We start from the raw sequence: 115,343 nt of genomic DNA, 5'->3' as shown, positions 1-115,343 counted from the left end.
TAATCATAAGCGGGGCGTGCGAATATACATAGGTGGGACTAAGGCGCAATCGGAAAGGAGCTTTTTTATGGCATTTCAGGCGATTTCTCCCAAGGAGATCGGGGAGAACCTCATCCATCTGCTGGACGACCGTTGGGCGCTGCTCACCGCAGGGGACCGGCAGGAGTATAACACCATGACGGTCAGCTGGGGCGGCGTGGGCGAGCTGTGGAACCGCGAGGTCTGCTTCGTCTTTGTGCGCCCGCAGCGGTACACCTATCAGTTCATTGAGAAATACGACGGCTTTTCACTCGCTTTCTTTCCCGAGAGTGAGCACAGCCACCTGGCGCTGTGCGGCTCCAAGTCGGGGCGGGAGATCGACAAGGCCGCGCAGTGCGGCTTCACGCTCGCCCACGAGGGCGATGTGCCCTATTTCGAGCAGGCCGAGCTGGTAATCGTCTGCAAAAAGATCTACAAGCAGGACATCGACCCCAAGTGCTTCCTCGATCCCACCATCGAGAAGAACTATAACGGCGACTACCACCGGATGTACGTCGGACAGATCGAGAAGGTCTTAAAGAAGTAAAAAATCGCAAAGCGTAAGCGAAGCAATAAAAAGTTTGCGGGCAGCAGATGGAATCTGCTGTCCGCAAGCTGTCTTGATCCGTATGCCTTTTATTTGGCGATCAGGCCGGCCAGCGCCTTGGCCGCGAAGCCGAGGTGCCGGGGCGCGGCCTCGGTGAAGAGTCTGAGCGCCTCGGCATAGGAAAGCTCGCCGGGCTGGGCGGTATACGCGCCGCGCGCGACCTCGCCGACGGCGACGGGGGCGCTGGCATAGCCGCCGACCGCAAGGTGGGAGGCGACGGCCCGCCCGCCGACCGCCACCTGCCCCACCGCCAGGCCGCCCATGGCAAGAAGCCCGACGGCGCAGCCCCCAAGGGCGACCGCCCCAACGGCGAGCCCACCCAGTGCCAAGCCCCCGAGCGCGAGGCCGCCGAAGGCAAGCAACCCCAGCGCGCAGCCGCCAATGCTGATTATTCCGATACCGAGCCCCCCGAGGGCAATCCCCCCGCAGGCGACGTTGCCGATCGCCACGATCCCCTTGGCGACATGCAGCCCGCGCCCGAGGTTGATGTGCACCAGCGGCAACCCGAAAAGGCGGCGCCGGCTCTTATATTCGTACCGGCCACATCCATATCCCAAGCAGGCGGACGGCGGGCTCTGCGCCGCACTCCCCTGCTCCATGCCGGATGATGGTTCCCGCCCGGCCAGCTCGTCGAGGGTGACGCCGTAGAGGGAAGCCAGCGCGGCGAGCTTGTCGAGCTCGGGGCGCGAGCGGTCCGCCTCCCACTTCGATACCGCCTGCCGGGAGACCCCGATCCGGTCCGCCACCTGCTCTTGCGAGAGGCCCTGCGCCCGGCGCAGCCGGGATAGCGTATTCCCAAGTTCCATGTTGATGACCATTCCTTTCCCGGGGCCTGTCCCCTTTGTTTCAGAGAGTCCTGCTGTGTCCTTTTAAAGATACTAAATTTTTCTCCCGAACACCACCAACCGCCGCAAACAATTTGTCAACCGCCGGTTGCATATCCCCTATAAATACTTTTGGCAGCAGCCTATGGACGGTTTTTCGCCGGCGGTGTAAAATGGTGTGGGGGTGGTCGCGTGTATCTTGACAACCAAATTGGGACGTATGTGTTTCTCGCCCTCTGCGCGCTGAGCGCAATCGGGATTTGCGTGGCGGTCTACCGGTACTTCTGGGGAAAGACCGTCTCCTGCCGCGCCACCTTGCTCGACAAATACGAAACCCACTATCAATCGGTGGGCCGCACGGGAGGACATATGAGCGCACAGTATGTGCTCGTCTTCGATCTCGAGGGTAAAATCAAAAAATTTACGGTCAGCGTCTGGCTCTACGATTCGGTACAGAAGGGGGAGACCTGCCGGATCACCTGCCGGAACGGACGGCTGATCAGCATAGACTGAGCGGGGCGGCGTTTACCGAATAAACGAAAAGCGTTAAAAGAATTTTCACCACTGGCTGACAATTTAAGGTATAATATCATTATACCATGCCTGTAAACGGCCTAATGGGCCATTCACGCAGGCGGCCATTCAGATTTGTGCAACGACAACGACCGAGCGGCATCCCCTCCCGCGAAACGGCAGGCGGGAACGGGGTTTCATGTAAAAAGTAAAGGAGTGTAGAGGAATATGTCAATGGGTAAGATTCTGGTCGCGGACGACGACAGCAACATCGCGGAGCTGCTTCGCCTCTATCTGGAAAAGGAAGGGTACACCGTGGCCATCGCCAGCGACGGCGAGCGGGCGCTGGAAAAGTTTTCGGAGGAGAACCCGGACATCGTCCTGCTGGACATCATGATGCCCAAGCTCGACGGCTGGCAGGTCTGCCGGGAAATCCGCAAAAAGAGCAACTGCCCGATCATCATGATCACCGCCAAGGGCGAGACCTTCGATAAGGTGCTCGGCCTCGAGCTCGGGGCGGACGACTACGTGGTCAAGCCCTTTGACGCCAAGGAGATCGTGGCGCGGATCAAGGCGGTCATGCGCCGCACCGGAAAGAGCACCGACGCGCCGGACGTCAAGGAGGTCTCCTATGACAAGCTGGTGGTCAACATGACCAAATACGAGCTCAAGGTGGACGGCAAGGTGGTCGATACCCCGCCCAAGGAGCTCGAGCTGCTCTACCACCTGGCGAGCAACCCCAACCGGGTCTACACCCGCGACCAGCTGCTCGACGAGGTGTGGGGGTTTGAATACTACGGCGATTCCCGCACGGTGGACGTGCACGTCAAGCGCCTGCGCGAAAAGCTCGAGGGGGTCTCGGACCAGTGGGCGCTCAAGACGGTGTGGGGCGTCGGCTACAAGTTTGAAGTAAAGGAATAACCATGCAAAAAAGCCTGTTCACAAAATATTTCGCGGTCTGCGCCACCATCATCCTGTTGGTGTCGGCCGCCTTCGGGCTGGTGCTGATGGTGCTGACGGCGCAGTACTTTAAGCAGGATAAAATGGACCTGCTGGAGAACAACGCCCGGCACGCCGCGGCCCTGGCTTTGGTGGACTACCAGTCGCACAACTTCGAGGGGATCGACAAATCGACGGTGACCGACTACTTCTCCCTGCTTTCCAAGTCGATCAATTCGGAAATCTTCCTCGTCGACATGAGCGGCAAGACCCTGCTTTGCACCCACCGTTCGCCCTGCAACCACACGGCCTATCTGGTGCCGGAAAGCATCGTCGACACGGCGGCGGGCGGCACCTATGAGGAGCTGGGAAAGCTCGGCGGGATCTATACCGAAAACTATTATACCGTCGGCGTGCCGATGACCTCGGGCGACAAGGTGTATGGGATCGTCTTTGCCTCCACCCCGGCGACCGCCTTCAGCGCGCTGCTGGCCCAGACCTTCCGCATGTTCATCCTCAGCGCCGTCGTCGTCATGCTGATCACCTCGGTCATCATCTACTTTGTCACCAAGCGCCTGGTGCGTCCGCTGCGCGAGATGCTCGACGCCACCCAGAGCTTTGCCAAGGGCGACTTCTCGGTGCGCGTGCCGGTCGAGCGGTACGACGAGATCGGCAAGCTGGCGATGGCCTTCAACAACATGGCCACCAACCTCGCCTCCCAGGAGACCATGCGCCGTTCCTTCGTGGCCAACGTCTCGCATGAGCTCAAAACACCGATGACCACCATTGCCGGCTTCATCGACGGCATACTCGACGGGACCATCCCGCCCGAGAAGCGGGACAAATACCTCGGGATCGTCTCGCAGGAGGTCAAGCGCCTCTCGCGGCTGGTGCGCTCGATGCTGGGCATCGCGCGGATCGAGGCGGGCGAGATGAAGCTGGTGCGCACCGACTTTGACATCAATGACATCGTCTGCCAGACGGTTTTCACCTTTGAGCAGCAGATCGAGCAAAAGCGCCTCGAGGTGCGCGGGCTGGACGCGGGCAAGTTCATGGTCAACGCCGACGTGGACCTGGTCCACCAGGTGGTCTATAACCTGGTGGAGAACGCGGTCAAGTTCGCCGACGAGGGCGGCTACATCGAGGCCAACTACACGCAGGAGGACGGCCGGGTCTTCGTCGGGATCCGCAATTCGGGCGAAGGACTCTCCAAGGAGGAGATGCCCAAGGTGTTCGACCGCTTCTACAAGACCGACCGCTCCCGCAGCCTGGATAAAAACGGCGTCGGGCTGGGGCTGCACATCGTGCGCTCCATCATAAATCTGCACGGCGGAGAGATAATAGTAAAAAGCGTGCAGGGCGAATTCTGCGAATTCCGCTTCTCCTTGCCCGCGGCGCAGAAAAGCACGCAGAGCCTGTTCCGCAAGATCGAGAAGAACAAGCCGCCTCTCAAGGATTGATACCGGAAATCCTATCACTTGGCAATACCACAATCTAAGCGGTAAGCTGGAGGGAAAGACATGAACGACTATAACAACCAAAACACAGGCAACGGGGAGGGGAACAATCCCTACCGCCCCAACTGGCAGACGCCCAACTCTCCCCCGAACAACGACTACAAGGCCGGTTACTACCCGTCGCAGGGGCCCGGCTCCTATCAGGGGGGCGGCAACCACTACGGAAATGACTACCAGAGCAGTCCCCCCAAGGAGCCGCAGGAGCCCTATAAATACGACTTCAGCGACTACGACAGCCAGGATAAGAACCCGGACAAGAAACCCAAGCGCCCGGGCAAGCGCGGGCTGGCGGTCTTCTTCTCGATCGTCGGGGTGGTGGTCGCCGTTTCGCTGGTGGTCTTCGCCGGATACGGCGTCTATGCCATGATGGGCGGCGAGGTCGGGATCATCGGCGGGGAGGACGTCAGCTCCTCCTCGGCGGCCGAGCCCAAGAATCCAAACGCGCCCCAGCTGAGCATCGCCTCCTCGCCGGAGCTGGGCGGCGAGAGCGCCCTGGACGGGGGGCTCACCAACGAGGCGATCGCCGCGTCGGTCTCCCCCTCGGTGGTGCGTATCACCAACTGGCAGAGCCAGCTCGGCGTGGTTGGCGAAGGGTCGGGGATCATCATGGATAAGGACGGCTACATCGTGACCAACGCCCACGTGGTCGAGGACTACACCGGGCTGCAGGTCACCCTGCCCAACGACGAATCCTATAACGCCGTGGCCATCGGCACCGACACCGCGACCGACCTCGCGGTGATCAAGATCGAGGCCGATCCCATGCCCGAGCTGACCGTGGCCGAGTTCGGCGACAGCGACAAGCTGGCGGTGGGCGAGCGGGTGATCGCCATCGGCAACGCGGGCGGCTCCGAGTTTTCCGGCTCGGTCACCAGCGGGATCGTCTCGGCGCTCAACCGCCAGATCGACACCAGCACCACCCGCCTGCGGGTCATCCAGACCGACGCGGCCATCAACCCCGGCAACTCGGGCGGGGCGCTGGTCAACAAGTATGGCCAGGTGGTCGGGATCAACTCCGCCAAGTTCATCAAGGAGGGGTATGAGGGCCTGGGCTTCGCCATCCCGATCAATTCGGCCAAGCCGATCGTGGACGATCTGCTCAAGAACGGCCGGGTCACCGGCCGGCCCCGCCTGGGGATCAAGGGCGGGGACATCACCAGCGTGATCGCCCAGTTCATGGGGCTGCCGGGGAACATCACCGGCGTGCAGGTGGTCTCGGTCGACACGGCCTGCGACATCGCCAAGCAGGGCGTGGTGCCCGGCGATGTGCTGATCAGCATGGCCGGCGAGCCGATCGAGTCGATGAACGACCTGAAGAACCGGCTGTTTGAATACAAGCCCGGCGACAAGGTGGAGTTCGAGGTCTACCGCCCGGCCACCTCCCGCGGAGGCAAGGGCAAGACCTTCACCATCACCGTGACCCTCGACGAGGACACCGGGGAGGAAAGCTTCGGCGAGGAGAGCTCCTCCAGCCAGAGCGACCCGCAGTACGGCTACGGCGACTACGGCGACTACGGCGGGTACGGCGGCTATGGCGACGATTATCCCTACCCCTTCCCGTTTTATTGATGATTCTTTGGAAGGCCGGTGGCCTCCCTGAAAAGGGCCCGCCCCGCGCAAGCTGTCGGCATTGCGCGGGGCGGGCCCTTTTAAAAAGAGAGGAATCTTTTAAAGTTTAAGTGTTGGCAGATGCTTCATTATCCGATGAGCCGCGGCTTGGAGGCCAGCTTGGGGACGCCCACCCGGAAGGTGTCGCCCTCCTCGTCGGTCTCGTTTTCGTCCAGGACGGCCTGGTTGGCCTCCAGCCTGGCCTGGGCGGAGAGGTACATGGTGGTGTCGGTGGCGTCCCAGCCATAGGCGTTCATCACCAGCCGCTGCAACTCCTCATAGCCGCGCTGGATGGCCACGTCGCAGGTCCGGCCGTTGGTGTTCACGAACCAGAAATCCTTTGTCTCGGTGACGGGCCAGTTGAGCGTGAAGCCCTTGATGAGACGCACCCTAACGATAATCTTGGCAGGAATTTCGATTCCGGTCTCGCAGACCTCGCCGTCCCCCATGGTGGCGTGGACGTCGCCCATGGCCAGCAGGGCGCCGGGCACCTGCACGGGGAAGTAGACCGTCGCCCCGGCGCGGATGAGGCGGCTGTCCATATTGCCGCCGCCGGGGAAGGAGTAACCGGAGGGGACCGGCTCGCCGGCCGGCGCGGTGCCAATGACGCCGATCATGGGATCGACGGGCCACTTCACATCGTTGAAATGGGCGTAGCCGTCCTTGATGTCGATCATCTTGGTGCGCAGCTCGCAGGTGGACCAGAGGGCGCCGAAGCCCTCGATGGTCAGGATCACGCCCTGGTCGGCGATGTCGACGTCCAGCACGTCGACCGCCAGCACGTCGCCCGGCTCGGCCCCTTCGATAAACAGGGGCCCGGTTGCGGGGTTGGTGTGGGTGAAGTCGATGTTCTCCTCATGGTCCGCCTCACTTTTGATCTGCCCCTCGAAGCAGTCGTGGGAGATGAACTGGACCACGTCCCCGCTGCAGGCATGGGCCTCGGGGGGATTGTCCTTGGAAAAGCTGTAAACGAACTTTTTGAGTGTCAGCATGGTATTGCCTCCGTTAAAAGTTATTTAGAAAATGAATCCGCAGACCAGGTACAACACCGCCGAGATGCCCGCGAAGATCAGGGAATAGGGCAGGCAGTTTTTCGCGTGATAGGCGGATGGGAGCCCTGTGGAGCTGGCGGTCAGGGAGGTGAAGTCGCACACGTAGCAGAAGTTGTTGCCGAAGGCGCCGGCAGAGATCATCGCCGCCGCGCACATATAGGGGTTGGCCCCGATCTGAACGGCCAGGGGCAGGATGACCGGGAAGGCGATGAGCAGCAGGTTCCAGTTGAGGCTCATGGCCGCCTCGCTGCAGCAGAAGATGACAAACAGCAGGAACGGCAGCAGATGGGGATTCGCGAACTGGCCGGCGATGCTCACCAGGTATTCCGTATAACCGATCTCCTCCAGCACGCCGCCCAGGATGTAGCTGAAAAGGATCAGGATGTCCAGATAGACGAACTCCTGCGTCCCTTCCACGATGCAGTTCTCAATATCCTGGGTGCGGATGATCCCCCGCAGCATATAGTACGCACAGAGGACCGGGAGGATGATCAGCATGGCGGGGACCAGGTCCCAGTCATAGAGGTAGGAGATGATGATCAGCGCCACGATGGGGGCGAAGAAGTCGAACAGGTTGCCCTTGCGCTTCTTCGGAGAGGTCTCCTCCTCTTCCTCGTCCTCGATGGCGTCGACCTCGCTATAGACGCTGGGGTCCGGATGCTTCATCCCGCCGATGCGCGGCAGGATCCCCAAAGCAAACAGCAGCGAGCCGATGATGGCGACCCAGCAGTAAAAGCTGAAGGGCACCGTCTTGATGAAGGACATCAGCCCCTCGCCGTAGGAGCTCGCAAATCCGTCCACCACGAAGATTCCCGCCATGAAGGCCGTCCAGCCCGTGAAGGGGAACAGGGCGCGGATGGGCTCGCCCGTGGTCTGGATGATGAAAGCGCCCTCCTCGCGGGGCACCTTCTCCCGGTCGTAGATGGGGGTCATGACGCCGCCCAGCACCGTGATGTGCATGTAATCGTCGAAGAACATCGGGAACTGCATGAGCCAGGTCCAGAGGTTCAGGTGCTTGGCACCCTTGGCCTTCCTGCGGATGATGTCGCCGAAGGCCCGGGTGGCGCCGGTCGCGCTCAGGAGCTTTACCATGATGTTGAGCAGCGCACAGTTTAAAATGAGCCAGACGAAGTCGTCGTTCTCCATAAAGGCATAGATCATTTCCTGGGTGCCGTCCACGAGGTTCTCGTTGGCGTAGAGCAGCACAATTCCCATGAGGGCGCCGAAGATCAGCGTCTCCAGGATGCGCCTGGATAAGAATGCATAATAGAGTAAAAACAAAAGCAGCACTGTACCCATGGCAGCGCTGATTTCCTGCGAGGTCCTGGCAATGACGAAGCATACGATCAGCATGACGACCGCCACGCCATAGGTCATGACCTTGTGCAGCAGCGAGTTCTGATCGTTTAAAACCGACAAGAACCCTTCCTTCCCTTTTTCACCGCTCATAAAAAACGACCTTTCTTTTCCTCTCTTTTTGTCGCTTATCCCGCCTCGCGCAGAGCGAGACAAACACACCGATACAACTATATTCCTTTTGTCATAACAAGTCAAGTTTTGGAAGCGCGGGTCTCATGATAAGACATTTTGCGCCGCCCCTCCCCTGTAGCCTTTTCCCAGCTTTCCCTTGCAGGAAACGGGCGGATGTATTATGATAGAACTATCCTCTTTGGAAAGGATGCATTTTCGTGAAGAGAGTATTTTCCTTGTTGCTGACGGCGGCATTGATCGGATCGCTCGCCTTCGCGGCGGGCTGCGCGGCCAGGATCGAACCGGTCTCCAGCCGCACGGTTGAGGACGACCTCGCCGGCGAGCCCGGCGATTCCGGCAACGAGCGGCCCGCAGGGCCCGAGGCGCCGCAGGAGGCGGGCGAGACCTTCGGCGCGCCGCCGAGCAAGACCCACGACGGGGAGGGGGACGCCTCCGACCCAAATGCGCCCTCTGTTGACGAGGCCCCTTCCGAGCCGGAGCAACCGTCCGGACCGTCACAGGCGGACGGAGAGGCTTCCCAGCCGCAGGACGGGGTGACGGCCGAAATGTACACCGAACAGGGACAGTACCCGCTCGGCACCGAGTCGGTTCGGGTCTTCATCCTCAACAAGGGCAGCGCCGAGCTTGGCTACGACGCTTACTACTCGCTCGAGCAGCAGCAGGGCGAAAGCTGGCAGGAGGTCCCGGCCGAGCTGTCCTTCGAGGATTGGGCGGGGATTCTGCCGGCGGGCAAGGAGACCAGCCTAGTGACCGACCTGGCCCCCTTTGCCGGGCAGCTGCAGGCCGGGCGCTACCGGATTGTCAAAAAGCTCGACGAGCAGGTGTTCTACGCCCCCTTCGAGCTGGTATAGTACGATCATATGAATGGAGGTTTTACAATATGGATCAGGAACTGATGGAACGGATCGACACATTTTTGGAGGCCAACCGCGGCGCGCTGGTGGAGGACCTCTTCGCGCTGGCGCGCATCCCGAGCGTGCGCGCCGGGGCGCTGGACGGCAAGCCCTTCGGCGAGGAGTGCGCGAGGGTGCTCGACTGCGCCATCGCCATGTGCGAGCGGGAGGGGCTCAAGACCAAGAACGACCAGTACTACTGCGGCAGCGCCAAGTACGGCGAGAGCGAGCATGAGATCGGCTTCGTGGCCCATCTGGACATCGTGCCCGCCGGGGACCGCGACGGCTGGGACACCGAGCCGTTCGAGCCGGTGCTCAAAAACGGCACCGCCTACGGCCGGGGCGTGCGGGACAACAAGAGCGGCATGGTGAGCGGCCTGTACGCCATCAAATGCATCAAAGACCTGGGGATTCCCTTAAAGCATTCCCTGCGCCTGATCATGGGCTGCGCCGAGGAGACCAGCATGGAGGACATCCCCTACTTCCTCGCCCACAACAAGGCGCCCGACTTCTGCCTGGTCCCGGACACCCTCTTCCCGGTCTGCCACGGGGAGAAGGGCATCTACGGCGGCGACTTTTTGATGGACGCCGGGGAGGATTTCATCGAATTCAAAGGCGGATTTGCCACCAACGTGGTGCCGGACAAGGCGCACGCCATCGTCAAGGGGTCCTTCGACCTCGCCGCCCTGCAGGCGAAGGCGCCGAAAAACATCCAACTCAGCGCGCACCAGGACGGGCTGCTGGTGAAAGCCTCGGGCACCACCGCGCACGCGGCTCTGCCCGAGCAGTCGGTCAACGCCATCCGGGTGCTGGCGGACTATATCGCCACAAACGGGCTTGTCTCGGGCAAGAGCCTCGAAGCCGTGCGCTTTATCAGCGAGATGCTCTCGGACAACTACGGCGAGCACTTCGGGGTCGCTTTTGAGGATGAACCCTCGGGCAAGCTGACCTGTATCGGCGGCATGGTGGATCTCGAAGGCGGGAAGATCAAGCTCAACATCAACATCCGCTACAGCGTCACCCACCGCGGCGAGCTGATCACCGAAGGGCTGCAGCGCTGTGCGAAGGAGCATGGGGTGGAGTACGTTTTCGACTCCGACTCCAAGCCCAACTACATCCCCAAGGATCATCCGGCGGTGGTGCAGCTGACCAAGGTCTACGCCGAGGTCACCGGCACCGAGCTGCCCCCCTATGTGATGGGCGGCGGAACCTATGCCCGCCACCTGCCCAACGCGGTCGCCTTCGGGCCGGACGATCCCGAGGAGAAGCTGCCGCTCGGGCAGGGCAACTGCCACGAGCCCAACGAGTGCCAGTCGATCGACGGGCTCTTAAAGGCGGTAAAAATCTACATCTGCGCGCTGCTCGAGCTGGATAAGACCCTCTGAGCATATCGGCCGAAAGGACCGGGGAAGCCCCCGGTCCTTTTTTGATCCCGGCTCCGCCGCGTTTTTCCATTGAATTCAGCCGGGGCAGACGGTATAATGAAGGTATTCGTATGTAGTGCTACCGCCGCGGAGGGACCCATGAAGATCAAGCGCCTGATTCTGCTCCTGCTGCTCCTGTTTATCATCCTGCCCGCCGTATTGATCTGCGCCGTGGGTACGGTACGCTTTTGCCGCACCGCCGACGCCCTCACCGGGAACAATGTGCGCGCCGTAACCTCCCTTCAGGCCCAGAGCCTAGAGGACTTTTTCGCACAGCGCGCGGCGGACCTGCGGATCTTCTCCAAATTGCCGGACACCCTCGACCTGCTCGGGCAGCATGCAAAGGGGGAGCGCCGGGAGAATTACCCGGACCTGCTGCGGGAGAGCAATATCATCCTCACCACCCGGGTAAGGGACCAGAGCTTCGCGCTGCGCATGTCCCTGCTCGACAGCGAGGGAGTCGCCCTCGCCTCGAGCGACGAGGGCTTCATCGGCGAGCGCACCCTCCTGTCCCAGGAGGACTGGGTGCGCCTGAGCCAGGACCAGGTGGTGATTTCCGATCTGCGCACCACCCCGCGCTTTCAGGACGGCCTGCCCCACTTTTTCATCGCCTATCCCATCCTGGTCGACGGCTCGTTTGAGGGGGCGGCCATCACGGTGATGGACTGCAGCTATTTCAGCCGGATGATCGGGCAGGATTTCTCCTTTGAGACCGGCACGCTGACGGTGCTGGATCCCTCGGGGCAGGTGGCCGCCAGCGGCAACAGCCAGCTCAAGGGCTCGGTCTTCGAGCTCGGGGTGGAAAATGACCTCGGAATCCAGTGGCAGGCGATCGACCCCGCCGCTGCGCCGTCGGGGAGCCTTCGCTTTTCCATCGGCGGGGTAAAGAAGCTGGGGTATTACTCGACCGTCGCCGCCCCGGGGTGGACGGTGCTCGGCGCGGTGGACCTGTGGGAGCTTGAGGCGCCCGTCCGCCAGGCCCTGATCTCCACCGGCTGGGCGGTGGGCGCGCTGGCGCTCGCCTTCCTGGTGATGTACCTGGTGCTCAGCCGGCAGTTTTCCTATCCGCTTGTCCGGCTCAGTGAGTCGATCCGCCGCATGCGCCAGGGGGATTACTCCGACCGCTACGTCTACAACAAGCCCAACGAATTCGGGGAGATTTCCACGGCCCTGGGCGAGCTGATGGATGCGGTGCAGACCAAGCAGGCGCAGCTGACCGAGAGCAACCGCGACCTTGAGGCGCTCACCGCCAACATCCCGGGCGGGGTGCACCGCTGCCTTGCGGACGAATACGGCACCTTCGACTATGTCAGCGAGGGCTATCTCAAGCTGATCGGTTACACCCAAAGCCAGCTGGAACGGGTCTTTCACAACCAGTTTTACTATACCATCTATGAAAAGGACCGCGAGCAGACCATGCGGCGGCTGCGCGAGCAGCTCGAGGCCGGGGACGAGGCCGAGCTGGAATACCGGCTGGTGCGCCCGGACGGGACTGTCATCTGGGTCTATGACAAGGGGCGCCGGGTGCGCGGCTCAAAGGGGGAGGATCTCATCTACTGCGTGCTGCTGGACGTGACCGGGTCCAAGAAGGCGCAGGAGGAGCTGCGCGCCAACGAGGAGAGGCTGCGGATCATCCTGGACCAGACCGAGGATATCATCTTTGAGTGGCACCTGCTGGAGGACTGCGTCACCTATTCGGCCAACTGGGAGCGCAAATTCGGCCGCCCGCCGGTCTATCACAATTTCGTGGAGGAAGCGCTCGCCCAAAAGGATGTGCATCCGGACGACGTGCCGGCCTTCGTCGAGCTGATGGGAGCCATACAGGAAGGGCGCCTCCCCTACGGCCAGGCCGAGCTGCGCCTGCGCCGGGGCGAAGGCGCGTCCGGACAGTACATCTGGTGCCGGCTGCGGGTCACCGCCCAGACCGACCGGAGCGGCCAAGTCTACAAGGCGGTGGGGGTGATCGTCGACATCGACAGTGAGAAGCGCGCGGCGCTCAAGCTGCTCCAGAAGTCGCAGCGCGACCCGCTGACCAAGCTCTATAACCGCAGCACCGCCTATAAGCTGATCAGCGGCATTTTGGAACGCGAGCGCGGCCCCCACGCGCTGATGATCCTGGACATCGACGACTTCAAGTCGGTCAACGATTCGCTGGGCCACCTCTTCGGCGACGCGGTGCTCACCGACATCGCCGCGCGGCTGACCAAGCTGAGCCGGCCGGGCGAGATCGCCAGCCGGATCGGCGGGGACGAGTTCCTGCTCTTCCTGCCGGGGGCCGGCGGGGAGGAGGCGCAGGCGCAGGCCAAAGAGATCGAAGCGGCGCTGCGCCACACCTTCAAAACATCGTTCCAGGAGTACCGGCTCACGGCGAGCCTGGGGCTGGCCCTCGCGCCGGAGCACGGCAGCAGCTACACCGCGCTGTTCCAAAACGCCGACACCGCCCTCTACGCCGCCAAAAAACGGGGCAAGGGCTGCTGCTGCCTCTACAGCGAAGGGGTGCGCGCCGAAGCGCTGCACGGTGGACAGGGCGAAACCATCGGCCATGTGCAGACCGTGATGGAAACCCGGGGCGGCTGGAACGAGCGCCTCTCCGACCAGATTTTTAAAATCCTCTATGATTCCAAGGACACCGCCACCGCGGTCCGGCTGATCCTGGAGATCGTCGGGCGGTATTACGGCGTCTCCCGCGCTTATATCTTTGAAAACTCGCCCGACGACAGCGCCTGCTCGAACACCTATGAATGGTGCGCCGAGGGGGTCAGCCCCGCAAAGGATTCCCTGCAGGACATCCCCTATTCCACCGTGGGGGACTATCCCGCCAACTTCAACGAGGAGGGGGTCTTCTACTGCGGGGACATCCACGCCCTGCCTCCCGGACTCTATGAGCTGCTCGCGCCGCAGGGGATCAGCTCGATGCTCCAGTGCGCCATCCTGGACGACGGACGCTTCAAGGGGTACGTGGGCTTCGACGAGTGTGCCGCCGCGCGGCTCTGGACCAAGGAGGAGATCGACACGCTGACCCTGGTCGCGCAGATCGTGGGGATCTTCCTGCTCAAGCAGAGGGCCCAGGATAAGCTGGCCGCCGCCTACGAGCGGCAGCGCTCGGTGATGGACAGCATGGACAACTGGACCTACGTCATCAACCAGGAGACCTATGAGCTGCTCTACCTCAACCACAAGACTCAGCTCATCGCACCGGACGCCAAGGTCGGCGAGCGCTGCTACGAAGCCTTTTTCGGCGGGCGCAGCACCCCCTGCCGCCAGTGCCCCATGCGCGCGCTGCGCGAGGATGCAAGCAACTGCACCATGGAAATCCACAACAAGGTGCTCGGCGTTTGGAGCGCGGCCACCGCCTCGCGGCTGGACTGGGAGGAAGGGGTGAAGGCGGTGCTGCTCTGCTGCAACGACATCACCAAATACAAGGAGCCAAAAGGGCCGGCATCCCGGGGAACAACGCCGGAGGCCGGCTGACCGGAGCATCGCTGCGAACAGCTTAAAAGGGGGTATCGGCCGGAAGACCGATACCCCCTTTTGTGTTCCTTTTCCCGCGCCTGTCATTGCGGGAGCGCAGAGGCCCCCTCGCCCTTTCGCAGGGCCTTGCTTTGCCGCAACAATAAGAAGGCTATCACGCACCAATAGCCAACAAGGGCGGGCAGGGAGGCCTCTATTCCGAAGGCGCCGCCCGTGAGCAGCCGTGAATCGGTGGCGATGGTATAGTTTAAGATCGACGTCCCGCTGTGGCTCGTGCCAATGTCCACAATGCCGCCGAGCATAACCAGGTTCCAAATGCCATGCACGACGATGCCCGGACAGACAGAACCGCTTTGATAGCAGATGAGGGAAAACATAATCCCCACGCTGGTCCCCGCGACCATCAATTGGACAAAGCCTGAAAAGCCAGGGCTTATCCCGATCAAATGGAAGGCGGCAAACGCGACGGAAGGAATTAAAATTGCACAAACCCTGCCGCCCCTGGCTTCAATGATCCTCATGACGAAACCCCGGAAGACCATTTCTTCCGTTATGCTGGCGGTTATGCAGGTCGCGAGCACAGCAGTAACAACCCGCTGTAAAAGCTGAGCAGAATTCAACCTGTTAAAGGAGAACTCGCCGGGTACAAATACCACAAACCAAAGGCTTACCAAAACCGGAAGCAAAATGGCGCAGGCCCACCAGGCCGGACTCGCTAAACTCAGCTTAATGCGGCAATCCGCCATACTTATATGAAGGATCTTTTTGCAGTATAAAAACAGAAACCAATAAGTAAATACAATCTGGATGCCCGACGAGACAACGATCGAAACAACCGGCTGGGAAAATAAAGACGAAACCCCGGACAGCAGCTGGCAGCCGAGCCAGATGGCGAATCCTGCCAGTACGTGCAGGGCCGTCTTGCAAAGGCCGGGCTTCATGATAGCGTTCATTCCTGTTCTGTCTCCCTCTTCAAAAGATTTGACGGTACCAATCCATATTCGCGGCTCATTTTGCCGCGGCTATCTCAGGGAATTGAAAATCCGGCGGAAGTCCTCCAGTATCTCGGTGTGGGTGAAATCCTTGTGATAGACCATGTTGATCTCGCGGATCATGCTGCTGTTCTCGATCGGCACCACCGCCAGCCGCCCGGAATGCTCATCCTCGCGGCAGGCGCTGTGCGAGATGACCGAAATCCCCAAATCGGAGGCGATCAGCTCCTTGATGGTGGCGATGTTGTCGATCTCGATCATGATGTTGAAGTCCTTGATGTTCGCCCCGTGGTTTTGCAGATAGCTCTCGAAAAGCCGGCGCGTCCCCGCGCTGCGGGAACGCAGGATGAAATTCTCCTCCCGCAGCTCCTGCAGGCTCACGCTGCTGCGCCCGGCCAGCCGGTGCTTCGGGGAGACGGCCAGGCAGAGATAGTCAGTGTCCAGCAGCACCGAAATCAGATTGGGGTCGCTAATCTTCCCGTCCACGATGGCGATGTCCGACTCGTAGGACTTGAGCCGGTCATAAATATTTTTTATGGTATCTGTAAAGATGTTGATGTGGACCTCGGGGTTCTGCAGGCAGTAGGTGGCGATCACCTGGGGGACCAGGTACTCCCCGGCGGTGGGGGTGATGTCCACCACAAAATGCCGTATGCGCGTGCGGCTGTCCTCGATGGCCTGCTTGCAGTTGTTGTAGATGGCCATGGTCCTTCTCGCATATTTCACCAAAATGGCCCCCTCGGGGGTCAATTTCAACTCTTTTTTATCCTTATAGAAGATCTGGATTCCGAACTCCTCTTCCAGCTGCCGGATATGGTGGCTCACCGCCGGCTGGGTCAGCGACAGGATCTGCGCCGCCTTGGTATAGCTTCCCGCGCTCACCAGGGTGAGAAGGGTGCGGGTTTTGTTGTCGATCATGCTAGGGCCTCCCCGTCTCGGACAAATTATCATTAGCAGATTTTATATTACGCTTATAAAATATAATTTGATTTTATCACGAAGGAGGCCTATAATCAAGACTATCAAAACATGATTTGTGGTTTCCTCCCCACTGCACAGCTCCTTTTCCCCTAAAAAAGGACGGACGCGCCCCACCGGGCCGTTCGTTTTTTGTTTGCAGCGAGGTGCGCACTCCACCGCCCAAATTTTGAAGGAGGCAGATCCTCTTGTCCGATATTCTTGTCAGCGCAGGCCCGAGCGCCTGTATCATCCTCTCCCTGGCGGTGATCCTCTTCGCGGGATTTCTCGCCACGCGGGTCACCAAAAAGCTCAAACTCCCCAACGTCACCGGGTACATCCTTTCCGGGGTGCTCATCGGGCCGTTCGTGCTGAAGATCGTGCCGCAGCAGGTGATCAGCGGGATGGACTTCGTCACCGACATCGCGCTGTCCTACATCGCCTTCGGGGTGGGGAAATATTTCAAGCTCTCCACCCTGCGCCGCAGCGGGGGGAAGGTATTCGTGGTCACCCTCTTCGAGTCGCTGGCCGCGGCGGTGGTCATTTCGCTGACCATGATCTTTATCTTCCGGCTTCCCGTCGCCTTTTCGCTGCTGCTGGGGGCCATCGGCTGCGCCACCGCGCCGGCCTCGACCATCATGACCATCCGGCAGTACCACGCCAAGGGCGAGTTCGTCAACATGATTTTGCAGGTGGTCGCGCTGGACGACGCCGTCGCGCTGATCGCCTTTTCGGTCTGCGCGGCCATCGCGCGCAGTCTGACCAGCCCCGGCGGGCTGGACTTCGGGGTGGTGGTGCTGCCGGTGCTGCTCAACCTCCTGATGGTGGCCTTGGGCGCGGTGCTCGGGGTGGTGCTCCACCGGCTGATCAACGACCGGCGCTCCCGCGAGCACCGGCTGGTGCTGACCAACGCGGTCATCCTCAGCCTGACGGGGCTGTGCACCATGCTGGACATCTCCCCCCTGCTCGCCTGCATGGCGCTGGGCACCGCCTACATCAACCTGAGCGGCAACAAGGAGCTCTTCAAACAGATCAATCACTTCGAGCCCCCCGTGCTGCTGATGTTCTTCGTCCTCTCGGGCATGAAGCTCAACGTCCCCTCCCTGGTGAGCGCCGGGGTGATCGGGGTGGTCTACTTCTTCGTGCGCATCCTCGGCAAATACCTGGGCGCTTCGCTCGGCTCGGCGCTCAGCGGTTGTTCGCCCGCCATCAAGCGTTACCTCGGCCTCGCGCTGATTCCCCAGGCCGGGGTGTCCATCGGCCTGGCGGCGCTCGGGCAGCGCATGCTCCCGGCCGAACAGGGGCTCATGCTCTCGACCATCATCCTCTCCTCGGCCGTGCTCTATGAGATGATCGGCCCGGCCTGCGCCAAGGCCTCGCTCTTCCTCTCCCATTCGGTGGAACCCGAGGAGCTCCCGGACCACCATAAGGGCAAGCCCAAAGCCGGGGCGGTGGATGAGACGGCGGCCGAGCCCGGGCACGAGCTGCCCCAGACACTGGAAAAGGTGCACGCCTAGTTGGATGAATCGAAGCCGTGGAGGAATATCCTCCCCGGTTTTTCCTGCCCCTTGCGAAACAGGGCAAAACCCTATATACTGGTTCCAGGAGCCAGGATGTATATTGGAAATAGGATACCATCCCCCTGCGGGAGTACAAGGAGGATCACCATGGCAATCATGAAAAGCGACATTGTGGGCGAGGTGCTGGACCGCTATCCCCAGACCGCCGCGCTCTTTTTGGAGATCGGGATGCACTGTCTGGGCTGCCCGTCGGCGCGGGGCGAGACCATCGAGGACGCCTGCCTGACCCACGAGGAGGACTGCGATGCCCTGCTCGCGCGGATCAATGGGCTGATCGGCTGATGGACCTGCTGCACAAGCTCGACGGGCGGCTGCTCACCGCCTGTGATTTGGTGCGCCCGGGCGCGCGGGTCGCCGACGTGGGAACCGACCACGGGTACCTGATCTGCCAGCTCGTCCTGAGCAAAAAGAGCCCCGGCGGGGTGGCCTGCGACATCCGGGAGGGCCCGCTCTCCAGCGCGCGCGAGCTGATCGCCCGGCTGGGGCTTCGGGAGCAAATCTCCGTGCGGCTCTGCGACGGGCTTCGCGGGGTGGCCCCGTCGGAGGCCGACGACATCGTGATCGCCGGGATGGGCGGGGAGCTGATCGCCGATATTATAGAAGCTGCCTCCTGGCTGCGCGACCCGCACTACCGGCTGGTGCTCCAGCCGATGACCAAGGTCCCCGAGCTGCGCCGTTATCTGGCGCGGTCGGGTTTCCCGGTATTGCGCGAGCAGGGCGCCCGGGCGGGGCGGTTTTCCTATACCGTTATATCCGCCGGGTATACCGGCGAATGCCGTGAGCTGAGCGAATTCGAAGCCTTCGCGGGAAAGCTGCCCGAGAGCGGGGACGCGCTCTCGAGCGCCTGGCTGCTCCACGCCGCCGCGCGGCTGCGCGCCATCGGGGACAGCCTGGCGAAATCCGATACGGACCGTATAAAACGATCTGATTATTACAAATTATCTGATGAGCTCCTCGCCGCGGCCGGGGAGGAGCCGAAGGGAGGAGACCGCCTTGACGGTACGGGAAATTTATGAGGTGATCGACCGGCAGATCGCGCCCTTTTCGCTGGCCGAGAGCTGGGACAACAGCGGCCTGCTCGCCGGGGACCCCCAAGCGGCCGTCACCCGGGCGCTGGTCTGCCTCGACATTACCGGGGACACCATCGCCCAGGCGGCAGCGGCCGGGGCGCAGCTGATGATCAGCCATCACCCGGTGATCTTCGACCCGCTGCGCGCCGTGCTCAAGGGGCACCCGGTCCACACATTGATCCAAAGCGGGCTTTCGGCCATCTGCGCGCACACCAACCTGGACATCGCAGAGGGCGGGGTCAACGACTGCCTGGCAAAGGCGCTGGGGCTTCGCGACCTCGGGCCCTTTGAGGAGACCGGCGAGGGGGCCTCCCTCGGCCGGTGCGGGACCCTTCCCGAGGAGATGAGCGCCGGGGAGCTGGCACAGCGCCTGCGCGAGGCCCTGGCCCCCTGCGGCGGGGTACGGTATCTCGATTGCGGGAAAGCGATCCGGCGGGTGGCCGTCTGCGGCGGCGCGGGCGGCTCGCTGATGGAGCGGGCGGCGGCGCTCGGGGTGGACGCGCTGATCACCAGCGAGCTCAAGCAAAATATCTGGCTTTCGTGTAAAGCCGCCGGGCTTTCCGCCTTCGACGCCGGGCATTACGACACCGAGCGGGTAGTGCTCGGCCCTTTGCGCCGGCGGCTGGGGGAACTGATCCCGGGGGTGGAATTCCTTGAAGCCGAGGACGAGGGGATCGTGCGGTATCTTTGAGCCCGGCCCCGAAAGTTGCATTTTAAAAGGGTTTGTGCTATAGTAGGTGAGCAAAATCCACAATTCATGAATGGGACGTTTCTAAGAGCGAAGTTTGGAAGTGAACTTTCAAACATGGAGTTTCATTTCGCATGGCAAAACCGGTATGAAACATCCAGAGAGGAAGTATCTTTAAAATGGAACTGCTTGGTAAAAAGCTGGGCTGGGGCACCTTCGCCTTTCTGCTGGTGGCGATGGGGCTCTGGATGGTCCTCGATTTCGGGGATGGCAGCGCCGGGGACGCGCTGGTGAGCGCCATGGGGCTGCGCCCATACGCGCAGGGCGGGCTGCACTATACCGCCTGCTATTCCCTTGTGTTTATCATCCCGGCCTTTCTGCTGGGACAAAAGTACCGCAGCCAGCTGCTGGCCCGCGCGGCAATGTTCGGCGCGGTGGCGGTGGGCTTTGGCGTAATCGTCTCGATTTTCGCCCTGGCACTGTGAAATCTTGCAAATCGGCAGAGCTTCTGCCGATTTTTTATTTTTAACCTGGAGGAAAATTACTATGGCCATCGACGGCATTTTTTTGAGCCTTCTGGCTCGCGAGATCGAGCCGCTGTGCGGCAACGCCCGGGTGGACCGGGTTTTCCAGCCGGCGCGCGAGACGCTGATCCTCGCGCTGCGCGCCAAGGGCGGGAACCAGAAGCTCCTCATGAGCGCGAGCTCACAGACCCCGCGCATCCAGCTGACCGCGGGCAGCTATGAAAACCCCGCCGCGCCGCCGATGTTCTGCATGCTGCTGCGCAAGCACCTCTCGGGCGCCAAGCTGTGCGCGGTCAGCCAGGTGTCGCTGGACCGGATCCTCATGCTCCACTTTGAAAACCGCAACGAGCTGGGGGACCTTGTCACCCTGCGCCTGGCGGTGGAGATCATGGGACGGCACTCCAACATCATCCTGCTCGGGGAGGATGGGAAGATCATCGACGCGATCAAGCGGGTGGACCTGCAGACCTCGTCGGTGCGCCCGGTGCTGCCCGGGCTGCCCTACCAGCTCCCGCCCGGGCAGGACAAGCTCAGCCTCCTCGAAAGCGAGCCAGAACAGGTGCTCGAACGCATTTGCTCCTATCCCGAGCTGCCGCTGCACAAGGCGGTGATGAACGCCATTTTGGGCATTTCCCCGGTGGTGGCGGGCGAAATCGCCGGCTACGCCCTGCGCGGGGGCGAGGGGATTGTCTCCTCGCTGGACGCAGAGCAGCTCTCCCGGCTGCGCTTCTTCTTGCAGGAGATGAAGGAGCGGATCGCTGCGGGCGGAACGCCCACCATGCTGCTGACCAAGGAGGGGAAGCCGAAGGACCTCTGCTTTCTCGAAATCACCCAGTACAGCGGCCTCATGCTCACCAAGCATTACGAAAGCTACAGCGAGCTGCTGGACGCCTTCTTCCGCGAGCGGGACCTCAGCGAGCGCATGCATCAGCGCAGCGGCGACCTCTTCCGCTTTCTGGCCAACACCAGCGAGCGGATCGAGCGCAAGCTGCAGCACCAGCGCGAGGAGCTGCTGCAAAGCAGGGACCGCGACAAGCTGCGGGTGCAGGCCGACCTGATCAATTCGAACCTCTACCGGCTGCAAAAGGGGGAGACCGTGGCAAGGCTCGAAAACTTCTACGAGCCGGATTCCCCCCTGATCGACATCCCGCTCGATGCGCGCCTGACCCCGGCGCAGAACGCCCAGCGCTACTATGCCGAATACCGAAAGGCCGACACCGCCGAGCGCATGCTCAAAACCCTGATCGAGAAGGGCGAGGCGGAGTACGCCTACATCGACACCGTGCTCGACGAGCTGCTGCGCGCCACCTGCGAGGCCGAGCTCGACGCGATCCGCGAGGAGCTGATCGCCACCGGCTATATGCGCCGGCGCGGCACGGGCCGGGAGAAGAGGCCGCAAAAGCTCGGCCCGGTGCGCTACCGCTCGAGCGACGGCTTCCAGATTTTGCAGGGGCGCGGCAACGTGCAGAACGACCAGCTGACCATGAAGGATTCGCAGAAGGGTGACATCTGGTTCCACACCCAGAATATCCCCGGCTCCCATGTGGTGATCCGCACTGAGGGGAAACCGGTCCCGGAGCGCACCCTGGAGGAGGCGGCCAAGATCGCCGCTTACAACTCCAAAGCGAAGCAATCCTCGCTGGTTCCGGTGGATTACACCGAAATCCGCAACGTGCGAAAGCCCGCGGGCGCGCGGCCCGGCTTCGTGCTCTACGTCAATTACCAGACCGCGGTCGTGACCCCCGACGAGGAGCTCTGCGAGCGGCTGAAGGAGAAATAAGCGAGGCTGCCGCAGCGAACCCTGAGAATGGATGCCCATGCAAAAGCAATGGGATTCTTCTCAAGGGGCTACGCCCCTTGAGCGGAGAGTTTGAGGGCGAGGAGCCCTCATAAAAGACATAAAAAGCGTAGGAAGGGTGAATCGCACCTCCGGTGGAGGTGCGAGAGGGGAACCCCAAGAGGGGTTCCCCTGCCCTTTGTGCTAATTTACAGTCCTATTCTTTTTTCTGGGATAAGGGGTCCTCTCATCGGTGAGGCCCAACAAATAGTCCACGCTGGTTTTGTGATGCAAAGCCAGTTGAATCAGCACATTCGTCGGGATATCCCGCTCTCCGGTTTCATATTTGGAATAACCCGGCTGGGACATATGAAGAAGTTGCGCCAACTCTGTTTGAGACAACCTTTCATCTTCCCGCAGGTCACGAATTCTCGGATACATTTTTATCACCCAAAGAAATCATATCTAATCCATTTTAGATTATTGATTTTTAATCCGTATTGGATTAAAATATGCAGAAGGGGTGATAAAATTGGATTTTATCCAAGAAGTTTTCGTGGAAATATTAAACAACAGCGAGGTTTCCGTTGAAATTAAAGGCTGGGATAACGAGACGTTGTTGGCGGCGTACAAAGATAAGGCCGCGCTCAGTCTGCAAAAGATCAAAAACATTTTAGAGGATGTGGCACTTTCGGATTTTGACTGCATTGAAGAAATCCTTAATGTCTATAAAAATCTGGGTTACATCATTAATCACCGACATGACTTTGGCTAAAAAAAGCGGGAAGGCATTGCCTTCCCGCTTTTATCCTTGCATATCCCCCTCCCGCTCGAGCTGGGAGAGGTCGTACGGCGTGCGCTGATAGACGAAGTAGTTGAGCCAGTTGGAGTAGAGCAGGCTCGCATGCGAGCGCCAGCAAAAGATGGGCGTAGCCCCCGGGTCGTCGCCGGGGAAATAGTGCCTCGGCAGCTCGATCGGCAGCCCCCGTTCCCGGTCCCGCCGGTATTCGCCGGCCAAGGTCATCCGGTCGTACTCCGAGTGGCCGGTGACGAAAATCTGCCTGCCGTCGCGCGAGGCGGCGATGTAGACCCCGGCCTCGTCGGACTCGCTGAGGATTTCCAAATCCGGGCAGGCCGCGATCTCTTCGCGCCGCACCTCGGTGTGGCGGGAGTGCGGCGCCCAGAACACCTCGTCGAAGCCGCGCATGAGCATGTGGCGCGGGGAGAGGTTGCGGTGCTCGAACACGCCGAACATCTTTTGCCGAAGCGGGTATTTCCCGATCCCGTAGTGAAAGTGCAGCCCCGCCTGCGCCCCCCAGCAGATGTGGTAGGTGGAGTAGACGTGAGTGCGGCTCCAGCGCATGATTTCGCATAGCTCCTCCCAGTAGTCCACCTCCTTGAAGGGCAGGTTTTCCACCGGCGCGCCGGTGATGATCATCCCGTCGAAGCGCTGCTCCCGCACGTCCTCGAAGGTCTTGTAAAACTTGAGCAGGTGCTCGCTGGGCGTGTTTTTCGAGGTGTGGCTGGCGGTTTGCAGCAGCTCCACGTCCACCTGGATGGGGGTGTTGGAGATGAGGCGCAGCAGCTGGGTCTCGGTCTCGATCTTCTTGGGCATCAAGTTGAGCAGCAGGATCCGCAGCGGGCGGATGTCCTGGCTGTGGGCCCGGCGCTCGGACATGAAGAAGATGTTTTCCTCCTCGAAGATCCGCGCCGCCGGCAGGTCGTTGGGGATATTGATCGGCATTTTCGTCGTCTCCTTATTCCAGCTCGTCCAGAGTGAGGGTGTACGCGGGGAGGAACTCCTTCATAAAAACCTCCACCTCGGGCAGGTCCATCTCCCGCAGCGCCCGCTCGGTGGCCTCCCGGGCGCGGATAAACTCGCGGTTGCCCATGCGCTCCTCCTCCAGGCATTTGATCAGCGCCCCCAGCTTGTCCGCCGCCTTGACGAGATCCAGCACCTCCCTGTCCTCACAAAAGAAGCTCGCGCGGTATTCGTCCTCAAGGTCCTGCGGCAGCATGGAGAGCAGCTTTTCGGCGGCGGTGCGCTCAATCTCGCGGTAGGCGTCGCGGATGGCGGGGTTGTAGTACTTGACCGGGGTGGGCAGGTCCCCCGTGATGATCTCGGGCGCGTCGTGATAGAGCGCGCAGAGCACCGCCTTCGCGGTATCCACCTGCCGGCCGAAGCGCCGGCGGGCGATCACGCAGAGCGCATGGGTCAAAATCGCCACCTGCAGCGTATGCTCGCTGAGGGTTTCGTTGCTGGAATTGTGCATGAGCGACCAGCGGGAAATATATTTCATCCGGGAAAGATAGGCGTAAAACTGATTATCCATCGTGATCCTCTCTAATAATAAATGGTGTACCTCCCCCATTATAGCAATCCCGCCCTGTTCCTGCAATTGCCGTGGTAAAATTTACATTTGGGGAATGGTCTCAATTGGATAATTGTGATATAATTATTGAGCCAATTGTGACCAAATACAATCGCCTCACGAAAGGAGCGATTTTTGCTTGAAGCTCAAGATATTTTCCGATCAGCGTTACGCCTGGCTCCAGGCGTTTATATACGCACTGCTCATCAGCACCCTGGTCTTTTTGCCGTTCGTCATCATGGACAAGGGACTGTTTTTCTACTACGGCGACTTCAACGTCCAGCAGATCCCCTTCTACCAGCTGGTCCACCGCGCCGTGCGCAGCGGGGATATGGGCTGGAACTGGTACACCGACCTCGGCGCCAACTTCATCGGGTCCTACAGTTTTTATAACCTCTACTCCCCCTTCTTCTGGCTGACCCTGCCCTTCCCCACCGAGGCGCTGCCCTACCTGATGGCGCCGCTGCTCGTCCTCAAGACCGCCTGCGCGGCGCTGACCGGCTGCCTTTACATCTCCCGCTTCGTGGCCGACCGGCGGTATGCGGTGCTGGGCGGCCTGCTCTACGCCTTCTCGGGCTTTGCCACCTACAACATCTTCTTCAACCATTTCCACGAGGTTATCGTATTTTTCCCGCTGCTGCTCCTGGCGCTCGAAATGCTGGTGGTGGACGGCAAGCGGGGGTACTTTGCCATCGCGGTGGCGGTCAACTGCATGATCAACTATTGGTTTTTCATCGGCTCGGTGGTCTTCACCGTGCTCTATTTCTTTGTGCGCAGCGCCAGCCACGGCTGGCAGATGGACTGGCGCAAGTTCCTCCTTGTCGCGCTCGAGTCGGTCCTCGGCGTGATGGCCGCCTGCTTTGCGCTGGTCCCCTCGGTGCTGGCGATTCTCGGCAATCCGCGCACCACCTCGGACAACATCCTCACCGGCTGGGGCTTCTGGCTCTATGGGCATGAGCAGCGCCTGCCGGCGATTCTGGAAAGCATCTTCTTCCCGCCCGACATCCCCAGCCGCCCGAACTTCTTCCCCGACCACGGCGCGAAGTGGGCCTCCCTCTCGGCCTGGCTGCCGATGATCGGCCCGGCCTTCGTGCTGGGCTATCTCTTCTCCACCCCGCGCAGCTGGCTCAAGCGGCTGCTGCTGACCAGCCTGGTCATCGCGCTGGTGCCGGGGCTCAACTCGGTTTTCATCCTCTTCAACCACTCCTACTACGCGCGCTGGTTCTATATGCCGCTGCTGCTGATGGCCCTCGCCTCGGTGGTGGCGCTCGAGCGCTACCGCATCCGCCACGCCTCGGTGGACCTCATGCGCGGGCTGCGGTGCACGGCCGTCATCTGCGGCGTGATCGTCTTCGCCATCGGTTTCACCCCCCAGGAGGTGGACGGCGAGGAGGTCGTAGGGCTGATGAAGTATCCCGAGCGGTTCTGGATTTATGCGGCGATCGTGGCGCTCGGGCTGCTCACCGTCTTTCTCATCATGCGCTACCTCTGCGACCACCCGCAGTTTTTCAAGGTGTTCGGCGTTTCGCTGGGGTGCATCTGCGTGATCTATTCGGTTTCGATGATCGCCATGGGCCGCCAGCATTCGGACGACCGGGACTGGATGAAGTCGATCGCCATGGATGGCGCCAAGGAGCTGACCCTGCCGGACGAGGGCACCTTCGCGCGCGCGGACATCTACGACAACATGGACAACCTCGGGATGTACTGGGGGCTGCCCAACATCCAGGCCTTCCACAGCATTGTCCCGGTCTCGCTGATGGAATTCTACCCCTCGGTCGGGGTCAAGCGGGACGTCTCCAGCAAGCCGCAGCCGGAATATTACGAGCTGCGCAGCCTGCTGTCGGTGCGCTGGCTGTTCGTGGACGAGAACGAGCCTCAGGAGCACCAGCCCTCCACCCCCTATTTCACCCCGGTGGACAATCAGCTGGGTTTCAACATCTATGAGAATGATAATTTCCTGCCGATGGGCTTCGGGTATGACAAATACATCACCCGCCAGCAGTTCGAATCGACCGACGAGACCCTGCGCGCCAGGCTCCTGCACAAGGCGGTGCTCATCGAGGACGACGACGTGGACAACATCCGCCAGATCATCGACCGGCTGCCGATCAGCCTGGAGGAGGACCTGACCGAGTCGGCCTACCTGCAGGACGTGGAGGCGCGCCGCGCCAGCAGCGCCGGGCTCTTCGAGCGGGACAACGGCGGCTTCACCAGCGAAATCTTCCTGCCGAAGGACGAAATCGTCTTCTTCTCGGTCCCCTATGACAAGGGCTGGAGCGCCACCGTCAACGGGATCGAGACCAAGGTGCTCAAGGTCAACGGCGGCTTCGTCGGGGTGCCGGGCGCGGCGGGCTATAACCGGATCCGCTTCGACTACCGCGCCCCCGGCCTGACCGGCGGGGTGGCGATCACCATCTTCGGGATCATGCTGCTGGCCCTCTACCTCTTTGTGACCCGCCGGCCCGGGCCCGAGGAGGGCAAGCGCCGGCCCGACCCGCGCCGGCGGCGCGCCGCGGCCGAGCTCTTCCTGGATTTGAGCCAAAAAGAAGTCCGGGAGGAAACCCTCCCGGACGCGCAGGACGAAAGTGCGGAAAACTTATTCGAAGCATTCGGCGCTCCTGGCGCTGGCACCGGCCCTGCTCCCGTCCTCGGAGCGTCTGAAGCGGACCAGCAGGAAGACGGCCAGCAGCAGGCAGAGCAGCTCGCGCACGAAGGAGCTCAGCCAGATCCCGGTCTCCCCCATCAGGAAGGTCATGACGGCCAGGCAGACGGTGATCAGCACGATACCCCGGCTGATCGAAAGGACCATGGCGTTGCGGGGCTTCTCGATGGCGGCGAAGTAGCCGGAGAGGACGAGGTTGAATCCGCCGACGAGGAAGGTAAGGGAGTATAGCCGCAGCGACGTGATGGTGTGGGCGTAGGCCTCGGCATTATCCGGGCTGATAAAGATCCCGGTGAGGAAGGGCGCGCCTAGCACGCAGATCAGGAAGCAGACCACCGAGCTGATGGCGATGGCGATCACGCCCAGGCGCAAAAAGGCGTTGCAGGACTGGCGGTCACCCCGCCCGTGGTTGAAGCTGACCAGCGGCTGCATCCCCTGGGTGATCCCCCCCATGACCGGGGTGACGATGTTGTTGATGTAGCTGATGACGGTGAAGCTGACCACCCCGGCCGCGCCTGAAACCATCAGGATGGCGCGGTTGAAGAGGAAGACGATAAAGCCGAGCGACAGCTCGCCCACACAGTCCGAGACGCCCACCTTCATGGTGCGCAGGATGGTGCGCGGGCTCAGAGGGAAGCGCACGAAGCGCAGCCGCGCGCCCTTGCCCAGGAAATGGATCATGTAGATGGCGGCGGTCACCAGCTGGCTGAGGCCGGTGGCGATGGCCGCGCCCTTGATCCCCCAGTGCAGGCCGAGCACGAAGACCGCGTCCAGCACGATGTTGGTCACCGCGCCCGCGCAGATGCCCAGCGTCGAGAGGACCGGATGCCCGTCGGCCTTGATGAGCACCTCCATGGCGTAGGAGACCAGGAAGCTGCCGTTAAAGACGATGATCGGCCCCAGGTAGTGCTTGACATATTCCATGGTCCCGTCCGCCTCGCTGGCGCCCAGCAGGGTGGCCAGCCGCTCGAGATTCAGCAGCGCAAGGGTCAGGATGACGAAGGAAATCAGGATGAGCAGCACGATGGTGCGGGAGAAGGCCTCCTGGGCCTTGCGCTCCTCCCCCTGGCCGAGATAGATCGAGGCGACGGTCGCGGTCCCCATCCCGAACAGGAGGGAGGTCGCGAAGATGAAGCTCACAAACGGCATGGAAAGGTTGACCGAGGCGAGCGCCAGCTCCCCGACCCCGTGGGCCACGAACAGGCCGTCCACCATGGTGTAGATCGCAAAAATCCACATCGAGGTGACCGAGGGTACGGCGTATTTTAAGAATTGTCTGAGACGCGATGTTTTTGCCGGTGGCATGGGTATGACCTCCAAACTAAGATGTTGTGTGTTCCGACGATTCTTATTATAAACCTTGGTACCGTCCCAAGGTCAAGGGTTTATTTTAAAAGGTTTTGAGGTGGGCGGCTTGAAGGAATATTATAAGATCGGCGAAATCTCGAAGCTCTATGACATCGGCACCGACTCGCTGCGCTACTATGAGGAGCTGGGGTTGCTGAACCCCAAGAGGGATTCCAACGGCTACCGGCTGTACAGCCTGCGGGACATCTCCAGGCTCAACGTGATCCGGGAGCTGCGCACCCTGGGGTTTTCGATGGAGCGGATCAAGAGCTATCTCGACCACCGCACGCTGCACTCCACCTTGGAGCTGCTGGACGACGAGCTGGGAATGATCGAGCGCAAGATCGCCGGGCTGCGCCGGCAGCAGCGAGACATCCAGGGCCGGATCAAAAATTTGAGCCCACGCGGCGGGGTGCGCTTCGAGGAAATCAGGGAGGAGCAATTTCCTGAGCGCCCGGTGCTGATGCTGGCGGGGGAGATCACCCGGGATGAAGAATTTGATTTTCTCATCAAACGCCTCAGCCGCCGGACCGAGAATACGCTCTATATCCTGGGGAATACCTACATCGGGGCGACGCTGCCGCTGGAATATCTGCAAAATGATATTTACAATCAGTTTAATTCTGCATTTTTTATACTGAATGACCGGCATATCAAGCCGGATTTCATCCTGCCGGGCGGGACCTACCTGACCCTGACCTACCGCGGGCCCTATACGCAGAGCAAACGGCTGTATGGGAGCCTGAAGGAATACGCCAGGGAGCATGGATGGGTTTTCAGCCACGACCCGATCGAGCTGTACCGGGTGGACATCAACGAAACGGCAGACCCGCAGGAATTTGTGACCGAGATACAGGCGAGTGTGAAGGAAAAATAGGGTTGGGGGATTTAACCTTCCGGACAACCCCAAGCTTCGCTTGGGCCACAGGGAAACCCCTTGATAGGGTTTCCCCACGCAAAAACCTCCCACTGGGAGCTTTTTGCTCCCCTTCCTGATCTTTGGAGGGCTTTTGTAATCGCGAGTGGCAGCAACCTGGGAAAGGTCGCGGGCTCTGCCCGCACCCGCCCAAGGGTTTGTAAAACCCTTGGGAATCCCGGGATTAAGACCGGCATTTTCTGCACAGACAGAAAAGAGGCCCGGGACCATCGGTCCCGGGCCTCTTTTTGTAATATTCTTATTTCAGGTTCGCTTTGAGGGTGTCGAGCTCGTCATGCAGCTCCTTGGGCAGTCTGTCGCCGAAGGTCTTGTAGAACTCCTCGATCCCGTCCGCTTCCTCTTTCCAGAGGTTCTTGTCGACGTCCAGCAGTCCTTTGACGGTCTCGACGGAGATGTCGCCGAGGCCCTCGATGTTGATGTCCTCCGCCTTCGGCTCGAAGCCGATCGGGGTCTCCACCGCGTCGGCCTTGCCCTCGCAGCGGTCGAGGATCCACATCAGGACTCTCATGTTGTCGCCAAAGCCCGGCCAGATGAAGTGGCCTTCGTCGTCGGTTCTGAACCAGTTGACATTGAAGATCTTCGGGGCCTTGTCGCCCAGGCGCTTGCCCATCTCCAGCCAGTGGCCGAAGTAGTCGCCCATGTGATAGCCGCAGAACGGACGCATGGCCATCGGGTCGCGGCGTACAACGCCGACCGCGCCGGTCGCCGCAGCGGTGGTCTCAGAAGCCATGATCGAGCCGACGAACACGCCGTGCTGCCAACTCCTGGACTGGTAGACCAGCGGAGCGGTCTTGGCGCGGCGGCCGCCGAAGATGATCGCAGAGATCGGAACACCGGTCGGATCATCAAACTTCGGGCTGACGCAGGGGCAATTTTTCGCCGGAGCGGTGAAGCGGCTGTTGGGATGCGCGCCCTTCGAGCCGTCGGTGCAGTCCCACTTCTCGCCCTTCCAGTTGAGCGCGTTCTTCGGCGGGTTCTTGTCGAGTCCCTCCCACCAAACGGTGTTGTCGTCGAGGTTATGCACAACGTTGGTGAAGATGGTATTCTTCTTGGTGGATTCCAGGGCGTTGAAGTTGCTGTGCGCGTTGGTACCCGGCGCCACGCCGAAGAAGCCGGCCTCCGGGTTGATCGCCCAGAGTCTGCCGTCGTCGCCGATTCTCATCCAGGCGATGTCGTCGCCGACCGTCCAGACCTTGTAGCCCTTGTTCTTGTAGACCTCGGGCGGGATGAGCATGGCCAGGTTGGTCTTGCCGCAGGCGGACGGGAAGGCCGCCGCGATGTACTTGACCTCGCCCTGCGGGTTCTCGATGCCCAGGATCAGCATATGCTCGGCCATCCAGCCCTCGTTCTTGCCCTGGTAAGAGGCGATGCGCAGCGCAAAGCACTTCTTGCCCAGCAGAACGTTGCCGCCGTAACCGGAGTTGATGCTCCAGATGGTGTTGTCCTCGGGGAAGTGGACGATGTAGCGCTTCTCCTCGTCGATGTCCGCCTTGGAATGGAGGCCGCGCACAAAATCGTTGGAGGTGTCGCCCAGCTGCTTGAAAGCGTCAACGCCCATACGGGTCATGATGTCCATGTTCAGCACGACGTAGATCGAGTCGGTCAGCTCGACGCCGACCTTCGAGAGCTTGGAGCCGATCGGGCCCATGCAGTAGGGGATCACATACATGGTGCGGCCCTTCATCACGCCGTCGTACATCTTGGTCAGGCGCTCGTACATCACCTTCGGGTCTTCCCAGTTGTTGATCGGGCCCGCGTCCTCTTTATTGCGGGTGCAGATATAGGTTCTGCCCTCCACGCGCGCCACGTCGTTGACCGCGGTGCGGTGCAGCAGGCACCCGGGGAGCTTCTCCTCGTTGAGCTTGAGCATTTCGCCGGTGGAGCAAGCCTCCTCGCGCAGCGCTTTGAGCTGCTCCTCGCTGCCGTCGATCCAGACAACCTTGTCCGGTTTGCACAGCGCGACCATCTCGTCGACCCAGTTGAGTACGTTCTTGTTGTTGGTCATTCCTGTTTGCCTCCATTTCCGCCGGCAGCATGCCGGCTTGTATTGCGTGCCTCCGGCGCATTGTCCAAAGGCCATTCTTGATGATGCCCGCAGAAAACATCAAATTTTCCACAACTATCATTATAGAGAAATGTAAAGCGCTTTTCAAGCGCTTTCGTTAAAATTTCTACAAAATTTCATGAAAAGTTCAAACTGTGCCCTTCCTCTTTAACGATTCCTGTATAGCCTGTCCAGCCGACCGCAAAAAAGAAGGACGGGGCGCGGCTACCGCCGCACCCCGTCCGCCCGCTGGCGAGCCTTTTATAAAAGAGGCCTACTAGCAACCGCAGCCGCAGCCGCCCTCGCAGCCGCAACCACCGCAACCGCCGCAACCATTGCCGCACCCGCAGCCATTGCCGCAGCCATTGCCGCCCCAGCCGCCGCAGCAGCAGATCAGGACGATGATGATAAGTATCCACCAGCAACCGTTGAATCCGTACATAAGAATTTTCCTCCTAAATTGAGATTTCACCATATACTATGCCTTGTGGGTAAAAATGGTTCCCTTTCGCCGTTCTTTCGGAAGAATAAGATTTGGGGCCCGCGACCATACTTGTTAATGGTTCTGACAAAGCAATTTCTGCATAAATTGGTAGAGGGCAAATCGCCTTGCAAAGCCTGCGGCACCATGCCGCCGGAAGGTCTTGCCGTCAGCCTTAGCACTGGGAGGTCATCACTCTTTGTACCGTTTTTCATCACTCACACAAAAAGCCAACGAGGCGCTCAACTGCGCCATACAGCTTGCCGGAGAGCTCGGGCATACTTATGTAGGCAGCGAGCATCTGCTCCTTGGACTGCTGCACGACGAACAAAACGTTTGCCGCCTTGCTTTCCCGGACAAAAAGGTGACCTACGAGCGGCTGTATCAGCTGATCAGCGATGCGGTCGGCCGCGGATGTCCCTGTGTGCTTACCCCTTCCGATTTTACGCCGCGGCTGCGGCGGATTCTCGAAATGGCAACCATCTACTCTAGGATATGCACGCAGCCCAATGTTGGTACCGATCATATTTTCATGGCGCTGTTAAAAGAGCCGGAATGCTATGCCCTGCGCTTTTTAAAACTGATGGAAATTGATCCAGAGCGCCTCTACCGCACCCTGACGGCGGCCGCCGCGGCCGCCGCCCCGACCGCGGCCGAGCGCGCCGCCCAGCCGAAGGGTGCCACCGGCAAGAAGGGGCTGCTCGAGCGCTTTTGCCGCAACCTGACCGCCCTGGCGCACCAGGGCCTGCTCGACCCGGTGATCGGGCGGGAGGAGGAGCTGCGCCGGGTGGTGCAGATCCTTTCCCGCAGGCAGAAAAACAACCCCTGCCTCGTCGGGGAGGCGGGGGTCGGCAAGACGGCCATCGTCGAGGGGCTCGCCCAGATGATCGCCTCGGGCGACGTGCCGGCGAGGCTGCTGCCCAAGCAGGTGCTTTCGGTCGACATCGCCCTGCTGGTGGCGGGCACCAAGTACCGCGGAGAATTCGAGGAACGCTTTAAAAAGCTGCTCGACGAGGTGGTGGCCGCCGGGAACGTCATCCTCTTCATCGACGAGCTGCACACCATCATGGGCGCGGGCGCGGCCGAGGGGGCGGTGGACGCCGCCAACATCTTAAAGCCGCAGCTCGCGCGCGGTGAGATCCAGCTCATCGGCGCCACCACCATCAAGGAATACCGCAAGCACATCGAAAAGGACTGCGCCCTCGAGCGGCGCTTCCAGTGCGTGCAGGTGGGCGAGCCGGGGGTCGAGCAGTCGATCGCCATCATCAAGGGGGTGCGCGAGCGGTATGAGCAGCACCACGGCATGCTGATCACCGACGAGGCCATCGAGGCGGCGGTCAGCCTCTCCCGCCGCTACGTCCCCGAGCGCTATCTGCCGGACAAGGCGATCGACCTGATCGACGAGGCCTGCGCCATGGTCACCCTGGACGCCAAGAAGGAAGCGGATTCCTCCCTGGAGGGGCGCTGCGAGGCGGCGCTGCTCGAGGGCGACTTCGAGCTGGCCTCCACCCTGAGCCCCCAGCGCCTGGCCCAGGACCGGGACGGCAGTTACCAGTTCGGGCTGCTCTCGGGCGCCTCAACCCCCTGCCGCTCGCTGGGGGCGCAGGACATCAAGCGCCTGATCACCCTCTCGACCGGGATCGCAACCGACGCCGACGCGGACGAGGGGATGAGCGCCGGGGCCCTGGCCGAACGCCTCAAAAAACGGGTGATCGGGCAGGAGAAGGCTATCGAGGCGGTCTCACACGCCATCGCCCGCGCCAAAAGCGGGCTGAGCGACGAGCGGCGCCCGATCGGTTCATTCATCTTCCTGGGGCCGAGCGGAGTCGGCAAGACCGAGCTGGCCAAGGCGCTGGCCGAGGCCATCTTCCAGGATGAGCACAGCCTCATCCGGGTGGACATGAGCGAATATATGGAGAAGCACACCGTCTCCCGCCTGATCGGGGCTCCGCCCGGCTACGTCGGGCACGACGACGGCGGCATGCTCACCGACCGGGTGCGCACCCACCCCTATTCGCTGGTGCTGCTCGACGAGATCGAAAAGGCCCATCCGGACATCTTCAACCTCCTCCTGCAGATATTGGAGGAGGGCGAGGTCACCGACTCGCAGGGCCGGGTGGTGAGCTTCCGCAACACCGTCATCATCATGACCTCCAACCTGGGGGTGGCGCAGCTCGGACAGATGGCCTCCTTGGGGTTCGGCGCCGAGAGCTCGGACGGATACAAGAAGAGCGAGGGGATTGCCGGGCTGCGGCGCTTCCTGCGCCCCGAGCTGCTCGGGCGGGTGGACGAGATCGTCTCGTTCGGCACCCTGAGCGACCAGGAGATCGCCAAGGTCGCCTCGCGGGAGCTGGAGATGCTGCGCGAGCGCCTGGAGCGCAAGGGGGTCAGCGCCTCCTTCACCGAGGCGCTGGTCAAGGAGACCGCGCGCCGGGGCTATCACAAGGCGAGCGGAGCGCGCGAGCTGCGCCGGGTGATCGCCGCCGAAATCGCCGACCCGCTTTCGGATAAGATCCTGCACGGCGAGCTTTCGCAGGGGGATGAGATCGTCTGCGACTTCGACGGGAAGGAATACCGGTTCCAGATCGGGCAGGGCGCGGCGGTCTGAAGTGTCCGCGCCTTTCTGTAATTTGCAAAACAATTGGGATTCACAAGGACCGGGGGTCCTTGTGTGAAGGTTTGGAGGCAAAGCCTCCAAGGTTTTTTCGCCTCAATAAAAAGGGGAATCGCGCGTAGCGCGAGGGGGAAAACCCCGAGATGGGTTTTCCCCACCTCCTTAGTAAAACAAGGTCCCGGGCGCCGCCAATCAGGCAGCGCCCGGGACCTTTCGCAAAGAGGATTTACAGGTTGCTCCAGCGCAGGTTCTTGCCTCCGTCGATCAGGATGGATTCGCCGTGGATATAATCCGAGTCGTCGCTGGCGAGGAAGAGCGCCAGGTTGGCGATGTCCTGCACGGTGCCCATGCGCCGGGCGGGGATCTTGTCGAATTTGCGCTTGGTCTCCTCGGTATAGCCCGAGTTCATGCGCGTGTCGATGGCGCCCGGGCAGAGGATGTTGCAGCGCACGCCCTTGGTGCCGTATTCCGCGTCGACCTCCTGGGTCAGGCCCATCATGCCGAATTTCGCGGTGATATAGGGCAGCGGCGACAGGCCGGTGCCGCGGATCCCGCTGGCCGAGCCGATGTTGACGATGACACCCTTGCCCTGCTCGACCATATGGGGGATGGTGTACTTGCAGATCAGGAACACGCCGCGGATATCCACGTCCATGATGAAGTCGAACTGCTCCGCAGTGATCTCGCACAGCGGGCGCGGCGGGATGAACACGCCCGCGCAGTTGACCAGGATGTCGATCCGCCCGAAGGCTTTGATCGTCTGGTCGACCATTGAGATGATGTCCTCTTCCTTGGCCAGGTTCACGTCGATCCCGACCGACTTGCGGCCGGTCTCCTGGATGAGCCGCACGACCTCCTCGCCGTCCTTGCCGTCGGTCGGGGTGGCGCCGGAGTAGTAGCTGACGGCCACGTCGGCCCCCTCGCGGGCGAATCGCAGGGCGATTTCGCGCCCCATTCCGTTGGAAGCGCCGGTGACGAGAGCAACCTTGTTTTCAAGTTTCATAACGTTTTCCTCCTCAATCTATTCAATTTGTGTTCCCCGTAGAGTCATTTCGCGGCAGCCTTCTGGGCCACCCGGCGGGAATTGATCCGCATGGCCGCCAGCAGGGCGATCAGCGCCAGCGCGGCGAGCACGCCGGAAAGCACGAACACGTTGACATAGCTCCCGAAGGCCTCCACGCACTTGGCGGCCGACATGGGCCCGATGAACGAGGCCACCGTATAGCCGCTGTACATGACCGACCAGTTGGAGGACATGTGGGTGACGCCGAAGGTGTCCGAGCAAAGCGCCGGGAAGACGGACATAATACTCCCGAAGCAGAACCCCACGACGGACAGCGCCAGCACAAAGGTCGGGAAGGAGTGCACAACCCCGAAGAAGAACATATCCGCCGCGATGATGATAATGATGGCCAGCACCGTGCGGTAGCGGCCGATCTTATCCGAGAGCGAGCCCATGATCAGGCGTCCGGCAAAGCTCATGACCGCCAGCAGGCTGACCATCATGGCCCCCTGGGAGCCGGTCATGCCCACCAGCTCCTGCCCGATCCCCGAGGCGTGGCCGGTCATGATCATGCCGGCGGTGGCGCCCGTCATCAGCACGAACCAGAGCAGATAGAATACGGGGTCCTTGACCATTTCGCCGGTGCGCTTCTCCTGCAGGATGCCCGTTTTCACTGTGGCGACGGGCGGCTCCCAGCCCTCGGGCTTCCAGCCCTTGGGGGGCGCGGTGATCAGCCAGAAGGTGGCGGCCATCAGCACCAGGAAAATGGCCCCCAGGCCCTTGAAGGAATTCTGTACGCCGAAGCGCTCGAGCAGGAAATAGCCCAGCGGGGCGAAGGGCAGCGGGGAGAGGCCCGAGGCGCCGATAACCAGCCCGTTGGCCAGGCCCTTGCGGTCGGGGAACCAGCGCGGGATGGTGGAGACCACCGTGTTGTACCCGAAGCCGGTCCCGATCCCGACGATCAGGCTGAAGAATATGTAGAGCTGCGGCAGGCTGCGGGCAAAGCCTGTCAAAAACCAACCGCCGCCCCAGAAGATGAGCGCCACCAGCATGAGCTTCTGCGGGCCTACCTTGTTCTGCAGCTGCCCGGAGACAAGGTTTGCAAAGAACGTGACGAGCAGCAGCATGGAATAGGCCAAAGACACCTGGCTGAGCTGCCAGCCGTTCGCCTCCATCAGGGGGGCGTTGAAGATGCTCCACACATACGTGGCGCCGAGGCAGATGTTGTTGATTACCAAAGCCGCAAGAATGACCCAACGATTTCTTTCTTTTACCAAAGCCGATCCCTCCATCAAACGAATTTGTTTCTGACGGCAGCGCCGCCGCGCCTCCTCCTTTCACAAAATAATCATGGATATTTGAAATATTTTATTAAATTTCAATATTCATTGACAATATTATAACAAATTGATAAGATGAAATAAATCAACAGTTTACTGTCCAGCATGCCAACGAAATGATGTCAGAAGGGGCGGTAAAAGGGGCATAACGTTAAAAAAGCCTATTTTTCATCCATCTGTCGTCCCGGCTTCGCCGGGGCCGGGGCGGGTCCCGGGAAAGGAGTGGTCGTCCGCGTGGATATCCGGTACATGAAATATTTTTTGCAGATTTGCAAGGCGGGGAGCATACATAGGGTGGCCAAGGAATCCTACATCAGCCAGCAGGGGCTCAGCCGGATCATCGCCGCCATGGAAAGCGAGCTGGGCTTTTCTTTGCTGCACCGTTCCCGCAGCGGGGTGACCCCCACGCTGCAGGGCGAGGTGTTTTACAAATACGCCCGGCGGATCGTGAGCGAATACGAAGCCATGCACGAGGAGCTCGGGCTGATTATGGAGCCCGTCCACGAACAGGTGAGCGTGGTTTACGCCTATGGGGTGCTCAGCCAGCTCACCATGCAGATCCCCAACGCATTCCGCATCGACCATCCCGAGATCGACCTGCTGATCGGCGAATATCCCTACTTTTCCGCCGAACGCATGGTGCAGGACGAGAAGTTCGACCTGGGCTTTGCGTACCTGCCCATCGACCGGGAACGCTTCGATTTTACCCCGGTCTTTAAGGCCCCCTGGCCGCTGCTGGTCCACAAGGACAATCCCCTTTCAAAAAAGAGCACCGTCACCTGCGCCGAGGTCGCGCAGCAGAACCTGGTGCTCATGAGCGAGAGCTTCAAGGGGCATTTCACCTTCCTCAACCGCTGCCGGCAGCTGGGGATCACCCTCAACGTCATTGCCACCATCAACGACCTTTCCGAGTCCTACAAGTGGGTCCAGGACAACGAAGCCGTGGCTTTCTCGACCTTTCAGGCCTGCTCCCAGATCAACGACCCCGACATTTGCACCCTGGTGCTGGACGACGAGGTCTGCGTGGCCAACATCGGGATCATCTGCCGCCGGGGGGAGCCGCTTTCCCCTGCCGCGCAGACCTTTTACGACTACACCGTCGATTATGTGGACGACCTGCCGCCCGAAAAGCGGGAAATCCGCTGGCCCCGGACATAATAATAGGCGGGGGAAGCTAAAAAAGGCAGCGCCGGAAGATATCTTCCGGCGCTGCCTTTTCATTTGTTTTTAGTGGATTTCAGGGCCCTGTTCGTCCTGCCCCTCCTGGCCGTAGCTCCCGTCGCCCGGTTGGCCATAGTTTTGCTCCCCACCCTCCTGGGGGAAGCCGGGAGCCTGCGGAATGTGCGGCGGCACGAAGCCCGAATAATCGGGGTGCAGCTGCTCATACTCGTCGATGGCGGTGTTGAAGAAGGCCACCGAGGCGGCGTTGATGTAGAGGCTGACCGCGAAAATCCCCGCGATGAAGACGATCAGCATGAGCATGAGCAGGGCAATCGAGCCCAGCCCCGGCCCGGCGATGGCGACAAAGACGGTCACCACCAGGAAGGGGACGATACACAGCAGCATCCAGCCGATGAAGGAAAGCTGGAAGGTGAAGTAACGCCAGACGTACTTGCCGCCGATCTTAAAGGAGCTGCCCAGCAGCTTGCCGAAGGTGATCGAACGGTTGCGCAGCGCGATGAAGTAGCTGGCCATCATGAAGGAAGAGATCAGCATGGCCAGCACCATGACCAGCAGCATGCACAGCAGGAACGAGCCCAGCATGGAGGAAAGATTGATATTGGACTGAACCCCGCCCAGCAGCCCGATGGATACGCTGGCGAAGATGCTGCCCAGCATGATGATCATGATCGGAATCATCACCGCCATCATGATGACGGTCAGGATCAGGTTGACCCCGATGACCTTGAGCGAAACCCGGTAATTGGAAAAGAAATCGAACAGGTTGCCCACCCGGCACTGGCGCTTGTAATAGACCATATTGTTGATGTGCAGCAGCCCGAGCATCAGCGGATAGGTGATGAACAGGATGGCGATCGACCAGATGAAGGTCAGCGCCTGGCTGTTCCCAAAGAACATGGAAATTAAGGACAGCCCCACCGAAATGCCGAAATATGCAAGATAGCTGCCCACGAGCAGGCCCTTGTTTTCCCCAATCATCTGCCGGCCCACCGCGCGCGCCTCTTTTGCTTTAATCAAACTAACATCTCCCTCGTCAAAACATCGTTTTATCTATATGATAGCATGGAATGGTCTAATGTCAATCAAATTTTGGAGCTTCTTGCAGGATGGCCTCGTAAAATGCTATAATGGGCCTCATGATACGGGAAAGGGGATTTTTATGGTGCAGAAGATCGCGGGATACATGCGCAAGGCGATCGCCGAATACCAGATGCTCGAGCCGGGGGACCGCCTGGCGCTGGGCATTTCGGGCGGCAAGGACTCTCTCGCCATGCTCGCGGGGCTCTGCCGGCTGCGGGAATATCTGGATATCCCCTTCGATATGGAGGCCTTCACCCTCGACCCCGGCTTTTCGGGGGAGCAGACCGACTATTCCCCCATTGAAGCGCTCTGCCGGGAATGGGGGGTGCCCTATACCGTGCGGCGCACCGGGATTGGGGAGATCATCTTTGACGTACGAAAGGAGCAAAATCCCTGCAGCCTCTGTGCGCGCATGCGCCGGGGCGCGCTGCACGACCTGTGCAAGGAACACGGCTGCAACAAGCTGGCCCTCGGCCACAACTGGGACGACGCGGTGGAGACCTTTGTGATGAACCTCTTCCAGGAGGGGCGGATCGGCTGCTTTTCGCCGGTGACCTATCTTTCGCGCAAGGACCTGACCGTCATCCGGCCGCTGATCTACGCGCCTGAGAAGGAGATTCTCGGCGCGGTGCGCAAGGAGGGGCTGCCCATCGTCAAGTCGAAATGCCCGGTGGACAAGACCACCAACCGCCAACAGACCAAGGACTGGCTCGCCGAGATGGACCAAAAGGACCACGGCTTCTCCAAACGGCTCTTCGGCGCGATGAAGCGCGCCCATGTCGACGGCTGGTGAGCGCACATGGCGCGCCCGAAAAATTACTGATTCAAGCATAAACATGCCTGTTCCTTCCAATAGTAGCATTGAAAAAATCTTTGGAGGGAACGATATGGAATTCAAGGACAGCAAGACCTTTTCCAACCTGATGGCCGCCTTCGCAGGCGAGAGCCAGGCGCGCAGCAAATACAGCTCCTATGCCGACAAGGCCCGCAAGGATGGGTACGAGCAGATCGGGGATATTTTCGACATGACCTCGGACAACGAGTGGAAACACGCCGAAATCTGGCTCAAGTACCTGCGCGGGGGCGAACTGCCAGGCACGCTGGACAACCTTAAGGACGCCGCAGACGGCGAGCATTACGAGTGGACCGAGATGTACCCCGACTTTGCCAAGGTAGCCAAGGAGGAGGGCTTCACCGAGATCGCCGCCAAGTTCGAGCTGGTGGCCAAGGTGGAGAAGGAGCACCATGAGCGCTACGTTAAACTGCGGGACAACCTGAGCCAAAACCTGGTCTTCAAGCGCCCCACCTCGATCACCTGGATCTGCCGCGCCTGCGGCCACATCCACGTCGGGGAGAGCGCCCCGGTGGTCTGCCCGATCTGTGGACGCCCGCAGGCCTTCTTTGAAGAGAAGAGCGACAACTATTAATTAAGAAAAACCTGGGAGGGACCGCCGCGAGGCGGTCCCGAATAAAAAAGTATCGTACGAGCGAACGGCATAGTCAGTTGACTATGCCGTTTTGCTGTTCGTCGCGTTCGTATCCGGCAGTTCAATCACACCAACACATCAGCTCCGTTTGCAGGATAGCAACCCTTTCCCGTAGCTCCTTCTGTTCGGCTTCGTAACCGCCGGACAGCTTTGTAAACCGTTCGTCAGAGATTTTTCCAGATACGCCGTCCTCATAAAGCCGCCCCAAAAGCCTGTCCCGCTCTTTGCCCGCCACACGGCCCGGATTTTCATGAAGGAAGCCCACAAGAGAGACAGCATCAGCGCGCCGGAAAGCTCCGTGGCCGAAGAGCTCAAAAAGGGTTTAGAGGCGGCGGCGAGCTTCAAAGCAAGCGAGTTGGAACGGCTGGTCATGATTTTCTGCAAGCAGACGAGGCTGAAATACAACCGCTTAACGGAGGAAGAAAAACAGTGGCTTGTCCGGAGCGCGCACAAGCTCGAGCCGGCGAAAAGCCCGATCAGTCGGGGAAGCAAGAGGCGGTGACGGGTTGGACGGGGCTACTCAGACTTAAGTAGGTTAGGCAGGTCCATAAAATGTCCTAAAAACCTGAACTACACATAACCTAATGAGTATGGTACTATGTAAAGAGAATACATTGAATTGAAAGGACGTGCCTTATGTGTGAAAAAAGCCGCTGCTCTTGGGCGGGGGATCTCCCCATATACATAGACTACCACGACAATGAGTGGGGACGGCCCGTACATGACGATGACAAGCTGTTTGAAATGTTGATTTTAGAGGGAATGCAGGCCGGGTTGAGCTGGCTTACCGTTCTCAAAAAAAGAGAGGCGTTCCGGGAAGCGTTCGATGGATTCCAGCCAGGCAAGGTAGCTCTTTACGATGAGAGAAAAATACAGGAGCTGCTGGCAAACGAAGGAATCATCAGAAACCGTCTCAAACTGAACGCCGCTGTAACAAATGCCCAAGCGTTTCTAAAAACACAAGAAAAGTACGGGAGCTTTCATAAATTCATTTGGGCATATGTGAATGATACTCCAATTCAAAACCACTGGGAGAAAATGGAGCAGGTGCCGGCCACAACCCCACTCTCGGACCGAATCAGCAAAGATTTGAAAAAGATGGGATTTCGATTTGTCGGCTCGACGATCGTCTATGCGTTCATGCAGGCTACGGGCATGGTGAATGACCATATGACGGATTGCTTTGTATATCAGGAGGGCAAGGCATAATTTTACATCCGATGTTGCACATTTCCATAAGGAGTATTAAAAAGAATGTGTCCCCTTGTGGGACACATTCTTTGCTTATAGGGGGGGATCCTCCCCAACGAAGCAAATATTTTGGCCCATAGGGCCAAGATGGGCAAGTGTGCATACGCTTGCCGCTATTGTTTGAGCGGAAACGCCCCTTCCCCAGCCGGTACGGTTTCCCCCGTCCCGTCCGGGACGAGTTTCAGCAGCACAGAGGCGTAAAACACCCCGCCTTTCTGCTCGAACTGCACCGTGCCGCCGTACCGGGCGGCGATCTCCCGCATCGAGGCGGCCCCGATTCCGGCCCCCTCCCGTTTGGAGGAAAGCGGCGTGTCCCCGTCGAACACCACGGGCGTCGCGCATGGATTGTCCACCAGAATTAAAAGCGTGGAGCCGCCCCGACGCTTTACCCGGAGCTTGATGGCCTGCGGCCCTCCCGCCGCCTCCCGCTTGCAGGCTTCCACCGCGTTTTCCAGCAGGTTCCCCAGCAGCACCGTGATGTCCGTACCGGACACCGGGCAGTCGTCCGGGTAATCTACTCCCGCTTCAAACTCGATTCCGTTATCCCGCGCCAAGGCCGCGTAGTAGCAGACAATGGCGTTTACCACGTCGTTGCGGCAATACCGCTCCCAAGTGTCCGGAGGCAGGTGGGTCTGATAGAGGTCGATGTATTCCGCAAGGCCCTCCTTGTCGTCATGCTCTATGTAGGACTGTACCACGGCCAAATGCTGCCGGAGGTCATGGCGGGCCTTGCGCGTTTCATCCATGTACGCCGCCAGCAGGTCATATTGCTTTTTCTGCGCCAGCAGGCTCCGGTCGGCGTACCGGAGCGATTCTTCCAGCTGCGTCCGGCTCCGTGAGATTTCCAGCACCCGGAGCGCCACATGGGACACATAGCAGGCCCCGAACAGCATGAGGTAGCGGCAGACTAGAAACTGCCATGAGGCGAAGGCGTACACGTCGGTCACGGTACAGTAAAGCAGGCCGAACAGCGTGGAAAACAGTGGGATCTTCCAGAACCGCCGCCAGATTTCCGGGTCCTCGATTTTCAGCGCGTCCCGTACCGTATGGAGGAAAAACCGGAGCAGAAACGGACAGGTAATCAGGTAGATCACAATGCGGGCGACGTTGTAGACCAGATAGGGGTGCCGGCCGGACATGTCCGGGAAAAAACGGCTTTCAATAAAGTTCGCGTTGCCCATGACAAAAAACTGCCACGCCAGCGTGAGCAGCCAGGTAAACAGGAGCTTGGGCAGGGTGTCCTTAATCAGCGAAAAGGCGCAGGCCAGATATGCCAGCATAAAGACGTAACGGAGAATGGTCGTCCACCGGGCCGCCGCCTCATAGCCGCCCAGGTTGACGGCGTAAAAGGACGCGCTGTACGCCGTCGTCAACACCAACTGCACCAGCACCACATACCGGAAGGGAATCCGCAGCCTGCCGCGAAAAATCCAGTACCGGGGCATGGTAAAGGGAATGGTATCGAGGAACGGGAACAGCAGCACCATCAGCGTGTCCATCATGTTCATCATAAAAGCGCGTCCTCCCTTTCCCGCTGGAACAGATAGGAGCTGTACAACCCCTCCAGCGTCTTTTTCTCCCGCTGGGCAAAGGGGACGCTGGCCCCATTGTCCATCAGGAACGCCAGGGCGTCGATGCGCTCCACCCGTTCGGCGTTGACGATACAGCCCTTGTAGCAGGTCAAAAACTGCGGGTAGGGGGCCAGCAGACCGTTCAGCTCCCCAAAGGGGACGCGGAACCGGAGGACGCCCCGCCGCTCCGTGTGAATTTGGGTATAGTGTTCGTCCTTGTCGCACCAGAGGATTTCATGGAGCAAGACGCGCTCCTGCTTCACTTGGATAAAACGTGCGCCCCGTATTTTCTCCACCCCGCAAAGCTCCATTGTCTTTTCAAAATCGCCGTAGCCATAGGGCTTTACCAGATACCCGCAAGCCCGCACCCCGTAGCTCTCGACGGCGTGGCTCTCGCTGGTGGTGACGAACACCAGCGCCGCCAGCTTGTCCCTCTCGCGGATTTTCCGGGCCGTGTCAATGCCGGAAAGCCCGTCCATGTACTGGTCGATAAAAATAATGTCCCACGCCTCCGGCTGGAATTGGGACAAAAATTCCTCCCCGCTGGAAAACTCCTTCACGCTGGGTGTCTCCCCGGCGTAATGCTCGCTAAAATATTGGTGCAGGCACTTTTGTAAATCCTCCCGGCACGCTTCCAGGTCGTCTATGATTGCGGCTTTCATGTCCGAGGCCCTCCTTCCTTATCATAAATTTTTTTGATGTCAAGACCATTTTACCGCAAAAATCCCGTTTTGGCCATGCAAGTCGCGACCAAAAATGTCAAGTTACGGCCACCCCCTTGAATACCGCCATTTTTTCGATTATCGTGAAAGTGTAGAAAACGATCTGGACAGGAAGGAGGCCGCGTATGTGGAACATGATTGTCTGCGACGGTGACAAGCCGGAGCGGGAGCAGCTCATGGAGTTGGCCCGCCGGTGCTTGGAGAAAATGGAGATGGAGGCAACGGTCACGGGCTGCGCGGGCTGGCCGGAGCTGGACGGCATGGCAAAGCGGGCGCTGCCGGACGCGGTGATCGTGGCGCAAAGCGGCGTGGAGGGGCTGAACACCATCACCAGCGCGCGGCTGCTGTCCCGGAAAATCATCTGGTTTTCCGATCTGGATTTCGGGGTGCAGGCGTACCGGCTATGTGTGCCGTTCTTCTGCCAAAAGCCGGTTACGCGCTATAAGATGGAGCAGGCGCTCTCCCGGTTCATGGAGGATTGCCAAGGGGCCGGGTAAACAGGGATTCAAATAAGCAATCAAAGCGGATTGGAAGGGGGTATACTCCCTTATCCGTCCGCATACCAAGCGATAGGCGGGAACGGTTTATGATTAGAAATGGGAAACGGATAAGGGCGGTGCTGCTGGCCGCCGCGCTGGTGTTTACCCAGCTGGGGGCCACGGCCTACGCGGCGGAACCCCCGGCAGACGCCGGCCTGTGCGAACACCACCCGGAGCACACCGCGAAGTGCGGCTATACGGAGGCCCGGCCGGACCACGATTGCGAGCACCAACACACGCCGGACTGCTACGCGGACGAGCCAATCTGCGGCATGGACGAGGACGCGGAGCAGACGGACGCCGACGCGGGCCACACGCACGGGCAGGCGTGTTACGCGCTGGACTGCCCCCATGAGCGCGGGGAGCATGATGCCGATTGCGGCTACATGGAGGCTGTCCCGGACCGGTCCTGCGGCTTCGTCTGCAAGGTCTGCGCCGGGGAGCCGGACAAGGACATCGGCAAAGAGGAACCCGCCGCGGACAAAAACGATTTGACCCCGCCCGAGAAAACGGGGCCAAAAAACGTTTCGCCGAAGGGCGGGGAGGCTGTCACCGTCACGGCCTTTGACGGTCTGGACGACGAGGTGGAATATCAGATTGTCCCGGCCGGTACGCCGCTGGACGATCTGACCCTGCCCGCCACGCTGGGCGCGTCGGGCTACATCGTGGCCGGCGGCGCCGACCCGGAGCCGGAGGCAATCACCATAACCGGCGTGGCGTGGGAGCCGGACAGCCCGTGGGACGATACCGCCGGGCAGGGCGGCTATACCTTCACCCCGATCCTTCCGGCCGGTTATACGCTGGCCGGCGGCGTGGAGCCGCCGGAAATCAATGTGCGGATCGGCGGGGCAATCACGTTTGCCCTTCAAAGCAGCGTTCTGACCGCGGAGTTTGACGACAACGGCAGCGGCGGCACAGACGCGGACAACAACAAAATGAACGACGCCATTGCCGCCGCGTTTGCTGTCCTCCCGGCCGACAGCTACAAAACCATTACCACCATCAAGCTCACCGGCGACGCGGCGGAGATCACAAAATGGAACTGGAAATACCTGATCGGCCGATACGACGAAAGCAGCGGCTGGGACAGCCTGACGGCCCTCGACCTGTCCGGCATGACGAACCTGACCACGGTTAAGAATGATACGGGCTATACAGGCTCCAATCCGACAAAGCTGAAAACCGTGGAGCTGCCGGATACGATGACTGAAATTGGGAGTTATGCGTTTCAGAACTGCGCAAACCTCACCCTGCAAGAGCTGCCAAAAAAGCTGACCAATATTGGGGATCATGCGTTTAGCGACTGTACGAGCCTTGCCCTGCAAGAGCTGCCGGGCGGCGTAGCTGAAATAGGGGATTCTGCGTTTTCGAGCTGCTCGAGCCTTAACGAGATCATCATGGAACCCATGACCGCGCCGACGCTGGGGAATGACGTTTTTAAGGGCACAAACATCACTTTCTACGTCCCCAAGGACGGAACAGGGTATAACAGCGGCGGCTGGGAGAACTTGCACACGGTGGAGTACAGCCCCACCACGGCGCTCTCCCTTCCGGCCACGCTGATACTGTGGTCAAATGGACGCCGTACGCTGACCGCCACATTCACGCCGGACGACGCTACATTCAAGGATATTAGTTGGGAAAGCAGCGATACCGGCGTCGCCACGGTGGACAAGAACGGCAACGTAACCGCCGTGGCGGCAGGAACGACGACCATCACCGCCACCTCCCGGCAAGGAAGAAAAACGGCCACCTGCGCCGTTACCGTGAAAACCGCGCCGCCGGCCCTTTCCATCACGCTGAACATCATTGCCCCCAGCCACGGCGTCCTCACCGTCCGCGAGGGCGATTCCACCGGCCGCCTGCTGGCGGACGGGGATCGCATCTCCGACGGGACGATAGTTTGGGCGACGGCCAGCGCCGACCCGGGCTGGCAGGTGGACGGCATCGAGATTGCGGGCAGACGTACGCCACGCGATACCGTGTCGACGATGCTGGTTGGCGACGGCGTCTGCGAGATCTCCGCCAAAATCTCCCCCGCCCCCTATGATGCGCAGGATCATACCTCCAGCCGCCATTATACCACCACCCCGGAACCGTCGAAACCCGATAACCCCGTGCTGGCCGTGGTCGAGCTGCCCGTGTCCGTGGGGAGCGGCGCGGCCACCGGCAAGCCGGACGACGGGCGCACGGCGTCGGCCATAGCCGGGGCTGGGAGGAACGCCAAGGCCAGGACAAACGGTATCGCGGTACGGTTCGACGCGAAAACGTCCCTGGCCTACGACGGCTTTTCCATCGTGATTGCGCGGGCCACCCTTGACCGGCTTATCGCCGCCAAGGTAAAGTATGTCACCTTGAACACCTCCATTGTGGATATGACCTTTGACCTTGCGGCGCTGCAGGAGATTCAGAAACAGGCCACCGGCGACATTGCCCTGACCGCCGTCCGGGAAACCGGCCTTGCCGGGGACGCGCGGGCCGCTGTCGGCTCCCGCCCGGCCTACCGGCTGGCCGTGGGCTATACCGGCGCGGACGGCAAGGCGGGGACCATCCAGAGCTTCGGCGCGGGCCGCGTCACCCTGGGGCTCGCCTACAAGCCAGTCGCCACCGAGCAGACCGGCACCCTGTTCCTGGTTTACAGCGCGGATGGCAAGGGCGCCCAGTGGCTGTACCAATCCAGCTACGACAGGAACAGCGGGAATGTGATCGCCTCCACCGGGCATCTCAGCGTGTACGGCGTGGGCTATCAGACGGCCCCGGCCTTTACCGACACCGGGAACCATTGGGCCAAGGCGGATATTGATTTCGTGGCAAGCCGGGGCCTGTTCCAAGGCGCAGACGGCGCCTTGGGCACGCCGGAAACCACGTTTTCCCCGGATGGCACCATCACGCGGGGCATGTTCGTAACGGCGCTGGGACGGCTGGCCGGGATAGACCCCGCCTCTTATCCCTCCAGCCGGTTTAACGACGTTGCCGGTTCCTCTATCTATGCCCCCTATGTGGAGTGGGCGGCCTCCAAGGGTATTGTGAGCGGCACGGGCGAAAAGACCATCTCGCCCGATTCGGCGATCACCCGTGAACAGATGGCGGTCATTATGCAGCGGTACGCCCAAAGGCTGGGGTACACCCTCCCCGTGGCGCGGAAGGCCGTGACATTTACGGACGAGAACCAGATCACCGGCAGCATGAAGGGCGCGGTGCAGCGGGTCCAGCAGGCCGGGATTATGAGCGGCAAGGGCAACAACCGCTTCGGCCCCAAGGACTCCGCCACCCGCGCCGAGGCCGCCGTGGTGCTGCGCCGGTTTGTGGAGGTCGTCATCGACCGTGACACGGCGGGCGGCTGGGGACAGAACGACGCCGGACGCTGGCTCTACCATCTGGACGGAAAGCCCGTCACCGGCTGGAAACAGATAGAGGGGAAATGGTACTGGTTTGACGCTGCGGGCCTCATGCAAGCCGGGGGCTGGAAGCAGGTCGGCGATAGCTGGTACTACTTCTACCCGGACGGCAGCATGGCCGTGAGCACCAAGGTGGACGGCTATGAGGTCGGGCCGGACGGGGTACGGAAGGAAAAGGAATAGTCAAAAACTGCAAAACAGGGGCGCGAATGATTCAACGTCATTCGCGCCCCTGTTCCGTTTGGGAGTGGATTTGCCCCACACTTTCCCTTGCTGCTCTTTATATCCGTCCGTGAGTTTTGGGCGGGATTTCACCTGAAGCAAAGCAGCCCACAGCGCATAGCATAAGGCCAAAATGCTTGCTTAAAAGGACGCGATGATTTGCTGTTTTTACATATGGGCAGCCAGCAAATTCCAGCTTGTAGGGCTGCTTAAACTTGCGCTGCTTGGGTTAAGGTGGGCAAAATTGGGGGTTGGACGACCAAACTGAATCGTCTATTGTCCCCTCCTGCCCCGCGATCTCGACGGGCTCTTCCCGCGCGCCCTCATTGTCAAGGACTAAATTATCGCCGCCTGAAAAGAAAGTATAGTCTATGTAGCGTCCCTGCCCGTCCTGATAGTAAACGCTTTTATCGCGTCGTCGGCTCGCGGCGGCGTTTTAATCCGCATACCTTCTGGCAAAAAGGGAGGGACCGCCTCGCGGCGATCCCTCCCTTTTTATGCGTCCCGGGATCGCTGTAGCAGCCACTGCGCGGCGATCCCCGCGGCAGTGATCAGGATTATCCCGATCCCCGAAATCAAGAACCACATATGCACCCCGACCCATTCGGCCACCGGGCTGCCGATAAGCAGCCCGACCGGCATGGAAAAGGAACCCGCCAGCGCCAGGAGGGAAAATGCCCGTCCCATCTTTTCGGGCGGGATGCTCGACTGCATGTAGGCGACGAGCGGGATGCTGTGCACGTTGCCAAAGCCCCCCATCACCCCGCAGGTGACGGTAAATACGCACCACGCCCACATGGTGGGGGGCAGCATGCCGCAGAGCGCGGCCGTGACGCCGATTCCCAGGAGCCCGAGATAGGCCACCGCCAGGTGCCGCCGCACCTTGATCACGCTCCCGAACAGCAGCGCGGACACCATCATCCCCAGCGCATACGCCACCTCGACCGCGCTGCCGTGCCAGGCCGAGGCGCCGAAATAGTCGCTGGTCATCAGCGGGTAGAAGGAGGCCAGCGGCAGATAGAAGATCATGCAGAGCGTCTCCACCGAAACGATCAGCAGCAGGGGTCGGTCCTCCAGATAGACCCGAAGGCCCTCTTTAAGCTCGCCCAGTGTGCTCCTGTGCTCCTGCGGCGCCGGCTCGAGCTTCGGGACGGCGACCGCCGCCAGGAGGCCGCTCGCGGCGAGCGCCCCCAGAAGGTCGGTCAGCAGCACCACCGGCAGCGGGAAGGCGGCATAGAGCGCTGCCCCCAGCGCCGGTCCCAGCAGAAAGGAGCCGGACGCGAGCAGCTGGTTCCACCCGCCCACCTTGGTCAGTTCCCCGGCCGGAACGATCTGCGGGATCAGCGCCTGGATGGCCGGCTGGTGGAAGGTGCTGCCCACGCTGCGCAAGCCCAGGATCACCAGCGCCGTCCAGACCGGCATGTCATACATCCAGAGCAGGACTGCGAACGCGGCGGCGACCAGGCCGATAAACAGGTCGGCCGCGATGCAGATATGCTTTCTTTGGTAGCGGTCGGCGGCTATACCCGCCACGGGGCTGAGAAAGGTCATCGGCAAAAAGGCCACCAGCCCCGACAGGCCCATCATAATAGCCGAGCCCGTCTCGCTGGCGATCCACCAAATCAGTGCGAACTGCACGGCCGAGCTGCCGATCAGGGAGGCCATCTGCCCGATGGCAATGGTAAAAAACTTTCTTTTCCAGGTCTTGTTCATTGGGTTCTCCATAGTCGGGCCCGCCGGCTGTTATTCCTGCTTTTGGGCCGCCGGTTCGTCCTCGCGCATATTCTGCAAAATGGCGCGCATCTCCTCCAAAATGTCCTCGCCCGGGCGCAGGCGCACCGCGATGTAGGGGCGCTTGCCGCCCGAGACCATCACCCGGCCCTTTAGGCGGGAGGCGAGCAGTCCGGCCCCCTTCATGTCCAGCGGCTCCTGGAAGAGGAGCACCGCGTCGTCGCGCTGCTGGATCTCGCTGATCCCGAAGTTGGCCGCCATGTTGCGCAGCAGCGAGACGTCGATTAAGCCCAGCACCGCCAGCGGCGGCTCGCCGAAGCGGTCGATCAGCTCGTCGATCACGTCGCGCGCGTCCTCGTCGCTACCGATGGCGGCGATCTTCTTGTAGATGTCGATCCGCTGGGTGAGGTTCTGGATATACTCCTCCGGGATGTGGGCCGACACCCGCAGATCGATCATGCACGCCTCCGAGCGCTGCTGCACCGGCTCGCCCTTCTGCTCCATCACCGCGTCGCTCAAGAGTTTTAAGTACATCTCGTAACCGACCGATTCCATATGCCCGTGCTGGGCCGCGCCCAGGATATTCCCGGCGCCTCTTATCTCGAGGTCCCGCATGGCGATTCGGAAGCCCGACCCGAAGGAGGTAAATTCCCGGATCGCGCTCAGGCGCTTGGAGGCCACGTCCGAGAGCTCCTTGCCCGGACGGAAGGTGAAGTAGGCGAAGGCCCGCCTGCTGCTGCGCCCGACCCGCCCGCGCAGCTGGTAGAGCTGGGAGAGGCCCATGTTGTCCGCGTCCTCGATGATCAAGGTGTTGCAGTTGGCCACGTCCACCCCGGTCTCGATGATGGTGGTGCAGACCAGCACGTCGATCTCATGGTCGATCAGCTGCTGCCAGATATTCGAGAGCTCCTCCTCGTTCATCCGCCCGTGCGCCACGGTGATCCGCGCGTCGGGCAGCAGCTCCTGCAGCCTTTTCGCGGTGGAGTGGATGCTGTCGATCCGGTTGTGGAGGTAGAACACCTGCCCGTCGCGGCGCAGCTCCCGCCGCACGGCCTCGGCGATCACCCCCCAGTCGTGCTCCAGCACATAGGTCTGCACCGGGCGGCGGTCCACCGGGGCCTCCTCGATGGTGGACATGTCCCGTATCCCGCTCATCGCCATGTTGAGCGTGCGCGGGATCGGGGTGGCCGAGAGGGTGAGCACGTCCACATTGGTACGCAGCTGCTTGAAGCGCTCCTTGTGCGCCACGCCGAAGCGCTGCTCCTCGTCGATGACCACCAGCCCGAGATCCTTAAACTCCACGTCCTTTTGCACCACGCGGTGGGTGCCAACCACGATGTCCACCTCGCCCTTTTTGAGCCGGCGCACCACCTCGGCCTGCTGCTTTGGGGTGCGGAAGCGGGAGAGCAGCTCGACCGTGACCGGGAAGCCCTCGAAGCGCCGGCGGATGGTGCCGAAGTGCTGCCAGGCGAGGATGGTGGTGGGAACCAGCACCGCGCACTGCTTGCCGGCCTCCACGCACTTGAAGGCGGCGCGAAGCGCCACCTCGGTCTTGCCGAAGCCCACGTCCCCGCAGAGCAGCCGGTCCATCGGCACCGGGCGGCACATGTCCGCCTTGATCTCTTGGATGCAGCGCAGCTGGTCGTCCGTCTCCTCGTATTCAAACCGCCCGTCGAAGTCCCGCTGCCAGTCGTCGTCCTCGGGGAAGGCGTAGCCCTTGGTGTTCATCCGCTGGCCATAGAGCTTGATCAGCTCCCCGGCCATCTCGTCGACCGCCTTCTTGACCCGCTGGCGGGTCTTCTGCCACTCGAGGGAGTTGAGCTTATTCAGGCGCACCGCCTTGTCGTCCGAGCCGCCCACGTACCGGCTGACCATGTCCAGCTGGTTGACCGGCACGAAGAGCGCATCGGTCCCGGCGTAGCGGATCTTGATGTAGTCCTTGGTGACCCCGTGGATCTCCCGCTTGATGATCCCCTCGAACACGCCGATCCCGTGGGAGACGTGGACCACGTAGTCCCCGGGCGTCAGGTCGGAAAGGCTCTTGAGCGCCTCCCCCTTCTTGTGCCGGCCCCGGCGCTTGGGGGCGACCTGCCGGTGCTTTTGGTGGGTGAGGACCGCCAGCTTTATTTCAGGGTACTCGAAGCCGGCGCTCAGCGTCCCGGCGGTGACCGAGACCTTGCCCGACGCGCAGGCCCCGTCCGGGGAGAGAGCGGCGTCGATCCCCTCCTTGATAAGGTCGGCGCACAGGGTGGCCGCAGCCTTCTCGCCCCCGGCGTAGATCAGCACCCGGTAGCGCTGGGAGAGGAAGTTTTGCAGATCGTCCACCAGCACCGAGAGGTCCCCGCTCCAGCTCGAGAGCTGGATGGCGCTCACCTGCAGCAGCTCCTTGAGGGGGATGTCGGCCATGCTGCGCGCGAAGGTGTCCATCACCACCGAGCGGTTTTTACAAAGCCGCGCGGTGAGGGCGGCAAAATCGTCGTAGAAGTCGCAAAGCGCCGGGAAGAGCACCCCCTCCTCCAAGAGGGCGGCGGTGTCCTCGTCCAGCTGCCACCTCGAATTTTTGAGCGCCTGCACGCAGGTGATGGGTTCGCACAGAAAGATGGTCGGCTTATAAAAATGCTCGAACAACGTCGCCGGCTGCTCGTAGAGCAGGGCGATGTATTTGTCGATGTTTTGCAGGGTGGCGCCGCCGGCGATCCGCTCGACATCCGCCTCGATGTGCTCGCGGGCTCTGGCGGCAAACTTGCCGCGAAGGGTCTTCGCGTGCGCTTGCAGCTTGCGCACCAGGGCGGCCGGCTCGCCGAGGAGCACCTCGCGCGCCGGGGTGATCTGCACGCTCTCGAGGGGGTTTTCCCGCCGCTGGCTCTCCACCTTGAAGGTCCAGATGCTGTCGATCTCGTCCCCCCAGAACTCGATCCGCAGCGGGTCGGGATAGAGGGGGGCGAAGATGTCGAGGATCCCGCCGCGCAGGGCGAACTGGCAGACCCCCTCGACCTGTTCGGCGCGGGTGTAGCCGCAGCTGATCAGGACCTCCACCAGCTCCTCGATGTTGTAGCTCTCGGTGCAGCGCAGCTCAAGGGTATGCCGGCGCAGCGCCTCGGGCGGGATGGTGTGCAGCAGCGCCGCCTCGGCGCTGGCAGTGACCACCCGCAGCGAGCCGTGCGCGAGGGAGGAGAGCACCCCGAGGCGCGCGTGCTCGTATTCGAGCGAGGCGCCCTCCACCTCCCGCAGCGTCAGCTGGCGCGCGGGGAAGGGGGCGGCGTACTCCCCGCCCCACAAAGCGTTGATGTCCTCGGCCATGCGCACGGCGGACGCCTCGTCCGGGGTGATGACCAGGACGGGGGACTCCTCCCCGGCTGCGAGGGAATAGATGAAGTGCGCCTTGTGAATGCCGCCAAGGCCTATCACGCAGGCCGGGCAGTTGCCGGCGCGCAGGGCATGGCGCAGGGTGTCAAACTGCTCGAGGCCATCGAGCAGGGACTGGTTCTTTCGCTTTTCCAAATTCTCGGCTCCTTTGCTCAGGCTCCGTTATAGCGGTTCATGGCTTCGGCGATGTTTCCGCCAAGGATCAGCTCCACCGCGTCGGTACAGCGCTCAATGGCGTTCGCCAGCTGTCTAAGCTCATCCGGTGTAAAGCGGCTGAGCACCCAGTCGGCCAGGTCGTAGTCCGGGTGGGGCTTTTTGCCCACCCCCAGGCGCACCCGGGGGAACTGGTCCGAGCCGGAGAGGTAGATGATGTTCTTCATCCCGTTGTGGCCCCCGTCGCTCCCGCGGCGGCGCACCCGCAGCTTCCCCGGCTCCAGGGTGATGTCGTCGTAGAGGATCAGGGTGCGCTCGGGCGGGATCTTATAAAACTGCATCGCCTCGCAGACCGCCTGCCCGGACAGGTTCATGAAGGTCGAGGGCTTCATCAGCAGCGCCCGGTGCCCGCCGATCATGCAGTCGTTGCAGGAGGATTTGAACTTGAGCCTATCCAGGCGCACCCCCGCCCGCCCTGCCAGCGCGTCGGCGGCCATGAAGCCGGCATTGTGCCGGGTCATTTCATATTTTGCCCCGGGATTTCCAAGCCCCGCGACGATATACTCCAGCTTGCCGGACGGCTGGTACTCCGAAAAAAAGTCCTTCATTTTCTGAAACATGGGGTCGTGCGCTCCTTTGCCGGTTAAAAATTTACGCTTGCGGGCATGCAATTAGCCCTTAATTCCGCGAAAGGGGGGAATTAAGGGCGAAATGCAACTGATTCTCGGGTAATCTCAGGATGGGACGGCGGGCGGCAGAATATGCGCGCCCGCCGAAAAGGACAATGAATCGTTAATGGCTACACAAAGAGGGGGGAGACCGGCTTATCCTTATAGATGCGCTCGATCGCCTCGGCGAAGACGGGGGCCACCGGCAGCACGGTGATCATATCCGAGCTCTTCTCCTCGGGCAGCGGGATGGTGTCCAGAATCACCAGCTCCTTGATGACGCTCTGTTCCAGCCGGCTGATGGCCGCCCCGGAGAGCACGCCGTGGGTCGCGCAGGCAAAGACCTCCTTGGCCCCGCCCTTCTCGACCAGGGCGCCCGCGGCGTTGCAAAGCGTCCCGGCGGTGTCGATCAAATCGTCGACGATGATGGCGCTCTTGCCGCGCACGTCGCCGATGATGTTCATCACCTCGCTGACGTTCGCCTTCGGGCGGCGCTTGTCGATGATCGCCAAGGGCGCGTCGAAGCGCTCGGCGAACTTGCGCGCCCGGCCGACCGAGCCGAGGTCGGGGGAGACGATGACGATGTCCTCCTTGTTGGGGAAGCGCTCATCGAAGTGGGGGATCAGGATCGGCACGCCCAGCAGATGGTCCACCGGGATGTCGAAGAAGCCCTGGATCTGGGGCGCGTGCAGGTCCATGGTCAGGACCCGGTCGGCCCCGGCCGCCGCGATCAGGTCGGCGCACAGCTTGGCGGAGATCGGGTCGCGGGCCTTGGCCTTGCGGTCCTGGCGCGCATAGCCGAAGTAGGGGATGACCGCCGTGATCCGCCCGGCCGAGGCGCGCTTGAAGGCGTCGAGCATGATCAGCAGCTCCATGATGTTGTTGTTCACCGGCGAGCAGGTGGACTGCACCACGAAGACGTCCGAGCCGCGGACCGATTCGCCGATCGAGACCGAGATTTCACCGTCCGAGAAGGTCGTCACCTCGCTCTTGCCGACCGGAAGCCCGAGGATTTTCGCCATCTGGGCCGCTACGTGCGGACAGGAGTTTGCCGCGAAGATTTTGATGTCCTTACCGTGTAGATTCATGCCTTTTTACCACCATTTCCTTTTATGTATTGCACTTTACGCCGCCCGCCCGGGCGGCGACAGCTTCCCTACCCTACCGCTTTTTGATCCTGAATTTCTGCGCCCAGCCGGGCTTTACCACCTGCCTTGCGCGCGCAATGGCCAGCGCCCCGTCCGGCACGTCCTCGGTGATGGTGGAGCCGGACGCGGTGTACGCGTTGTCCCCGATACGCACCGGGGCGACCAGGCTGTTGTTGCAGCCGACGAAGGCGTCGTCCCCGATGACGGTGCGGTACTTGCGGTTCCCGTCGTAATTGGCGACGGCCACCCCGCAGCCGAAGTTGCACCGCGCGCCCACGTCGCTGTCCCCGATATAGCTCAGGTGCGCCACGCTGGTGCGCTCCCCGATATGGCAGTTCTTGAGCTCCACGAAGTCCCCGATCTTGGCCCCGTTCGCCACCACGCAGTCCGGGCGCAGCTGGGTGAACGGGCCGATCCTGGCCCCGTCCCCCACCCTGGAGGAATAGATCTGGCTGGAGTTGATGAGCGTGCCGTCCCCGATCACGCTGCTGTCGATCAGCGAACCGCCGGTGATGGTGCAGCCCTTGCCGATGGAGGTTTTCCCCTTGATGATGACCCCAGGATAGATCGCGGTGTCCGGGCCAATCTCGGCGTCGGGCGAGATGAGCACCCCGTCGGCGCAGACGATGTCGACGCCCTGTTCCATCAGCGTATCCAGCACCCGCATGCGGGCGATCTCGCCGAGCTTTAAGAGGCCCTTGCGGTCGTTGGCCCCGAGCACGATGTCCCGGTTCGGCGAGCAGTAGGCCCGCACCCGCCGCCCGTCGCGCACCGCCACCTTGACGGTATCGGGCAGGTAGTATTCCCCCTGCACGTTGTCGTTTTCGAGCTTGGGCAGCGCCTCGAGCAGGAAGTCCACCTTAAACCAGAAGGAGCCGGAATTGATCTCCCGGATCGCCCTGGCCGCGTCGTCGGCATCGGCCTCCTCCACGATGGCGGCCACGTTCTTCTGGTTGCGCACGATCCGCCCGTAGCCGGTCGGGTCGTCCACCTCGGCGGTGACCACCGTGACGTCGCACTCCTGCTCGCGGTGCAGCCGAAGCGCGCCCCGAATTGTCTCGTCGTCAATGAAGGGCGCGTCCCCGTTCAGGACCAGCACGTCCCCGCCGCGGTGCGCCTCTAAAAATTCCTTTGCCTGCATGACCGCATGCCCGGTGCCCAGGCGCTCCTGCTGCACCGCAAAATGCGTCGTCCCGTCGAACAATCCGCGGATCTGCTCCCCCTCGGGGGAGATCACCACGCACATCTCGTCGATCTCGGCTTTCTTACACCAGTCCCGCACCCAACAGATCATCGGCTTAAAAAGCACCTCGCTGAGGACCTTGGGCTTTTCGCTCTTCATGCGCTTTCCGTTTCCGGCCGCCAGGATCAGGGCGGCGAGCTTCGAAGAAGACGGCAAATGCAGCACCTCCGCGCATAGTGATTCACCGTTTGGGCCATATTCCCAGAGAAGGGAACCCCAACCGGTGTCATTTCATCCATACTCTCTTTACAGCCTCTTTATTATCGCAATTTTTGGAGGCTTTTTCAAGGGGCAGGGGAGCGAAATTTAACAATTCTTTGAATTCACACAAAAATGCAAAATTTTTTCAATAAAATGTGGAAATGCCGACTGGCTTTTGTTATAATGAAGAAGAGCGTGCAGACAGGCAGCAAAAATGCCGGTCTGCACCCTTTTGGCGGACGGAAAACTGTCGCGGAAGGACTTCCGCATGAACAGGTTTTCAAATAGAGCAGATTAAGATATTGGGAGGTAAAACAATGGCAAAGTATGTCTATCAGTTCTCTGAGGGCAACGGCAAGATGCGCGAGCTCCTCGGAGGAAAGGGCGCGAACCTCGCCGAGATGACCAACCTCGGCATGCCGGTCCCCTACGGCTTCACCGTTTCCACCGAGGCCTGCACCCGTTACTACGACGACGGCAAGGTCATCGCTCCGGAGATTGAAAAGGAAATCTTCGAGCACCTGGGCAAGCTGGAGGAGAAGGCCGGCAAGAAGTTCGGCGACGTGAACAACCCGCTCCTCGTGTCCGTGCGCTCCGGCGCCCGCGCTTCCATGCCCGGCATGATGGACACCATCCTCAACCTCGGCCTCAACGACGAGGTGGTCGAGGGCTTCGCGAAGCTGACCAACAACGACCGCTTCGCTTACGACTCCTACCGCCGCTTCATCCAGATGTTCTCGGACGTCGTCATGGAGCTGCCGAAGTCCAACTTCGAGAAGATCATCGACGAGATGAAGGAGAAGAAGGGCGTCAAGCTGGACACCGAGCTGGACGCTGACGACCTCAAGGAGATGGTCAAGCGCTTCAAGGCCTTCTACAAGGAGCAGAAGGGCACCGACTTCCCCTGCGAGCCCAAGGACCAGCTGATGGAAGCGGTCAAGGCCGTGTTCCGTTCCTGGGACAACCCGCGCGCCATCTACTACCGCAGAATGAACGACATCCCCTCCGACTGGGGCACCGCCGTCAACGTACAGATGATGGTGTTCGGCAACACCGGCGACACCTCCGGTACCGGCGTTGCGTTCTCCCGCAACCCCTCCACCGGTGAAAAGAAGCTCTACGGCGAGTTCCTGATGAACGCCCAGGGCGAGGACGTGGTGGCGGGCATCCGCACCCCGCAGTCGATCGACGAGCTCAAGAACATCATGCCCGAGATCTACGACCAGTTTGTCGGGATCGTGAACAAGCTCGAGGACCACTACCGCGACATGCAGGACATGGAGTTCACCATCGAGAACCGCAAGCTCTACATGCTGCAGACCCGTAACGGCAAGAGAACCGCCACCGCGGCCATCAACATCGCCGTCGACCTGGTCAGCGAGGGCATGATCGACAAGAAGCAGGCCGTCCTGATGATCGACCCCAAGCAGCTCGATGCGCTGCTCCACCCGCAGTTCGACGCGGCCGCCATCAAGAAGGCGCAGCCGGTCGGCAGCGCGCTTCCGGCTTCCCCGGGCGCCGCGTGCGGCAAGGTCGTCTTCTCGGCTGAGGACGCGGTTGCGTTCAGCCAGAAGGGCGACAAGGTCGTCCTGGTCCGTCTGGAGACCTCCCCTGAGGACATCGAGGGCATGAACCACGCCGAGGGCATCCTGACCGTGCGCGGCGGCATGACCTCTCACGCGGCGGTTGTCGCGCGCGGCATGGGCACCTGCTGCGTCGCCGGCTGCGGCGATATCGTGATCGACGAGGAGAAGAAGGTCTTCACCCTCGGCGGCCAGACCTTCCACGAGGGCGACTTCATCTCCCTCGACGGCACCACCGGTAAGATTTACGGCGAGGCCATCCCGACCGTCCCGGCCAGCCTGTCCGGCAACTTCGGCACCATCATGGAGTGGACCGACGAGTTCCGCAAGATGGGCGTGCGCACCAACGCCGATACCCCGAGAGACGCCAAGCAGGCCCGCAAGTTCGGCGCCGAGGGCATTGGCCTTTGCCGCACCGAGCACATGTTCTTCGAGGGCGAGCGGATCAAGGCCATCCGCGAGATGATCTGCTCCAAGACCGTTGAGCAGCGCAAGAAGGCGCTGGCCAAGCTGCTGCCGATGCAGAGGGGCGACTTCGAGGGCATCTACGAGGCCATGGAAGGATGCCCTGTCACCATCCGCTTCCTCGACCCGCCGCTGCACGAGTTCGTCCCGCACGACGAGGCGGACATCCGCGCGCTGGCCGACGAGATGGGCATGAAGTACGAGGAAGTCAAGGCGACCATCGACGGGCTGCACGAGTTCAACCCCATGATGGGTCACCGCGGCTGCCGTCTGGCCGTCTCCTATCCGGAGATCGCCGAAATGCAGACCCAGGCCGTGATCGAGGCCGCCATCAACGTGCAGAAGAAGCATGCTGACTGGAAGGTCGTTCCCGAGATCATGATCCCGCTGGTCGGCGAGATCAAGGAGCTGCAGTTCGTCAAGAAGACCGTCGTCACCACCGCCGACGAGATCATCAAGAAGTCCGGCGTGGACCTGCACTACAAGGTCGGCACCATGATCGAGATCCCGCGCGCGGCGCTCACCGCCGACGAGATCGCGAAGGACGCCGAGTTCTTCAGCTTCGGCACCAACGACCTGACCCAGATGACCTTCGGCTTCAGCCGCGACGATGCGGGCCACTTCCTGGAGTACTACTACCAGAACAAGATCTACGAGTCCGATCCGTTTGCGAAGCTGGACCAGGTCGGCGTTGGCAAGCTGGTGCAGATGGCTGCCAAGCTGGGCCGCGAGACCAGACCGGACATCAAGCTGGGGATCTGCGGCGAGCACGGCGGCGACCCGAGCACCATCGAGTTCTGCTACAAGACCGGGCTCAACTACGTTTCCTGCTCCCCGTTCCGTGTTCCGATCGCCCGCCTTGCCGCTGCGCAGGCCGCGATCAAGTACGACAAATAAGTCTTACGGGATTAATCAGAAAAAGGGCTGTGGAGTGATCCACAGCCTTTTTTTGTCCATGGGGATACCGAATTTAGGGTTTCCAAAGGGTCAAAGACCCTTTGGCGGGTGCGGGCGGAGCCCGCAACCTTTAGCGCCAGCGAAGCGCCGGGAGGGGAGTCAAACCTTCCACTGGAAGGTTTGACGAGGAACCCCCAAGAGGGGGTTCCCTCCACTTTGTCCAAATATCAGGGGAATCCTATTCGCTTTCTTCTTTCCTCGGATAAGGTACCTCTACGTCGGTCAACCCCGCCAAATAGTCCATGCTGGTCCTCAATGCGACCGCAATCCTTTTGCATTGTTCAAAAGTAAAGTGACGCTTGCCATTTTCTAATTTAGCGTAATCGCTTTGATCAATGCCGGTAAGCATCTGCATTTTAATTTGGGTGTATCCTCTTGCTTTTCTCAAGTCCCTCAGTCGACTCATTCAAATCACCATCTATATTATGGCAATTTGACCTATTGACATTAGGGTGTAATTGACCTATTCTATTGAGGGGTGATTTTTTGGACGTTTGTATGGAAATGCTCTGCTGGGAAATGGGAAAGCTCGTTTTGGAAAAGCTTCCTTTGCCGCACACTGATTATTTGAAATTGGTTCAGGACCATGCGGTCCGTGTCTTGGAGGAAATTGTAACGGTTGTTCGTACACCAGACTTGAACGATTTTGAAGTCGTCGAGGAAATTGTTCGAATTCTTGAAAAGCACAACATTTCCGCGGGTTCCTGTCACGATTTTTAAAGTTGCCTATTTGTGGGAACCCCTCTTGGGGTTCCCCTCTCGGACCTCCACCGGAGGTCCGATTCACCCTTCCTACGCTTTTTAAGATTTATGAGGGCTCCTCGCCCTCAAACTCCCCGCCAAAGGGGCGTCGCCCCCTTGGAACCATGTTTTTGCACGCAACAGAAAAGCGCGGCGGATTTTTCCGCCGCGCTTTTTGTCCGTTCTTCGCCACACACATTCAGGACGCGGGCTGAGCATTTCCGGTTTAAACGCTAATCCTTTCGCGTATCGGGAGCGGCGGCTCGCCGCCGCAGGCTGAGCATGGCCACTCTGCACGCTAGTCCTTTCGCGTATCGGGAGTGGCGGCTCGCCACATGCTTAGATGGCTTTGCCCATCTCAAAGGCCTGTTTGAGCCAGTCGCCCTGCTCAATATCGCCCTTGTCCAACACGCTGTCCGCGATCAGCACGCCCCGGTCCTTCCAGCCGAGATAGTCGGTCAGAATCCGGTAGACGTTCTCCACCCCCGCGAATTCGTCGCGCTCGTCGGTGGCCGCTGTCATCAGCAGCACGCTCTCCTTGATTTTGAGCTTGCGCGGGCAGTCGTCCTTATAATACGGATAGAGCCGGTCGCAGACCGACACGATCTGGGAGGGCAGATTGTAAAAATACAGCGGCGCCGCCAGCACACAGACGTCCGCCGACTCGAGCGCCGGGAAAATCGCCTGCATGTCGTCGTCCCGCACGCAGGGGCGCTGCCCCTGCTTCCAGCAGCGCTCGCACGCAAGGCACCCGCCGATCTGTTGGTGGCCCACGCTCACCATGCTCACCTCATGGCCCTGCTCCATCGCGCCCTTGGCAAAGCTCATCGCCAGCATGTCGCTGTTGCCGCCCCGCCGCGGGCTGGATGTGAGCACCAAAATGTTCTTCCTCATTCCTCCTGCGCCTCCTCGCTTGTCACCGTTGTATTGACCGCGCCTTTGCGCTTCGCCTGAAAAAAGGCGCGCAGCGCCCCGGCGCACTCCTCCTCGAGCACCCCGCCCACTGCCTCCGGGCGGTGGTTGAAGGGCAGTGCGAACAGGTCGGTCACCGACCCGCAGCAGCCCGCCTTGGGGTCCCTCGCCCCGTAGACCACCCGGCGCAACCGGGAATTGATGATCGCCCCCGCGCACATCGGGCAGGGCTCCAGCGTCACATAGAGCTCGCACTCGTGCAGCCGCCAGCCGCCGAGCGTTTTACAGGCCTCGTCGATCGCCAGGCATTCGGCGTGCGCCAGCGCACTTTTCCCCGTCTCGCGGCGGTTGTGCGCCTTGGCGATCAGCTCGCCGGATCGTACCACCAGCGCGCCCACCGGCACCTCGCCGAGCGCGGCGGCGGCTTTGGCCTCTTCGAGCGCCAGGCGCATCCATGCACGGTCGTCCATCTTGCCCTCCGTCGATTAAAAAAGATTGAGTATGATCTGCACCACCAGCAAAACCACCACCGCGAGAAGCGGTACCGAGCCGAAGAAGGCGGACAGCTTGCGGCGTTCGGCGCGCGGCACGTCCCGGTGCAGCGGGGTGAAAAACTGGGGCCGGGTGCGCAGCAGGTAAAGCGCCCCGACGACCCCCGCAACCAGGTAAACCACGTTGAGCCCGATATAGGCCCGGCTGACCGATTCCTCCGGCAAGCCCACCAGGAAGAAATTGAGCAGCAGCGGGACCAGGTTGTTGATAAAATGGCAGAGCATGGGCACCAGCAGCGTGCCGGTGCGCAGGGCCAGAAAGCCCAGCAGCATCCCGGTGATGAACGCGTTTGGGAATTGCACCAGGTTGCGGTGCAGCAGGGCGAACAGAAGCGTCGAGCAAAAGAGCGCAAACGGCTCGCCGAAGCGGCGCAGGCTCTGCAAAATGGCTCCCCGGAAAAGCAGCTCCTCGAAGATCGCCGGCATCAGCGCCGAGGAGGCCGCCGCCAGCATCAGCGACCGGACGTTGTCCGCCTCGGGCAGGCCGGGCCCGGTGGGGTGCAGGTTCACCAGCGCCAGCAGCGCGGAGAGCAGCATGGCCACCATTGAGCCGATAACCGAGGAGGCCAGGACCAACCCGGCCGCCGGAAGCGCCTCGCCCGCGCGGGGCAGGCGGCGCGGGAAGACGGTGTGAGCGCCCAGATGCAAAAATGCACACAGCAGCAGGATGGGCAGGCAGTAGCAGATCAGGCTGCTCCAGATGCTGATCACCTCGATGGTGTCGGACGAGGCGATAAACTGGTTGTTATAAATGCGGATGGCCGGGTTCCCCATGCGCATGAGCATGACCACCACCAGCGGCACAAAATTCTGCAATGCCAAAAACGCTATGAGCGTACAACCCAAAGCGTTTGAATAGGCCCGTATCATACTGTTCATATCCGGTTTGCGGGGCCCGTCGGTGAACCCGTAGCCCTGCACGTAGACAAACTCGCGGTCCGGTCCGTCTAGATACTCATTCATGGCAGCACCTGCAGCAATCAGCTTTCGTTAGTTGTATTATACCACAGATTATGCATGAAAAAATAAATGGATTGTAAACAAGGCGTTCCTAACCAACGTCCCGGTACCACTTGCCGCTTCTGAAGCGCAGGAGGTTTAATACCCCGCGCATCCCAAGGTCGGTCGCCATGCCGCACCAGATCCCGTAGATGCCGAGCCCGCAGGGGAAGGCCAGGATATAAGCCGACACCAGGCGGATGCCCCACATGCAAAACAGCGAAACGAAGAACTGGTAGCGCACGTCGCCGCCTCCGCGCATGACACCCACCAGCACGATAGAGGCGTTGAGCAGCGGCTGGATGAGCGCCTCGATGCGCAGCACCCCGCTGGCAAAATGGATGACCTGCGGGTCAGAGGTGAAGATGGACACCAGCGGCTCGGCGAAGATGAAGAGCACCACCAGCATGACCGCACCCAGGATCAGCCCCATGCGGGTGACGATCCGCCCGAAACGAAACGCCATCTCCCGGTCCTCCGCGCCCTTGGCCTGGCCGACTAGGGTGGTGGCGGCGAACTGGATCCCGTTGGCGGGCAGGTAGGAAATCCCCTCGGCGGTGTTGGCGATGGTGTGCGCCGCCAGCGCCACCGTGCCCAGGCGGGAGACCATGGTGGTGTAGATGATCGCCCCAAAGGAAATGGTGAAGCGTTCAAAGGCGACCGGCAGCCCGAAGTAGGCCGCCGTGCGCCAGATGTGCGGGGAAAAGCGCCAGTCCTGGCGCAGGCTGATGTGCGCCTCCCCCTTGCGGCAAAAGGTGGTGATGAGCAGCAACAGCCCGATCGTCCCCATCGAGATGGCCGAGGCGGTGGCCGCCCCGCGCACTCCCCAGCCCAGCCCCGGCAGGGTGATGGGCCCCAGAAAGGACTGGTAGGTCTTGGTGGGGAAGATGAAGAGGGTGTTGAGAATCACATTCAAAACGTTGGTCAGCACGTTGAGCAGCATGGGGGTCTTGGTGTCCCCCGAGCAGCGCAGGATGGCCGAATAGACCGCCGAGCCCATGTGCAGCACCATGATCGAGGAGATGATGCGAAAGTAAGCCCCCGCATCCTCCACGATCCCCGGGTCGGCCCCCAGCCAGACCGGCAGGGGAGAAGCGATCGCCTGGCAGAAGAGGGTGACGAGAATGCCGAAGGAAAACACCGAGAGCACCGCCTGCCGGATCGCCCGGCGGCATTCCTCGTAGTCCCCGGCGCCGATATTCTGCGCCACCTGGATGGAGAAGCCTATCCCGAAGGCGGCGAACAGGCCGTTGAGCATGTTGAGGCAGGAAGCCGTGATCCCCACCGCCGCCGTGGCGTGCGCGCCCAGGGAGCCGACCATCGCGGTATCGACATAGTTGACCATGGTGAGCATGATCTGCTCGATGATCGCCGGCCAGGACAGCAGCAGCACCGTCTGCACCGGATTTTTCCCGAGGCTGAGGACGTTGATCGACTTTTCTGCGGCCAATGAGAACCCTTCCTTCTTCTTTTTGTGCGTCTGTTATCCGGTCAGTGCAGCGCCCCGTACCAGCGGCCGCTGTAAAAGCGCCAGAGGTTGAGGACCCCGCGCATGGCGATGTCCGCCGCCATGCCGCACCAAATCCCGTAAAGTCCCAGATCAAAGACGAACGCCATCAAAAAGGCCACCGGCAGGCGGACCCCCCACATACAGACGAGCCCGACATAGAACTGGAAGCGCGCGTCGCCCCCGCCGCGCATGGCGCCGGCCAAAACGATCTCGCAGTTTTGCAGCGGCTGGACCAGCGCCTCGATCCGCAGAGCCCCCGCGCCCAGCGCGATCACCGCGAGGTCCCGGGTGAAAATCCCCACCAGCCCGCGCGCGCCGAAGAAGAGGAGCGCGAACATCATAACCCCCATCACGATCCCCATCTTGGTGACGATTTTCCCAAACTGGAAGGCCATGTCCCGGTTTTCGGCCCCCTTGGCCTGGCCGACCAGGGTGGTGGCCGCAAAGGAAATCCCCACCGCCGGCAGGTAGGAGATGCTCTCGGCGGTGTTGGCTAAAGTGTGCGCCGCCAGCGCCACCGTGCCGAGATGGGTGACCATCATGGTGAAGATGATCTGCCCGCAGGAGACGGTGACCCGCTCGAAGGCCACCGGCAGCCCGAAACGAAGCGCCAGCCGCCAGACCAGCGGATCGGGCCGCCAATTTTGATGAAAGTCGATGTGCGCCTCGCCCTTGCGCAGGAAGGTGGTGAGCAGCAGCAAGAGCCCCACCGTGCCCATCGAGATGGCCGAGGCGATAGCGGCGCCCCGCACCCCCATCCCGAGCCCTGGCAGGGTGAAGCTGCCGAAGGGGGTGTGGTGGACCGAGGGCTCGAAGATAAACAGGGTGTTGAGGATGATATTCATCACGTTGGTCAGGATATTGAGGAGCATAGGGGTCTTGGTGTCCCCTGAGCAGCGCAGGATGGCCGAAAAGACGGCCGAGCCCATGTGCAGCACCATGACCGAGGTGAGGATGCGAAAGTAGGCCCCTGCCTCCCGCGCCACCTCGGGCGGGGCGCCCAGCCACAGAGGGAGCTGCCCGCCGATCAGCTGACAGACCAGGGTGGTCAGCGCGCCGAAGCCCAGCACCGAGAGCACCGACTGGCGGATGGCCTGGCGGCAGCCCTCGTAGTCCTCGGCGCCGATGCACTGGGCCACCTGCACCGAAAAGCCCACCCCGAAGGCGGAAAAAAGGCCGTTGATCAGCCACATGGTGGAGGTGGTGACCCCCACCGCGGCGGTCGCCTGCGCGCCGATGGCCCCGACCATCGCCGTGTCCACGTAGCCCACCAGGGTGAGCATGATCTGCTCGATGATCGCCGGCCAGGCGAGCAGGATGACCGTATGGACCGGGGAGCGGCCCAGTCCCAGCACATTGACCGATTTTGGCGCCATTGCCTCCACCTCCCGCTCTGCTAATTCTCCTCGGATTGCGCGAGCGCCCGCTCGCACAGACGCTCAAGGTCGCTGTAAACCTCCAGCTGCCCGGCCTCGCGCCGCAGCGCGGCCGCACCGCGCAGCCCCTTAAAATACCAGGCCGCGTGGCTTCTCGCCTCGCGCAGGGCGATGTACTCCCCCTTGTGCGCGACGGCCATCTTAATCTGCCGCAGCAGGATCTCCATGCGCCGCTCCATCGGGGGGGCGGGGAGCAGGGCGCCGTCGCGCAGGTACCGCTCAATCTGGCCGAAGACCCAGGGCGCGCCCAGCGCGCCCCGCCCGACCATGACCAGCGCGCAGCCGGTCTCGTCAAGCATCCGTTTGGCGCTTACCGGGTCGCAGACGTCCCCGTTGCCGATCACCGGGATCGAGAGGCTCTTTACCACCTGCCGGATGGCGGCGAGGTCGGCCCTGCCCGCGTACATCTGCTGGCGGGTGCGCCCGTGCACCGTGACGGCCGCGGCCCCGCTCTCCTGCGCAATGCGCGCCAGCTCGACGGCGTTTTGGTGCTCGTCGTCCCAGCCGAGACGCAGCTTGACGGTGACCGGGATATCCACCGCCCGCGCCACCGCTTCGATGATTTTCCCCGCCAAAACGGGGGTCTTCATCAGGGCGCTGCCCGCCCCGCCGCCCACGATCTTGGGCGCGGGGCAGCCCATGTTGATGTCGATGATATCGGGCGAGAAGCGCAAGGCACTCCTCGCGCAGTCGGCCATCAGGGCGGGCTCGGTGCCGAAAATCTGCACCGCCATCGGGTGCTCGGGCTCCGTCACCTCGAGCAGCAGGGCGGTCTTTTTATCGCTGTAGTGCATCCCCTTGGCGCTGGCCATCTCGCCCACCAGATAGGAGGCCCCGAGCTCCTTGCAGATCGTGCGGAACGAGCGGTCCGCCACCCCCGCCATCGGGGCCAGGGCGGTGTGCCCTTCGATGGTAACATTGCCGATCTGCAAAGAATTTCCCTCCCATTCGCCCCCGTTTTTTTGGAGCGATTTTACACGCGCTATACGAACCATTTTAACGGTTTGCACTTTCAAATGCAAGGGGTTGTTTTTTGTGGTATACTACTTCTATAGATTCGGACCATCCTTAAATTTTGGAGGCAATTTGTCATGAAGCTGCTCTGTCTGGACTCCAACAGCATACTCAACCGCGCGTTCTACGGGATCAAGCTCCTCTCCACCAAGGACGGGGTTTACACCAACGCCATCTTCGGCTATATGAACATCTTCAAAAAGCTGCTCGACGAGGTGCGCCCCGACGCGGTGGCCTGCGCCTTCGACCTGCGCGCGCCCACCTTCCGGCACAAGATGTACGACGGCTACAAGGCCCAGCGCAAGGGGATGCCCGAAGAGCTCGCCATGCAGCTTCCCCTGGTGCAGGAGCTGCTGCAGCATCTCGGCTACAAGATCGTGCAGGTCGAGGGGTACGAGGCCGACGACATCCTGGGCACCTTCTGTGCCCTGTGCGAGCGCCAGGGGGCGGAGTGCGTGATCGCCACCGGGGACCGCGACTCTCTGCAGCTGGTGAGCGAGCAGACCACCGTGCTGCTGGCCTCGACCAAGATGGGCAAGCCCGCCACCACCGTCTGCACCCCCCAGTATATCAAGGAGACCTACGGGATCGAGCCGCGCCAGCTCATCGACGTCAAGTCCCTGATGGGCGACAGCTCGGACAACATCCCGGGTGTCAGCGGAATCGGGGAGAAGGGCGCCCTGGGGCTCATTTCAAAAAGCGGCTCGCTGCAAGCGCTCTACCAGAACCTCGACTCCCTGGGGCTGAGCCCGAAGCTGCGCGAGAAGCTGGAGGCCGGGCGGGAGAGCGCCTTCATGAGCTACGAGCTGGCCACCATCTGCCGCGAGGTGCCGCTGGACGGGGAGCTGTCCCACTATCTCCCCGGCGCGCCGGATTACCCGGCGGCGGCCGGGCTGCTCTCGAGGCTGCAGATGTTTTCCCTCATCAAGCGCCTCGAGATCCCCGAGGGCGCGGCGGCCGCCGCGCCCGCCAGCGAGGAGGCTGTGCCGGCCGCACCGCTATGTAAGGAGGTGGCCGACGGGAGCGCCCAGGACCTTGGCGCGCTGCTGGCGGAGAAGGAGCGGGTGCTGGACCTCTGCCCGCTGATCGCAGAGGACGCGCTGCGCGCCTTCGCCATCGACACGGACGGCAAGGTGCTGCGCTTTACAGAGGATCTGCCGGATTACCAGGCCCTGGCGAAAAAACTGCTGGAGTCGCCCAATCCCAAGCGGGTGCGGGACCTCAAGGCGCTCTACCGCTATGCGTATAAAAATGATATTAATCTACAAAACGTAATATTCGATCTCGAGCTGGCGGCCTATCTGCTCAGCCCGAATTCCACCGAATACACCGTCGGGCAGCTGATGGGCGAATACGCGCTGCCGTCCTGCGAGGCGGTCTTCCCCGACGGGGAGGAGGAGCCCGAGCCCCCGGAGAAGCCAAAGGGCAAAAAGCCGGCCGGCGACCCGCTGCGCGCGCTCTGCCGGGACTGCGCGCAGATGGGCGCGCTCTGCGACAAGCTGCAAAGCGAGGTGGAGCAGGGCGGGCTTTCCACCGTGCTGGACACCATCGAGCTGCCGCTGGCCGGGGTGCTCGCGGCGATGGAGCTCTGGGGCTTCCGGGTGGACGGCGGCGGGATCGAGGAGTTCGGCAAGGCGCTGGACGGCGACATCGCGGGGCTGGAGGAGAGCATCTACGCTTTAGCCGGCGAACAGTTCAACATCAACTCCCCCAAGCAGCTCGGGGAAATCCTCTTCGAGAAGCTCGGCCTGCCCGCCCGGCGCAAGACCAAGAGCGGCTATTCCACCGACGCGGCGGTGCTCGAGTCGCTGGAGGACTATCACCTGATCGTCCCGCAGATCCTCGAATACCGCAAGCTGACCAAATTAAAGTCCACCTATGTGGACGGCCTGCTCAAGGTGGTGGGCCCGGACGGGCGGATCCATTCGGTCTTTAGGCAGACCGAGACGCGCACCGGGCGGATCAGCTCGACCGAGCCGAACATGCAGAACATCCCGGTGCGCACCAAGCTGGGCAGCCAGATGCGCCGCTTCTTCGTCTGCGAGCCGGGCTGGGTGCTCCTTGACGCCGACTACTCCCAGATCGAGCTGCGGGTGCTGGCCCACATCTCGGGGGATAAGGCGATGCGCGAGGCGTTCAAGACCGGCGAGGACATCCACACCCAGACCGCCGCACAGGTGTTCGATCTGCCCCCCCTGATGGTCACGCCCGAGATGCGCTCCCGCGCCAAGGCGGTTAATTTCGGGATCGTCTACGGGATCGGCGCCTTCTCGCTGGCCAAAAACATCGGCGTCTCGGTGGCCGAGGCGGACCGGTATATCAAGAGCTACCTTGCCACCTACAGCGGGGTCAAGCGGTATATGGATGAGACGGTGGAGAAGGCGAAGCGCGACGGCTACGTCACCACCATCCTGGGGCGGCGGCGGTACCTGCCCGAGCTGCAGAGCTCCAACAAGAACATCCAGGCCTTCGGCAAGCGGGTGGCGATGAATACCCCCATCCAGGGGACGGCGGCGGACATCATCAAGCTGGCGATGATCAAGGTCTATAACCGCCTGAAAAAGGAGAAGATGCGCGCCCGCCTGATTTTGCAGGTACACGACGAGCTGATCGTCGAGGCCCCGAAGGACGAACAGGACCGCGCCGGGATGATCCTGCGCGAGGAGATGGAGAACGCCGTCCATCTCGCGGTGGACATGAAGGTGGACCTGGGCGCGGGGGAGAGCTGGTATGACGCAAAGTAGCCTTCGTCCCGCGCGGGAAAGCGACCTGCAAGCGCTCCACGAAATCGAGCGCGCCTGCTTCGGCAGCCAGGGCTGGAGCGAGGAGAGCCTGCGCGCGCTGCTGCAAAACCCGCTTTCCGACGTGCTGGTGCTCGAATCGGACGGAAGGGCCTGCGGCTACGCCGGGATGAACAGCGTGCTGGACGAGGGGTATATAAACGACATCGCGGTGCTGCCCGAATTTCGCCGCCGGGGCTTCGGCCAGGCGCTGCTGGAAGGGCTCATCGCCCGCGCGGGGGAGCGGCAGCTCCGCTTTTTGACCCTAGAGGCGCGGGAGTCGAACCGCGCGGCGCTCGCCCTCTATGAAAAAAACGGCTTCCTGCGCGCAGGGATACGCAGGGGCTTCTACGCGGCGCCCCGGGAGGACGCCATTTTACTGACCCGATATTTTGACTGAGAAGGGATGGACAGCCATATGCCTTTGGACATTCTGGCGATCGAGAGCTCCTGCGACGAAACCGCCGCCGCCGTGGTGCGCGACGGGCGGCAGGTGCTTTCCAACGTGATTAACACGCAGGTGGCCGAGCACGGGAAATACGGCGGGGTGGTGCCGGAAATCGCCTCCCGCCGGCATATCGAGAACATCGTCGGGGTGGTGGACGAAGCGCTGTCCGCCGCCGGGCACACGCCGGACACGGTCGGCGCCATCGCGGTCACCGCCGCGCCGGGCCTGATCGGCGCGCTGCTGGTGGGAGTCAACTACGCCAAGGGGCTCTCGCTGGTCTCGGGGAAGCCCCTGGTGCCGGTGCATCACCTGCGCGGGCATGTGGCGGCCAACTACCTGGCCCATCCGGACCTTGCGCCCCCCTATCTCGCGCTGGTGGTCTCGGGCGGGCACAGCCATATCGTGGAGGTGCTGGATTACACCGGGTATCGGACCATCGGCCAGACGAGGGACGACGCGGCGGGCGAGGCCTTCGACAAGGCCGCGCGGGCGATGGGGCTGCCCTATCCGGGCGGGGTGAGTATCGACAAAATCACCCCCCAGGGTGACCCGCATGCCTTCGAGCTGCCCACCCCGCATGTGAGCGGGAGCGAATACGACTTCAGCTTTTCCGGGCTCAAGACGGCGGTGGTGAACCTTTTACACAACGCGCAGCAGAAGGGCGGGACGGTGCCGGTCCCCGACCTGGCCGCGTCCTTCGCCTATAAAGTGGTGGACATTTTGGTAAACAACACCCTGCGCGCGGCGGAGGATTTCCATTACCGCACCATCGCCCTGGCGGGCGGGGTAAGCGCCAACTCTACCCTGCGCAAGAGGATGGAGGAGGAATGTGCCGGACGGGGGATCGCCCTCTACCTGCCGCCGCTCTCCCTGTGCGGGGACAACGCCGCCATGATCGGCGCGCAGGCTTACTACCAGCTGCAGGCGGGCTACACGGCGGACCTTTCCCTCAATGGCGCGGCCTGCATGGACATCCAGGCCGAATTTTCCTAATACGGACCATTTTCCCAAGGCAGGCCCGGCGGGGGAACGTTTTTTCTTTGGGACAAAGGCCGGCGCTGCGCGCCCTGTTTATGAAAGGAGGACGACAGGTGGAGCAGAAGAACCATATGCAGGGCAAGGCCGAGCTCTGGCTGATCCTGGTGTCGGCCATCTGGGGAAGCGGCTTTATCGGGACGCGGATCGCCATGGACCAGGGCCTCTCACCCTCCTTCGTGCTGATGACCCGCTTCGCCATCTCGGTGCTGATCTTTGGCGCGGTGTTTTACCGGCACCTGCGCCAAACGCTCGACCGCCGGCATCTCATCGCCGGAGCCAGCGCCGGGCTCTTCCTCTTTTTGGGCTACTTCGTACAGACGCTGGGGCTCAAGTACACCACCCCGGCCAACACCGCCTTCCTCTCGTCCACCAGCGTGGTGATGGTCCCCTTCCTGTGGTGGGCGGTGGCCAAGAAGCGCCCCGGGGTACTGACCGTAATTTCCTCGATACTTTGCTTCGTCGGCGCGGCCATCCTCTCGGTGGATTTCTCATCCGGGTTTTCGATCGCCGTCGGCGACCTCTTTTCGCTGATGTGCGCCGTCTTTTACGCCGTGCAGTGCGTGCTGGTCGGACGGTACGTGCTCTACCTCGACGTGCGCACCCTGCTCTTTGTGCAGTTTGGCACCACCACCCTGCTCTCCCTGGTCACCTTCCTGCTGGGGGAGCGGGACTTCGGCTCCTTTTGCTCCCTGCCCGGGATGGCGGCGGTGCTCTATCTCGGGGTCTTCGGCACCTGCGTGTGCTATTTCATCCAGACCTCGGCCCAGCGGTACGTCACCCCGATGCGCATGTCGATCATCATGACCACCGAATCCCTCTTCGGCTCGCTCTTCTCGGTGCTGCTCGGGTACGACAAGCTGACGCTCAGCATGGTCACCGGGGGGCTGATCATCGTGGGGTCGATCCTGCTGCCCGAGCTCCAGGAGCTGCTGCAGCGCCGCGCCCCCGCCCAAAGCGCCACAGGGGAGGAGGCGCCGCCTGCACCCCCTCCCGGCGAAGGAAACGATTGACAACATTTCTCCATTACGTTATAATACGTTATGTACATAGGTGTCTTGAAACAAATGGATAGGAGGCCGTATGCCGAACAAAATGACTACGAGAAGGAAGAGCGAGCTCTCGCTCTGGCTGGTCGCCATTGTATGGGGGACCGGGTTTGTGGGGACCAAGTTCGCGATGGACGCGGGGCTCAGCCCCTCCTGCGTGCTGATGCTGCGCTTCGGGGTGGCGACCCTGACGCTCTGGATCATCTTCCGTAAGCACATCCGCGCCACTCTGGACCGCATCCACGTAAAGAGCGGCGTCTTCGTGGGGGTATTTCTGTTTTTGGGCTTCATGCTCCAGACCATCGGCATGAAGTACACCACCCCGGCCAACAACGCCTTCATCACCGCCACCAACGTGGTGATGGTGCCCTTTTTGTGGTGGTTCCTCATCAAAAAGCGCCCGGGCTGGCAGACCTTCCTCTCTACGTTCCTCTGCTTCGTGGGGGTGGCCATCCTTTCGGTGGACTTTTCCGGCGGGTTCTCGGTCTCCCCGGGGGATCTTTTGACGCTGCTCTCCGCCTTCTTTTACGCGGCCCAGATCGTGCTCACCGGGCGGCTGGTGCTCTCGCTGGACGCCACCACCCTGCTCTTTTTGCAGCTGGGGACCACCACCGTCCTCTCGGCCGTCAGCTTCCTGCTGTTTGATCACGACTTCTCCTCCCTGCTCTCCCTCTCCGGGATCGCCGCCGTGGTCTACATGGGGATTTTCTGCACCTGCCTGTGCTATTTCTGGCAGACCCACGCCCAGCAGTACGTCCCGCCGGCCGAGACCTCGGTCATCCTGGCCTGCGAGTCCCTGTTCGGGACCCTCTACTCCATCCTGCTGGGCTACGACCCGCTGAGTGTGAACATCGTGCTCGGGGGGCTCATCATCTTCGTCGCGGTGCTGCTTCCCGACCTGCTCACGCGCAGGCACCCGCCCGCGCAGGAGCAGGAGGCGGCCGCCGAGGCCGCGGGCGAGCCGTAAAATTTTCATCACAGCCTTGGCAAGCGCCCCGCGCCGTGCTACTATAAGGGAGCAAGCGGGCATTGACCTCCCGACCGGAACGGAGGGATTCTGATGAAGCTCAAGGCACAGGTCATCCGGCGGCGGGACACCGGCCGCCTGACGGGGGAAAACTGCAAGCAGGTCCTGGCGGTGATCGACTACCTGCAAAAGGGGCAGCACCTGCCGCTGGACGAAAAAAACGGCGAGCTGCTCATCCTGCACCTCTGCGACGCGCTCGAGCGGATCGAGCACCGGGAGACCCTGCCCGCCCTCGGCCAGTCGGTCTATGAGGAGGTCACCCGCGAGCCCAATCTCGAGCGGGCGGTCTCGATCTGCCGGGATATCCAGGAGATGATCCCCGAGCTGCAGGCGAGCGAGGCCGAGTACATCATCATGCACGTCGGCGCCATGCTCGGAAATATGAAAAACTAAAAAGTCCCCCGCCGCCCTGGGGCGGCGGGGGACTTTTATTGCTTTACTTCCTGAGCCCGGAGATGAGGTAAAACCCGCTGGTGTCCGCCAGGATGTCCACCGTGAAGTAGGGGGCGAGCTTCTTTGCTTCCTCCTTGGCCGGCAGCAGCCGCTCGGAGAGCTCCTCGACCTTGCCGCCGCTGTGGCGCGCGTTGATGGTCTCCTTGCTCTCGCTGTGGGCGATCATCAGCCGTCCGCCCGGTACGAGCATCTCGTAAACCTTCCCAAAGAGCGCTTCCTTATCCGGGAAGTGGGGGTAGGCGCAGTAGAGGGTCGCGACCTCAAAGCCCCGCTCCTCCACCGAAAAGAGGTCCCCGGCGACGAGGTGCAGGGCGGGGTCGCTGTATTTCTGTCCCGCACGCTCGATCATCCTGTCCGACAGGTCGATCCCCAAGACCTCCCGGGCGCCGTGCGAAAACAGCGCCGGGAAGAGCACCCCCGTGCCGCAGGCGATGTCCGCCACCCGCTTGCCCCGCACGTCGGACAGGGCGACGATAGCGTCCAGCTTTTGCGGGTCATGGGTACAGGTTTCATCCCAGTGCTCGGCCCGCTCGTCGAAAAAGCGCTTGGTCTCCTCGAGTTTGGTCATTTACGCCACCTTCCTTTCCTCCCGCACACGGCCTTCTATCAGCCCGGCGCGCTGCAGCGCCAGCACCAGCAGCGGGATGACAATCAGCTGCAGCGCGATCCCCGGCAGCGCCGTGGCGAACGCGCCCGTCAGAAACGCCGCGAGCCCGTAGGGCTTGCCCGCCACCCCCATGAAGAGGGCGTTCGCCAGCCCCGAAACCAGCCGTCCGCCGAGCATGGCGCCGATCAGGGAGAGGTAGACATTCCGGCCCTGCTTGCGGTAGAGGAGGCCAGTCAGCGCGCCGTAGGCGCAAAGCTCGCACATCATGGCCGGGGCGGTGGGGAAGATGGGGGGCATGCCGGTGATCACGCTCGAGAGCAGCGGGACGATCAGCCCGCAGATGGCCCCGTACTGCCAGCCGCAGATGAAGCCGCACAGCAGCACCGGGATGTGCATGGGCAGCATGACCGGCCCCGCGCCGATGGCGTGGAACATCACCGGCAGCAGCAGCCCGAGCGCCACAAAGAGGGCGGCTAAAATAAGATCGCGGGTGGTTGGCTTTTTCATTACATTCTGTCCTTTCCCTGAGAAAACAAAAAGCACAGCAAAGCAGGGCCGCTTCATGCGGCCGCCTGCCTTACCGGCTCTCGTTTCAATCGCTTTATATTGTGTCGCCGGCCGCCTTCGTGGCGGTCCCAGCTTGTCGACTTTTCCGACAAGCTGCACGAGGCAACCACCAAGCGCTGCGGCTGACGCCTTGCTCCGCCGGTTTCCCCGTGAGGCCCCTTCCCCTCGCAAACCGGCTCCGCAGGCCCGCCGGGCCTGCTCACCGCCGCTTTGCTCTAGAAGTGTCCCTTCGGCGGGCGAAGCTCGCCTGCGGGACCGATTTTCAGTCTTTCGACACACGCCGGCCGCCTTCATGGCGGCCCTATCTTTTTAAAGTATACCAGCGAGCGCAGAGGGAGTCAAGAATTTAGTTCTTGAGGCTCTGGATCGGGGCGGGGATCTGCCCGCCGCGCCGGATCAGCTTCATGGGAGAATAGCGGCTGACCTTCATCACCGGGCCGCTGCCGAACAGGCCGCCGAACTCGAGCTCCTCGCCCTCCTTGTGGCCGATGGCCGGGATGACCCGCACCGCCGTGGTTTTGGAGTTGATCATCCCGATGGCCGCCTCGTCGGCGATGATCCCGCCGATCACCTCGGCCGGGGTGTCACCCGGGATGACGATCATGTCCAGCCCCACCGAGCAGACGGCGGTCATCGCCTCGAGCTTCTCGATACACAGCGCCCCGCAGCGCGCCGCGTCGATCATCCCCGCATCCTCGCTGACCGGGATGAATGCGCCCGAAAGCCCGCCCACACGGGACGAAGCCATCACGCCGCCCTTTTTGACCGCGTCGTTGAGCATGGCCAGCGCCGCCGTGGTGCCGCAGGCGCCGCAGCTCTCCAGCCCGATCTCCTCGAGGATGTGCGCCACCGAGTCGCCCACCGCCGGGGTCGGCGCCAGCGAGAGGTCCACGATCCCGAAGGGGATGCCAAGCCGCCGCGAGGCCTCGCTGCCCACCAGCTGGCCCATGCGGGTGATCTTGAAGGCGGTTTTCTTGATGATGTTGGCGATTTGTGTGAGGTCGTAGTCGTCCGGGGCATTTGCAATCGCCGCGCGCACCACGCCCGGGCCCGAGACGCCGACGTTTAAAACGCAGTCCCCCTCGCCCACGCCGTGGAAGGCGCCGGCCATGAAAGGGTTATCCTCCACCGCGTTGCAGAAGACCACGATCTTGGCCGCGCCGAAGCAGCAGTTGTCGGCCGTGAGCTTGGCGCTCTGGAGCACGATGTCCCCCATCAGGGCGACCGCATCCATATTGATCCCGGCCCTGGTGGAGCCCACGTTGACCGAGGAGCAGACCACGTCGGTCTCGGCGAGCGCCCGCGGGATCGAGTCGATCAGCTCGCGGTCCCCGGCGGCAAAGCCCTTTTGCACCAGGGCCGAATACCCGCCGATGAAGTTGACCCCGACCGCCTTGGCGGCCTGGTCCATGGCCTTGGCATAGCGCACCGGGTCCCCGCCGCTGATCCCACAAAGCAGGGCGATCGGGGTGACCGACAGGCGCTTGTTGATGATCGGGATCCCGTATTCCTTCTCGATCGCCTCGCCGGTGCCGACCAGGCGCTCGGCCCGGTGGCAGATCTTTTCGTACACCTTCTGGCAGCTGCGTTCGATGTCGCTGTCCGCGCAGTCCAAAAGGGAAATTCCCATGGTGATGGTGCGGATGTCTAGGTTTTCATCCTGGATCATCCGGATGGTTTCGAGTATTTCAGTGTTGTTGATCATGACGGATGTTTCCTTTCCCCTGCGCTAGATGCGGTGCATCGAATTGAAGATGTCCTCGTGCATGACGTGGATCATCAGCCCCTGCCCCTCGCCCATGCGGCGCATGATGTCGGCAAGCTCGCTGAGCCCGCAGGTGAGGTGGTCGATGTCCACCAGCATGATCATCGCGAACATGTCCTGCAGCACGGTCTGGCTGACCTCCGCGATGTTGGCGTTGTACTTGGCGCACTCGTTGCTGACCTTGGCTAAAATCCCCACGGTGTCCTTACCGGTGACTGTGATGACTGCTCTCATATGTTCTTTGTTCCTTTCTGTGATGGCGTTATTCTTCCCCGCGCGCCAGCTCGTCGAGAAAGACCTGCGGGTTCATGTCCGACGGGATATAGAATCCGCAGAGGTTCGGCCTGCAAATCTCGGCGCTGTCCGGCGCACAGGAGCGTTTAAACTGTTGGGTATAGAAGCGGCGGATGAAAATCCCCAGCTTATCGCGGATGAAGGCGGGATCGTATTCCCCGGCGAAGGCGATCGAGGCGTAGTTGTAGACCTTGAGCGGCGCGAAGTGGTAGCGCAGGGTATAGTGCAAAAAGAAGTCGTGCAGCAGGTAGGGCCCCAAAATCTCCTCACTCTTCTGGTGCTGCTCCCCGCTCTGGGCCGGGGGCAGCAGCTCGGGGCTGACCGGGGTGTCCAGGATGTCCTGCAGCGTCTCGCCGACGCCGGGCAGCCAGTCCCGCTGCGCGATCAGGGCGACCAGCTCCCGGATGGTGGTCTTATTGAGGCAGATGTTGACGTTGTACCCCGCCAGGTGGTCCCCCCCGAAGGTGGAAAACCCGAGCGCCGCCTCGGAGAGGTCCCCGGTCCCCACCACCAGGCCGTTTTCCTGGTTGGATAGATCGAACAGGATCTGGGCGCGCTCGCGCGCCTGGGCATTTTCATAGACCGCGTCCCGCTTGGCCGGGTCGTGGGCGATGTCCTCGAAATGGGAGGATACGGCATTGCGGATCGGGATGTCCCGCGTCTCGATCCCCAGCTGCTCCATCAGCAGCAGGGCGTTGTAGTAGGTGCGGTCGGTGGTGCCGAACCCCGGCATGGTCACCCCCAGGATCCTCTGGCGGGGATAGCCCAGCAGGTCGCACGCCCTGGCACAGCAGAGCAGCGCCAGGGTGGAATCGAGCCCCCCCGAAACCCCGAGCACCAGCCGCTCGAGCCCGGTGTTGTCCAGCCGACAGGCAAGGGCGCGCGTCTGAAGCGTGAAGAGCTCCTCGAGGTAGCGTTCGCGCTCGCCCGGCTTGTCCGGCAGGTAGGGCGTGCGCGAGACCTCGCGCAGCAGCCCGGCCTTCGCTCCGGTGCAGGGATGGGCGCACAGCGCCTCGCGCTGGCGCTGCGGGGCCGGACGGGCGGCGCGCAGCAGGTCGCAGTCAAAGTCGTGGTAGAGGGCGATCCCCTCCTGCTCGGCGCACTTCTGCGCGAGCAGGTTCCCCTCCTCGGCCACCAATATGTAGCCGCCCCACAGATGCGGCGAGGAGGTGTCCCCCACCCCGCCGTTGACCGCCGCCACGGCGCACGAGGCCGCCGCGGAGAGCGCGCACATCCCCTTGGCCGCCGCCCGGCGGCTGCCGGCATAGACCGGCTCATAGGAGGGGACCAGCACCAGGTCGCACCCGCTGTCCTCCACCTGCGGCAGGTAGTGCGGCAGCCTATGGGGATCGCAGGGCAGCACGGTGAACGAGAGGTCCCCCACCCGAAAGAGGGGAAGCTCCCCCTCATCGGGGGAAAAGCAATAGAGCTCCCCCTTGTAAATCACCGCGCCCGCCTCATAGGGAATCCCGTTTTTCTGCAGGGGCAGGGTGAGCACCAAAAAGCTCTCCAGCTCCTTGGAGCGCAGCAGCAGCCCGTTTAGGGCCTCCTCGCAGGCGGCCAGCAGCGTTTTGGAGCGCATGAGCTCCCCCGACGAGGGCGGGCAGAGCGCGAAGCGGGGCAACAGCACAATGTCCGCCGCCGCGCTGCCCGAGTCGGACAGCAGGTCCAACAGGTCCTCCAGCGCCGCCATCGGGTTGGCGGGCGGGGTGCGGTTGACCAGCCCCAGAAGCCGTATGATCGAATTCATCGCAGGCACCATCCTTTCCTGCTTTTACGAAAAGTTTGTTGCCTCTATCTTAGCACACTTTTTACAATCTATAAACCAGAAATTATTTTACACCCCTCATTTTCTGTGCTATGATGAAATCAGAAATTTACAGCGTCTTTTGGAGGGACTCATATGCTCAATATATTTGATAGCCATTCCCATTCGGACAACTCCCCCGACGGGCATCATTCGGTGACCTACCTCTGCGAGCAGGCGGTGGAGAAGGGCCTGATGGGGCTGTGCATCACCGACCACTGCGACATCGACATCTACAAACGGGACAACTTCGAGCTGCGCATGATCAACTCGAACTTCGAGGTGCGCAAGGCCCAGCTCTTCTTCGGCGACCGGCTCATGCTCACCGCCGGGATCGAGCTCGGCCAGCCGCTGTTCGATCCGGCTCTGGCCGAGCGGGCGCTCGGGCTGCTCAACTACGACTTTGTCCTCGGCTCGGTCCACGTCACCCGCGGCTGGCCCGACTACTACGAGGTCAGCTACAAGGGCCGCCCCATCGAGGAGGTCAACGCGGCGATGGATGCCTACTTCGGCGAGGTGCTCGAAACCGCCAAAAAGGCCGACTTCGACTCCCTGGCCCATCTGACCTATCCGATCCGCTACATCTCGGGGCGGGACGGGATCGAGGTGGATCTCCGGCGCTGGGACGATTTGATCGACGAAATCCTGCGCACGCTGATTGCCCGCGGCAAGGGGCTGGAGCTCAACGTGGCGGGGCTCCACAACGGCTGGGGCCAGCTCTGCCCGCCGAAGGAAATCTTTGCGCGCTACCGGGAGCTGGGCGGCGAGATCGTCACCCTCGGCTCGGACTCCCACCTCGCGCAGGACCTCGGGGTCGGGATCGCAGAGGGGATGGAAGTGCTCCAGTCGTGCGGCTTTCAGTATTTCGCCTTTTATAAGAAGCGCCAGGCGCGCATGCTTGGAATAAGGTAAATGGGGCTGTCCGCCCCAAACCCCGAGGTCTTTTCTTTGTTTGAAAGAAAAGACCCAAAAGAAGCAAACAAAGGAGGGGACACCCCTCCTTTGAGACCACCCCACGCGCGACCACGCGCGGACTATACACACTTTGCGCCCGCCGCAAAATGCGAAGCCCCGCTCCGGAAAACCGGAGCGGGGCTTTTTGCCCGCGAAGGCAATGGATCACAACAACGATGGTGCCCTTTCCCGCGAAGGAGGTATTCCTCGCAGGTGCCCCCTTCGGGTTAATTTCTGGTTTCCAAAGGACTAAGTCCTTTGGCGGGTGCGGGCGGCGCCCGCGGCCTTTCCGGTTAGCTGCCACTCGCGGCCATAAAAGCCCCCTCAGATCAGGAAGGGGAGCAAAAACCTTCCAGTGGAAGGTTTTTGCGTGGGGAAACCCTATCAAGGGGTTTCCCCATGGCAGCAGAGCCGCCCTCTCCGCGCTCCCTTTCCTGAATTCGCCTTTTTTCTTGCTTTTTCCTGCCTGCCGTGCTACAATGTTCTTACAGGGGTTTCCCCTTAAAAAGAATAGCCATGGCAGGCATAATGTGTTACGAGCACATTACGCCCTGCATGAGGTGAGGCACCACCCCATACAACCGGTATCCCGGCACCACGACTGATGCCATTATAACACATTCTTTTCCCTTTGGAAAGAACAGTGTTTATACCGGTTTCCTTGCGACCAGAGCGCATGGATGGGGTTTTCCCCTCCATGCGCTTTTCTTTATGCGCCCCGCAAGGGGCTGGGGTGGCGGGATTCCTACGCTCCGCCACCCCAGGGAGGCCCCTGACCAAATTCGGTCAGGGGGGTATCATCATGGGAGAAGTATTATTAAACCTTTATTACGGAAAACATCCCTTTTATTCTTGGAAGACAGAGGATGAGCAATATATCATCCTGGAGCGTGAGAGCTCGTACCGGGAGCTGTTTTTAAAAACCAGCCTCCCGGATGACAAGCAAGAAGAGCTGATTGACTATCTTAACGTCCACCAGGAGCGGGACATCTATGTCGAAGAGCTCATCTTTAAAAAAGCCTTCGCCCTGGGGCAGCGCGTCATGTACGAATCCCTTTCCTGCTCCGGCGAGGAAGCTCCCGAATACGACGACTAAAAAGGCCTCCCCGATCGGGGAGGCCTTTTTCCGGAGCCGCTCATGAGAGGCAAAGCGCCCCTTTGCTTTATTCCTGGTAAGTGAATATCTTGAGCTTGGGGGCGGTGACGTGCACCCGCTCGCTGGGCTTGCCGTCCTTGTGGTTGTAGTACCACACGTCGCCCATTTCCCACAGGCCGTTCGGGTCGTTTAGGCCGAAGCTCGCCGGGAAGTTGGCGGGATTCGAGAGGTTGGCGCTGCTCAGGGCGTAGCGCTGGACGTTGACGGCTTTGGGCGGGGCCTCCGTGCCATAGGCGTTGGAGGGACCGTCAAACCAGCGGCAGTCGGTCAGGCTGCTCGCTGCGGTGGTGCAGCCCACGATGCCGCCGGTGTAGGTGGCTTGTCCGCCGCTGATCGCGCAGACGCCGTAGCAGTACCTGACCGAGCCCACCAGGTTTTGGACCAGACCTGCCTGATGGGATGCCGCCGCCTTTCCGTAGGCATAGCAATCCGTCACCAGGCTTCCATTTTGTACCAGGCCGCAAAGAACGCCGGCATGGCCGGAAGAGGCGGTGACCGAGACATTGGCGTAGCACTGGGAGAGCGTCGCGCCCGGCCGGCCGTCGCCGACGATGCCTCCGCCGAAGGCATCCGAGGAGGTGAAGGCATAGGGGGTCTCGATGGCCAGACGTTGGATGGTGGCCTTTTCCACATAGCCGAAGAGACCCGACGAGTCCGAGGCGGCGATGCTCATATTCCTCACCCAATGTCCGTCCCCGTCATAGGTTCCGTTAAAACGGGTCGCGAAGCTGCCGATGGGGGTCCAGAGGCTGGTGCCCTGCTCGGCCTCGACGTCGATGTCCCGCACCTGTAAGAAGGATTGCCCTTTGCCGAGATGGTTTGGGCTGTTGATGTGCTGCAGCTGTGCGGCGCTCGCCACCTGGTACGGGTCGGCCGCCGTGCCCTTCCCCACGTAGAACGCGCCCGCCGTCCCGGCCGGACACCCGCAGCTCGGCGGGATGGCGAGGGGCGTGTCCACCCCCGCCTCCCGGTCCAGCCCCTCCCGTCCCGGAAGGACGTGGCCGGTCACCCGCAGGGTGTATTCCGGCAGCCCGGACGGGTCGTAGGCGAAGGGGAGATAGATATCGCTCCTGTCTCCGCTGGCGCTCACCCCGGCGCGGAAGACCTCGGCGCCGTCCTCCAGGACGGAAAAGGTGTACCGCTCGGTGCGCGGCGACGGGGTGAAGGGGATCTGCACCCCGTAGCTCCCGGCCTCCCCCAGCTCCACCTGCACCGTGGCGGCGGCCGCTGCCGGAGTCGGAAAGAGGGCGGCAAGGCAGCAGGAAACCAGCAGCCAGGCAAGGGACCTTACTTTCATCGAATATGCTCCTTTCGCGCGGGAAGGCCCATGGCTGACAACGGCCCGGTTATCCAATATAGACACAGATAGAATGACCGTTAGTATAGGCAGCCAGGGGCCATCCCGGCCGCGGGTCCGCGCAAAAAAGCGCCGGTTGGCTTGAAAAAGCAGGAAGAATAGGATATAATTAGGACAAGGTTTCAAAAAACAGGAAATTTTATCGGGGTTTTTCCCGCGAACAGACGAAAAAAAGACCCATAGCTGCCTATGCTACGGGTCTTTTTCTTTTGCCTCATTCTGTCAGCGCATGTCGTTGATGATCTGTTGCAGGTGGGCGATTTTTTCCACGCTCAATCCCGTCACCTCGAGGTAGCAGCGGTCGCCGCTGCTGCGGTTGTCCAGCCCCAGGATATAGTCGGTGGAGACGTTGAAAACGGTCGAAATCTTTACCAGCATGTCGATGGAGGGCAGGATATTGCCGTTTTCCCAATTGCTCACGCTCTGTTTCGAGACCCCCAGCCGGCCGGCCAGCTCAACCTGGCTTAGGTCCTGGGATTTGCGCAAAAGCCGGATGCGTTCTGGAAACATGTCGTTCCTCCCCGCCGCCCGCGGGCGGCTGACTAAAATACAGGAAAAGCAACGCTTCCCTTGGTATTAGGATATGATATCTTGATACTAAAATAAAAATACTTAGTATTGTAAAAATGGACAGATTCTGTTATAATAGGTCAAAAAAGGGGGAAAGGGATTTTGTGCTCAGAAAAACACGCTATCATCCGCTATGAGACGCTCAAACGAAGACTTGCCGCCTGCCAGAAGCTATCCCGCCGCCTCTGTGGAGAGATGGACGCCCTGCGCCGGGAGGGGCAGCTGCATGAACCGCTCTATTTTGGCGAATGCCCGCCTCCCGGACTCTCGCCCGCCGGGAAGGTGGAGAAAGCCGCCCGGATCGGCAACGGGCTTTATTTTGTGCGCGCGCGGGGGGAAAAATTCCTGGCGGTGCACGACAGCCTGGCCGAGCGGTACCTGACCGCCATGGCGGCCGAGCTGGGGGAGTGGGAAGCGGACTATTGGTTTTATACCCCGCTCTCCTGCGCGGTGCCGGTCAGCGAGCTGAGCGGCTGCCTGCCCGAGCTGGCGCGGCGGGTCCAGAGCCGCGAGAGCCTCTGGCGCACCCTGCATCTCTATTTTCCCGGCTACACCGGGTTTTATAACGACATCTACGCCGGCGGCAGTCCGATCCCAAACCCGGACGTGGCGCCCTTGCAGTTTTTCGGGGAGTGGGAGGTCTGAATGCCCTCCGCCCCAGGACGCAAAACGGCCCCCGCTCAAGGAATATCCTTGAGCGGGGGCCGGCTTTCTTTGGCGGTCAGGAGAGGTAATGGATCAGGCCGTCGCCGATGGCGTTGGCCATGTTGAAAATGCCCCGGCGGCTGCACAGGTCGTCGTATTCGGCGGGGTTGGTCAAGAAGCCCATCTCGACCAGCACGCTGGGGGCCAAGGTCTGGAGCGTCACCTTGTAGTTCGAGTACTTCGCCCCGCGCGAGGCCCGCCCGGTGTTTTCCACCACGCTGTTTAAGATGGTGGAGGCGAAGGCCTTGGAGATGTCCTCGTAATAATAAATTTCCACCCCGTTGGGCTTGAGCCCATTGAGATTGGTGGCTATACTGTTGCAGTGCAGCGAGAGGTAGAAATCGGCCAGCGCGTCCTGCGCGGGCTGCATGCGGTCGTTAAAGCTCTCCTTCCTGTCCTCGGGGCGCATCATCAGCACCCGCGCTCCCAGCGACTCGAGCCGCTTTTGCACGGCGAGGGCCGTGTCGTAGGTGATGTCCTTTTCCACCGGGCCCTGATCGGCGCTGATCCCGAAGGCGCCCGAATCGGTGCCGCCGTGCCCGGCGTCGAGCGCCACGGTGATCCCGCTCAGCGGCTGGCTGCCGCCCGAGAGGGCGGGCCGGTACTTGCAGGTGATGACGGTGTCTCCATCTTCATAGGAGACGAGATACCCCCAGAGCGGGGCGCCGCTGCGCAGAAACTCCAGGGTGGTGTTCCCGTTTTGCTCCGTGACCTTGACCTTGGAGAAGAGCTCGCTCCCGGACGCGTCGATATTCTCCACTCCGGTGGTGTGGAAGAGCTTGACATAGAGCTTTTCGCCGGTCTGGTAGGCGGTAAAGAGCGGGGCGCCGGTACCGGAGAGGACGAAGCGCTCGCTGCCGGCGTCCTGCGAGAAGCTCACATCCGAGACGCGGTTCCTGTACTCCCCGCCGCCGGTCAGCGGGCGGGCCGACTCCATCGGAATCCAGCCGCCCATCCCGAGCTTGTACATGGTGTCCCCAATCTCGCTGACGTAGTCCACCCCGCCCTTTTTGGCGGTGGTCACGAAGTTGCTGGTCTTGGACTCCTCGGCAAAGACCGAGGCCGAGGTGTCCTTCACCTCGACGAGCAGGGTGTCCCCCTTGCCGACCGCGAAAAGGCTCCCCTCGCTCTGGTAGGAGGTGGTGTTCCCCCCAAACTCCATCGTATAGGTCACCTGCCCGAGCTCCTCGGTCCCCGAGGCGGAAGGGATCTTATACTCCGCCGTGAAGGAGGCGGGCACCCCCTCCCGGGCCTTGGCCTTCTGCTTCATTTGGATGGTTTTCCCGCCCACGCTGGCGGTGACGGCGGCCCCGGCGGGCGCGGTGCAGCGCAGGGTGGCGGTGCTGCCGCTCGTCAGCGCCACGTCGTACAGCGGGGTCATATAGGTGATGGTCTCGATCAGCGAGACCTCTTCCTGCAGCCCGCTGCCCCGGTTGATGGTCACGGTGGCGCTCTGCGCGCCGTTTTGGAAGGTGAAAACGTTCTCCCCCATCGCGAGGGGCACATAGGCGCCGAAGCTGCCGCTCTTGCCGCGGCCTTCGACCTCTTCGCCGTTTAGGGTGAGGGGCTGCTGCGGGTCGGAGTTTCCGGTGAGATAATAGTTTTCGGCGCTGGTGCCGATGTCCTTCGCGGGCCGGGTGATTTGCAGCTGCTGCGGCACCGCGGTGCTCACATGGCTGGTGATCGCCTCGAAGTCGTTATACTCTGCCCCGGCGCTCAGCGTCAGCCCCGAGAACAGGGCGAGGGCCAGCACCATGCAGCCGGCTTTCTTTAGGATTGTTTTCATCCGCAGCCTCCTGATATTTTTGTGGATGGTCGTTTGCACCCATCTTATCATAAATTCGCGCCGAAGTTACAAATAAACTGTAAATTCGGCCTGGCAGAATATGGCGGTGATATAATTTCTCATTGCATTTTGCGCGGTGAGGTGCTAAAATTTAATGAAATGAAACGGCTGATAAATATTAATTATAGAAGGGTGAGGAACATGTACGACGTCAAGGTGGAGCGCACCAGCGCTCCCAAGCAGAAGCCGCTCGACGAGAGCAAGCTGGGTTTTGGCACCATTTTCACCGATCACATGCTGATGATTGAATATGACAAGGGCCAGGGCTGGCACGACGCGCGAATCGTACCCTATGGGCCGATCGCCATGGACCCGGCGGCCATGTGCCTGCACTATGGGCAGGAGATTTTCGAGGGGATGAAGGCCTACCGCGGGGACGACGGCAGCGTCTACCTCTTCAGGCCCCAGGAAAATTTCAAGCGTCTCAATTCCTCCTGCGAGCGGATGTGCATCCCGCAGATGGACGAGGAGCTGCTGCTCGAGAGCCTCAAGATGCTCGTGGAGCTGGACAGCGGCTGGATCCCGGCCGCCAAGGATTCCTCGCTCTATATCCGGCCCTTCATCATCGCCACCGAGCCCAAGCTCGGGGTCAAGTCCTCGGACAGCTACCTGTACATGGTGCTGCTCTCCCCCTCCGGGCCGTACTACCCGAGCGGGCTGGACCCGGTGAAGATCTACGTCGAGCAGAGCTACGTGCGCTCGGTGCGCGGCGGCACCGGCATGGTCAAGACCGGCGGCAACTACGCCGCCGCCCTCAAGGCGCAGGACGAGGCGCATGAGCAGGATTACTCCCAGGTGCTCTGGCTCGACGGCGTCGAGCGCAAGTACATCGAGGAGGTCGGGGCGATGAACATGTTCTTCGTCCTGGGCGACGAGGTGGTCACCCCGGCGCTGCTGGGCAGCATCCTGCCCGGGATCACCCGCAAGTCGGTCATCGAGATGCTGCGCTCCTGGGGCATGAAGGTCAGCGAGCGGCGCATTTCGATCGACGAGGTCGCCGAAGCCTACAAAAACGGCCAGCTCAAGGAGGCCTTCGGCACCGGCACCGCAGCGGTTATCTCCCCGGTGGGCGAGCTCAAGCACGGGGACCTGGTGATGACCATCAACGGCGGCAAGATCGGGCCGGTCAGCCAGCGCCTCTACGACGCCCTCACCGCCATCCAGTGGGGACGCGCCGAGGATCCGTTCGGCTGGAGAGTCAAGGTAAAATAAGAAATGTAAAAAGCTCCCACCCAATGGGTGGGAGCTTTTTTAATTGTGTGCACCAGCCCTTCCCCGCGAAAGGAGCGCGTTTCTTTTCTTCCGGGAGGGGGTTGACGCTGCGCTCTCTGTAAACATTCTTATGTGCGCTCCCGGGGGCTTTTTATTTCGTAAGCTTGCCGATCACCTCGACGAGCTCCTCGATTTTTTGATCCTTCTCCCGCTCGTCCCCGCACATCGCCGCGCCGCGCACGCAGCTTTCCAGGTGGGCGCGCAGGATCTCCCCGTTGGCCTTGCGCAGGATCGCCTGGGCCGCCATGATCTGGGTGGAGATGTCGATACAGTACTGGTCCTCCTCAATCATGCGCAGCACCCCTTCGATCTGCCCTCTGGCGGTCTTGAGCAGGCGGGTCACACATTCCCTGTCCGCTTTCATTGTGACGGTCCTTCCTTTCAGCCTTTATTTCTTTATGGGATATTTGCGCCGGTTCCGGCTTTCCCGGAATGGCGGTCATCAGACCACCTATTCGGCCTCGATCGAGACAACGGCGTATCCCGCCCCGGTCACCGCGGCCTTGAGCGTCTCGTCCGGTACGTCGTGTTCCAGCGTCAGGTGGGCGCATTTGCCCTCCAGGTCCACCGTGGCGCGCACGCCCCCGATGGCGTTCAGCGCCTTCTGTACATGGCTCTGGCAGTGGGCGCACATCATCCCGTCGATCATCATCTTTTTCTTCATTTGCCGATTCCCTCTTTCCACTGTTTCAGTATGGTTTTCCGGTTCTTCCGGTATCGGTTTCGCCACATGCGCTTTACGCTTCCAAAAGCGCAGGCGCAGGGCGTTGGAAACTACACAAACCGAGCTCAGGCTCATCGCCGCCGCCCCGAACATCGGGCTGAGCCTGAGGCCCAGCAGGGGATAGAAAGCCCCGGCCGCGAGCGGGATGCCGACGGCGTTATAGAAGAAGGCCCAGAACAGGTTCTGGCGCACGTTGCGGATCACCGAGCGGCTCAGCTGGAAGGCCCCCACCGCGTCGAGCAGGTCGCTGTGCATGAGCACCACGTCGGCCGATTCGATGGCGATGTCCGTCCCCGCGCCGATGGCGATCCCCACGTCGGCCCGCGCCAGGGCAGGCGCGTCGTTGATCCCGTCGCCGATCATGGCGACTTTGCGGCCCTGCGACTGCAGCTGCCGGACCTTCTGCTCCTTGTCCTGGGGCAGCACCTCGGCCAGGGCCTCGTCGATCCCGAGCTGCCGGCGGATGGCCTCGGCGGTGCGGCGGTTGTCCCCGGTGAGCATGATCACCCGCAGCCCCATCGCCTGCAGCTCCCGGACAGCTTGCTTGCTGGTCGGCTTGATGATGTCCGCCACGGCGACGACGCCCAGCATCTCCTCCCCGCAGGAGAAGTAAAGCGGGGTCTTCCCGCTCGCGGAGAGCCTCTCGCAGTCCGCGTCAAAGGCGGCGGTATCCACCCCCGCATGCTCCATCATCCGGCGGTTGCCCCCGTGCAGGAGCCGCCCTTCGATTTTAGCCTTGACCCCTTCGCCCTCGACCGTCTCAAACTCTCCGGCCGCTGCAGGCGGCAGGGAGCGCCTGGCGGCCTCCCCCACGATCGCGAGCCCCAGCGGATGGCCGCTTGGGGACTCCAGGCTCGCGGCCAGTCGCAGCAGCTCCTCCTCTTCCACGCCCGGTGCGGGCAGCAGGTCGGTCACCTGCGGACGGCCCTCGGTGACGGTCCCGGTCTTGTCCAGCACCACCGTGTCGATGGCGTGGGCGGTCTCCAGCGCCTCGGCAGACTTGTATAGGATTCCGTTTTGCGCGCCCTTTCCGGTGCCGACCATGATGGCCGTCGGGGTGGCGAGCCCCAGCGCGCAGGGGCAGGAGATCACCAGCACCGCGATCCCGGTCGAGAGCGCGAAGGCAAAGCTCTCTCCCAGCAGCAGCCAGACGGCGGCGGACAGCAGGGCGATGGCGATCACCACCGGCACGAACACCCCGCTGACCTTGTCGGCCAGGCTTTGGATCGGCGCCTTGGAGCCGCCCGCCTCCTCGACCAGCCTGATGATCTGCGAAAGGGTGGTGTCCTCACCGACCTTCTGCGCCGTAAATCGGAGGTAGCCCGACTTGCTGACCGAGGCGCCGGTCACCGGGTCCCCAACCCTCTTTTCGACGGGCAGGCTCTCGCCGGTGATGGCGCTCTCGTCCACCGCGGCGGCGCCCTCGATCACCGTCCCGTCCACCGGGATACGCTCCCCGGCGCGGACCACCACCACATCCCCCACCGCGACCTGCTCGATGGGCAGCTCAACCTCCCGCCCGTCGCGCAGCACCGTCGCGACCTTGGGAGCCAGGGCGATCAGCTGGCGGATGGCGTCGCCGGTCTTGCCCTTGCTCTTGGCCTCCATGTACTTGCCCACCGTGATGAGCGTCAGAATCATCGATGCTGATTCGAAGTAGAGATCCATCGCGTACTGGTGCACCAGGGCCGAGTCGCCATGCCCGAGCCCGTAGCCGATCCGGTAGATGGCCCACACTCCATAGATCACCGAGGCCGCCGAACCGATGGCGATCAGGGAGTCCATATTCGGGCTTCCATGGAACAGGGTTTTAAAGCCCACAATGTAATACTTGCGGTTGACGTACATCACCGGCAGCACCAGCAAAAACTGGGTGAAGGCGAACGCCAGCGCGTTCTCGCCGCCCGTCAGGAAGGATGGCAGCGGCAGGCCCATCATATGACCCATCGAGATATAAAAGAGCGGTAATAAAAAGGCAATCGAAACCATCAGCCGCCGCTTCATCTGCCGCAGCTCGCCGGGCGCGCCGCTCACCGGCGGGGGCTGCTCCCCCGCCGGGGCCGCCCCGTGCGGCGCGGCCCCGTAGCCCGCCTTTTGCACCGCCCCTATGATCTGCGCCCCGGTAAGGGCGTTTTGATCATATTCCACCGTCATGCTGTTTTGCAGCAGGTTGACGTTTACCCCGCTTACCCCCTGAAGCCCCCGCACCGCTTTCTCCACATGGGCGCTGCAGGCGCTGCAGGTCATCCCCGTGACGTCGTATTTCTCCTTCATGTCCCGCCTCCTATCCCCCACCCCCGTGGGGTATCTGGCAATAATATACTCCTTCCGTATAGAATTGTCAAGTGGGAACGTCAAGCGGTCCGGGAAATCCCGGACCGCTATTGGTGTTTTTTAAGATAAACCCGGTAGAGCAGCAGCGATCCCACCGAGAGCAGCACCGTCGCCCCGGCGGAGAGAAGGAAGCCGGGCGAGGTGGGCTCGGTGATGTGCTCGCCCAAAAAGGTGGCGGCCAGCATGGTGGGGCAAAGCCCCAGCAGCGACCCGACGAGGTATTTGTCAAAGCGCATCCCGGTCGAGCCGAGAAACATGCTTACAATGTCCCCGGGCAGCAGGTTGATCACCCGCAGAAAGTAGGCGAGGAAAAGTTCGTTCGAGCTTTGCAGCTCCCGCAGCCTCGCGGCCTTTTGATAACGGCTCATCAGCCTATCCATGTATTCCTGCCCCGCCAGCCGCCCGAGCAGGTAGGGCAATGTGGCGCAGACGCACAGCCCGCACAGGTTGACCAAAATTGCGACCGGCGGCGGGAAGAGCACTCCGGCGCTCGCGTAGAGCGCCAGAAGCGGAAAGACCACCGAAAGAGATTTGACTGCATAGGCGCCCACCAGCACCAAGGCGGCCAGCAGCAGATTTTGCGGGGTATAGCGCAGAATGTCCTCGACCGTAATTTTGTCGAGATTTTGCCCAAAGAAGAGAATGACCAAAAGAATCAGAAGCAAGGGGAGCGCTTTCGCCCCCGCCAGCAGCCGGTCCACCCACTTTTGCCGTTTGTTGTCCATTCCTTCGCCTCCCCGCCGGAAATCCTTTCCTCTATTTTACAACAGGCTGTCAAGAAGCGCACCTTCTTTTCCAGCAAAGGATTTTATGTTATAATCTTCCTGGCGATCCAAAATCGCCGCAAGTCAGGGCAGAGGAGGGGGAATCGTTTGCCGAAAATCGGGCTTCGGATCATCAAATCCGCCGTGGCGGTGTTTTTATGCTTCGTTGTCTATGAGCTGCGCGGCGAAGTGGGAATCCCTTTCTATTCGGCCATCGCCGCCATCCTCTGTATGCAGCCTTACGTCGGCAGCAGCAAGAAAGTTGCCCTCAACCGGGTGATCGCCACCTTCCTCGGGGGACTGAGCGGGATGCTCGTGCTGCTGCTGGTGCAGAACACCGTCTTCTCGGGGCTGACGCTGCTGCGCTATTTTGTCATCTCGGCTTGCATCGTGCCGCTGATCTACATCACGGTGCTCTGCAAGAAGCCTTCGGCCTCCTACATCACCTGCGTGGTGTTTCTGAGCGTCACCGTCTCGCACGGGATGGACGTAAACCCTTATGCCTTCGCCGTCAGCCGGATTTTGGATACCCTGATCGGGATCGGGGTCTCGCTGGGGGTAAACGCCTTCCACCTGCCTCACCACAAAAACCGCGACCTGCTCTTCGTGTGCGACCTGGACGGCACCCTGCTGCACAGCGACGGGGCGCTCGGCTCCTATGAGAAGGTCCGGCTGCAGAGCCTGCTGCGCGAGGGGGCGAAGATCACCTTGGCCACCGCGCGCACCCCGGCCACCATCGTCCCCCTGCTCGAAGGGGTGGAGATGAGGCTACCGGTGATCGCGATGAACGGCGCCATCCTCTACGACCTGCGCGAACGAAAATATCTCGGCCTCACCGTCATCCCGCCCGCGCACGCCCAGGCGGTCTGGACGCTGTTTGACGGGGAAGGGGTCAACTGCTTCGCCCACACGGTGGTAAACGACCATCTGCAAATCTATTATACCGCCCTTCGCAACCCGGCCGAGGAAGCGTTCTATCAGCGCCGGCGGACGCTCCCACTCAAGAGCTATCTCTGCGCGCCGCTGCCGCCGGGTCAGGAGGTGCTGAGCTTCACGGTGATCGACACGAGAGAAGCCGTCGAGCGTCTGCACGCGGCGCTCGAATCGCTGCCCTGCGGCGATTCGCTGAGCATCGTGCACTATCCCGGCAGTGAATATGAGGGTTACTACTTTCTCGAAATCTCCAGCGCGGCCGCCTCCAAGGCCCGGGCGCTCGCAAAGCTAAAGGAGCAGCTCGGCTGCCGCGCGGCCGTCGCCTTCGGGGACAGCCTAAACGACATCCCCATGCTGCTCTGCGCCGACCACGGCTTCGCGGTGGAAAACGCCCAGCCCGAGGTCAAGGCGGCCGCGGGCCACCAGATCGGCCCGAACGACTCGGACGCGGTCGTCAAGACCATCGCACGGCTCTTCCACTCCCGCAGCTTCCTCTCGCGCGGCTAACGCCCCAGGCGCTGCTCGCGCAGCCGCCGCCTGCGGCGGCGACGGCGCAGAACCTGGACCCGGCGCAGAACCAGCAGCAGGATCAGTAAAAGCACCGCCAGGGTGGGAATCCAATGAATTTTGGATCCCGCAGGTTCCTTTTCTTCCTGCGGTGCGGATTGCGCCGCCGAGAGCACCGGGCGGTACTGCACCGGCAGGGTATAGAGCGGCTCGTCCGCGCCCGGCAGGGAGAAGGTGACGCGCACGCCGGGGTCCTCCCCGTCGGCCGCCCGCCCGGGCGCGTCGCACTGAAGGAGGAGCGATTCCTTGGCGGTACCTTTGGGAACGGCGAGGCGCACCTCTCCCGCAAGATCGGGCACCAGGGTCCCGGCCTGCTCCTCCCCGCTGTAAAGCGGCAGCTCGGGCAGGGGGAGCTCGGCGGCGGCGAAGGAGACGGGCTCAAAGTTTTCAAAACAGTAGTCGAACAGCTTGGTCGAGTCCTTATATTTCTCCCACTGAGTCTTGGTGTTCAGCGCCACGCAGATCAGTTCGAGGCCGCCCCGGTGCGCCACTGTGACGATGGTGTGGTGGCTCTCGGGCGTCCAGCCGAGCTTTCCTCCGTCGGCCCCCTCGTAGTAATAGGCCGACTCGACGATCATGTGGTGATAGGTGCCGAAGTTGCGCTCCTCCGGCTGCTTGTTGGTCGGGCCCATCTTGTATTCGATTGAACCGAACACCTCGCGAAAGCCCGGGACGGTGAGCGCCCAGCGCGTCAGCAGCGCCATGTCGTAGGCGGTGGTGTAGTGCTGCGGGTCGTACAGCCCGTTGGCGTTGACGAAGTTGGTGTTTTGGGCCCCCAGCTCTTTGGCCTTGCCGTTCATCATCCGGATGAATTTCTCCAGCGTGCCGCCCGCGTTTTCGGCCACGGCGTTGGCCGCATCGTTGGCCGAGGCGAGCATGGCCGCGTGGGTCATGTCATTTAAGGAGACCTCCTCGCCGGGGGTCAAAGCGATATGGGTGCTGTCCCGGTCCACCGAGAAGACCGCCTCGTCGGTCAGGGTGATCCGCTCATCAGGGTCGTGCCCCTCGAGCCCCAGCGCGACGGTCAGCACCTTGGTGATGCTCGCCGGGTACTCCCGCTTGTCCGGATTGCGCGCGGCCAGCACCTGGCCGCTCTGCGCGTCCATCACCACATAGGCGTCCGAGGTCAGCTCCCCCTGCGGCAGCGCCGCCCCCGACGCGGGCACGGCAAGCAGCAATATCCCGATCAGGCAAAAAGCCGGTATGAATCGTTTCATTCCCTCTCTCCCGTCAAATTTTTTCATATCCTTTATGATAACATAAATCCATGACTATTTTTTGAATAATCCCATCCCGGAAAGAAGGTTTTTTCTTGGCGAGATTGATTGTTCCCCTGCTGCTGGCGCTTTCCCTGTGCGCCTGTACTGCCAAGGAGGCGCAGGCCGTGCCCGAGCCCTCCTCCAGCGCGGCCCCGGCCCAGGTAGAGGCCGTGTTTCAAAGCGAGCCCATCCCACAGGCGGTCCGCCAAAAAATGATTGGCGTCTCCTGGGTGGAAAACGAGCATGTCGGCCTTGACGACCTCTCGCTTTGCACCCTGACCTATCATGGCTTCGACGGTGATACCCACACCGGCCAGATGGTGGTCAACGCCGCGGTGGCCGACGACGTGACCGCCATCTTTAAAGAGCTCTATGAGGCGGAGTATCCCATTGAGAAGATATGTCTGATCGACGACTACGGCGCGAGCGACGAGGCCTCGATGGCGGACAACAACTCCTCGGCCTTCTGCTACCGGGTGATCGACGGCACGCAGTACATCTCCAACCACGCGCTCGGGCTGGCGGTGGACATCAACCCGCTGCAAAACCCCTATGTGCGCGGGGATAACGTCCAGCCCGAGGCGGGCAGGGACTACCTCGACCGGGACAACGTGCGCCCCGGGATGATCGTACCGGGGGACGCGTGCTATAACGCCTTCCTCTCCCGCGGCTGGACCTGGGGCGGGGAATGGACCTCCCCCAGCCCGACCGACTACCAGCACTTTGAAAAGGCGCTGGAGTAAAAACCGGCCCCTGCTTTGAGCAGGGGCCGGTTTTTGTTATCATACGGTGTCGAACCGGTAGACGGTGATGTGGTGGTACTCCTCCCCAGCGCGCAGGACGGGGGAGGGGAAGTTTTCCCGCTCCATCGCGTTGGGATAGCACTGGGTCTCCAGGCAGAAGGCGCAGCGCGGCGCGCAGGGCTCGCCCGTCATGGTGTGCGCCGCGGGGGTGAGGAAGTTGGCGGTGTAGAGCTGCACCCCCGGCAGGGTGGTGCTCGCCGTCATCCGCCGCCCGCTCTGCGGGTCGCGCACCTCGGCAAACCGGCGCAGCCCCTCCCCCGGGATCACGAAGTTGTGGTCATACCCGCTCCCCAGGCGCAGCTGCTCATCGTCCGCGCCGATGTCCTGCCCGAGCGGTTTGCCCGAGCGAAAGTCGAAGGGCGTGCCCTCCACCGGGCGCAGCTCGCCGGTGGGCAGCAGGGCACCGTCCACCGGGGTATAGTAGCCGGCGTCCATGCGCAGGACGTGCCCAAGGGCGCTGCCGCCCCCGGCGAGATTGAAATAGCTGTGGTTGGTAAGGTTTACCACCGTGTCCCGGTCGCTGACGGCCCGGTAGTCGATCACCAGCTCGTTTTGATCGGTGAAGGAATAGGTCACGGTCAGATCGAGATTGCCCGGGTAATGCTCCTCCCCGTCGGGTGAGACCCGGCGCAGCACCAGTGCGCCCTCCTCCACCCGGCTGTCGTAGACAAACTGGTCAAAGCCGCGCCGCCCGCCGTGGATGTGGTTCTCCCCCTCGTTTTGGCACAGGCGGTATTCCTTGCCATTCAGGGTGAAGCGCGCGTGTCCCAGCCGGTTGGCGCACCTGCCCACGATCGCCCCGAAGAGGGTACCGCTGTGTTCGTACTCCTCCAGGGTGGCGTGGCCGAGCACCACATTTCCGGGCACCCCCTGGCGGTCGGGCACGAAGAGGGCGCGCACCCGGCAGCCATAGTCGAGGATTTCAGCGTAAGCGCCCGAGGCGTTGGTCAACGTGTAGAGCTTGACCGGCTCCCCGGCCCCGGTATGCCCAAAGGGCTTGGAGGTGATCTGCGCCATAAAAACCCGCTCCTTAAATTACAAATCGTATATTTTGTGGTTATTACTACTGATATGCTTCTATTTTAGCACAGCGGAATGGGGGTTGTCCATCAAAACAGGCACTGGCATCCTACTGTTTTTATACGAAACGCTTGACTTTGGAACTTCTTAAGTGTATACTTAAGAAGTTCCAAAGTGAGGTGATAATTTGGGAGCAAAGAAAATGGGTCGGCCAACTGACAATCCCAAGCCGCATCAAATGACTGTAAAATTCGATAACGAATGCAAGGAAATCATCGACCGCTACAGCGAACAAGAAAACGTCTCCAAGATGGAGACGGTAAGACGAGGGGTTAAAAAGTTGAAAAGCGACCTCAAAAAATGAAGGAAGCGGCACCTCTCTCACAAAGACAGCACCGCTTTCCTACACACAGCTCCGGGCCCGCCTTGCGCTCTCTGCCTTTGTAGAGAGCGCAAATTTTGTCTACACTGAAAATTTTTATAAATAAACCTCGACTTTTCGTCATGCAACTACTATTGTATAGTTGGCGGACAAGAAAAAGGGGGTGAGCAAGTGTCCCCAAAAAAGAAGATGGGTCGTCCACCTTCGGACAATCCCTTGAGCGAGCGGCTTTACGTACGTGTGGACAAAAAGACCCGAGAAACGCTGGACGAATGCACAGCGATCCTTGGCGCCACCCGTTCTGAGATCATTCGCCGGGGAATCAATAAGGTGTTTGACGACCTCAAAAAATGAAGGAAGCGGCGCGCCCCCATCAAGACGCACGCCACTTCCCCACACACAGCCCCCGAAAGGAAGACTGCGTAAATATTTTACCATACGCGGTTTCTCCTTTCAAGGGGCGTGTACAAGAAAGGAGTAGAATGATGAAAAGTGCATTAGAAGAATTGGCCCACAGCAACTTTTCCCCCGAGGGTCGCAGATACAAGGGCGACTCCCTCTACAAGAAGGCCGTTTCCAAAGACCTTGAAAGCGAAAAGAGGCTGCGCGACCGTCTGGATGAGGAGCAAATCCGGTTACTCAACGAGTATTGCGACACACAAAACGAGCTCGATTATTTGAGCGACATAGACAATTTTGTCTACGGCTTCGTTTCCGGCGTGCGCATAATGATCGAGGTGTTCCAGGATAGCAGTCCCATCACCGGTGCAAGGATTTTGGACGATTAGCAAACAGCCGCTGCGGGAGTTTCCGCAGCGGCTGAACTTTTCTGCTGTTTGAAGAGATCGTTTTTGAGGGCACCCCCTCTTGGGGTTTCCCTCTCGAACCTCCACTGGAGGTTCGATTCACCTTCCCCGCGCTTAGTAGTCTTGCAGGACGCGGGCTGAGCACTTCCGGACCCATATGCCGGTTTCTTTCGCGAATCGGGAGCGGCGGCTCGCCGCCCCCGCGCTTCGCTGGCGCTGAAGGTCGCGGGCTCTGCCCGCACCCGCCAAGAGGGCGTCGCCCCCTTGGAACCCTCTTATTCAGGACGCGGGCTGAATATTGCCGCCTTGTAAAGGAGTCCTTTCGCGAATTGGGAGCGGCACCCTGCCGCCGCGGGCCGAGCATGGCCGCCTCGCACGCTAGTCCTTTCGCGTATAGGGGGCGGCACCCTGCCGCCGCTGCCGCCGCTGCCGGAGTGAGAGCACGATCCCCGACACCAGCGGCACCGCCGCACAGTAGCACGCCACCGTCAGCAGCTGCTTCCCAGTCAGCGCCACCGTTAAAAAGACCGATGAGAAGAAAGGATTATACAGCGTAAAGTACATCATCACCGCCGACACGGCCACCGCCAGCACCAGCATGGGATTGTCAAACGGATTGATCGAAAAGAGACCCTTCTCCTCGCTCTTGCACTCGAACACGTGGATCAGCTGGGTCGCCACCAGCGTCAACAGCGCGCCCGAACGGGCGACGATCAGATCGCCGCTCGAATTGAGCAGCGAGACGAACACCGCCAGCGTCGTGATCCCGATCAGCAGCCCGCGCAGGATGATGGTTCCCGCCAGACCGTGCGAGAAAACCGATTCATTTGCCCCGCGCGGCGGACGGTCCATCACGTTCTTTTGCGGGGGCTCCAGCCCCAGCGCCACGGCCGGAAGACCGTCGGTGGCGAGGTTGATCAGCAAAATCTGGATGGGCAGCAGTGGGATCGGCATCCCCATGAGCATGGCGAAGAACATGGTCACCACCTCGCCGATGTTGCAGGAGAGCAGGTAGCGGATGAACTTGCGGATGTTCTGATAGATCACCCGGCCCTCCTCCACCGCCGCGACCAGGGTGGCGAAGTTGTCGTCGAGCAGGATGACCGAGGCGGCCTCCTTGGTCACGTCGGTACCGGTCAGCCCCATCGAAACGCCGATGTCCGCCTCCTTGACCGCCGGGGCGTCGTTTACCCCGTCCCCGGTCATGGCCACGATGTTCCCCTGCGCCTTGAAGGCGCGCACGATCCGCAGCTTATGCGCCGGGGTCACCCGCGCAAAGACCGAGATTCGGGACAGCTCCTGCGCGAGGCGGTCATCATCCATCCCGTCGAGCTCCTGCCCGGTCACGATCAGATCGCCCTCCCGCCAGATTTCCAGCTGTTGGGCGATCGCCCGCGCGGTCACCGCATGGTCCCCGGTGATCATCACCGGCTTGATCCCGGCGCGGCGGCACTTCTTCACCGCGTCGAACGCCTCGCGGCGCGGCGGGTCCAGAAGCCCGCACAGCCCCACGAAGATCATCCCCGACTCCTGCACCCCCGCGCCTCCCGGCGCCGGGAGGTAGGCAAAGCCGAGTACGCGCAGCGCGTCGGAGGCCATCTGGTTGTTATAGCTTAAAATCGTCTGCTTCATGAAGGGGCTCAGCGGCTTGACCCCGCCGCGCGTCAGGCAGCGGTTACACTTGGAAAGCAGGATGTCCGGCGCGCCCTTGCAAAGCAGGAAGCGCTCGCCGCTCTGCCGCGCGGCGATCACCGACATCATTTTACGGGTGGAATCGAAGGGAATTTCCCGCTCCACGCGGAAGCCCAGCTTCTCCCGTGTCAGCCCCGCCTTGGCCGCCATGACCAGCAGCGCCGCCTCGGTCGGCTCGCCCACCACCTCGAAGGCGGCCCGCAGGCCGCGCAGACCGCCGAAGCCCGCTTTCCGCTTGCTTAAGCTCGCATTGTTACAGACCACCGCGATGTCCAGCAGCATATTGACCGCCGTATCCGCCGTGGGGTCTACCTTATGGCCGCCGCTTTGGAATTCCCCGGCGCGCTCCAGCCCGTTTCCGGTCACGGTGAGCGTGTTGTCATAGGTGCGCACCAGCTTGACGGTCATCCGGTTTTCGGTCAGGGTCCCGGTCTTATCCGAGCAGATCACATTGGCGCAGCCGAGCGTTTCCACCGCGGGCAGGCGGCGGATCAGGGCGTTGCGCTTGACCATGCGGCCGACCGAGAGGGCCAGCGCGATGGTGACGATGGCGGGCAGCCCCTCGGGCACGGCCGCCACCGAGAGGGAAATCCCGGTGAGGATCATATCGAACACCGGCTCGCCGCGCAAAATACCGGTCGCCGCGACCACGGCGCAGATCAGCAGGCACCCGATCCCGATATACTTGCCCAGCTGCGCCAGGCGTTTTTGCAGCGGGGTGGTCCCGGTCTCGATCGAGCCGAGCATGCCGGCGATCTTGCCCATCTCGGTATCCGCGCCGGTGGCGTCGATCCGGCAAACCGCCTTGCCCTTGGTGGCGAGCGTGCCCATATAGACCCGGCCGTTTTTATCGGCCGCGCTGCGGGGCGGCGCTTTTTCCACATTGTCCGACTCGCCCGAAAGCATGGATTCGTCGCACATCAGGCCGTTGGAGGAGAGGATCACCCCGTCGGCGGGAATCCGGTCCCCGGCCTCGAGTTGCACGACGTCGCCGGGCACGATGAGCCTTGCCTCAAGCTGCTGCACCTGCCCGTCCCGGATGACGCGGGCGGTGGGCGCGGCCAGCTCGCCCAGGCGCTCCAGGGTACGCTCGGTTTTAAACTCCTGGATAAATCCCAAAACGGCGTTGAGCAGCACGATGGCGATGATGGTCAGCGCCTCGGTGGTTTCGCCCATGAGCACCGAAAGGACGGTGGACGCCAGCAGGATCAGGATCATCACGTCCTTGAACTGGCCGACGAAAATCTGGGCGGCGCCTGTTTTCTTATGCGCTTTCAGCTTATTTTCTCCGTACTGTGCGAGCAGGCGCTTGGCCTGCTGCTCGCTTAAGCCCCGGTATTCCTCCATATTGTTCTCCCAATCCCTTCTTGCGCTTTTTGCAGGCGCGTGCAGACACGCTCTGCCTGTCCGTTGCTATGTTTATTCAAACCTCATCCCCATTATGCGGGCGGCAGCGGGGCGCTGCGGCCGATTCGCGAATGAACTTGTGGTAGGTGCGGCAATGCTCAGCCCGCGTCCTGAATTTGGGGAAAGGGCTAAACAAAAAACGCAGTGGACTATCCACTGCGTTTTTCTGTAATGCGTAAAACTGGGGTTCCAAGGGGGCGACGCCTCCTTGGTAGGTGTCCAGCGGGCAAAGCCTGCTGGCCGCTCCCCGCAGGGAGCGGAACACTTTAGCGCCAGCGAAGCGCAGGGCGGCGAGCCGCCGCCCCCGATTCGCGAAAGGGCTCATGTGCGTGCGGCAATGCTCAGCCCGCGTCCTCCAAGACGTTCAGGCGCAGGGAGGGGAGGCAAACCTTCCAGTGGAAGGTTTGACGGGGAACCCCCAAGAGGGGGTGCCCCAAAGCGGCGAGCCGCCGCCACCGATTCGCGAAAGAACTAGTGTGCGTGCGGCAATGCTCAGCCCGCGTCCTCCAAGACGTTCAGGCGCAGGGAGGGGAGGCAAACCTTCCAGTGGAAGGTTTGACGGGGAACCCCCAAGAGGGGGTGCCCCCAAAGCGGCGAGCCGCCGCCCCCGATTCGCGAAAGAGCTAGTGCGCGTACGGCAATGCTCAGCCCGCGTCCTCCAAGACGTTCAGGCGCGGTAAGGGGTGAACCCCCAAAAGGGATTACACCAAATTTCTAATATGTTTTAGCACAATTTGAGCTAAATAAAACAAATCTCAAATTTTAATAGTATAATACGTGTAATAACACCCGTGGTTCAGTATAACACGATCCAGGAGGCCCATCCATGCGCGAGAAAAGAAGCACCGTCTCTGTGTACATCCGCTCATCACTGATGGAAGGGGTGCGGGAAATCGCTTACCGGGAGGACGAGTCGCTCAGCGGCGTTTTCGACTATTTTCTGGGGCAGGTGCTCCAGGCGCTCGAAATGGGAAGGGCGGAAATCGTTTTGGGCGAACGGGAGAACCGCACCCGGCTTACCCTGCAAAAGCAGGTGCTTACAAGAAAAAAACGCCCCGGCCCGGGTGACCCCGAAGCCGGAACGCCAATTCCATGAACCTTTACAGCAGCCGCATGAACGCAAGGCCCAGCAGCACCAGGCCGCTCACCCAGGAGAGGTTTAATTCCTCGTGCCGCGCGGCGATGTGCCGCCCGAGATAGCTTCCGCCCGAAACCATCAGCGCGCCGATGAAAAAAGAAAGCAGGATCACCGGCAGGTAGTGCAGCCCCATGATCCCCGCGCCGAAACCCGCGGCCAGCCCATCGATCGACAGGGCCAGCGAGAGCGGGGCCGCCTCCAGGGGCGCGAGCACCTTGGAATGGTCGCAGTCCGCCTCGGTGCTGTCCGCGTAGATGCGCAGGATAAAATCGAAGCTGAGGAATTTGAACTTGATCTGCGCGCGGCCGCTCTGGCTCTTGCGGATCAAATTCTTGATCCCGCTGTCCAGCAGCCGGAAAAGTCCCAGCAGCGCCAGAATGGCGAAGCTGATCCCGGAAGAGAGCGCGTGCGGGATATAGGGGCGCAGCGCCGCCCCGAAGAAGAGAGAAACCGCCAGCACCAGCGAGCACATCCCGCTGATGACCGCGACCGAGAGGGGCGGTATCCTGATGCGCTCGGCGCCGAAGGCAAAGCTCGCCGCGAAGGAATCGAGGCAGAGCGCCGAGACCAGGAAAACCGCCTGAAGGGACAAAAGCATACCGTATGCACCGCCAAACTTTTCGTTTAAACCATCTTATGGCGATGCAAAGGTTTTGGTTCGGAACCGCTAGAAGCGGAACACGATCCCCACGACGGCGGCCCCGGCAATATAGAATATGGGATGCTTATTGAATTTCTTGACCAGATAGAAGAGCAGCGCAAAGAGGATGATCGCCTTAAAATTGAAGAGGTCGAGGATGTTCCCGCCAGCGCCGAACAGGTCGGCGTTAAAGAGCGCAATGCGGAAAATCTCCCATCCGGCCACGGTGATCAGCCCCGCCACCGCCGGACGCAGGCCGTAGAAGGCGGCGTCGACCAGCTTGCTGTCCCGGAACTTCTCCAAAAACCGGGAGATCAGGATGATGATGATATAGCTGGGCAGCACCAGCGAGAGGGTCGCCAGCACCCCGCCGAGCACCCCGGCGGCATTGAAGCCCGCATAGGTGGCCATGTTGATCCCGATCGGGCCGGGGGTGGACTCGGCCACCGCGATCATGTCGGGGATCAGCTCGATGGGCAGCCAGTCGTACCGCTCGGCAATCTGGTAGAGGAAGGGCAGGGTGGCGAGCCCCCCGCCGACCGAAAAGAGTCCGGTCTTGAAAAACTCGAGAAACAGATAGAGATAAACCATTACGCACGCCCCCTTACCTTACGGATCACAACGCCCGCCACGGCGGCGAGCACCACGATGAGCACCGGCGACGCGGAGAGCAGGATCCCGCCCGCCACCACCAGCAGGAAGATCACGAGCCCCGCCTTGTCCTTGATGGCGTTTTTCCCGAGCTTGATGACCGCGGTCAGGATCAGCACGCAGACCGCGACCCGGATCCCGGCGAAGGCATGCTGCACCGCCTCGATATGGGCAAAATTTTGGATGAAGGCGGCAATCACCGTGATGATCACCAGGGAGGGGAAGACCATCCCCAGCGTCGAGAAGGCCGCGCCGATCAGCCCGCGCCGCTTATAGCCGATGAAGGTGGCGGTGTTTACCGCGATGATCCCCGGCGTGCACTGGCCGATGGCATAGTAGTCCATCAGCTCGTCCTCGGTGGCCCAGTGGTACTTGTCCACCACCTCTTTTTGCAGCATCGGCAGCATGGCGTAGCCGCCGCCGAAGGTCAGCGCGCCGATCCTCGCAAAGGCCAAAAACAGGTCGAACAACTCTTTCATACACATCGCTTCCTTGTTAATTATTTCACTTATTGCGTCAAAAAATTTTATCTGTAATTATTTCCCATCGGTAAACCCGGTCAAAGCGGCGAACACTAACCTTGGAGGTGAAAGTCATGCCGATCAATTTTTCCCAGAACCCCCAGCTCAAGCAGGAGTTCGACGCGCTGCCCGCTTACATCCAGGAGAGCATCAAGCAGTCCGGCGTGGACATCTGCACCGTTGAGGAGCTTCGCTGCTGCGCCGAGAATATGATGAGCGCCGAGCAGTAAGCCCCGGGAATAAAAAGCCCTCGCCGACCGGTGAGGGCTTTTTATTGCCATGCAAGGAAAACAGATTATCCCAGCCCCAAAATCAGCTTTGCCCCTTTTTACTTATTGAGCATGATTTCATATTTCACCCGGTCGCCGCGCACCGTGCTGCTGCAATACTCCACCACCGCGCCCGCACAATAGGCCACCCGGTCGATATGCAGCACCGGCGCGCCGGGGGCCACCTCGAGGTATCTGGCCGCCTTCTTCTCGGCGATGACGGCCTCGAAGGACTCGCGCGCGCTGTCCACCGTGAGCTGGCCGCCCAGCTTGAGGGAATTATAAAGCCCTTTTTGCTCGATGTCCCTGGCCGTCAGCGCGGGGCAGACGGCGCAGGGGACATAGGAAATCTCATAGGCGAAGGGCACGCCGTCCAGCGAGCGCACCCGCTCGATGCGGAACACCTCGGTGTCCGTTTCGACCTCCAGCCGTTCGGCCACCCGCTGCGGGCAGCTTTGGCGCCGCAGGCCGAGCACCCGGCTTTTGGGCTTGCCGCCCGTCGGGGTTCCGTCCGAAAAGCTGTAAAACGCGGGGAGGCGCTGCTGGATCGGCGGCTTTGTCACAAAGGTCCCCCGGCCCTGCTTGCGGTAGAGATAGCCCTCGCTTTTGAGCTTATCCAGCGCCAGGCGCACCGTGATCCGGCTGACCGCATGGCTGCGGCAGAGCTCCATCTCAGGCGGGAGCTTATGGTCCACGCCCCAGCTCCCGTCGAGAATATGACCCAAAAACTCCTGATAGAGCTGCATATACAGCGGGGTCCCGCCCCTTTCGTCCAGCATTTTTCCACCCACCCCTCGCGTTCATTATTCTTTCCTATCATACACAAAAAGCGGGGAGATGGCAAGAAGAATCCATCAAACTATGTCATAACATTATAATCTTTTCGCGGTTTTTTGTCCGATCCAGGCAGAGCCGGCAGCGGCGGCCGCACCGCAGGCAACGGCCAGCACGATTGAGAACTCATCCGTAAAATTCGAGGCCAGGATCGAAAGCAGGTTGGCGGCGGCGTGGAAGAGCACGCAGGTCCAGAAACGCCCCGTGCGCTCGTAAACCCAAGCGATCAGCAGCCCGAGCAGGAAGGCGTAAATCCCCTGCGTCAGGTTGCCGTGGAAGGCCCCGAAAATCAGCGCGCTGATCAGCGCCGCCGGCCAGAAGCCCATTTTCCGGCGCAGGCGGGAGAAGGCCAGCCCGCGGAAAACCAGCTCCTCCACCAGCGGGATGACCATCCCCGGGCCCAGCAGCTGGATTAGCAGGCCCTCCCCATAGAGGACCTCGCCCGCCTCCTGGAACGAGGGCATCTCGAGGAGGCCCAGCCGGTCCATCAGGAAATTGAGCGAATAGGCGAATCCGCCGCCGGCGGCGAGCAGCGCCGCCGCCAGCGGGGCAAGCGGCAGTGCCATCGGCGCGCCCCTTTGCTCCCGGCGCCGGTCCCGGCGCAAAAAGAACAGCAGAAGCGGCAGGGCGAGCAGCGCCGCCAGGGAGGTGACCAGCAGCAGGTTGGAGCTTACCGTGCCATAGGCCCGCGCGAGGGCATTTTCGCGCTCCCCCGAAAAAAATCCGTAACGGATCGCACAGGCATAGAGCCCGCCATAGAGGGCCAGATAGCCCGCCAGCATGTAAACCAGCAGCGGATAGACCGTGCGCCAGCAAAGGAGCAGCAGGCGCGCCGGCCTGCTGCTCAAAATGGTTTTTAGCCGGCCCATCGCCCGGCCTCCTTTCCGATGTCAGAGCAGGGTGAGATATTCGCCGTACCCCTCGCGCTCCATCTCCTCCTTGGGGACGAAGCGCAAAGCGGCGCTGTTGATGCAGTAGCGCAGGCCGCCGAGAGGCGCCGGCCCGTCGGTGAACACATGCCCGAGATGGGCGTCCCCGGTCTTGGAGCGCACCTCGACGCGTTCCATGCCGAAGCTTTGGTCCCGCCGCTCGGCGAGCAGCGCCTTCCCGATCGGGCGGGCAAAGCTCGGCCAGCCGCAGCCCGACTCGAACTTGTCCGCCGAGCAGAAAAGCGGTTCCCCGGTGGTGACGTCGACATAGATCCCGGGCTCGAAGTGGTCGAAATACTCGTTTTGAAAGGGCGGCTCGGTCGCCCCCTCCTGGGTCACCCGGTATTGCAGGGGGCTCAGCCGGCGGCGCAGCTCCTCCGGCGGCCGCCTGCTCCAGCGCGCCTCGCGCGCCGCCTTCGCGCGCGCAAAGGCGGCCGGGGGGATGTGGCAGTAGCCGCCCGGATTCTTCTTAAGATACTGCTGATGGTACTCCTCGGCCGGGGCATATTGGGCGAGCGGGGCCAGCTCCACCGCGAGGGGCTGCTCGTATTCCTTTTGCAGCTCGTGCAGCGAGCGCCGGATCACCGCCTCGTCCTGCCGGTCGGTGTAGTAGACGCCCGGCCGGTACTGCTTCCCCCGGTCGGGGCCCTGCCGATCGGCACTGGTCGGGTCGATGACCGAATAGAACATCCCCAACAAAAAGGGGAGCGAAACGCTCTGCGGGTCATAGATCACCCTGACCGTTTCGGCGTGCCCCGAGCCGGAGCAGACCTCCTCATAGCTGGGAGCGGCGCTGCCGCCATTGGCGTAGCCCGCCTCGGTGGAAAGCACCCCCGCGATACAGGAGAAGAACTCCTGCACGCCCCAAAAGCAGCCCCCTGCGAAATAAATTTCCTTTTCCATCCCGTGCCCTCCTTGCTGCCGCACGCATATTTACTAGTAGTATGCACGGATTTTATAGAAAATCCGCCTGCCTGGGCGGGATTGGCCGGGGCGCCCGCCTGCCCCGTCAACCGATCGTTTCGATGTGCGGGTAGTAGCTTTGCAGCGCCTGCACCTCGGCCCGCTTGCCCCGCCAGGCGGTGAGCCAGCTCTGATAGTCCGGGTTCTTCCACACGCTGCCATCCTCGAAGGTGATGGACTTATAGCAATAGAGGGCGTACGCGACCTTCTTCGCTTCGGGGTCGTCGCCCCGGATGTCCAGCGTCCAGCCGCCGGGCTCGTTGTCGGTCTCGCCGGGGGCCGGGCCGCTTCCGCCCCAGTCGTAGAGATAGTCGTAGCTTGGCTCGTAGTCGGAGTCCAGGCTGAACCAGTCAAGGCTGAGCGGCGCGCCGTTTTGATCGAAGGCCAGCATCCCGCACTCGTAGGCGGCGATCCGCTTCCCGGTGTGGTTGGTGACCACCTCGTGGAGATAGGAGTAGCCCCCCTCGCCCGCCGCGGGATGGTAGACCTGCACCCCCTGCAGCACCAGCGACGGGGCGCTTGGCGCGGGGTCCGCCGGCGGCGCCTGCTGCGGGAAGGTCAGCTTGCCTGTGAGATTCTTCGCCGACGAGAGGGAGCAGTTGCGCACGGCGACAGTATAATCCCCCGCCTCCTCGATCACGAAGGCCCCGGCGCTCGGGCCGTCTTTCAAGATGGGATATTCGAGCCGTTCCCCGTCCCGGGTGCTGCAGACCGCCCAGAGCGAAGCGCCGCCCTCCCAGCTGAGTGCGGGCAGGCAGATCGTCCCCGCGGGGAGATGCCGCGCGCCGAGTGAAACCTTCCCGCCGGGGGCGAGCTGGCCGAGCCCGATCGTGATTTCTTTTTCTCCCGCGGGAGAAGCGAAGACGGCAGCGCCGGCCAGCACGGCGGCAGCCAGGGCCGCCAGCAACGAGAGCATCCTGCGTCCGGTCTTTTTCATAGATACTTCCTTTCCGCTCACGCTTGAAAAATTTCCAATTTGTACTACAATTGTACTGGACGGTATTGCGCTTGTCAATCAGCGCACCCGCATAAAAAGGAGGAAGCCCACATGAAGGTACTTCTCGTCAACGGCAGTCCGAACGAGCAGGGCTGCACCTACACCGCGCTGAGCGAGGTGGCCGGCACCCTGCATAAGCACGGTATTGAAACCGAGTTCTTGTATCTCGGCAAAAAGCCGGTCGCGGGCTGTATCGCCTGCGGCAAGTGCTATGAAAGCGGGCGGTGCGTCTTCGACGACCCGGTCAATGAGACGCTCTCCCACCTGGACGGGTTCGACGCGCTGGTAATCGGCTCCCCGGTCTACTACGCGGGGCCGAGCGGGCAGGTCACCGCCTTTCTCGACCGGCTCTTCTACGCCGGCGGCTCCCGCATGGCCGGGAAGCTGGGCGCCTGCGTCGTCTCCTGCCGCCGGGGCGGAGCCAGCGCCGCCTTTGATAGGCTCAACAAGTATTTCGCCATCAGCAATATGCCCATCGTCCCCTCCCAGTATTGGAACCAGGTGCACGGCAACTCCCCCGAGGAGGTGCGCCGCGATGCGGAGGGGCTGCAGACCATGCGCACGCTGGGCGAAAACATGGCCTGGCTGCTGCAATGCCTCGAGGCGGGCCGCAGGGCGGGCGTGCAGCCCCCGCAGTACGAGGAGCACCTCTGGACCAACTTCATCGAATAGCCGCGTATCTCCCCCGGCGCGCGAAAATTTTCCCACCCTCTTGCAATTTTCGCGCGGGCCGTGCTATAATAAACCGAAATCAAAACAGCGACTTCTTTGCCGCCGGGTAAAGAAGTTTTGGCGCCAGACTTTCTATCGTTAGGCCATTGAAGATAGAAAGCACTGGCGCTTTTTGTGTTGAGGAGGGGAGCGCAATCGAAAGGTCCGGCTTGCGGGAATTCGCCCGCTACTGCACGCAGAGCGTGCTGGGGATGCTCGGGCTGTCCTGCTATATCCTGGCGGACACCTATTTCATCGCAAAGGGCCTGGGCGCGCAGGGGCTGGCCGCGCTGAACCTGGCGATCCCGGTCTACAGCCTGATCCACGGCTGCGGGCTGATGCTGGGCATGGGCGGCGGCACCAAGTACGCCATTAAAAAAGCCCAAGGGGATGAGCAGGGGGGCGGCCGGTGGTTCACCGACACCCTTTGCCCTGCGGCGGCGCTGGCCGTCCTTTTCCTGCTGGCGGGCCTGTTCTGCTCCCAAGGGATCACCGCGCTGCTCGGAGCCGACACCGAGGTTTTTTCCATGACCGAAACCTATTTGCGGGTGATCCTGCTCTTCGCCCCCGCCTTTCTCTGCAACGACATCCTGATCTGCTTCGTGCGCAACGACGGGGCCCCCCGCCTCTCGATGCTGGCCATGCTGGGCGGGAGCTTTTGCAACATCCTGCTCGACTATGTCTTCATCTTCCCGCTGGGGATGGGGCTCTTCGGCGCGGTGCTGGCGACCGGCCTCGCACCGGTGGTCAGCATGCTGATCCTCTCCCTGCACTGGCTGCGGGGGAGGAGCGGCCTTCGCCCCGCGAAGGGGCCGCCCCGTCTTTCGGCGGTGCGCGCCATCTTTTCGCTGGGGCTTCCCTCCCTCGTCACCGAGGTCTCCTCCGGGATCGTGATCATCGCCTTCAATTTCATCCTCCTGGAACTTTTGGGGAATGTCGGCGTGGCGGCCTATGGCGTGATCGCCAACCTGTCGCTCGTGGTGGTCGCCATCTTCACCGGGCTCGCGCAGGGGATGCAGCCGTTGGTGAGCCGCGCCTTCGGGCGGGGAGAGGAGGCGGCGGCGAGGCGGGTGCTGCGCTATGCGCTGAGCGCCATGCTGGCGATCGCTCTCGCCGTCTATCTGTCGGTTTTCCTGTTCGCCGGTCCGATCGCGGGGACCTTCAACAGCCAAGGCGACCCCACGCTGCAGCGGATCGCGGTCTATGGGCTGAGGATCTACTTTTTGGCCGCCCCCTTCGTGGGCTTCAACATCGTGGTCTCGATGTACTTTACCTCGGTCGGCCGGGCCCTTCCGGCCCACCTGGTCTCGGTTCTGCGGGGGCTCGTGCTGATCCTTCCGCTGGCCTTCCTGCTCACGGCTCTGATGGGGGTGAGCGGCGTGTGGCTGGCCCTCCCGGCGACGGAGGGGGCCGTATCCATCCTGAGCCTTGCCCTGCTTATAAAAATAAGAAAACCATATTAAGGGAGGACTTTCCTATGAACGAATTTTGCTGCAAGGATATCTATCTCAGGGAGGGCAGGCGGGTGCTGTCGGTCGACATCCTGCCGCAGAAGTGCTGCAACTTCGACTGCATCTTCTGCCCCCTCGGGCGCTCGCGCCAAAAGACCGACGCCCCGCAGGCCTTTGGCGACATCAGCGGGGCGCTGGCGCAGCTTGGACGGCGCATCGACGAAACCGATCCCGACCTGGTCTTTTTAAACTCGAAGGGCGAGGCCCTGGTGCACGAAAACCTCGGGGAGATCATCCGCTTCATCAAGGACAAGGGACGCCGCATCAAGCTGCAATCGAACGGCTACCTGCTCGGCAACCCGCGGTGCAGGGAGCTCGCAAACCAATGTGACGAGGTGATCGGGGAGCTCAAGGTAATCACCGAGGAAGGATTCCAGAAGGTGCAGCGCCCCGCCCCGGGCTACACCCTGGAAAAATACATCGCCAACATGGAATCCTTCCGCAAGCAGTACGGGGGAAGGTTCATCCTTGAAGTCACCATCCTCCAGGGTTACAATGACAGCGACGGGGCGGTGCGGCAGATGACGGAGGCCGTGCGCCGGCTCGCTCCCGACACGCTGAAGGTATCCCGCATGGAAGGGGAAAAGTTCCAGAAGAGGTTGGGGATCAGCGAGGAGCGCCTGCGGCAGATCACTGCCGCGCTGGAAAGCGCCCTCCCGTGCAGGGTATAAACGGAAGAGGGGCCGCGCAAACCATAAGGTTTGCGCGGCCCCTGTTTATTCACAGGTTCTCGCGGATGCGGATTCCCAGCTCGGTATAGAGGTATTCCTTTTTCGGCAGGACTCCCATCGTGAGGTATTCGTAGAGCAGGCCGAGCGGCTTGCTGCCCTGCACGAAGGGCTGCTGGTCGATGGTGGCCGCAATCACGCCCTCCTTGATCAGGCGCACGGTGGTGGGGACCGTGTCGAAGCAGACCACCCGGATGGGCGGCGTGCGCCCGAGCGACTGGATCGCGCGCCCGGCCCCATAGACGCCCGCGGCGGTGATATAGATGGCGTCGATCTCGGGATGGGCCTCCAGCAAGTCCTTCGTCACCGTGTAGCTCTCGATGTCGTCGTCGTTGTTTTCCACAAGGCCGACGATCCGGATCCCCGGCTCGTGCGCGGCCATATGCTCGGTGAAGCCCCGGACCCGCTCGGTGTGCCCGAGGATGCTCCCCGAGCCGCTGACGATCCCGACGTTCGCGCGCCCGGCGGTGATCAGGCCCATCACCCCGGCGGCGGTGCGGCCGCCTTCATAGTAATTGCTGCCCACGTAGGCCAGGCGGTTCGAGTTTTCGATATCGGTATTGGAGGTCACCACCGGGATTCCGGCGGCGATCAGCTGGCGGATCTTCTTGGCCACCGACGGATGGTTGACCGGGGCGATGGCCACCCCGCTGATGCCCTCGTGCGCCAGCGTGTCCAGCAGCTCGACCTGGGCGGCCGGGTCCGCGAAGCGGGAATAGTAAAACTCGACCGACACCCCGTATTCACCGAGGTCCCGGGCCTTGCGCTCGGCACCGGCGACCACGTCGTTAAAAAACGGGTTGCTGGAAACATAATCCGGAAGGATGAACGCAATCTTGTAATTCTTCTTGCGCACCGCCAGGGATTTGGCGGCCTTGTTCGGCTTATAATTGATCGCGTCGGCGATCTGGCGGACCTTGCGCTCGGTCTGGGGATTGACGGCGCCGCGGTTGTTCAGCACCCGGTCCACCGTTCCCCGCGACACGCCCGCCAGGGTGGCGATCTCTTTGATTGTAGCCATTGCGGCAGCACCTCGATGTGGGGGGATAATACTTACCGCTATCATACAAGAGAAGCGGGGGCTTGTCAATATGTGGGCGGACACGTTCCTGCCTTTTATCCGGCATTTTATTGACAATACCGTGTTCGAGCACGCAAATATTGAGTTTGACTTATTTTGCCATATTTTTAGTTATAATAACCATAAAATAATACTATTATTAATAAAATAAGTCGAAATTATTATAAAATTGTTGACTTTCTGAAATGGCCTCGATAGTATAAAAGTGCACGAGCAAATTATTTCAGAAATTGTCCGCAGGATCAAACGAGCCGGGCCCAACCAGAAGGAGGAGTGTGCAGTGGGAGAATTCTTTGAAAGTATTCCAGCAGTCAGATACGAAGGGCCAAAGAGCCAAAACCCCTTTGCCTTTAAGTTTTATAACCGGGACGAGGTCGTCGCCGGAAAGCCGATGAAGGAGCACCTGAAGTTCGCCATGGCCTGGTGGCACACCCTCTGCGCGGGCGGGACCGATATGTTCGGGTCGGAAACGATGGACAAAAACTTCGGCGCCGCGCCCGGCACGATGGAGCACGCCAGGGCGAAGGCCGACGCCGGCTTCGAGCTGATGGAGAAGCTGGGGATCGAGTACTTCTGCTTCCACGACCTCGACCTGGCGCCGGAGGGAGCGACCCTGCAGGAGACGCAGCGGCGGCTGGACGAGATCGGCGACTACATCCTGGGGAAGATGGAGCGCTACCCCGTCAAATGCCTCTGGGGCACGGCCAACCTCTTTGGGCACCCGCGGTATATGAACGGGGCCGCAAGCTGTGATTCCCCGGAAATTTTCTGCTACACGGCGGCCCAGGTGAAAAGGACGCTCGACCTGACCGTGAAACTTGGGGGGAGCGCCTATGTCTTCTGGGGCGGCCGGGAGGGTTACGACACCCTGCTCAACACCGACATGAAGCTCGAACAGGACAACATCGCCCGGCTTTTCCACATGGCGGTGGACTATGGGAGGAGCATAGGCTTTCAGGGTGACTTCCTGATCGAGCCCAAGCCCAAGGAGCCGATGAAGCACCAGTACGACTTCGACGCCGCGACCGCCATCGGCTTTCTGCGGCAGTACGGGCTGGAGGGGGACTTTAAGCTCAACCTGGAGGCCAACCACGCCACCCTGGCGGGGCACACCTTCCAGCACGAGCTGCGCACCGCCGCGATCAACGGGATGCTCGGCAGCATCGACGCGAACGAGGGGGACATGCTCCTGGGCTGGGACACCGACGAGTTCCCCTGCGACGGGTATGCCGCCACCCTGTGCATGTATGAAATTTTAAAGTCCGGCGGGCTGCGGGGCGGCCTCAATTTCGACGCCAAGACCCGCCGCGCCAGCAACACGCCCGAGGACCTGTTCCACGGCTTCATCCTGGGGATGGACACCTTTGCGCTCGGGCTGCGCAAGGCGGCGGCCCTGATCGAGGACGGGCGGCTGGACGAATTTGTGCAAAAACGCTACGCCGGGTACACCGAGGGGATCGGGAAGAAGATCGTCAGCGGGCAGACCGACCTGCGGGAGCTGGCCGCGCTGGCCCAGGGTTTGGAGGGCTTTCGTCCCGCGCCGGGAGAGCGGGAGTACCTGGAAGGGATTCTCAACCAGGTGCTGTTTTCAGGAGAATAACAGGAAACTGATTTGATAGGGCAAACCGGAAAGGGGGGCGGAGCAAACACACCCGAGGAAAGACCGAAACGACAGTCAGGCAGACGAAAGGAGAATTATTTTGAAAAAGCTATTGGCCGTATTTTTAACGATGGGCATGCTGCTTTCCACGGCAGCCTGCTCCACCGGCAGCACACCCGCCGAATCGGGTTCGGCGCCCGCCGGGAGCGACGCCGCCCCCGCGAGCAGCGAGGAGCAAAGCAGCGCAGCGCCCGCGTCTTCGGGGGATACCCTGGCGCTCTGGCATTACTGGAACAGCGACCTGCAGCAGGGCCTGCTGCAGGACATGGTGGATGGCTACGAGCAGGAGAGCGGCGTCAAGATCGAGGTCTCGTATATCCCCTACGGCGAATATATGCAGAAGATCCTGGTCAGTGCCGCGGGCAATGTGCTGCCCGAGCTCTTCCTCTATGACGCGAACTCCACCGCGACGCTGGTGGAGGCGGGGGTGCTCGCAGACATCACAAGCCAGATCGAAAGCAGCGGAATCATGAAGAACACCCTCCCCTACGTCGTCGAGCAGCACACGGTGGGCGACAAGCTCTACGGCTTCCCCTGCTATGCCAACTGCGTGGCCTTCTTCTACCGCACCGACCTGATCGAGACCCCGCCCACCAACTGGACCGAGCTGTATGAGACCGCCAAGGCGGTGGCGACCGACGACATGTACGGCTTCGCCATGGCGGGCGAGGGCGAGGACGGCGTGTTCCAGTTCCTGCCCTTCCTCTGGTCGGCCGGAGCGGACCTGGACAACGTGGCGGCCCCGGGCGGCGTCGAGGCGCTCGACCTGCTTTCCAAAATGATCGACGAGGGGCTGATGTCCAAGGACACTGTGACCAACAGCCAGGAGGACGCGCGCGTCCTGTTCGAGACCGGGCGGGCGGCCATGATGCTCAACGGCCCCTGGAACGTGCCTCCCCTGCAGGAGAACGCCCCCGACATGAAGTGGGACATCACCATGATCCCGAAGGCCGACAACGGCGAATACACCTCGATCCTGGGCGGCGAGAGCTTCGGGATCGGCAACGGGTCGGATGTGGAAAGCATCTGGAAGTTCGTCGAGTATGTCCTGGAGCCGAGCCGCTACGGCCAGTTCCTCAAGGACATCGGCCAGCTGCCCGCCGACACCGAGCTTGCCAAGGACCCCTATTATCAGGACGACCCGATCAACAAGATTTTCATCGACCAGCTGGTGGTTGCAAGACCCCGCGCCTACGGCCCGCAGTACAACGAGATGTCCAAGGCCATCCAGGTCGCCATGGGGCTTGCGATGGGCGGGCAGGAGACCGCCCAGCAGGCGATGGACGAGGCGGCCGCGACCATCACCCCCATGTACAACGCATTTTTCGGGTCCTAACAGACCCACTTTAGAGGACGGCAATAGGGCAAGGAGGGCTTCCTTGCCCTATTGCGTGGAAAGATGAACGAAGAGATGGAAGGTGGAGTGAAATGAAAGAGAAAAAGCCGGGGCGCATAGCACTGTTTTTTAAACGGGGGAAATGGGTGGACTACACCTTCCTGCTGCCGGCGGTTTTGTTCATCGCCGTATTGATGATTTATCCGATCTGGTATAGTATAGACATGGGCTTTCGGGATGTGACGCTCAAAAATTTCGTCTCGGGCGATCAGCCCTTCGTATTCCTCAAAAACTTTCAGGCCGTGCTGTCCGACCGCTTTTTTAAAAATGCACTGGGCAACACCTTTGTGTTCGTATTTGTCTGCCTGGTCTTCCACTTCTTGTTCGGCTTTGCTTTCGCCCTTTACTTCAACAAGAACTTTAAGGGCGCCAAGTGGATGCGGGCACTCTTGCTCATCGCCTGGATGAACCCCACCGTGATCACCGGTACGATCTTCGAGTGGATTTTGGCGGGAGACATCGGGATTCTCAACTATATGCTCACCAGCCTCGGGATCATCCCCCACGCGATCAACTTCCTCTCCAGCGCCCAGACGGCGCTCGGAAGTATTATCTTCGCCAACATCTGGGTGGGCATCCCCTTCAATATGATCATCCTGCTCTCGGGGCTGCAGGGGATTCCCGGCGAGCTGTATGAGTCGGCGGTCATCGACGGGGCGGGCGCCTGGCGGCGCTTTCGGGACATCACCTGGCCGATGATGCTGCCGACCATCTCGGTACTCTTCCTGCTCGGCTTCATCTACACCTTCAAGGTCTTCGACCTGATCTACGCCATGACCAAAGGGGGCCCGGCCAACTCCTCCCAGATCCTGTCCTATTATTCGTATGAGAAGTCCTTCACCATGTTCCGCTTCGGGGAGGGCGCGGCGGCCTCCAACATCTCCTTCCTGATCATCATCGCGCTGGCGCTGATCTATGTGCATATCTCCAAAAAGGAGGATGTGGCGGCATGACGACATACAAATTCGCACACCGGTACGGCAAGGCGCTGCAGAGCCTGCTGGGGCTGCTGATCGTGCTGGTCTACCTGTTCCCCATCTATTGGATGATCGTCTCGTCGCTCAAGACCTCGGGCGAGATTTTCTCCAACCCTCCCACCCTCTTCCCCAACGAGCTGTACCTGGGCAATTACCTCAGCCAGCTTCGCAACAGCAACCTGTACCTCTATTTAAAGAACAGCTTCATCATCTCGGTGTGCGCCATGATCGGCGGGGTCCTCCTGGCGGCGCCCGCCTCCTATGCGCTGGCCCGCAAGCCGATCCGGGGGATCGGGGTCATCATGTTCCTGGTCATCATCATCCAGATGGTGCCGAGCAACTCGCTGGTGCTGCCGCTCTACGCCATGTTCAGCAAGGCGCATATGACCGACAGCTATGTCGGGGTGATTTTGGCGAACATCACGGGTTCCCTGCCTTTCGTTTTGCTGCTGCTGCGCACGGCCTTCCTGAACGTTCCGAAGGGGCTGGAGGACGCCGCCGCGATCGACGGCTGCTCCAACTGGGGCACCTTCTTCAAGGTGATGCTGCCGCTGACGCTCCCCTCGCTGCTGACCTGCGCGGCCTTCGCCTTCATCTTCGCCTGGGGCGAGCTTCTCTATGCGCTGGTGCTGCTGCCCAACCAGACCTATTGGCCGATCACTCTGGGGATGCGCACCTTCATCAGCCAGTACGGCACCGACTGGGGCGGCCTGATGGCCACGGCGGCCATCACCTCCGCGCCGATCCTGCTCATCTTCATCTTCACCCAGAAACACATCGTCGGCGGGATCACCGCCGGTTCGGTCAAGGGTTAACATTACAGAAAGGGGACATTCGATGGCTATCCTAAAGAAAGAGGGAAACCGCCTGATCCGGGAATACGACGGGGAGAAGCTCTGGATCGAGCCCTGGGGCGGGAGCGCCCTGCGGGTGCGCTGCACGCGCTGCTATAAAATGGACGAATCCCAGGACTGGGCGCTGCTGCCCTGCGAGGGCGGGGAGGCGAAGATCACGATCGACGGCCAGGAGGCCGCCATCCAAAACGGCGGGATCACCGCCAAAATAGAAAAAAGCGG

100 protein-coding genes and 2 pseudogenes (2 of these 102 cut by a window edge) are annotated in these 115,343 nt (G+C 61.6%); 52 read left to right on the top strand and 50 right to left on the bottom strand.

The window, feature by feature from the left end; genetic code table 11:
• Positions 1-3, top strand: partial view of a redox-regulated ATPase YchF gene (gene ychF, locus EDD78_RS01860; protein WP_132083721.1) — the 3' portion only. The gene continues 1,095 nt to the left of window position 1, outside the view; the window shows 3 of its 1,098 coding nt (coding positions 1,096-1,098); its start codon lies off the left edge, out of view; its stop codon occupies positions 1-3.
• 64 nt (positions 4-67) lie between these two features.
• The gene (locus tag EDD78_RS01855) at positions 68-565 is read left to right on the top strand and encodes a flavin reductase (RefSeq protein WP_132083719.1); all 498 of its coding nucleotides are present in this window, start codon (positions 68-70) and stop codon (positions 563-565) included.
• Positions 566-654: 89 nt separating this feature from the next.
• Here the strand turns inward: EDD78_RS01855 and EDD78_RS01850 are convergent, their stop codons facing one another.
• Positions 655-1,431: a helix-turn-helix transcriptional regulator gene (locus tag EDD78_RS01850; RefSeq protein ID WP_132083864.1), complete on the bottom strand. Its 777-nt coding sequence runs from the start codon at positions 1,429-1,431 to the stop codon at positions 655-657.
• A 210-nt stretch (positions 1,432-1,641) separates the two neighbouring features.
• On the opposite strand from EDD78_RS01850, the gene EDD78_RS01845 reads away from it, so the two are divergent.
• From EDD78_RS01845 to EDD78_RS01830, 4 genes are all read left to right on the top strand, one after another.
• A complete protein-coding gene (locus EDD78_RS01845) occupies positions 1,642-1,962 on the top strand; it encodes a hypothetical protein (protein WP_132083717.1) in 321 nt (106 codons plus the stop codon).
• A 228-nt stretch (positions 1,963-2,190) separates the two neighbouring features.
• The gene (locus tag EDD78_RS01840) at positions 2,191-2,883 is read left to right on the top strand and encodes a response regulator transcription factor (protein WP_079698184.1); all 693 of its coding nucleotides are present in this window, start codon (positions 2,191-2,193) and stop codon (positions 2,881-2,883) included.
• Between the two features lie 2 nt (positions 2,884-2,885).
• On the top strand, positions 2,886-4,361 hold the full coding sequence (locus tag EDD78_RS01835) for a sensor histidine kinase (protein ID WP_079698185.1): 1,476 nt from the start codon (positions 2,886-2,888) through the stop codon (positions 4,359-4,361).
• A gap of 60 nt (positions 4,362-4,421) precedes the next feature.
• Positions 4,422-5,987, top strand: coding sequence for a S1C family serine protease (locus tag EDD78_RS01830; RefSeq protein WP_132083715.1), 1,566 nt, complete (start codon positions 4,422-4,424; stop codon positions 5,985-5,987).
• 128 nt (positions 5,988-6,115) lie between these two features.
• On the opposite strand, the gene EDD78_RS01825 is transcribed toward EDD78_RS01830, so the two are convergent.
• A complete protein-coding gene (locus EDD78_RS01825) occupies positions 6,116-7,018 on the bottom strand; it encodes an acetamidase/formamidase family protein (protein WP_079698187.1) in 903 nt (300 codons plus the stop codon).
• 24 nt (positions 7,019-7,042) lie between these two features.
• Entirely contained in the window at positions 7,043-8,527 is a 1,485-nt protein-coding gene (locus EDD78_RS01820) for a Na+/H+ antiporter NhaC family protein (RefSeq protein ID WP_132083713.1), read from the bottom strand.
• Between the two features lie 239 nt (positions 8,528-8,766).
• On the opposite strand from EDD78_RS01820, the gene EDD78_RS01815 reads away from it, so the two are divergent.
• The 3 genes from EDD78_RS01815 to EDD78_RS01805 all read left to right on the top strand — a co-directional run bounded on the left by EDD78_RS01815 (position 8,767) and on the right by EDD78_RS01805 (position 14,357).
• Entirely contained in the window at positions 8,767-9,420 is a 654-nt protein-coding gene (locus EDD78_RS01815; protein ID WP_132083711.1) for an immunoglobulin-like domain-containing protein, read from the top strand.
• A gap of 29 nt (positions 9,421-9,449) precedes the next feature.
• Entirely contained in the window at positions 9,450-10,847 is a 1,398-nt protein-coding gene (locus EDD78_RS01810; RefSeq protein WP_132083709.1) for a Sapep family Mn(2+)-dependent dipeptidase, read from the top strand.
• Positions 10,848-10,985: 138 nt separating this feature from the next.
• The gene (locus tag EDD78_RS01805; RefSeq protein WP_165873068.1) at positions 10,986-14,357 is read left to right on the top strand and encodes a diguanylate cyclase domain-containing protein; all 3,372 of its coding nucleotides are present in this window, start codon (positions 10,986-10,988) and stop codon (positions 14,355-14,357) included.
• An 83-nt stretch (positions 14,358-14,440) separates the two neighbouring features.
• Here the strand turns inward: EDD78_RS01805 and EDD78_RS01800 are convergent, their stop codons facing one another.
• Both EDD78_RS01800 and EDD78_RS01795 read right to left on the bottom strand, forming a co-directional pair.
• A complete protein-coding gene (locus EDD78_RS01800) occupies positions 14,441-15,310 on the bottom strand; it encodes a CPBP family intramembrane glutamic endopeptidase (RefSeq protein ID WP_079698192.1) in 870 nt (289 codons plus the stop codon).
• 69 nt (positions 15,311-15,379) lie between these two features.
• On the bottom strand, positions 15,380-16,267 hold the full coding sequence (locus EDD78_RS01795) for a LysR family transcriptional regulator (RefSeq protein WP_079698193.1): 888 nt from the start codon (positions 16,265-16,267) through the stop codon (positions 15,380-15,382).
• Between the two features lie 248 nt (positions 16,268-16,515).
• Between EDD78_RS01795 and EDD78_RS01790 the strand changes: the two genes are divergently transcribed.
• The 6 genes from EDD78_RS01790 (at position 16,516) to EDD78_RS01765 (ending at position 21,948) form a co-directional block, all read left to right on the top strand.
• A complete protein-coding gene (locus tag EDD78_RS01790; protein ID WP_207668636.1) occupies positions 16,516-17,823 on the top strand; it encodes a cation:proton antiporter in 1,308 nt (435 codons plus the stop codon).
• 150 nt (positions 17,824-17,973) lie between these two features.
• Positions 17,974-18,168, top strand: a complete 195-nt coding sequence (locus EDD78_RS01785) for a DUF1858 domain-containing protein (protein WP_079698195.1) — start codon at positions 17,974-17,976, stop codon at positions 18,166-18,168.
• Complete coding sequence (locus EDD78_RS01780; protein ID WP_132083703.1) at positions 18,168-18,902, top strand: class I SAM-dependent methyltransferase; 735 nt, start codon at positions 18,168-18,170, stop codon at positions 18,900-18,902. Before EDD78_RS01785 ends, EDD78_RS01780 begins: the two co-directional genes overlap by 1 nt.
• Positions 18,880-19,647 carry a Nif3-like dinuclear metal center hexameric protein gene (locus tag EDD78_RS01775; RefSeq protein WP_165873067.1) on the top strand — a complete coding sequence of 256 codons (768 nt, stop codon included), beginning with the start codon at positions 18,880-18,882 and terminating at the stop codon, positions 19,645-19,647. Before EDD78_RS01780 ends, EDD78_RS01775 begins: the two co-directional genes overlap by 23 nt.
• A 176-nt stretch (positions 19,648-19,823) precedes the next feature.
• Positions 19,824-20,129: a hypothetical protein gene (locus tag EDD78_RS01770; protein ID WP_079698198.1), complete on the top strand. Its 306-nt coding sequence runs from the start codon at positions 19,824-19,826 to the stop codon at positions 20,127-20,129.
• Between the two features lie 61 nt (positions 20,130-20,190).
• Positions 20,191-21,948: an Rqc2 family fibronectin-binding protein gene (locus EDD78_RS01765; protein ID WP_132083699.1), complete on the top strand. Its 1,758-nt coding sequence runs from the start codon at positions 20,191-20,193 to the stop codon at positions 21,946-21,948.
• Between the two features lie 201 nt (positions 21,949-22,149).
• Here the strand turns inward: EDD78_RS01765 and EDD78_RS01760 are convergent, their stop codons facing one another.
• A complete protein-coding gene (locus EDD78_RS01760; RefSeq protein ID WP_132083697.1) occupies positions 22,150-22,386 on the bottom strand; it encodes a helix-turn-helix domain-containing protein in 237 nt (78 codons plus the stop codon).
• Positions 22,387-22,477: 91 nt separating this feature from the next.
• On the opposite strand from EDD78_RS01760, the gene EDD78_RS01755 reads away from it, so the two are divergent.
• Positions 22,478-22,720 (top strand): hypothetical protein, encoded by a 243-nt coding sequence (locus tag EDD78_RS01755; protein WP_132083695.1) that lies wholly within the window; start codon positions 22,478-22,480, stop codon positions 22,718-22,720.
• A 30-nt stretch (positions 22,721-22,750) separates the two neighbouring features.
• On the opposite strand, the gene metA is transcribed toward EDD78_RS01755, so the two are convergent.
• Both metA and yfbR read right to left on the bottom strand, forming a co-directional pair.
• Entirely contained in the window at positions 22,751-23,689 is a 939-nt protein-coding gene (gene metA, locus EDD78_RS01750) for a homoserine O-acetyltransferase MetA (RefSeq protein ID WP_132083693.1), read from the bottom strand.
• A gap of 13 nt (positions 23,690-23,702) precedes the next feature.
• Entirely contained in the window at positions 23,703-24,278 is a 576-nt protein-coding gene (yfbR, locus tag EDD78_RS01745; protein WP_132083691.1) for a 5'-deoxynucleotidase, read from the bottom strand.
• 178 nt (positions 24,279-24,456) lie between these two features.
• Here yfbR and EDD78_RS01740 point away from each other — a divergent pair, with 178 nt between their 5' ends.
• Positions 24,457-27,213: a YfhO family protein gene (locus EDD78_RS01740; protein ID WP_132083689.1), complete on the top strand. Its 2,757-nt coding sequence runs from the start codon at positions 24,457-24,459 to the stop codon at positions 27,211-27,213.
• Here the strand turns inward: EDD78_RS01740 and EDD78_RS14155 are convergent.
• Positions 27,157-28,287 (bottom strand): annotated as a pseudogene (locus tag EDD78_RS14155) (MATE family efflux transporter); the annotation flags it as partial. The gene EDD78_RS01740 and the pseudogene EDD78_RS14155 sit on opposite strands and share 57 nt — an antisense overlap.
• Positions 28,288-28,396: 109 nt before the next feature.
• On the opposite strand from EDD78_RS14155, the gene EDD78_RS01730 reads away from it, so the two are divergent.
• Positions 28,397-29,206 (top strand): MerR family transcriptional regulator, encoded by an 810-nt coding sequence (locus tag EDD78_RS01730; RefSeq protein ID WP_165873066.1) that lies wholly within the window; start codon positions 28,397-28,399, stop codon positions 29,204-29,206.
• Between the two features lie 298 nt (positions 29,207-29,504).
• On the opposite strand, the gene EDD78_RS01725 is transcribed toward EDD78_RS01730, so the two are convergent.
• Positions 29,505-31,346, bottom strand: coding sequence for a phosphoenolpyruvate carboxykinase (GTP) (locus EDD78_RS01725; RefSeq protein WP_079698205.1), 1,842 nt, complete (start codon positions 31,344-31,346; stop codon positions 29,505-29,507).
• A 644-nt stretch (positions 31,347-31,990) separates the two neighbouring features.
• Between EDD78_RS01725 and EDD78_RS01720 the strand changes: the two genes are divergently transcribed.
• On the top strand, positions 31,991-34,399 hold the full coding sequence (locus EDD78_RS01720) for an ATP-dependent Clp protease ATP-binding subunit (protein WP_132083683.1): 2,409 nt from the start codon (positions 31,991-31,993) through the stop codon (positions 34,397-34,399).
• Positions 34,400-34,631: 232 nt separating this feature from the next.
• On the opposite strand, the gene EDD78_RS01715 is transcribed toward EDD78_RS01720, so the two are convergent.
• Together EDD78_RS01715 and EDD78_RS01710 are read right to left on the bottom strand one after the other, a co-directional pair.
• Positions 34,632-35,408 carry an SDR family NAD(P)-dependent oxidoreductase gene (locus EDD78_RS01715; protein WP_132083681.1) on the bottom strand — a complete coding sequence of 259 codons (777 nt, stop codon included), beginning with the start codon at positions 35,406-35,408 and terminating at the stop codon, positions 34,632-34,634.
• Between the two features lie 44 nt (positions 35,409-35,452).
• On the bottom strand, positions 35,453-36,685 hold the full coding sequence (locus tag EDD78_RS01710) for an L-lactate MFS transporter (RefSeq protein ID WP_165873064.1): 1,233 nt from the start codon (positions 36,683-36,685) through the stop codon (positions 35,453-35,455).
• Between the two features lie 312 nt (positions 36,686-36,997).
• On the opposite strand from EDD78_RS01710, the gene EDD78_RS01705 reads away from it, so the two are divergent.
• Positions 36,998-37,906 (top strand): LysR family transcriptional regulator, encoded by a 909-nt coding sequence (locus EDD78_RS01705; protein ID WP_132083678.1) that lies wholly within the window; start codon positions 36,998-37,000, stop codon positions 37,904-37,906.
• A gap of 69 nt (positions 37,907-37,975) precedes the next feature.
• On the opposite strand, the gene EDD78_RS01700 is transcribed toward EDD78_RS01705, so the two are convergent.
• Positions 37,976-38,947 (bottom strand): DUF975 family protein, encoded by a 972-nt coding sequence (locus tag EDD78_RS01700; RefSeq protein WP_132083676.1) that lies wholly within the window; start codon positions 38,945-38,947, stop codon positions 37,976-37,978.
• Between the two features lie 142 nt (positions 38,948-39,089).
• Between EDD78_RS01700 and EDD78_RS01695 the strand changes: the two genes are divergently transcribed.
• A complete protein-coding gene (locus tag EDD78_RS01695; RefSeq protein ID WP_341455969.1) occupies positions 39,090-39,803 on the top strand; it encodes a tRNA 2-thiocytidine biosynthesis TtcA family protein in 714 nt (237 codons plus the stop codon).
• Between the two features lie 94 nt (positions 39,804-39,897).
• Entirely contained in the window at positions 39,898-40,437 is a 540-nt protein-coding gene (gene rbr, locus EDD78_RS01690; protein WP_079698212.1) for a rubrerythrin, read from the top strand.
• Positions 40,438-40,576: 139 nt separating this feature from the next.
• On the opposite strand, the pseudogene EDD78_RS14285 reads toward rbr, so the two are convergent.
• Positions 40,577-40,702 (bottom strand): annotated as a pseudogene (locus tag EDD78_RS14285) (site-specific recombinase); the annotation flags it as partial.
• A gap of 45 nt (positions 40,703-40,747) precedes the next feature.
• Here EDD78_RS14285 and EDD78_RS01680 point away from each other — a divergent pair.
• Together EDD78_RS01680 and EDD78_RS01675 are read left to right on the top strand one after the other, a co-directional pair.
• Positions 40,748-40,999 carry a hypothetical protein gene (locus tag EDD78_RS01680; protein ID WP_079698213.1) on the top strand — a complete coding sequence of 84 codons (252 nt, stop codon included), beginning with the start codon at positions 40,748-40,750 and terminating at the stop codon, positions 40,997-40,999.
• Positions 41,000-41,133: 134 nt separating this feature from the next.
• The gene (locus tag EDD78_RS01675) at positions 41,134-41,706 is read left to right on the top strand and encodes a DNA-3-methyladenine glycosylase I (RefSeq protein ID WP_132083674.1); all 573 of its coding nucleotides are present in this window, start codon (positions 41,134-41,136) and stop codon (positions 41,704-41,706) included.
• Positions 41,707-41,861: 155 nt separating this feature from the next.
• Here EDD78_RS01675 and EDD78_RS01670 read toward each other — a convergent pair whose 3' ends face one another.
• Together EDD78_RS01670 and EDD78_RS01665 are read right to left on the bottom strand one after the other, a co-directional pair.
• Entirely contained in the window at positions 41,862-43,259 is a 1,398-nt protein-coding gene (locus EDD78_RS01670; RefSeq protein WP_286170665.1) for a sensor histidine kinase, read from the bottom strand.
• Complete coding sequence (locus EDD78_RS01665) at positions 43,256-43,981, bottom strand: LytR/AlgR family response regulator transcription factor (protein WP_132083672.1); 726 nt, start codon at positions 43,979-43,981, stop codon at positions 43,256-43,258. The genes EDD78_RS01670 and EDD78_RS01665 overlap by 4 nt, the downstream gene beginning before the upstream one ends.
• A gap of 185 nt (positions 43,982-44,166) precedes the next feature.
• Here EDD78_RS01665 and EDD78_RS01660 point away from each other — a divergent pair, with 185 nt between their 5' ends.
• Both EDD78_RS01660 and EDD78_RS01655 read left to right on the top strand, forming a co-directional pair.
• A complete protein-coding gene (locus EDD78_RS01660) occupies positions 44,167-44,538 on the top strand; it encodes a hypothetical protein (protein WP_132083670.1) in 372 nt (123 codons plus the stop codon).
• Positions 44,539-44,627: 89 nt separating this feature from the next.
• Positions 44,628-48,161 (top strand): S-layer homology domain-containing protein, encoded by a 3,534-nt coding sequence (locus EDD78_RS01655; protein ID WP_132083668.1) that lies wholly within the window; start codon positions 44,628-44,630, stop codon positions 48,159-48,161.
• Positions 48,162-48,695: 534 nt separating this feature from the next.
• Here the strand turns inward: EDD78_RS01655 and EDD78_RS01650 are convergent.
• The 5 genes from EDD78_RS01650 to glmU form a co-directional block, all read right to left on the bottom strand.
• Positions 48,696-49,913 (bottom strand): MFS transporter, encoded by a 1,218-nt coding sequence (locus EDD78_RS01650; RefSeq protein ID WP_132083862.1) that lies wholly within the window; start codon positions 49,911-49,913, stop codon positions 48,696-48,698.
• A 30-nt stretch (positions 49,914-49,943) separates the two neighbouring features.
• Positions 49,944-53,432, bottom strand: coding sequence for a transcription-repair coupling factor (mfd, locus tag EDD78_RS01645; protein ID WP_207668635.1), 3,489 nt, complete (start codon positions 53,430-53,432; stop codon positions 49,944-49,946).
• 17 nt (positions 53,433-53,449) lie between these two features.
• Positions 53,450-54,070 (bottom strand): aminoacyl-tRNA hydrolase, encoded by a 621-nt coding sequence (gene pth / locus EDD78_RS01640; RefSeq protein ID WP_242942098.1) that lies wholly within the window; start codon positions 54,068-54,070, stop codon positions 53,450-53,452.
• 179 nt (positions 54,071-54,249) lie between these two features.
• Positions 54,250-55,206 (bottom strand): ribose-phosphate pyrophosphokinase, encoded by a 957-nt coding sequence (locus EDD78_RS01635; protein WP_079698219.1) that lies wholly within the window; start codon positions 55,204-55,206, stop codon positions 54,250-54,252.
• A 73-nt stretch (positions 55,207-55,279) separates the two neighbouring features.
• Entirely contained in the window at positions 55,280-56,665 is a 1,386-nt protein-coding gene (gene glmU, locus EDD78_RS01630) for a bifunctional UDP-N-acetylglucosamine diphosphorylase/glucosamine-1-phosphate N-acetyltransferase GlmU (RefSeq protein ID WP_286170664.1), read from the bottom strand.
• A gap of 362 nt (positions 56,666-57,027) precedes the next feature.
• Between glmU and ppdK the strand changes: the two genes are divergently transcribed.
• Positions 57,028-59,655 carry a pyruvate, phosphate dikinase gene (gene ppdK, locus EDD78_RS01625; RefSeq protein WP_079698220.1) on the top strand — a complete coding sequence of 876 codons (2,628 nt, stop codon included), beginning with the start codon at positions 57,028-57,030 and terminating at the stop codon, positions 59,653-59,655.
• Between the two features lie 238 nt (positions 59,656-59,893).
• On the opposite strand, the gene EDD78_RS01620 is transcribed toward ppdK, so the two are convergent.
• A complete protein-coding gene (locus EDD78_RS01620; RefSeq protein WP_079698221.1) occupies positions 59,894-60,121 on the bottom strand; it encodes a helix-turn-helix domain-containing protein in 228 nt (75 codons plus the stop codon).
• 80 nt (positions 60,122-60,201) lie between these two features.
• On the opposite strand from EDD78_RS01620, the gene EDD78_RS01615 reads away from it, so the two are divergent.
• Complete coding sequence (locus EDD78_RS01615; protein WP_079698222.1) at positions 60,202-60,435, top strand: hypothetical protein; 234 nt, start codon at positions 60,202-60,204, stop codon at positions 60,433-60,435.
• Positions 60,436-60,795: 360 nt separating this feature from the next.
• Here the strand turns inward: EDD78_RS01615 and EDD78_RS01610 are convergent, their stop codons facing one another.
• The 6 genes from EDD78_RS01610 to dusB all read right to left on the bottom strand — a co-directional run bounded on the left by EDD78_RS01610 (position 60,796) and on the right by dusB (position 66,796).
• Positions 60,796-61,350 (bottom strand): flavodoxin family protein, encoded by a 555-nt coding sequence (locus EDD78_RS01610; protein ID WP_132083666.1) that lies wholly within the window; start codon positions 61,348-61,350, stop codon positions 60,796-60,798.
• Positions 61,347-61,838, bottom strand: coding sequence for a nucleoside deaminase (locus EDD78_RS01605; RefSeq protein ID WP_079698224.1), 492 nt, complete (start codon positions 61,836-61,838; stop codon positions 61,347-61,349). The genes EDD78_RS01610 and EDD78_RS01605 overlap by 4 nt, the downstream gene beginning before the upstream one ends.
• Positions 61,839-61,853: 15 nt before the next feature.
• On the bottom strand, positions 61,854-62,882 hold the full coding sequence (locus EDD78_RS01600) for a CPBP family intramembrane glutamic endopeptidase (protein ID WP_132083664.1): 1,029 nt from the start codon (positions 62,880-62,882) through the stop codon (positions 61,854-61,856).
• 88 nt (positions 62,883-62,970) lie between these two features.
• Complete coding sequence (locus EDD78_RS01595; protein WP_079698226.1) at positions 62,971-64,368, bottom strand: MATE family efflux transporter; 1,398 nt, start codon at positions 64,366-64,368, stop codon at positions 62,971-62,973.
• A gap of 41 nt (positions 64,369-64,409) precedes the next feature.
• Entirely contained in the window at positions 64,410-65,804 is a 1,395-nt protein-coding gene (locus tag EDD78_RS01590; RefSeq protein WP_132083663.1) for an MATE family efflux transporter, read from the bottom strand.
• A 20-nt stretch (positions 65,805-65,824) separates the two neighbouring features.
• Entirely contained in the window at positions 65,825-66,796 is a 972-nt protein-coding gene (gene dusB / locus EDD78_RS01585) for a tRNA dihydrouridine synthase DusB (protein WP_079698228.1), read from the bottom strand.
• Between the two features lie 159 nt (positions 66,797-66,955).
• Between dusB and polA the strand changes: the two genes are divergently transcribed.
• The 6 genes from polA (at position 66,956) to EDD78_RS01555 (ending at position 73,610) form a co-directional block, all read left to right on the top strand.
• On the top strand, positions 66,956-69,622 hold the full coding sequence (polA, locus tag EDD78_RS01580) for a DNA polymerase I (RefSeq protein ID WP_132083661.1): 2,667 nt from the start codon (positions 66,956-66,958) through the stop codon (positions 69,620-69,622).
• Positions 69,609-70,058: a ribosomal protein S18-alanine N-acetyltransferase gene (gene rimI, locus EDD78_RS01575; protein ID WP_079698230.1), complete on the top strand. Its 450-nt coding sequence runs from the start codon at positions 69,609-69,611 to the stop codon at positions 70,056-70,058. The genes polA and rimI overlap by 14 nt, the downstream gene beginning before the upstream one ends.
• A gap of 24 nt (positions 70,059-70,082) precedes the next feature.
• Complete coding sequence (tsaD, locus tag EDD78_RS01570) at positions 70,083-71,099, top strand: tRNA (adenosine(37)-N6)-threonylcarbamoyltransferase complex transferase subunit TsaD (protein WP_132083859.1); 1,017 nt, start codon at positions 70,083-70,085, stop codon at positions 71,097-71,099.
• A gap of 98 nt (positions 71,100-71,197) precedes the next feature.
• Positions 71,198-72,154, top strand: a complete 957-nt coding sequence (locus EDD78_RS01565) for a DMT family transporter (RefSeq protein ID WP_165873063.1) — start codon at positions 71,198-71,200, stop codon at positions 72,152-72,154.
• 70 nt (positions 72,155-72,224) lie between these two features.
• The gene (locus tag EDD78_RS01560; RefSeq protein ID WP_132083657.1) at positions 72,225-73,157 is read left to right on the top strand and encodes a DMT family transporter; all 933 of its coding nucleotides are present in this window, start codon (positions 72,225-72,227) and stop codon (positions 73,155-73,157) included.
• A 93-nt stretch (positions 73,158-73,250) separates the two neighbouring features.
• Positions 73,251-73,610 (top strand): hypothetical protein, encoded by a 360-nt coding sequence (locus EDD78_RS01555; RefSeq protein ID WP_079698233.1) that lies wholly within the window; start codon positions 73,251-73,253, stop codon positions 73,608-73,610.
• Between the two features lie 43 nt (positions 73,611-73,653).
• Here the strand turns inward: EDD78_RS01555 and EDD78_RS01550 are convergent, their stop codons facing one another.
• The 5 genes from EDD78_RS01550 to nadE form a co-directional block, all read right to left on the bottom strand.
• Positions 73,654-74,238 carry a class I SAM-dependent DNA methyltransferase gene (locus EDD78_RS01550; protein ID WP_132083655.1) on the bottom strand — a complete coding sequence of 195 codons (585 nt, stop codon included), beginning with the start codon at positions 74,236-74,238 and terminating at the stop codon, positions 73,654-73,656.
• Positions 74,239-74,784, bottom strand: coding sequence for an ECF transporter S component (locus tag EDD78_RS01545; protein ID WP_079698235.1), 546 nt, complete (start codon positions 74,782-74,784; stop codon positions 74,239-74,241).
• A 406-nt stretch (positions 74,785-75,190) separates the two neighbouring features.
• Positions 75,191-76,549 (bottom strand): PFL family protein, encoded by a 1,359-nt coding sequence (locus EDD78_RS01540; RefSeq protein WP_132083653.1) that lies wholly within the window; start codon positions 76,547-76,549, stop codon positions 75,191-75,193.
• A gap of 24 nt (positions 76,550-76,573) precedes the next feature.
• Positions 76,574-76,843 (bottom strand): ACT domain-containing protein, encoded by a 270-nt coding sequence (locus EDD78_RS01535; RefSeq protein WP_079698237.1) that lies wholly within the window; start codon positions 76,841-76,843, stop codon positions 76,574-76,576.
• Between the two features lie 28 nt (positions 76,844-76,871).
• The gene (nadE, locus tag EDD78_RS01530) at positions 76,872-78,653 is read right to left on the bottom strand and encodes an NAD(+) synthase (protein ID WP_165873062.1); all 1,782 of its coding nucleotides are present in this window, start codon (positions 78,651-78,653) and stop codon (positions 76,872-76,874) included.
• A gap of 153 nt (positions 78,654-78,806) precedes the next feature.
• Here nadE and EDD78_RS01525 point away from each other — a divergent pair, with 153 nt between their 5' ends.
• Positions 78,807-79,622, top strand: coding sequence for a histidinol-phosphatase HisJ family protein (locus EDD78_RS01525; RefSeq protein ID WP_132083649.1), 816 nt, complete (start codon positions 78,807-78,809; stop codon positions 79,620-79,622).
• Positions 79,623-80,466: 844 nt separating this feature from the next.
• Positions 80,467-80,760 carry a DUF6809 family protein gene (locus tag EDD78_RS01520; protein ID WP_079698240.1) on the top strand — a complete coding sequence of 98 codons (294 nt, stop codon included), beginning with the start codon at positions 80,467-80,469 and terminating at the stop codon, positions 80,758-80,760.
• Positions 80,761-80,827: 67 nt separating this feature from the next.
• On the opposite strand, the gene EDD78_RS01515 is transcribed toward EDD78_RS01520, so the two are convergent.
• Together EDD78_RS01515 and EDD78_RS01510 are read right to left on the bottom strand one after the other, a co-directional pair.
• Entirely contained in the window at positions 80,828-82,117 is a 1,290-nt protein-coding gene (locus EDD78_RS01515) for a hypothetical protein (protein WP_132083647.1), read from the bottom strand.
• A 282-nt stretch (positions 82,118-82,399) separates the two neighbouring features.
• Positions 82,400-82,687: a helix-turn-helix domain-containing protein gene (locus EDD78_RS01510; RefSeq protein WP_079700389.1), complete on the bottom strand. Its 288-nt coding sequence runs from the start codon at positions 82,685-82,687 to the stop codon at positions 82,400-82,402.
• A 162-nt stretch (positions 82,688-82,849) separates the two neighbouring features.
• Here EDD78_RS01510 and EDD78_RS01505 point away from each other — a divergent pair, with 162 nt between their 5' ends.
• On the top strand, positions 82,850-83,392 hold the full coding sequence (locus EDD78_RS01505; protein ID WP_132083645.1) for a hypothetical protein: 543 nt from the start codon (positions 82,850-82,852) through the stop codon (positions 83,390-83,392).
• Between the two features lie 76 nt (positions 83,393-83,468).
• Here EDD78_RS01505 and EDD78_RS01500 read toward each other — a convergent pair whose 3' ends face one another.
• Positions 83,469-85,238 carry an N-acetylmuramoyl-L-alanine amidase gene (locus tag EDD78_RS01500; protein ID WP_165873061.1) on the bottom strand — a complete coding sequence of 590 codons (1,770 nt, stop codon included), beginning with the start codon at positions 85,236-85,238 and terminating at the stop codon, positions 83,469-83,471.
• Between the two features lie 201 nt (positions 85,239-85,439).
• Here EDD78_RS01500 and EDD78_RS01495 point away from each other — a divergent pair, with 201 nt between their 5' ends.
• Entirely contained in the window at positions 85,440-86,510 is a 1,071-nt protein-coding gene (locus EDD78_RS01495; RefSeq protein WP_132083641.1) for a branched-chain amino acid aminotransferase, read from the top strand.
• 151 nt (positions 86,511-86,661) lie between these two features.
• Here the strand turns inward: EDD78_RS01495 and EDD78_RS01490 are convergent, their stop codons facing one another.
• From EDD78_RS01490 to EDD78_RS01480, 3 genes are all read right to left on the bottom strand, one after another.
• Positions 86,662-86,934: a metal-sensing transcriptional repressor gene (locus EDD78_RS01490; RefSeq protein ID WP_079700385.1), complete on the bottom strand. Its 273-nt coding sequence runs from the start codon at positions 86,932-86,934 to the stop codon at positions 86,662-86,664.
• 87 nt (positions 86,935-87,021) lie between these two features.
• The gene (locus EDD78_RS01485) at positions 87,022-89,568 is read right to left on the bottom strand and encodes a heavy metal translocating P-type ATPase (protein ID WP_132083639.1); all 2,547 of its coding nucleotides are present in this window, start codon (positions 89,566-89,568) and stop codon (positions 87,022-87,024) included.
• A gap of 107 nt (positions 89,569-89,675) precedes the next feature.
• Positions 89,676-90,353 carry a TVP38/TMEM64 family protein gene (locus tag EDD78_RS01480; RefSeq protein ID WP_079700520.1) on the bottom strand — a complete coding sequence of 226 codons (678 nt, stop codon included), beginning with the start codon at positions 90,351-90,353 and terminating at the stop codon, positions 89,676-89,678.
• 147 nt (positions 90,354-90,500) lie between these two features.
• Between EDD78_RS01480 and EDD78_RS01475 the strand changes: the two genes are divergently transcribed.
• Entirely contained in the window at positions 90,501-91,832 is a 1,332-nt protein-coding gene (locus EDD78_RS01475; RefSeq protein WP_132083637.1) for an HAD-IIB family hydrolase, read from the top strand.
• Here EDD78_RS01475 and EDD78_RS01470 read toward each other — a convergent pair.
• A complete protein-coding gene (locus EDD78_RS01470; protein WP_165873060.1) occupies positions 91,829-93,109 on the bottom strand; it encodes a D-alanyl-D-alanine carboxypeptidase family protein in 1,281 nt (426 codons plus the stop codon). The genes EDD78_RS01475 and EDD78_RS01470 overlap by 4 nt on opposite strands.
• A 95-nt stretch (positions 93,110-93,204) precedes the next feature.
• Between EDD78_RS01470 and EDD78_RS01465 the strand changes: the two genes are divergently transcribed.
• Positions 93,205-93,894, top strand: a complete 690-nt coding sequence (locus tag EDD78_RS01465) for a M15 family metallopeptidase (RefSeq protein WP_132083633.1) — start codon at positions 93,205-93,207, stop codon at positions 93,892-93,894.
• A gap of 39 nt (positions 93,895-93,933) precedes the next feature.
• Here the strand turns inward: EDD78_RS01465 and EDD78_RS01460 are convergent, their stop codons facing one another.
• A complete protein-coding gene (locus EDD78_RS01460) occupies positions 93,934-94,971 on the bottom strand; it encodes an aldose epimerase family protein (RefSeq protein ID WP_132083631.1) in 1,038 nt (345 codons plus the stop codon).
• A gap of 190 nt (positions 94,972-95,161) precedes the next feature.
• On the opposite strand from EDD78_RS01460, the gene EDD78_RS13880 reads away from it, so the two are divergent.
• Complete coding sequence (locus EDD78_RS13880) at positions 95,162-95,338, top strand: ribbon-helix-helix domain-containing protein (RefSeq protein ID WP_165873059.1); 177 nt, start codon at positions 95,162-95,164, stop codon at positions 95,336-95,338.
• A gap of 503 nt (positions 95,339-95,841) precedes the next feature.
• Positions 95,842-96,144, top strand: coding sequence for a DUF6809 family protein (locus EDD78_RS01450; protein WP_132083629.1), 303 nt, complete (start codon positions 95,842-95,844; stop codon positions 96,142-96,144).
• Between the two features lie 396 nt (positions 96,145-96,540).
• Here the strand turns inward: EDD78_RS01450 and EDD78_RS01445 are convergent, their stop codons facing one another.
• Positions 96,541-99,201, bottom strand: coding sequence for a cation-translocating P-type ATPase (locus tag EDD78_RS01445; protein ID WP_132083627.1), 2,661 nt, complete (start codon positions 99,199-99,201; stop codon positions 96,541-96,543).
• 886 nt (positions 99,202-100,087) lie between these two features.
• On the opposite strand from EDD78_RS01445, the gene EDD78_RS01440 reads away from it, so the two are divergent.
• Positions 100,088-100,357 (top strand): hypothetical protein, encoded by a 270-nt coding sequence (locus EDD78_RS01440; RefSeq protein WP_079700379.1) that lies wholly within the window; start codon positions 100,088-100,090, stop codon positions 100,355-100,357.
• A gap of 4 nt (positions 100,358-100,361) precedes the next feature.
• Here EDD78_RS01440 and ytaF read toward each other — a convergent pair whose 3' ends face one another.
• From ytaF to EDD78_RS01425, 3 genes are all read right to left on the bottom strand, one after another.
• Complete coding sequence (gene ytaF, locus EDD78_RS01435; RefSeq protein ID WP_079700378.1) at positions 100,362-100,997, bottom strand: sporulation membrane protein YtaF; 636 nt, start codon at positions 100,995-100,997, stop codon at positions 100,362-100,364.
• Positions 100,998-101,066: 69 nt separating this feature from the next.
• Positions 101,067-101,630, bottom strand: a complete 564-nt coding sequence (locus EDD78_RS01430) for a chromate transporter (RefSeq protein WP_079700377.1) — start codon at positions 101,628-101,630, stop codon at positions 101,067-101,069.
• Positions 101,630-102,169 carry a chromate transporter gene (locus EDD78_RS01425; RefSeq protein ID WP_079700376.1) on the bottom strand — a complete coding sequence of 180 codons (540 nt, stop codon included), beginning with the start codon at positions 102,167-102,169 and terminating at the stop codon, positions 101,630-101,632. Before EDD78_RS01425 ends, EDD78_RS01430 begins: the two co-directional genes overlap by 1 nt.
• A 116-nt stretch (positions 102,170-102,285) precedes the next feature.
• On the opposite strand from EDD78_RS01425, the gene EDD78_RS13875 reads away from it, so the two are divergent.
• Positions 102,286-102,441: a hypothetical protein gene (locus EDD78_RS13875; RefSeq protein WP_165873058.1), complete on the top strand. Its 156-nt coding sequence runs from the start codon at positions 102,286-102,288 to the stop codon at positions 102,439-102,441.
• Between the two features lie 98 nt (positions 102,442-102,539).
• On the opposite strand, the gene EDD78_RS01420 is transcribed toward EDD78_RS13875, so the two are convergent.
• From EDD78_RS01420 to EDD78_RS01405, 4 genes are all read right to left on the bottom strand, one after another.
• Positions 102,540-103,259, bottom strand: coding sequence for a GntR family transcriptional regulator (locus tag EDD78_RS01420; protein WP_079700375.1), 720 nt, complete (start codon positions 103,257-103,259; stop codon positions 102,540-102,542).
• A gap of 93 nt (positions 103,260-103,352) precedes the next feature.
• Positions 103,353-104,183: a CPBP family intramembrane glutamic endopeptidase gene (locus EDD78_RS01415; RefSeq protein ID WP_132083625.1), complete on the bottom strand. Its 831-nt coding sequence runs from the start codon at positions 104,181-104,183 to the stop codon at positions 103,353-103,355.
• 21 nt (positions 104,184-104,204) lie between these two features.
• A complete protein-coding gene (gene msrB / locus EDD78_RS01410; protein ID WP_132083623.1) occupies positions 104,205-105,146 on the bottom strand; it encodes a peptide-methionine (R)-S-oxide reductase MsrB in 942 nt (313 codons plus the stop codon).
• A 106-nt stretch (positions 105,147-105,252) separates the two neighbouring features.
• Positions 105,253-106,143: a DUF5780 domain-containing protein gene (locus EDD78_RS01405; protein WP_132083621.1), complete on the bottom strand. Its 891-nt coding sequence runs from the start codon at positions 106,141-106,143 to the stop codon at positions 105,253-105,255.
• 111 nt (positions 106,144-106,254) lie between these two features.
• On the opposite strand from EDD78_RS01405, the gene EDD78_RS01400 reads away from it, so the two are divergent.
• The 3 genes from EDD78_RS01400 to EDD78_RS01390 all read left to right on the top strand — a co-directional run bounded on the left by EDD78_RS01400 (position 106,255) and on the right by EDD78_RS01390 (position 109,096).
• Positions 106,255-106,875: a flavodoxin family protein gene (locus EDD78_RS01400; RefSeq protein WP_132083619.1), complete on the top strand. Its 621-nt coding sequence runs from the start codon at positions 106,255-106,257 to the stop codon at positions 106,873-106,875.
• A 209-nt stretch (positions 106,876-107,084) separates the two neighbouring features.
• Positions 107,085-108,377: an MATE family efflux transporter gene (locus EDD78_RS01395; RefSeq protein WP_350308570.1), complete on the top strand. Its 1,293-nt coding sequence runs from the start codon at positions 107,085-107,087 to the stop codon at positions 108,375-108,377.
• Positions 108,378-108,391: 14 nt separating this feature from the next.
• Positions 108,392-109,096, top strand: a complete 705-nt coding sequence (locus EDD78_RS01390) for a radical SAM protein (protein WP_132083617.1) — start codon at positions 108,392-108,394, stop codon at positions 109,094-109,096.
• 49 nt (positions 109,097-109,145) lie between these two features.
• Here the strand turns inward: EDD78_RS01390 and EDD78_RS01385 are convergent, their stop codons facing one another.
• Positions 109,146-110,174, bottom strand: coding sequence for a LacI family DNA-binding transcriptional regulator (locus EDD78_RS01385; protein ID WP_079700369.1), 1,029 nt, complete (start codon positions 110,172-110,174; stop codon positions 109,146-109,148).
• A 340-nt stretch (positions 110,175-110,514) separates the two neighbouring features.
• Between EDD78_RS01385 and xylA the strand changes: the two genes are divergently transcribed.
• The 5 genes from xylA to EDD78_RS01360 form a co-directional block, all read left to right on the top strand.
• Positions 110,515-111,834 (top strand): xylose isomerase, encoded by a 1,320-nt coding sequence (xylA, locus tag EDD78_RS01380; protein WP_132083615.1) that lies wholly within the window; start codon positions 110,515-110,517, stop codon positions 111,832-111,834.
• A gap of 100 nt (positions 111,835-111,934) precedes the next feature.
• Positions 111,935-113,230: a sugar ABC transporter substrate-binding protein gene (locus tag EDD78_RS01375; RefSeq protein ID WP_079700367.1), complete on the top strand. Its 1,296-nt coding sequence runs from the start codon at positions 111,935-111,937 to the stop codon at positions 113,228-113,230.
• Positions 113,231-113,322: 92 nt separating this feature from the next.
• Positions 113,323-114,243, top strand: a complete 921-nt coding sequence (locus tag EDD78_RS01370) for a carbohydrate ABC transporter permease (protein ID WP_079700366.1) — start codon at positions 113,323-113,325, stop codon at positions 114,241-114,243.
• Positions 114,240-115,082: a carbohydrate ABC transporter permease gene (locus tag EDD78_RS01365; RefSeq protein WP_079700365.1), complete on the top strand. Its 843-nt coding sequence runs from the start codon at positions 114,240-114,242 to the stop codon at positions 115,080-115,082. Before EDD78_RS01370 ends, EDD78_RS01365 begins: the two co-directional genes overlap by 4 nt.
• Before the next feature lie 22 nt (positions 115,083-115,104).
• Positions 115,105-115,343, top strand: partial view of a glycoside hydrolase family 31 protein gene (locus EDD78_RS01360; protein ID WP_132083613.1) — the 5' portion only. 1,774 nt of this gene lie beyond the right edge of the window; 239 of the gene's 2,013 nt are visible here — the first part of the coding sequence; its start codon is at positions 115,105-115,107; its stop codon lies beyond the right edge, outside the window.

The organism is Harryflintia acetispora, from assembly GCA_004340125.1.
Classification (GTDB): domain Bacteria; phylum Bacillota; class Clostridia; order Oscillospirales; family Ruminococcaceae; genus Harryflintia; species Harryflintia acetispora.
The sequence above is the reverse complement of the archived record's forward strand: the minus strand, read 5'-3'. Positions and strand labels throughout refer to the sequence as shown.

Coding starts and splice junctions, on each gene's coding strand:
- EDD78_RS01855 (WP_132083719.1), top strand. CDS start 68: ATGGCATTTCAGGCGATTTCTCCCAAGGAGATCGGGGAGAACCTCATC.
- EDD78_RS01850 (WP_132083864.1), bottom strand. CDS start 1,431: ATGGAACTTGGGAATACGCTATCCCGGCTGCGCCGGGCGCAGGGCCTC.
- EDD78_RS01840 (WP_079698184.1), top strand. CDS start 2,191: ATGTCAATGGGTAAGATTCTGGTCGCGGACGACGACAGCAACATCGCG.
- EDD78_RS01835 (WP_079698185.1), top strand. CDS start 2,886: ATGCAAAAAAGCCTGTTCACAAAATATTTCGCGGTCTGCGCCACCATC.
- EDD78_RS01830 (WP_132083715.1), top strand. CDS start 4,422: ATGAACGACTATAACAACCAAAACACAGGCAACGGGGAGGGGAACAAT.
- EDD78_RS01825 (WP_079698187.1), bottom strand. CDS start 7,018: ATGCTGACACTCAAAAAGTTCGTTTACAGCTTTTCCAAGGACAATCCC.
- EDD78_RS01820 (WP_132083713.1), bottom strand. CDS start 8,527: ATGAGCGGTGAAAAAGGGAAGGAAGGGTTCTTGTCGGTTTTAAACGAT.
- EDD78_RS01810 (WP_132083709.1), top strand. CDS start 9,450: ATGGATCAGGAACTGATGGAACGGATCGACACATTTTTGGAGGCCAAC.
- EDD78_RS01805 (WP_165873068.1), top strand. CDS start 10,986: ATGAAGATCAAGCGCCTGATTCTGCTCCTGCTGCTCCTGTTTATCATC.
- EDD78_RS01800 (WP_079698192.1), bottom strand. CDS start 15,310: ATGAACGCTATCATGAAGCCCGGCCTTTGCAAGACGGCCCTGCACGTA.
- EDD78_RS01795 (WP_079698193.1), bottom strand. CDS start 16,267: ATGATCGACAACAAAACCCGCACCCTTCTCACCCTGGTGAGCGCGGGA.
- EDD78_RS01785 (WP_079698195.1), top strand. CDS start 17,974: ATGGCAATCATGAAAAGCGACATTGTGGGCGAGGTGCTGGACCGCTAT.
- EDD78_RS01780 (WP_132083703.1), top strand. CDS start 18,168: ATGGACCTGCTGCACAAGCTCGACGGGCGGCTGCTCACCGCCTGTGAT.
- EDD78_RS01770 (WP_079698198.1), top strand. CDS start 19,824: ATGGAACTGCTTGGTAAAAAGCTGGGCTGGGGCACCTTCGCCTTTCTG.
- EDD78_RS01765 (WP_132083699.1), top strand. CDS start 20,191: ATGGCCATCGACGGCATTTTTTTGAGCCTTCTGGCTCGCGAGATCGAG.
- EDD78_RS01760 (WP_132083697.1), bottom strand. CDS start 22,386: ATGTATCCGAGAATTCGTGACCTGCGGGAAGATGAAAGGTTGTCTCAA.
- metA (WP_132083693.1), bottom strand. CDS start 23,689: ATGCCGATCAATATCCCCAACGACCTGCCGGCGGCGCGGATCTTCGAG.
- yfbR (WP_132083691.1), bottom strand. CDS start 24,278: ATGGATAATCAGTTTTACGCCTATCTTTCCCGGATGAAATATATTTCC.
- EDD78_RS01725 (WP_079698205.1), bottom strand. CDS start 31,346: ATGGCCTTTGGACAATGCGCCGGAGGCACGCAATACAAGCCGGCATGC.
- EDD78_RS01715 (WP_132083681.1), bottom strand. CDS start 35,408: ATGAAACTTGAAAACAAGGTTGCTCTCGTCACCGGCGCTTCCAACGGA.
- EDD78_RS01705 (WP_132083678.1), top strand. CDS start 36,998: ATGAAATATTTTTTGCAGATTTGCAAGGCGGGGAGCATACATAGGGTG.
- EDD78_RS01695 (WP_341455969.1), top strand. CDS start 39,090: ATGGTGCAGAAGATCGCGGGATACATGCGCAAGGCGATCGCCGAATAC.
- rbr (WP_079698212.1), top strand. CDS start 39,898: ATGGAATTCAAGGACAGCAAGACCTTTTCCAACCTGATGGCCGCCTTC.
- EDD78_RS01680 (WP_079698213.1), top strand. CDS start 40,748: ATGAAGGAAGCCCACAAGAGAGACAGCATCAGCGCGCCGGAAAGCTCC.
- EDD78_RS01675 (WP_132083674.1), top strand. CDS start 41,134: ATGTGTGAAAAAAGCCGCTGCTCTTGGGCGGGGGATCTCCCCATATAC.
- EDD78_RS01670 (WP_286170665.1), bottom strand. CDS start 43,259: ATGATGAACATGATGGACACGCTGATGGTGCTGCTGTTCCCGTTCCTC.
- EDD78_RS01665 (WP_132083672.1), bottom strand. CDS start 43,981: ATGAAAGCCGCAATCATAGACGACCTGGAAGCGTGCCGGGAGGATTTA.
- EDD78_RS01660 (WP_132083670.1), top strand. CDS start 44,167: ATGTGGAACATGATTGTCTGCGACGGTGACAAGCCGGAGCGGGAGCAG.
- EDD78_RS01655 (WP_132083668.1), top strand. CDS start 44,628: ATGATTAGAAATGGGAAACGGATAAGGGCGGTGCTGCTGGCCGCCGCG.
- EDD78_RS01650 (WP_132083862.1), bottom strand. CDS start 49,913: ATGAACAAGACCTGGAAAAGAAAGTTTTTTACCATTGCCATCGGGCAG.
- pth (WP_242942098.1), bottom strand. CDS start 54,070: ATGTTTCAGAAAATGAAGGACTTTTTTTCGGAGTACCAGCCGTCCGGC.
- EDD78_RS01635 (WP_079698219.1), bottom strand. CDS start 55,206: ATGAATCTACACGGTAAGGACATCAAAATCTTCGCGGCAAACTCCTGT.
- ppdK (WP_079698220.1), top strand. CDS start 57,028: ATGGCAAAGTATGTCTATCAGTTCTCTGAGGGCAACGGCAAGATGCGC.
- EDD78_RS01620 (WP_079698221.1), bottom strand. CDS start 60,121: ATGAGTCGACTGAGGGACTTGAGAAAAGCAAGAGGATACACCCAAATT.
- EDD78_RS01610 (WP_132083666.1), bottom strand. CDS start 61,350: ATGAGGAAGAACATTTTGGTGCTCACATCCAGCCCGCGGCGGGGCGGC.
- EDD78_RS01605 (WP_079698224.1), bottom strand. CDS start 61,838: ATGGACGACCGTGCATGGATGCGCCTGGCGCTCGAAGAGGCCAAAGCC.
- EDD78_RS01600 (WP_132083664.1), bottom strand. CDS start 62,882: ATGAATGAGTATCTAGACGGACCGGACCGCGAGTTTGTCTACGTGCAG.
- EDD78_RS01590 (WP_132083663.1), bottom strand. CDS start 65,804: ATGGCGCCAAAATCGGTCAATGTGCTGGGACTGGGCCGCTCCCCGGTC.
- polA (WP_132083661.1), top strand. CDS start 66,956: ATGAAGCTGCTCTGTCTGGACTCCAACAGCATACTCAACCGCGCGTTC.
- rimI (WP_079698230.1), top strand. CDS start 69,609: ATGACGCAAAGTAGCCTTCGTCCCGCGCGGGAAAGCGACCTGCAAGCG.
- EDD78_RS01560 (WP_132083657.1), top strand. CDS start 72,225: ATGCCGAACAAAATGACTACGAGAAGGAAGAGCGAGCTCTCGCTCTGG.
- EDD78_RS01555 (WP_079698233.1), top strand. CDS start 73,251: ATGAAGCTCAAGGCACAGGTCATCCGGCGGCGGGACACCGGCCGCCTG.
- EDD78_RS01550 (WP_132083655.1), bottom strand. CDS start 74,238: ATGACCAAACTCGAGGAGACCAAGCGCTTTTTCGACGAGCGGGCCGAG.
- EDD78_RS01545 (WP_079698235.1), bottom strand. CDS start 74,784: ATGAAAAAGCCAACCACCCGCGATCTTATTTTAGCCGCCCTCTTTGTG.
- EDD78_RS01540 (WP_132083653.1), bottom strand. CDS start 76,549: ATGATCAACAACACTGAAATACTCGAAACCATCCGGATGATCCAGGAT.
- EDD78_RS01535 (WP_079698237.1), bottom strand. CDS start 76,843: ATGAGAGCAGTCATCACAGTCACCGGTAAGGACACCGTGGGGATTTTA.
- nadE (WP_165873062.1), bottom strand. CDS start 78,653: ATGAATTCGATCATACGGCTTCTGGGGCTGGTCAACCGCACCCCGCCC.
- EDD78_RS01525 (WP_132083649.1), top strand. CDS start 78,807: ATGCTCAATATATTTGATAGCCATTCCCATTCGGACAACTCCCCCGAC.
- EDD78_RS01520 (WP_079698240.1), top strand. CDS start 80,467: ATGGGAGAAGTATTATTAAACCTTTATTACGGAAAACATCCCTTTTAT.
- EDD78_RS01515 (WP_132083647.1), bottom strand. CDS start 82,117: ATGAAAGTAAGGTCCCTTGCCTGGCTGCTGGTTTCCTGCTGCCTTGCC.
- EDD78_RS01510 (WP_079700389.1), bottom strand. CDS start 82,687: ATGTTTCCAGAACGCATCCGGCTTTTGCGCAAATCCCAGGACCTAAGC.
- EDD78_RS01500 (WP_165873061.1), bottom strand. CDS start 85,238: ATGAAAACAATCCTAAAGAAAGCCGGCTGCATGGTGCTGGCCCTCGCC.
- EDD78_RS01495 (WP_132083641.1), top strand. CDS start 85,440: ATGTACGACGTCAAGGTGGAGCGCACCAGCGCTCCCAAGCAGAAGCCG.
- EDD78_RS01490 (WP_079700385.1), bottom strand. CDS start 86,934: ATGAAAGCGGACAGGGAATGTGTGACCCGCCTGCTCAAGACCGCCAGA.
- EDD78_RS01485 (WP_132083639.1), bottom strand. CDS start 89,568: ATGAAGGAGAAATACGACGTCACGGGGATGACCTGCAGCGCCTGCAGC.
- EDD78_RS01480 (WP_079700520.1), bottom strand. CDS start 90,353: ATGGACAACAAACGGCAAAAGTGGGTGGACCGGCTGCTGGCGGGGGCG.
- EDD78_RS01470 (WP_165873060.1), bottom strand. CDS start 93,109: ATGAAACGATTCATACCGGCTTTTTGCCTGATCGGGATATTGCTGCTT.
- EDD78_RS01460 (WP_132083631.1), bottom strand. CDS start 94,971: ATGGCGCAGATCACCTCCAAGCCCTTTGGGCATACCGGGGCCGGGGAG.
- EDD78_RS01450 (WP_132083629.1), top strand. CDS start 95,842: ATGAAAAGTGCATTAGAAGAATTGGCCCACAGCAACTTTTCCCCCGAG.
- EDD78_RS01445 (WP_132083627.1), bottom strand. CDS start 99,201: ATGGAGGAATACCGGGGCTTAAGCGAGCAGCAGGCCAAGCGCCTGCTC.
- EDD78_RS01440 (WP_079700379.1), top strand. CDS start 100,088: ATGCGCGAGAAAAGAAGCACCGTCTCTGTGTACATCCGCTCATCACTG.
- ytaF (WP_079700378.1), bottom strand. CDS start 100,997: ATGCTTTTGTCCCTTCAGGCGGTTTTCCTGGTCTCGGCGCTCTGCCTC.
- EDD78_RS01430 (WP_079700377.1), bottom strand. CDS start 101,630: ATGGTTTATCTCTATCTGTTTCTCGAGTTTTTCAAGACCGGACTCTTT.
- EDD78_RS01425 (WP_079700376.1), bottom strand. CDS start 102,169: ATGAAAGAGTTGTTCGACCTGTTTTTGGCCTTTGCGAGGATCGGCGCG.
- EDD78_RS13875 (WP_165873058.1), top strand. CDS start 102,286: ATGCCGATCAATTTTTCCCAGAACCCCCAGCTCAAGCAGGAGTTCGAC.
- EDD78_RS01420 (WP_079700375.1), bottom strand. CDS start 103,259: ATGCTGGACGAAAGGGGCGGGACCCCGCTGTATATGCAGCTCTATCAG.
- EDD78_RS01415 (WP_132083625.1), bottom strand. CDS start 104,183: ATGGGCCGGCTAAAAACCATTTTGAGCAGCAGGCCGGCGCGCCTGCTG.
- msrB (WP_132083623.1), bottom strand. CDS start 105,146: ATGGAAAAGGAAATTTATTTCGCAGGGGGCTGCTTTTGGGGCGTGCAG.
- EDD78_RS01405 (WP_132083621.1), bottom strand. CDS start 106,143: ATGAAAAAGACCGGACGCAGGATGCTCTCGTTGCTGGCGGCCCTGGCT.
- EDD78_RS01400 (WP_132083619.1), top strand. CDS start 106,255: ATGAAGGTACTTCTCGTCAACGGCAGTCCGAACGAGCAGGGCTGCACC.
- EDD78_RS01390 (WP_132083617.1), top strand. CDS start 108,392: ATGAACGAATTTTGCTGCAAGGATATCTATCTCAGGGAGGGCAGGCGG.
- EDD78_RS01385 (WP_079700369.1), bottom strand. CDS start 110,174: ATGGCTACAATCAAAGAGATCGCCACCCTGGCGGGCGTGTCGCGGGGA.
- EDD78_RS01370 (WP_079700366.1), top strand. CDS start 113,323: ATGAAAGAGAAAAAGCCGGGGCGCATAGCACTGTTTTTTAAACGGGGG.
- EDD78_RS01365 (WP_079700365.1), top strand. CDS start 114,240: ATGACGACATACAAATTCGCACACCGGTACGGCAAGGCGCTGCAGAGC.